This is a genomic window from Alterotamlana spongicola (genome assembly GCF_035818475.1).
GTDB lineage: Bacteria > Bacteroidota > Bacteroidia > Flavobacteriales > Flavobacteriaceae > Cognatitamlana.
Window position 1 is genome coordinate 306,839 of the sequence record NZ_JAYMGV010000001.1, and the last position, 115,343, is coordinate 422,181.

The 115,343-nt window shown below is 34.9% G+C and carries 81 protein-coding genes (2 of these 81 running past the window's edge); 37 read left to right on the forward strand and 44 right to left on the reverse strand.

The genetic code is table 11. The features are described 5' to 3' along the window. The 17 genes from VOI54_RS01380 to VOI54_RS01460 form a co-directional block, all read left to right on the forward strand. Positions 1-280 carry the end of a GMC oxidoreductase gene (locus VOI54_RS01380; RefSeq protein WP_326280934.1) on the forward strand. 1,445 nt of this gene lie to the left of the window's left edge, so only the last 280 of its 1,725 coding nucleotides appear in the window; the start codon falls outside the window, past its left edge; it ends in the stop codon at positions 278-280. A gap of 4 nt (positions 281-284) precedes the next feature. Continuing rightward, a complete protein-coding gene (locus VOI54_RS01385; RefSeq protein WP_326280935.1) occupies positions 285-917 on the forward strand; it encodes a gluconate 2-dehydrogenase subunit 3 family protein in 633 nt (210 codons plus the stop codon). Positions 918-932: 15 nt separating this feature from the next. Next, a complete protein-coding gene (locus tag VOI54_RS01390; protein WP_326280936.1) occupies positions 933-2,630 on the forward strand; it encodes a GMC oxidoreductase in 1,698 nt (565 codons plus the stop codon). Next, positions 2,627-3,214, forward strand: a complete 588-nt coding sequence (locus tag VOI54_RS01395) for a gluconate 2-dehydrogenase subunit 3 family protein (RefSeq protein WP_326280937.1) — start codon at positions 2,627-2,629, stop codon at positions 3,212-3,214. Before VOI54_RS01390 ends, VOI54_RS01395 begins: the two co-directional genes overlap by 4 nt. Positions 3,215-3,256: 42 nt before the next feature. Then, a complete protein-coding gene (locus tag VOI54_RS01400) occupies positions 3,257-4,048 on the forward strand; it encodes a 3-keto-disaccharide hydrolase (protein WP_326280938.1) in 792 nt (263 codons plus the stop codon). A gap of 12 nt (positions 4,049-4,060) precedes the next feature. Continuing rightward, positions 4,061-5,017, forward strand: coding sequence for a formylglycine-generating enzyme family protein (locus VOI54_RS01405; protein ID WP_326280939.1), 957 nt, complete (start codon positions 4,061-4,063; stop codon positions 5,015-5,017). 11 nt (positions 5,018-5,028) lie between these two features. Then, a complete protein-coding gene (locus VOI54_RS01410; protein WP_326280940.1) occupies positions 5,029-6,360 on the forward strand; it encodes a Gfo/Idh/MocA family protein in 1,332 nt (443 codons plus the stop codon). Between the two features lie 4 nt (positions 6,361-6,364). Then, positions 6,365-7,285 carry a hydroxypyruvate isomerase family protein gene (locus tag VOI54_RS01415; protein ID WP_326280941.1) on the forward strand — a complete coding sequence of 307 codons (921 nt, stop codon included), beginning with the start codon at positions 6,365-6,367 and terminating at the stop codon, positions 7,283-7,285. 10 nt (positions 7,286-7,295) lie between these two features. Then, positions 7,296-8,732, forward strand: coding sequence for a Gfo/Idh/MocA family protein (locus VOI54_RS01420; RefSeq protein ID WP_326280942.1), 1,437 nt, complete (start codon positions 7,296-7,298; stop codon positions 8,730-8,732). A gap of 158 nt (positions 8,733-8,890) precedes the next feature. After that, positions 8,891-9,268 carry a transmembrane 220 family protein gene (locus tag VOI54_RS01425; RefSeq protein ID WP_326280943.1) on the forward strand — a complete coding sequence of 126 codons (378 nt, stop codon included), beginning with the start codon at positions 8,891-8,893 and terminating at the stop codon, positions 9,266-9,268. A gap of 51 nt (positions 9,269-9,319) precedes the next feature. Further along, positions 9,320-10,126, forward strand: a complete 807-nt coding sequence (locus VOI54_RS01430) for an EboA domain-containing protein (RefSeq protein ID WP_326280944.1) — start codon at positions 9,320-9,322, stop codon at positions 10,124-10,126. A gap of 12 nt (positions 10,127-10,138) precedes the next feature. After that, positions 10,139-11,047, forward strand: coding sequence for a TatD family hydrolase (locus tag VOI54_RS01435; protein WP_326280945.1), 909 nt, complete (start codon positions 10,139-10,141; stop codon positions 11,045-11,047). Position 11,048: 1 nt separating this feature from the next. Then, positions 11,049-11,942 (forward strand): UbiA-like protein EboC, encoded by an 894-nt coding sequence (eboC, locus tag VOI54_RS01440; RefSeq protein WP_326280946.1) that lies wholly within the window; start codon positions 11,049-11,051, stop codon positions 11,940-11,942. Positions 11,943-11,948: 6 nt separating this feature from the next. Continuing rightward, positions 11,949-13,109: a 3-dehydroquinate synthase gene (locus VOI54_RS01445; RefSeq protein WP_326280947.1), complete on the forward strand. Its 1,161-nt coding sequence runs from the start codon at positions 11,949-11,951 to the stop codon at positions 13,107-13,109. Next, entirely contained in the window at positions 13,109-14,320 is a 1,212-nt protein-coding gene (eboE, locus tag VOI54_RS01450) for a metabolite traffic protein EboE (protein ID WP_326280948.1), read from the forward strand. The genes VOI54_RS01445 and eboE overlap by 1 nt, the downstream gene beginning before the upstream one ends. A gap of 9 nt (positions 14,321-14,329) precedes the next feature. After that, the gene (locus VOI54_RS01455) at positions 14,330-15,700 is read left to right on the forward strand and encodes an alkaline phosphatase family protein (protein WP_326280949.1); all 1,371 of its coding nucleotides are present in this window, start codon (positions 14,330-14,332) and stop codon (positions 15,698-15,700) included. 118 nt (positions 15,701-15,818) lie between these two features. Then, positions 15,819-18,818 carry a ThuA domain-containing protein gene (locus VOI54_RS01460; protein WP_326280950.1) on the forward strand — a complete coding sequence of 1,000 codons (3,000 nt, stop codon included), beginning with the start codon at positions 15,819-15,821 and terminating at the stop codon, positions 18,816-18,818. A gap of 30 nt (positions 18,819-18,848) precedes the next feature. Here the strand turns inward: VOI54_RS01460 and VOI54_RS01465 are convergent, their stop codons facing one another. The 9 genes from VOI54_RS01465 to ilvD form a co-directional block, all read right to left on the reverse strand. Beyond that, a complete protein-coding gene (locus VOI54_RS01465) occupies positions 18,849-20,789 on the reverse strand; it encodes a c-type cytochrome (RefSeq protein WP_326280951.1) in 1,941 nt (646 codons plus the stop codon). A gap of 64 nt (positions 20,790-20,853) precedes the next feature. Then, positions 20,854-22,740 carry a 3-keto-alpha-glucoside-1,2-lyase-like domain-containing protein gene (locus VOI54_RS01470; protein ID WP_326280952.1) on the reverse strand — a complete coding sequence of 629 codons (1,887 nt, stop codon included), beginning with the start codon at positions 22,738-22,740 and terminating at the stop codon, positions 20,854-20,856. A 262-nt stretch (positions 22,741-23,002) separates the two neighbouring features. Continuing rightward, the gene (gene azu, locus VOI54_RS01475; protein ID WP_326280953.1) at positions 23,003-23,512 is read right to left on the reverse strand and encodes an azurin; all 510 of its coding nucleotides are present in this window, start codon (positions 23,510-23,512) and stop codon (positions 23,003-23,005) included. A gap of 158 nt (positions 23,513-23,670) precedes the next feature. After that, a complete protein-coding gene (locus tag VOI54_RS01480; RefSeq protein WP_326280954.1) occupies positions 23,671-25,263 on the reverse strand; it encodes an NADP-dependent glyceraldehyde-3-phosphate dehydrogenase in 1,593 nt (530 codons plus the stop codon). A 182-nt stretch (positions 25,264-25,445) separates the two neighbouring features. Further along, positions 25,446-26,711 (reverse strand): threonine ammonia-lyase IlvA, encoded by a 1,266-nt coding sequence (ilvA, locus tag VOI54_RS01485; RefSeq protein ID WP_326280955.1) that lies wholly within the window; start codon positions 26,709-26,711, stop codon positions 25,446-25,448. Positions 26,712-26,722: 11 nt separating this feature from the next. Next, positions 26,723-28,198, reverse strand: coding sequence for a ketol-acid reductoisomerase (gene ilvC / locus VOI54_RS01490; protein WP_326280956.1), 1,476 nt, complete (start codon positions 28,196-28,198; stop codon positions 26,723-26,725). Positions 28,199-28,214: 16 nt separating this feature from the next. Next, the gene (gene ilvN / locus VOI54_RS01495; RefSeq protein ID WP_326280957.1) at positions 28,215-28,748 is read right to left on the reverse strand and encodes an acetolactate synthase small subunit; all 534 of its coding nucleotides are present in this window, start codon (positions 28,746-28,748) and stop codon (positions 28,215-28,217) included. 13 nt (positions 28,749-28,761) lie between these two features. Then, positions 28,762-30,492 carry a biosynthetic-type acetolactate synthase large subunit gene (gene ilvB, locus VOI54_RS01500; RefSeq protein ID WP_326280958.1) on the reverse strand — a complete coding sequence of 577 codons (1,731 nt, stop codon included), beginning with the start codon at positions 30,490-30,492 and terminating at the stop codon, positions 28,762-28,764. Positions 30,493-30,542: 50 nt separating this feature from the next. After that, positions 30,543-32,228, reverse strand: coding sequence for a dihydroxy-acid dehydratase (gene ilvD, locus VOI54_RS01505; protein ID WP_326280959.1), 1,686 nt, complete (start codon positions 32,226-32,228; stop codon positions 30,543-30,545). A 599-nt stretch (positions 32,229-32,827) separates the two neighbouring features. Between ilvD and metK the strand changes: the two genes are divergently transcribed. From metK to VOI54_RS01520, 3 genes are all read left to right on the forward strand, one after another. Continuing rightward, positions 32,828-34,081, forward strand: coding sequence for a methionine adenosyltransferase (metK, locus tag VOI54_RS01510; protein WP_326280960.1), 1,254 nt, complete (start codon positions 32,828-32,830; stop codon positions 34,079-34,081). Between the two features lie 426 nt (positions 34,082-34,507). Beyond that, a complete protein-coding gene (locus VOI54_RS01515) occupies positions 34,508-35,767 on the forward strand; it encodes an AAA family ATPase (protein ID WP_326280961.1) in 1,260 nt (419 codons plus the stop codon). Continuing rightward, positions 35,768-36,322, forward strand: coding sequence for an RloB family protein (locus tag VOI54_RS01520; protein WP_326280962.1), 555 nt, complete (start codon positions 35,768-35,770; stop codon positions 36,320-36,322). Between the two features lie 152 nt (positions 36,323-36,474). Here VOI54_RS01520 and VOI54_RS01525 read toward each other — a convergent pair whose 3' ends face one another. Together VOI54_RS01525 and VOI54_RS01530 are read right to left on the reverse strand one after the other, a co-directional pair. Further along, positions 36,475-38,976: a DUF5686 and carboxypeptidase-like regulatory domain-containing protein gene (locus VOI54_RS01525; RefSeq protein WP_326280963.1), complete on the reverse strand. Its 2,502-nt coding sequence runs from the start codon at positions 38,974-38,976 to the stop codon at positions 36,475-36,477. A 62-nt stretch (positions 38,977-39,038) separates the two neighbouring features. Further along, the gene (locus VOI54_RS01530; protein WP_326280964.1) at positions 39,039-40,016 is read right to left on the reverse strand and encodes a pyruvate dehydrogenase complex E1 component subunit beta; all 978 of its coding nucleotides are present in this window, start codon (positions 40,014-40,016) and stop codon (positions 39,039-39,041) included. A 272-nt stretch (positions 40,017-40,288) separates the two neighbouring features. On the opposite strand from VOI54_RS01530, the gene VOI54_RS01535 reads away from it, so the two are divergent. The 5 genes from VOI54_RS01535 to VOI54_RS01555 all read left to right on the forward strand — a co-directional run bounded on the left by VOI54_RS01535 (position 40,289) and on the right by VOI54_RS01555 (position 45,382). Continuing rightward, on the forward strand, positions 40,289-41,035 hold the full coding sequence (locus VOI54_RS01535; protein ID WP_326280965.1) for an electron transfer flavoprotein subunit beta/FixA family protein: 747 nt from the start codon (positions 40,289-40,291) through the stop codon (positions 41,033-41,035). 102 nt (positions 41,036-41,137) lie between these two features. Next, on the forward strand, positions 41,138-42,097 hold the full coding sequence (locus VOI54_RS01540; protein ID WP_326280966.1) for an electron transfer flavoprotein subunit alpha/FixB family protein: 960 nt from the start codon (positions 41,138-41,140) through the stop codon (positions 42,095-42,097). A 119-nt stretch (positions 42,098-42,216) separates the two neighbouring features. After that, the gene (locus VOI54_RS01545; RefSeq protein WP_326280967.1) at positions 42,217-42,834 is read left to right on the forward strand and encodes a bifunctional nuclease family protein; all 618 of its coding nucleotides are present in this window, start codon (positions 42,217-42,219) and stop codon (positions 42,832-42,834) included. A 16-nt stretch (positions 42,835-42,850) separates the two neighbouring features. Continuing rightward, entirely contained in the window at positions 42,851-44,377 is a 1,527-nt protein-coding gene (locus tag VOI54_RS01550; RefSeq protein WP_326280968.1) for a NupC/NupG family nucleoside CNT transporter, read from the forward strand. A gap of 180 nt (positions 44,378-44,557) precedes the next feature. Continuing rightward, entirely contained in the window at positions 44,558-45,382 is an 825-nt protein-coding gene (locus VOI54_RS01555) for a thymidylate synthase (RefSeq protein WP_326280969.1), read from the forward strand. A gap of 52 nt (positions 45,383-45,434) precedes the next feature. Here VOI54_RS01555 and VOI54_RS01560 read toward each other — a convergent pair whose 3' ends face one another. Then, positions 45,435-45,731, reverse strand: coding sequence for an isoamylase early set domain-containing protein (locus VOI54_RS01560; protein WP_326280970.1), 297 nt, complete (start codon positions 45,729-45,731; stop codon positions 45,435-45,437). A gap of 310 nt (positions 45,732-46,041) precedes the next feature. Between VOI54_RS01560 and VOI54_RS01565 the strand changes: the two genes are divergently transcribed. The 7 genes from VOI54_RS01565 (at position 46,042) to lspA (ending at position 53,190) form a co-directional block, all read left to right on the forward strand. Beyond that, the gene (locus VOI54_RS01565; RefSeq protein WP_326280971.1) at positions 46,042-46,953 is read left to right on the forward strand and encodes a dihydrofolate reductase; all 912 of its coding nucleotides are present in this window, start codon (positions 46,042-46,044) and stop codon (positions 46,951-46,953) included. A gap of 136 nt (positions 46,954-47,089) precedes the next feature. Continuing rightward, a complete protein-coding gene (locus tag VOI54_RS01570) occupies positions 47,090-48,682 on the forward strand; it encodes a sulfatase (RefSeq protein ID WP_326280972.1) in 1,593 nt (530 codons plus the stop codon). A 27-nt stretch (positions 48,683-48,709) separates the two neighbouring features. Beyond that, positions 48,710-49,822 carry a glycoside hydrolase family 88/105 protein gene (locus VOI54_RS01575; RefSeq protein ID WP_326280973.1) on the forward strand — a complete coding sequence of 371 codons (1,113 nt, stop codon included), beginning with the start codon at positions 48,710-48,712 and terminating at the stop codon, positions 49,820-49,822. A gap of 80 nt (positions 49,823-49,902) precedes the next feature. Further along, entirely contained in the window at positions 49,903-51,459 is a 1,557-nt protein-coding gene (locus tag VOI54_RS01580) for an NAD(P)/FAD-dependent oxidoreductase (protein WP_326280974.1), read from the forward strand. Positions 51,460-51,586: 127 nt separating this feature from the next. After that, positions 51,587-51,745, forward strand: coding sequence for a DapH/DapD/GlmU-related protein (locus VOI54_RS01585; RefSeq protein WP_326280975.1), 159 nt, complete (start codon positions 51,587-51,589; stop codon positions 51,743-51,745). Between the two features lie 41 nt (positions 51,746-51,786). Then, on the forward strand, positions 51,787-52,680 hold the full coding sequence (gene fabD, locus VOI54_RS01590; RefSeq protein ID WP_326280976.1) for an ACP S-malonyltransferase: 894 nt from the start codon (positions 51,787-51,789) through the stop codon (positions 52,678-52,680). Further along, complete coding sequence (lspA, locus tag VOI54_RS01595) at positions 52,681-53,190, forward strand: signal peptidase II (protein ID WP_326280977.1); 510 nt, start codon at positions 52,681-52,683, stop codon at positions 53,188-53,190. Between the two features lie 162 nt (positions 53,191-53,352). On the opposite strand, the gene galE is transcribed toward lspA, so the two are convergent. Beyond that, entirely contained in the window at positions 53,353-54,378 is a 1,026-nt protein-coding gene (galE, locus tag VOI54_RS01600; protein WP_326280978.1) for a UDP-glucose 4-epimerase GalE, read from the reverse strand. Further along, a complete protein-coding gene (locus tag VOI54_RS01605; protein WP_326280979.1) occupies positions 54,371-55,504 on the reverse strand; it encodes a DegT/DnrJ/EryC1/StrS family aminotransferase in 1,134 nt (377 codons plus the stop codon). The genes galE and VOI54_RS01605 overlap by 8 nt, the downstream gene beginning before the upstream one ends. A gap of 247 nt (positions 55,505-55,751) precedes the next feature. Between VOI54_RS01605 and VOI54_RS01610 the strand changes: the two genes are divergently transcribed. The 5 genes from VOI54_RS01610 (at position 55,752) to VOI54_RS01630 (ending at position 59,518) form a co-directional block, all read left to right on the forward strand. Next, positions 55,752-56,987 carry a 3-deoxy-D-manno-octulosonic acid transferase gene (locus tag VOI54_RS01610; protein ID WP_326280980.1) on the forward strand — a complete coding sequence of 412 codons (1,236 nt, stop codon included), beginning with the start codon at positions 55,752-55,754 and terminating at the stop codon, positions 56,985-56,987. 106 nt (positions 56,988-57,093) lie between these two features. Then, the gene (locus VOI54_RS01615; protein WP_326280981.1) at positions 57,094-57,438 is read left to right on the forward strand and encodes a hypothetical protein; all 345 of its coding nucleotides are present in this window, start codon (positions 57,094-57,096) and stop codon (positions 57,436-57,438) included. Positions 57,439-57,537: 99 nt separating this feature from the next. Next, positions 57,538-57,969, forward strand: a complete 432-nt coding sequence (locus VOI54_RS01620) for a helix-turn-helix domain-containing protein (RefSeq protein ID WP_326280982.1) — start codon at positions 57,538-57,540, stop codon at positions 57,967-57,969. A 23-nt stretch (positions 57,970-57,992) separates the two neighbouring features. After that, positions 57,993-58,817, forward strand: a complete 825-nt coding sequence (locus VOI54_RS01625) for an IS3 family transposase (RefSeq protein WP_326280983.1) — start codon at positions 57,993-57,995, stop codon at positions 58,815-58,817. Positions 58,818-58,915: 98 nt separating this feature from the next. Further along, entirely contained in the window at positions 58,916-59,518 is a 603-nt protein-coding gene (locus tag VOI54_RS01630; protein WP_326280984.1) for a DUF4468 domain-containing protein, read from the forward strand. A gap of 49 nt (positions 59,519-59,567) precedes the next feature. Here VOI54_RS01630 and VOI54_RS01635 read toward each other — a convergent pair whose 3' ends face one another. From VOI54_RS01635 to VOI54_RS01780, 30 genes are all read right to left on the reverse strand, one after another. Continuing rightward, positions 59,568-60,755 carry a carboxypeptidase-like regulatory domain-containing protein gene (locus tag VOI54_RS01635; protein ID WP_326280985.1) on the reverse strand — a complete coding sequence of 396 codons (1,188 nt, stop codon included), beginning with the start codon at positions 60,753-60,755 and terminating at the stop codon, positions 59,568-59,570. A gap of 8 nt (positions 60,756-60,763) precedes the next feature. Further along, positions 60,764-62,200: a sulfatase-like hydrolase/transferase gene (locus VOI54_RS01640; protein WP_326280986.1), complete on the reverse strand. Its 1,437-nt coding sequence runs from the start codon at positions 62,198-62,200 to the stop codon at positions 60,764-60,766. Between the two features lie 26 nt (positions 62,201-62,226). Next, the gene (locus VOI54_RS01645; protein WP_326280987.1) at positions 62,227-64,158 is read right to left on the reverse strand and encodes an alpha-L-fucosidase; all 1,932 of its coding nucleotides are present in this window, start codon (positions 64,156-64,158) and stop codon (positions 62,227-62,229) included. Positions 64,159-64,160: 2 nt separating this feature from the next. Further along, positions 64,161-65,648, reverse strand: coding sequence for a sulfatase family protein (locus tag VOI54_RS01650; RefSeq protein WP_326280988.1), 1,488 nt, complete (start codon positions 65,646-65,648; stop codon positions 64,161-64,163). A 21-nt stretch (positions 65,649-65,669) separates the two neighbouring features. Then, positions 65,670-67,169 carry a sulfatase family protein gene (locus VOI54_RS01655; RefSeq protein ID WP_326280989.1) on the reverse strand — a complete coding sequence of 500 codons (1,500 nt, stop codon included), beginning with the start codon at positions 67,167-67,169 and terminating at the stop codon, positions 65,670-65,672. 307 nt (positions 67,170-67,476) lie between these two features. Next, entirely contained in the window at positions 67,477-69,063 is a 1,587-nt protein-coding gene (locus tag VOI54_RS01660) for a T9SS type A sorting domain-containing protein (protein ID WP_326280990.1), read from the reverse strand. Between the two features lie 94 nt (positions 69,064-69,157). Further along, positions 69,158-71,413: a beta-glucosidase BglX gene (gene bglX, locus VOI54_RS01665; RefSeq protein WP_326280991.1), complete on the reverse strand. Its 2,256-nt coding sequence runs from the start codon at positions 71,411-71,413 to the stop codon at positions 69,158-69,160. A gap of 50 nt (positions 71,414-71,463) precedes the next feature. Then, positions 71,464-73,110: a sulfatase family protein gene (locus VOI54_RS01670; protein ID WP_326280992.1), complete on the reverse strand. Its 1,647-nt coding sequence runs from the start codon at positions 73,108-73,110 to the stop codon at positions 71,464-71,466. Between the two features lie 51 nt (positions 73,111-73,161). After that, complete coding sequence (locus VOI54_RS01675; RefSeq protein ID WP_326280993.1) at positions 73,162-74,490, reverse strand: glucoamylase family protein; 1,329 nt, start codon at positions 74,488-74,490, stop codon at positions 73,162-73,164. 12 nt (positions 74,491-74,502) lie between these two features. After that, positions 74,503-75,333 carry a formylglycine-generating enzyme family protein gene (locus tag VOI54_RS01680; protein ID WP_326280994.1) on the reverse strand — a complete coding sequence of 277 codons (831 nt, stop codon included), beginning with the start codon at positions 75,331-75,333 and terminating at the stop codon, positions 74,503-74,505. A 24-nt stretch (positions 75,334-75,357) separates the two neighbouring features. Continuing rightward, positions 75,358-76,947: a sulfatase family protein gene (locus tag VOI54_RS01685; RefSeq protein ID WP_326280995.1), complete on the reverse strand. Its 1,590-nt coding sequence runs from the start codon at positions 76,945-76,947 to the stop codon at positions 75,358-75,360. A 5-nt stretch (positions 76,948-76,952) separates the two neighbouring features. Then, a complete protein-coding gene (locus VOI54_RS01690; protein ID WP_326280996.1) occupies positions 76,953-78,362 on the reverse strand; it encodes a sulfatase-like hydrolase/transferase in 1,410 nt (469 codons plus the stop codon). An 11-nt stretch (positions 78,363-78,373) separates the two neighbouring features. After that, a complete protein-coding gene (locus VOI54_RS01695; protein ID WP_326280997.1) occupies positions 78,374-79,987 on the reverse strand; it encodes a sulfatase family protein in 1,614 nt (537 codons plus the stop codon). Positions 79,988-80,033: 46 nt separating this feature from the next. Next, the gene (locus tag VOI54_RS01700) at positions 80,034-81,542 is read right to left on the reverse strand and encodes a sulfatase-like hydrolase/transferase (RefSeq protein WP_326280998.1); all 1,509 of its coding nucleotides are present in this window, start codon (positions 81,540-81,542) and stop codon (positions 80,034-80,036) included. Next, the gene (bglX, locus tag VOI54_RS01705) at positions 81,543-83,834 is read right to left on the reverse strand and encodes a beta-glucosidase BglX (RefSeq protein WP_326280999.1); all 2,292 of its coding nucleotides are present in this window, start codon (positions 83,832-83,834) and stop codon (positions 81,543-81,545) included. A 10-nt stretch (positions 83,835-83,844) separates the two neighbouring features. Further along, complete coding sequence (locus tag VOI54_RS01710) at positions 83,845-85,176, reverse strand: glucoamylase family protein (protein ID WP_442809377.1); 1,332 nt, start codon at positions 85,174-85,176, stop codon at positions 83,845-83,847. A gap of 92 nt (positions 85,177-85,268) precedes the next feature. After that, positions 85,269-86,939, reverse strand: a complete 1,671-nt coding sequence (locus VOI54_RS01715; RefSeq protein WP_326281001.1) for a RagB/SusD family nutrient uptake outer membrane protein — start codon at positions 86,937-86,939, stop codon at positions 85,269-85,271. An 11-nt stretch (positions 86,940-86,950) separates the two neighbouring features. Continuing rightward, positions 86,951-89,983: a SusC/RagA family TonB-linked outer membrane protein gene (locus tag VOI54_RS01720; RefSeq protein WP_326281002.1), complete on the reverse strand. Its 3,033-nt coding sequence runs from the start codon at positions 89,981-89,983 to the stop codon at positions 86,951-86,953. A 76-nt stretch (positions 89,984-90,059) separates the two neighbouring features. Beyond that, positions 90,060-92,972 (reverse strand): SusC/RagA family TonB-linked outer membrane protein, encoded by a 2,913-nt coding sequence (locus VOI54_RS01725; protein ID WP_326281003.1) that lies wholly within the window; start codon positions 92,970-92,972, stop codon positions 90,060-90,062. Between the two features lie 217 nt (positions 92,973-93,189). After that, positions 93,190-94,542 carry a sulfatase-like hydrolase/transferase gene (locus VOI54_RS01730; RefSeq protein WP_326281004.1) on the reverse strand — a complete coding sequence of 451 codons (1,353 nt, stop codon included), beginning with the start codon at positions 94,540-94,542 and terminating at the stop codon, positions 93,190-93,192. A gap of 30 nt (positions 94,543-94,572) precedes the next feature. Continuing rightward, entirely contained in the window at positions 94,573-96,264 is a 1,692-nt protein-coding gene (locus VOI54_RS01735) for a sialate O-acetylesterase (protein ID WP_326281005.1), read from the reverse strand. A gap of 61 nt (positions 96,265-96,325) precedes the next feature. Then, positions 96,326-97,969, reverse strand: a complete 1,644-nt coding sequence (locus VOI54_RS01740; RefSeq protein ID WP_326281006.1) for a sulfatase family protein — start codon at positions 97,967-97,969, stop codon at positions 96,326-96,328. Between the two features lie 100 nt (positions 97,970-98,069). Further along, complete coding sequence (locus VOI54_RS01745; protein WP_326281007.1) at positions 98,070-99,614, reverse strand: T9SS type A sorting domain-containing protein; 1,545 nt, start codon at positions 99,612-99,614, stop codon at positions 98,070-98,072. Positions 99,615-99,984: 370 nt separating this feature from the next. Next, entirely contained in the window at positions 99,985-102,795 is a 2,811-nt protein-coding gene (locus VOI54_RS01750; RefSeq protein WP_326281008.1) for a helix-turn-helix and ligand-binding sensor domain-containing protein, read from the reverse strand. 354 nt (positions 102,796-103,149) lie between these two features. Further along, the gene (locus tag VOI54_RS01755) at positions 103,150-111,396 is read right to left on the reverse strand and encodes a PKD domain-containing protein (protein ID WP_326281009.1); all 8,247 of its coding nucleotides are present in this window, start codon (positions 111,394-111,396) and stop codon (positions 103,150-103,152) included. A 418-nt stretch (positions 111,397-111,814) separates the two neighbouring features. Next, positions 111,815-112,624, reverse strand: coding sequence for a hypothetical protein (locus tag VOI54_RS01760; protein ID WP_326281010.1), 810 nt, complete (start codon positions 112,622-112,624; stop codon positions 111,815-111,817). After that, positions 112,624-113,115, reverse strand: coding sequence for a glycine-rich domain-containing protein (locus VOI54_RS01765; protein ID WP_326281011.1), 492 nt, complete (start codon positions 113,113-113,115; stop codon positions 112,624-112,626). Before VOI54_RS01765 ends, VOI54_RS01760 begins: the two co-directional genes overlap by 1 nt. A 144-nt stretch (positions 113,116-113,259) precedes the next feature. After that, positions 113,260-114,183, reverse strand: a complete 924-nt coding sequence (locus VOI54_RS01770; RefSeq protein ID WP_326281012.1) for an SH3 domain-containing protein — start codon at positions 114,181-114,183, stop codon at positions 113,260-113,262. Between the two features lie 87 nt (positions 114,184-114,270). Continuing rightward, complete coding sequence (locus tag VOI54_RS01775) at positions 114,271-115,194, reverse strand: toxin-antitoxin system YwqK family antitoxin (protein WP_326281013.1); 924 nt, start codon at positions 115,192-115,194, stop codon at positions 114,271-114,273. A 74-nt stretch (positions 115,195-115,268) separates the two neighbouring features. Next, a protein-coding gene (locus VOI54_RS01780; RefSeq protein WP_326281014.1) for an integrase core domain-containing protein crosses the window boundary here: on the reverse strand, positions 115,269-115,343 show its end. Its footprint extends 549 nt past the window's final position; the window shows 75 of its 624 coding nt (coding positions 550-624); the start codon falls outside the window, past its right edge; the stop codon is at positions 115,269-115,271.

Here is a 115,343-nt window from a genome sequence, read left to right on the forward strand (position 1 = left end):
GCTTGAATCTGCAGGTTATAAAAATGTTAGAGGGCATCTTGGGAAAGCTATTCCCGGAGCATGCATTCATGAAATGGGAACAGCACGTATGGGACATGATCCAAAAACATCTGTGCTTAACAAATACAATCAAATCCATACCGTTCCTAATGTATATGTTACAGATGGTTCTTTTATGACCTCCTCGGCTTGTCAAAACCCATCTCTAACATACATGGCGTTTACAGCCAGAGCTGTAAATCATGCAGTCAAAGCATTTAAAAAAAATAAAAACAGTTAGAATTATGGATAGAAGAACAGCTTTAAAAAACTTAACCAAAAGTATCGGTTATACTGTTGCTGCACCTACCATAATGAATATTTTAGCTTCGTGTAGTAGCGACAAAACAGCATTATGGACTCCGCTTTTTTTAACTTCGGATGAAAAGCACATGGTAACCCATTTGGTAGATCTTATTTTGCCAAAAACTGAAATTCCAGGAGGGTTAGACGTTAATATTCCACAGTTTTTAGATGCCATGTATCACAATATAGAATTACAACCAAATCAGGAGTTATTTAAAAAAGGCGCAGAATATTTTTCAAAAATATTTACACAAACTCTTAACAAACCTGTTTCCTCTGGAACAAAAGAAGATTTTAACGTACTTTTAGACAAATATCTTAATCTTTCCAAAGAAGATTCTAAGTATATCCTGAAACAGCAAAAACTTAATGTAAATGCCATCTCTGAAAAAGAGACAGAGACATATAGTATTTATAAGTTCCTCCTATCCGTTAGGTATTATAGTATTTTTGGATACTGCACATCTGAAAAGGTTGGTAAAGAAATTTTAGCTTACGACCCTGTTCCTGGAGTATACAATGGCTGCATTTCATTAGAGGAAACTACAAACGGAAGAGCTTGGTCTCTGTAAAAAGAAATTAAAAAAATGGAAGAAATTAAAGATAAATATGATGCCATTGTAATTGGCACAGGTATCACTGGCGGATGGGCTGCAAAAGAGTTATGTGAAAAAGGCCTAAAAACTTTGGTTTTGGAACGTGGTCGCATGATCAAACACATAGAAGATTACCCCACCATGAACCTTGACCCATGGGATATGGAGCTAAGAGGAAGTGTAACACCGGAAGAAAAAGCTAGACAATTTAAACAATCGCGTTCTAACTATACTAAAAGAAAAGAAATACGACACTGGTTTGTTGATGATATTGATCATCCATATAACGAAACCAAACGTTTTGATTGGTTGCGTGGGTATCATGTTGGAGGCCGTTCCATTACCTGGGGCAAACAATCTTACAGGTTAAGCGACTTAGATTTTGAGGCCAACAAAAAAGATGGCCATGGGGTAGATTGGCCCATTAGGTATAAAGATATTGCTCCATGGTATAGTTATGTTGAGCGGTATATTGGTGTTAGTGGAGAAGCGCTTGGCTTACCACAACTCCCTGATAGTGTTTTTGAGCCTCCAATGGAACTAAATTGTGTTGAAAAACATCTAAAAGAAGAAATGGCTAAAAACCATGGCAGAATTCTAACCATAGGCAGAGTAGCACATATTACCAGTAACACCCCACATGAAGGAAGAGGCAAATGCCAGTTTAGAAACAGGTGCAATCGGGGCTGTCCGTATGGTGGTTATTTTAGCAGTAACGCGAGTACTCTACCTGCTGCAGAACGCACTGGCAATATGACTTTGAGACCCCATTCTATAGCTTATGAAATTGTTTATAATGCAGATAAGAAAAAAGCAACCGGTGTAAAAATTATAGATTCAGAAACCAAAGAAAAGATAGAGTTTAAGGCTGACATTATATTTTGCTGTGCATCAGCTATAGCTTCTGCATCAATTTTAATGCAATCTAAATCAGATAGATTTCCCAATGGATTAGGTAACGACTCAGGGGAACTCGGTCATAATATCATGGATCATCACCTAGGTGCCGGAGCATCTGGCATAATTGAAGGGTTTGATGACTTCTATTATAAAGGAAGAAGACCAAACGGTATTTATATACCTCGTTTCAGAAATTTAGGTGATAAAGACAGCAAACAAAAAGATTTTTTAAGAGGCTACGGATATCAGGGCGGTGGTGGCCGTGGTGGTATTTCAGATCATGTAGCTGAGCTTGGCTATGGTGCAGAATTTAAAGAAAAAATTCTCGAACCCGGCCTGTGGCGAATGGGTCTTGGAGGTTTTGGAGAGTGTTTACCATATCACGACAACAAAATGACACTGGATTACAACAAATTGGATCAATGGGGATTACCTACCATTACCTTTGATGCCGAATGGAGAGAAAACGAATACGCCATGCGGAAAGACATGATTGGTCAAGCAGTTGACATGCTTGAAAAAGCAGGTTTTAAAGATATTAATACACATGACAATGTTAGAGCTCCCGGAATAGGGATTCATGAAATGGGTACGGCAAGAATGGGTAGAAGCCCGAAAACTTCTATTTTAAATGCGAATAATCAAATTCATTCCGTGCCTAATGTTTATGTTACTGATGGCGCATGTATGACCTCTGCGGGTTGTCAAAATCCATCGTTAACTTACATGGCTTTAACTGCCAGAGCAGCCGATCATGCTGTAAAACAATTTAACGCTTTAAAAAAATGAAAAGAAGAGAGGCCTTAAAAAATATCGGTTTAGGTTTAGGGTATACAGCCACACTTCCCAGTGCATTTAGTATTTTACAAAGCTGTAAAACAGAAACTAAAAAATGGCAACCCATATTTTTTACTACAAATGAGGGTATTGTCATTCAAAACATTGTTGACTTAATACTTCCAACTACTAAAAGTAGCCCCGGAGCTTTAGATGTTAATGTACCTGAATTTATTGATCTCTATGCTCATAAAGTGTATAATGAGGAAGACGCCAAAAAATACAGAAAAGGCATACAAAATATTGTTCAGGAATTATTGCTTTCTAAAACTGATGCTAGAGATATAAAAAGGGAAGATTATGAATTGTTTTTAAACAAATACTTAAGAGCCGACAAGGAAACCCAAAAGCAATACAAGCACAATAAAGACCAAACTTATAAAGCTCTAATCAACTTGCGCGAGCAATCTATCTGGGCCTACAAAACAAGCGAAGAGATTGGCGAAAATGTATTAGCTTATGACCCTATACCAAGCACTCAAAAGGGATGCATTTCACTGGATGAAGCCACCGGAGGTAAGGCATGGTCATTATAATAATTATTTTAAATTATAAAAACAACACAATTAAACCTATTTATGATAAATAAGCTTACAACTTCATTAGCATTGATTTGTCTTTGTTTTGTTTTTTCTTGCAAACAGAAAAACGAATCATCAAACAAAGATAATTGGGTACAACTTTTTAATGGCAAAGACCTTAATGACTGGATTTTTAAAATTAAAGGGCACCCTGCAGGAGACAATTACAATAACACTTTTGTTGTTGAAAACGGTGTTATGAAAGTAAATTATGAAAAATACAATGACACTTTCAACAATGCCTTTGGACATATTTTCTACAAAAAACCATTTTCAAATTACAGATTTAGAATGGACTATCGGTTTACAGGCAAACAACTGGCCGATGGTGCAGGTTGGGCAAATCGCAATAGCGGTATTATGATTCATTGTGAAGACCCTATGAAAATTGGTATAGACCAAAATTTTCCGGTATCAATTGAAGTACAACTCCTTGGAGGCAATGGTGTTAATGAACGTTCTACTGCTAATTTATGTACCCCCGGAACCCATGTTGAAATTAATAGCGTGCTGGAAAAAAACCATTGTATAAATTCAAACTCAAAGACTTACCATAGAGAGCAATGGGTTAATATTGAAATAGAAGTACGTAATGATTCCGTCATTAAACACTTTATTAATGGAGAAGAGGTCATGAGCTATAATAAGCCACAATATGGAGGCGAAGTAGATTACAACGATGTGTTTTGGAAAACAAAAGCAGGCAAACCTTTAAAAGGAGGCTATATTTCATTACAAAGTGAAAGTCATCCGGTAGAGTTTAAAAATATTGAAATATTGGAATTATAAAAATTAACCCTTGTGATAAAAAAGCACTTAATTATTCTTTCTATTCTTATTCTGGGACAACCTATTAAGGCACAGGAATTTGAAAATTACACACAAACCGTAAAAGACCTAAGCCTTTCTTTTAAAATGATGGCGGTAAATGGCGGAAGCTTTTCTATGGGAGCTCCAGAAAGCTCTGAACGACACGCAAATGAGAAACCCAGTCATGAGGTTGAAGTTGATGATTTCTGGATAGGTAAACATGAGATTACCTGGGAGCAATACGATGCTTTTGTTTTTGGCGAATTTGGCCCTGATAAGTTTATTGCCAAAGATAGACTCCTGAACCTGGGAATTGATGCTGTATCCGGAGCCACGCCTCCCTATGTAGACATGAGCTTTAATATGGGAAAAGGCAGCTTCCCCGCCGTAAACATGACGCAATACGCAGCAATAATGTACTGTCAATGGTTAACTTCAAAAACCGGTATTTTTTATAGACTACCTACTGAAGCAGAATGGGAATACGCATGCAAAAAAGGAAAAACAGATTCAAATAAAGACCTTGGTAACATTGGTTGGTATAAGGCAAATGCCAACAATAAATATCAGAAAACGGGCTCAAAATCGTCTAACAGTTTAGACATTCATGATATGCTGGGAAATGTATCTGAGTGGGTATATGATCAATACAGCACAACATTCTACAAAAACTCTCCCAAAAAAAATCCAATCAATATACCTACTCAACTTTATCCTCGCGTTATAAGAGGCGGCTCCTGGAAGGACACCGCAGATAAATTATGCTGCACTTCAAGACAAGCCTCAAATCAAGACTGGAAACAGCGGGATCCGCAAATACCAAAAAGTAATTGGTGGCTAACCGATGCCCCATTTGTTGGTTTTCGTTTAGTAAGACCAAAAGTTCAACCTTCAAAAGAAGACATAAAAAAATACTGGCTGGATGCCATAGAAGATTTCGGAATATAATTTTAGAGACCATGAAAAAAAAGACCATATCACGCAGAAACTTTGTAAAAGAATCATCGTTAATTACCGGTGGTGTATTGATTGCTCCATCCATGATGATGGCCTCGCCCATTTCAAAAAAAGAAAACGTATTAAAACTAGCCGTTATTGGCTGTGGTGGCAGAGGCACCGGGGCTACAGCTCAAGCATTAAAAGCCGACCACAATGTTAAGTTGGTTGCTATGTCTGATGCCTTTAAAGACAGATTGGACAAAGCCTATACAAGCCTTTCTAAAATATTCGATTCAAGCAAAATAGATGTACCAGCCTCAAGGCAATTTGTGGGCTTTGGTTCTTATAAAAAAGCCATTGACGAGGCTGATGTAGTCATACTCACCACACCTCCCGGTTTTAGACCACAGCATTTTGAGTATGCTATTGCTCAGGGTAAACATGTATTTATGGAAAAGCCTGTTGCAACAGATGTAGTTGGCATAAAAAAAGTATTAAAGGCTGCCAAAGCAGCAAAAGAGAAAAAGCTTAATGTAGTAGTGGGCTTGCAAAGGCGTTATCAAAAAAGCTATTTAGCTGCCTATGAAAAAATTAAAAACGGAGACATTGGCAAAATTGTTTCAGGACAAGTATATTGGAACTCCGCAGGTGTTTGGGTAAGACCACGACAAGAGGATTGGTCTGAAATGCAATATCAGATGCGAAACTGGTATTATTTTAACTGGTTATGCGGAGATCATATTTTAGAACAGCATATTCACAATATAGATGTAGCCAACTGGTTTATTGGAGAAATACCAATAAGCGCACAAGGCATGGGAGGAAGACAGGTAAGAACCGGTAAGGATCATGGTGAAATTTTTGACCATCACTTTGTTGAATTTGAATATCCTGGTGGTGCCGTAGTATCCAGCCAATGCAGACATCAACACGGTTGTTTTACTAAAGTTGCAGAACATTTTCAGGGTACACATGGCATTTCCAGTACTAAAGGAAAAGTTCACGCCACACTAAATTCTTTGGATGGCAACACCATTTATGACCATAATGGAGAAAACGACCCCAGTCCTTATCAAATTGAGCACGACCACCTCTTTCAAGCCATAAGAAACCAAAGAGATTACATTAATAACGCCGAATATGGTGCCAATAGTACTATGTCAGCCATTTTAGGCAGAATGGCTACCTATTCGGGCAAACAAATTACATGGGAGCAAGCTATGAACTCCAATTATCAAATTGTACCAGACGAAGATTCCTTAAGTTGGGACAGTCTCCCCCCCACCATTTGTGATGATTCCGGAAATTACCCTATACCCACACCCGGAAAAACCAATTTTATAATATCATAAGGCTATGGAAAGAAGAGCTTTTATAAAGAAAAGTGCGGCCGCAGCCTCTGTGACAGGCATAAGTATGTCCGGTATAAACGCCATGGCACAACCTTATAAGGCAGCAAATTCTCAGGCGGATTTCAAAATGAAATTTGCACCGCATTTAGGCATGTTTAAAAATCATGCCGGCAATGATCCTATTGACCAGATCAATTTTATGGCAGACCAAGGGTTTACAGCATTTGAGGATAACGGGATGATGAAAAAGGACATTGCTTTGCAAACCAAAATTGGAGAAACATTAGCTAAACGCAATATGACTATGGGGGTGTTTGTCATTCAAAAAGGAGGCAACCTAAATAACTCCCTGGCTGCCGGTAAGCAGGAGTATATTGATATTTTTCTGAACGGCTGCAAAAAAGCGGTCGACGTTGCTAAACGTGTTAATGCCAAATGGCTGACCGTAGTTCCGGGTGGATATCAAAGAAAATTACCTATTGGCGTTCAGGATGCTAATGTTATTGAAGCCCTACGCAGAGGAGCTGAAATCCTTGAACCTCATGGGTTAACTATGGTTTTAGAACCTTTGTCTGATTCACCTGATCTGTATTTACAACGGTCAGACCAAACCTATATGATATGTAAAGCTGTTAATAGCCCGTCATGCAAAATCCTGTTTGACATCTATCACCTTCAAAAAACAGAAGGCCACCTTATTAGAAACATTGATCTTACCTGGGACGAAATTGCCTATTTTCAAATTGGAGATAACCCCGGAAGAAAAGAGCCAACCACCGGAGAGATTAATTACAAAAACATCTTTAAACACATTCAAAATAAAGGTTTTAAAGGCGTTTTAGGCATGGAGCACGGTAATTCTATCAAGGGAAAAGCAGGTGAATTAGCTGTAATAAGCGCTTATAAAGAAACTTCTAACTTTTAAAAAAATTATTATGTCCTCTTCTCAAAAAAACAATAGACGTTCATTCATTAAAAAATCGGCTACTGCTGCTATTGGAATAAGTATTATTCCCAGACATGTTATGGGACAAGGATTTATACCGCCAAGTGACAAGCTAAATATTGCTGTAATCGGAGGCGGAGGTAAAGGATATTCAGATGCCGTAAATGCCTGGAACAAAGGCGCATCAAATATTACTGCTATATGTGATGTAGATTGGAATAGCGCTTCAAAGGCGTTTAAAAAATTTCCGAAAGCAAAGAAATATAAGGATTTCAGAAAATTGTTTGACCAGGTAAAGGATTTTGATGCTGTTACCGTTTCTACTCCGGACCATACACATGCCGTCATTACCATGGCAGCGATTAAAATGGGGAAACATGTGTATGTTCAAAAACCTTTGACTCATAATATTTATGAAGCAAGAATGCTCACAAAAGCCGCTAATGAATATAAAATTGTCTCTCAAATGGGAAATCAGGGGGCTTCAGGATTAGGTGTAAAGCAAATGATAGAATGGTTTGATGAAGGAAAGATTGGCGCAGTAAATAAAGTAGATATTTGGACCAATCGTCCAATTTGGCCACAAGGCATCCCAACCAAGACTGACAAACCTGAAATTTTAGACGGATTAGATTGGGACACCTGGATAGGTCCGGCCGAAATGGTAGATTATCACCCGCAATATCATCCGTTTAAGTGGAGAGGCTGGTGGAACTTTGGAACAGGTGCATTGGGCGATATGGGATGTCATTTGATAGATCCTCCATATAGAGTTTTAGGTTTGGGCTATCCAACTGAAGTTGAAAGTAGTGTAGGAGCCGTTTTTATTAAAGACTGGTCTCCGGAACACTTACCGGATTCTTGCCCGCCTTCATCAAGAACACAGCTCACATTTAAAGCCTCAGATAAAAATCCGGTTGATACAAAAATAACCTGGACAGATGGCGGACTTCGTCCTTTTCATCCTGATTTAATTCCTGCAGATCACCCGTTAGGTTCCCATAATTCAGCTAATGGTGTTATCATGTATGGTGAAAAAGGCATCATGACCTGTGGCACTTACGGCGTGGACCCTAAAATATACTTAAATAGCGGTGAAGTACTCAAATCAAAAATAAAAGAAAAAACAGCTCCTGATAACGGACATCAGGCAAAATGGGTTGAAGCCTGTAAAGCAGGATTCAATAGTAATAAGCATAAGAACCTGACCTCTTCATTTGATTTTGCAGGTCCGCTCACAGAAAGTATTTTAATGGGTAATTTGGCCATTAGAAGTTATAATTTAAGAGAAAAACGCGACAATAATCGGTTTGATTATCCAGGTAGAAAAAAATTATTATGGGATGGGGCAAATATGAGAATAACTAATTTTGACCAAGCTAATCAATTTGTTCAGCGAGAATATAGAAAAGGGTGGAGTCTATAATTGTTTTAAATACTTTGAAAAGGTGAAATTGTTTTCTTTGACCTTTTTTAGTTAATATTATTGAACAGCAATAAGCAAAAACTTTGTTAATTTAGCTAAAGATATCTTTTTGCCTAAAAAGCGCGTAATAATTTATAATCTTAGAAACTTTATTAGAAATGAAAATACCAAGAAAAGTGATTAATATAATCCTATTTATCATCTTTATATTATTTGCTTTAGTACAATTAAATGACCCTGATGGCATTGTTTGGTTTTTAATATATAGTATTGTTGCTGCTATTTGTTTATATTCTAATTACAAAATTATCCCTCGAATATTTTTAATTTCTACTATTATTTTATTGTTAGGGTATGCTGCATTTCACTTTTCATTATTTCTGGATTATTTAAAAACACCTAATAAAAAAGAAATTTTCGGAGAAATGGTTTATGAAAAACCTTATTTAGAAGGGTCCAGGGAATTTTTAGGTTTGCTAATAGCAGCTTTAGGAGTCTTTTATCAATTAAAAATACAGAGTAGTAAAATAAAGTAATAAATATATTAAGAAGCCTACACCTTAGTATTTTTCAATTTGAATCAAATCATGATTTCCGTTAAACAACAAGATCAATTTGTAACGCTTACAAATTCCAAGTTTACACCTAAAGAATTAGAGTGGATTGAAGCTAAATCTGCCATAATATCAACTAAAGAAACAAGTCATAAATTCAATGTTTTTTTTAGCTTGGCTGCCCGTTTCATTTCATCTGAAATACCCTCATGGAATGATAATGATCTCAAAACAATGGAAAATATATACCCGGGGTTTGGAAAAGGTTTATGGACCAAACAAGATTTAGCGCGAGTTAGATTCATGATAGCTTTAGATGTATCAGTTAACAAATCTGTGCTTTCCTCTTTTTTTGAAATTGCCGAAATGAAAGAGGAAATAGCACTTTACAAAGGCCTCTTTCTTTTGAAAAATGCCGCTTCATTCAGACTCCAATATGCTGAAGGTATCAGAACCAATATGTCCAATGTTTTTGATGCCATTGCTTCAGGAAATCCATTTGCTCAGGTTTATTTAAGTGAAGATGAATGGAATCAACTTATTTTGAAATCCTTTTTCATGGATAGAAAACTTTACCCCATACAACACCTTGAACAAGGTAAAAATGAAAAACTAGCTCATATGCTTCAAGACTACGTTAAAGAACGTTGGGCTGCCGGAAGGCAAGTATCTCTCGAAATATGGCGCATGATAGATGGCTATTTACGTGAAGATATTAAAAAGCTAATGCTTCAAAAAACTTTTAAAAACTCAGAAAAACAAATAATTAATAAGCTTTTACAAAAAGAAGGAAGTCAAATTACAATTGATGAATGGGATGCCATAGGAAAATTAAATTAAACATTAAGAAACATGAATTATATAGACCCACACATACATATGGTTTCAAGAACCACAGATGATTATGAAAACATGAGAGCAGCAGGTATTGTTGCCGTTATTGAACCTGCTTTTTGGCTTGGACAAGCACGTACCAGCGTAGGTTCTTTTAAAGATTATTTTAGCATGCTTGTAGGCTGGGAAAGGTTTAGAGCCTCTCAATTTGGAATAAAGCATTACTGTACTATTGGCTTGAACTCTAAAGAAGCTAACAATGAAGCTCTGGCGGAACAAGTCATTGAAATACTACCTGAGTTTTTAGCTAAAGAAGGCGTTGTTGCAGTAGGTGAAATTGGGTATGATGACCAAACAGATGCTGAAGACAAATACTTTAGAAAACAACTAGAACTGGCTAAAGATTTTGATTTACCTGTAATGATTCACACCCCCCACCGCGACAAGAAGAATGGTACTCTAAGAACTATGGACGTTATTGAAGAACATGGTATTTCTCCAAGTAAAGTTGTTATTGACCATAACAACGAAGAAACAGTAAAATGGGTTAGAGACAGAGGTTATTGGGCTGCATTTACCATCTATCCAAAAACAAAAATGAGTAAGATGAGAATGGTGGATATTGTAAAACAATACGGTTCAGAAAAAATTATTGTAGATAGTTCTGCTGATTGGGGTGTCAGTGACCCTTTATCAGTTCCAAAAACCGCTATGCTAATGCATGAAAATGGCATCTCAGAAAAAGACATTCACCTTACTTGCTATCAAAATGCTTTAACAATTTATGGTCAAAGCGGGCAATTCAATGAATCAGACTGGATTAATGAAACAACCATTAATCAGGCAGATCTTCATGAGGGCAACACAGTATTAAGGGGGCAAAAAGCTAAAAAAATAAGCTTTAAAGGAGCCGCTAAAAAGGGGTAGTATGAAAAAGTGGTATGCAGTATTGCAACTCATTCGGCCAGCAAATATAGTAACAGCTATTGCAGATATCATTGCCGGTATTGCAATTTCTGGATTTCTGGTACCCGAAATTATTGACCAAAACATAATATTTCATATTATACTTCTAAGTATTGCCACATCAGGATTATATGGCGGTGGGATTGTATTTAATGATATTTTTGATTTAAAACAAGACCAGTTAAATCGCCCTGAACGAGTAATTCCCAGTGGTAGGCTTAGTTTAAATCAAGCCAAAATTCTAGGCATTATCCTATTCACTATTGGTATCAGTTCAGCATTCTTAGTTTCTATACACAGCGGCTATATAGCAATAAGTATTATGGTATTTGCCCTCCTCTATGATAAATATGCAAAACACCACACATTGTTTGGCCCTCTTAATATGGGATTATGCAGAGGCCTTAATCTTATTTTGGGCATGAGTATTAATCCTTATCTGGAACCTCAATATTATTTGATTGGACTTTTACCTGTCTTATTCATTTCTGCAATTACTTTAACAGCTCAAAAAGAAACCAAAGGGAAAAACAAGGTCGCTATTGCAGTTGCTATGATTCTAGACGCAACAATTGTTGTTGGTTTTTTTATCATTGGACAGCATTTTAACTTTTCTTTTACAAAAGCATTTTGGTTTTTACTTTTTTGGTACGGATTAAATACCATTGCTAAGACAAATGCTATCTTAAATAACAACCCAAAGCTAATAATGAAAGCTGTAAAAATTGGAGTACTCTCCCTTATTCCGCTAAATGCCAGCTATGTAGCAGGGTTTAGTAATATATATATGGCCTTATTAGTATTATGCTTATTGCCTTTTTCATTATTTTTATCAAAGAAATTCCCAGTTACTTAAGTTAAAATGAGCTACTCAAAAATCATAAAACAATCTTTTCAAGTTAGCTTTAACTTTAATCTTATATTCACAAGTAAGATTTTTAAGGTTGATAATCATATTCTTCTTGATTTAATTTCAAACCATTCCACTATAAAATCCAAAGCCATTGTAGTGGTTGACAACGGAGTATCTAAAGCACATCCGCAGTTAAAAGAATCCATTATCAATTATTTCAAGCAATACAATAATGCAATCCAATTAAATGGGCCTATTTTAGAAATACCGGGAGGCGAACAGTCAAAAAACAACGAACATTATATTAAATTAATTTTAGAAAAAGTTAACAATTTTAATATTGATCGTCACTCTTACATTATTGCTATAGGAGGAGGTGCCGTACTTGATATGGTTGGTTTTGCAGCTGCTATTGCTCATAGAGGCGTGAGATTGATAAGGATTCCAACAACTGTTTTATCTCAAAATGATTCTGGAATTGGCGTTAAAAATGGCATCAACTATTTTGGCAAGAAAAATTTTGTTGGGAGTTTTGCAGTACCATATGCAGTAATCAATGACGACTCATTTTTATCTACACTAGATGAGCGAGATTGGCGTTCGGGAATTTCCGAAGCATTAAAAGTGTCCCTAATAAAAGATTACAACTTTTTCCAATGGATAGAAAATCATATAAAGGCATTAAATAGCAGAGATAAAAATGTCATGAATGAGCTCATATATAGATGTGCTGATTTGCATATGAAACATATTCAAAACTCCGGTGATGCTTTTGAGCAAGGGTCATCCAGGCCTCTGGATTTTGGGCATTGGGCTGCACATAAATTAGAACAATTGTCCAATTATGAAATACGACATGGTGAAGCTGTAGCTATTGGTATTGCTCTAGACAGTACCTACTCGCACCTAAAAGGTTATTTAAGTAAACCTGAACTTATACGGATTTTGGATTGCATTATAAATTTAGGCTTTAATATTTCTTATAATCAAATGACTGATGAAATTATTAAAGGTTTAGAAGAATTCAGGGAACACCTGGGAGGAAAACTAACTATCATGCTCCTTAAATCTTTAGGCACCGGTTTTGAAGTTCATCAAATGGATGAAAATTTAGTATTAGCATCTATAGGTTATATGAATGAATTTAGTAGCGAAAAAATCACCTTGTAATGATTATTGAAGACCAAACACACCTTACATATTGTACAAATATTCATTCTGGTGAAACCTGGGAAGAAATCTTTGATAATTTAAAAAACTATACGGTAAAAGTTAAAGAAAGGCTAAACTCAGACAAGCCCTTTGGAATTGGCTTACGTTTATCTCAAAAAAGTGCGTCTGTACTTCTTCAAGGAAACAACCTTACAAATTTTAAAACTTGGTTAGACACCAATAACTTGTATGTTTTCACTATGAATGGTTTTCCCTATGGCGAATTTCACAATACCACTATTAAAGATCAGGTTCACACTCCCGATTGGACCACTGAAAACCGTGTAAGTTATACGCAGAACCTAATGAATATATTAGCATATCTGCTTCCCAAAGGCATGGAAGGTAGTGTATCAACCTCTCCTCTATCATACAAACATTGGTTTAATAATCAGACTGATTTAGATAAAACAACCAAAAAGTCATGTCAATCTTTAATTCAAATTGTTTTACAGCTAATAGATATAAGAAAAGCAACAGGCAAATTATTGCATCTAGATCTAGAACCTGAACCCGACGGCTTTTTAGAAAACACACAAGAAGTCATTGACTTCTATAAAGATCACCTCTTTAAAGAAGGTGTTTTAATTATTCAGAAGCGGCTAGGCTGTAAATCAGAAGAAGCAAAAGCTTATATTTTAGAACACATTCAGGTTTGTTATGATATATGCCATTTTGCATTGGCATATGAGAGTCCAAAATTTGTTATTTCCAATTTACAAAACGAAGGTATAAAAATTGGAAAGATTCAAATTAGTGCTGCAATAAAATGCCAAAAATCTGATACGATTCCTATTAGTTCCCAACAATCCTATTTACGTCAATTTGATGAACCCACATACCTGCATCAATCCGTAGTTAAATTAGACAAAGGCAACTTAGTTCACTTTTCAGATTTATCTGAAGGTATAGATTTTATGACAAATGCTGGTTTTAAGGAAATCAGAACACATTTCCATATCCCTATTTTTATTTCTAATTTTCAAGTTCTTAAGTCGACACAAAATGAAATTATTGATGCACTTAATCTCTGGAAAGAAATAAAATATAGTAATCATCTTGAAATTGAGACCTACACATGGTCTATTCTGCCAGAACATTTACAAACTGATATTACCAGTTCTATAGTTAGAGAATTTGAATGGGTAGTCAAACAATTATCAAACTAAATCTTTATAATGAATCAAACCGTTGTAATTAATATTGTAGGCTTATCAAGTGCCTTACTTAAACATAAAGACCTCTTTTTAACACAATGGATTGAAAAAAGACAACTTTCTAAAATTAAGCCTGTGCTACCAGCAGTAACATGCTCTGCACAATCTACTTACTTAACAGGAAAATGGCCAAAAGATCATGGTATTGTAGCAAATGGTTGGTATTTTAAAGACGAATGTGAAGTGAAACTGTGGAGGCAGTCTAACCATTTAGTTGAAGCTCCTAAAATTTGGGATAAAGCAAAAGCCATTAACCCGGAATTTACATGCTCCAATATGTTTTGGTGGTATAATATGTATTCCAATTCAGATTTTAATGTGACACCTCGTCCGCAATATAGGGCAAACGGTCAAAAAATACCAGATTGTTATTCAAAACCAAATAACCTTCGGGATAAACTCCAATCTAAATTAGGCACATTCCCTTTATTCAATTTTTGGGGCCCTAACACAACCATAAAATCCACGCAATGGATTGCAAACGCTTCTAAGTTAGTCCATGATTGGCATGAGCCTACCCTACAACTTATTTATCTCCCTCATTTAGATTATGTTTTACAAAAGCATAATGACGAGAGTGTTATTTTAAAAGATTTAAAACAACTCGATACAGTTTGCCAGGACCTCATCTCTTTTTATGAATCAAAAGGAGTTAAAATCATTCTACTTTCTGAATATGGCATCAACCCTGTAAAAGCACCTTTTCACATAAATAGATTATTAAGAAAACACGGCTACATAAAAATTCGTGAGGAAAATAATTTAGAATTACTTGACTATGGTATTAGTGACGCTTTTGCCATGGCTGATCACCAAATAGCTCATGTCTATATAAATAATAAAAGTAAACTAACAGAAATTAAAAAACGCTTAGAAAATTGCCCAGAGATTGATTTGGTCTTAGACAAAGAAGAGCAAAAGAAATATAATCTTAATCATCATCGGTCCGGTGATTTGATTGCAGTTTCAAAACCCGATTTTTGGTTTACCTATTATTATTGGCTTAATGATAAAAAAGCTCCTGATTTTGCAAGGAACGTTGACATCCATAAAAAACCAGGGTATGACCCGGTTGAGCTATTCACAGACCCAAAGAAGAAATTTATGATAGGGAGAATTGCTTTTAAACTGCTAAAGAAGAAATTGGGCTTTAGAACCATGCTGGATATTATTCCTTTAGATGCAACGCTTATAAAAGGATCCCACGGAGCAGTTAATATTGATGAAAAATATTACCCCTTACTAATTCAAGAAAAGACAAAATCAGCTTCTTCCAAATTCATTTCTCCCACGGATGTTTGTGAGTTAATAATGAATAATATATTTCATTAACTTGTATGTTATTTTTCAATGAAATAATTTAAACCTTATTGTAATAAAAAGTCTTTATTTTTAGGTTTAAAGACCAACAGGTTTAATAAACACATTTATTAAACCAACATATTCAACTATGAAAATTTATAGCGCAAAAAAAAGATTAATCTTCTTACTAGCTTCTTTTCTTATACTATCATGTAGTAACAAAGAGGAAAAAATATTAGTATTTAGTAAAACAGATGGCTTTAGACATAATTCAATTGAATCAGGAATAACAGCCATAAAGAAACTAGGCAAAGAGAATAACTTTAAAGTCACAGCAACCGAGGATGCTAATCACTTTGTAGATGATTCCTTAAAACAATACTCTGCAGTTGTTTTTTTAAACACAACACAAAATGTCTTAAATAGTGTACAGCAAGCTAATTTTGAACGTTACATACAAGCCGGAGGTGGTTTTGTAGGTATACATGCCGCTACAGATACTGAATATGAATGGCCCTGGTATAATAAATTGGTAGGTGCCTATTTTAAAGGACATCCTAAAGTGCAAGAAGCCAAACTTAATGTTATTGATAAAAATCATCCCGCTACTGAAGTACTGGATAGTATCTGGATCAAAACTGACGAATGGTATAACTTCAAGAATATAAACCCAGATATTAATGTTTTAATTGAACTGGATGAAACCAGCTATAAAGGTGGTAAAAATGGTAAAAACCACCCAATTGCCTGGTATCATGATTATGATGGTGGTCGCGCTTTTTATACTGGGCTTGGACATACTAAAGAAACTTTTGAAAACCCTGAATTTTTAGTTCATTTATTGGGAGGTATTAGATACGCTATAGGTGAAAATTCTCTTAACTATAAAAAAGCAAAAACAGATCGTATCCCTCCTGAGAACAGATTTGTAAAACAAGTTTTAGATTTTAATCTGAATGAACCCATGGAATTGGATGAATTGCCTGAAAAAGGGATTCTGTTTGTCGAACGGCGTGGCGCATTAAAATTATTTGATTTTAATACGGCACAAACCAAAACTATTGCACAACTCGATTTATTTTATGGTAATGAAGATGGACTACTTGGTTTAGCAGTAGACCCCAATTACAAAAGAAACAATTGGATTTATTTATTTTATTCTGCTCCTGGAGATGCCCCTTTACAATATGTATCTCGATTTGACCTAATTGATGACACCTTAGATTTTGATTCAGAAAAAATATTACTTAAAATTCCTACTATAAGAAAATGTTGTCATAGTGGAGGCGCACTGGAGTTTGGCCCTGACGGCAACTTATTTATCACTTTAGGAGATAACACCAACCCTTTTAAGTCATCCGGATATGCCCCCATTGATGAACGTGAAGGAAGAGCGCTTTGGGATGCACAAAAATCTGCAGCAAACACCAATGATTTGAGGGGTAAAATTTTAAGGATTAAGCCAGAAGATGATGGCACTTACTCTATTCCTAAAGGCAATCTATTTCCAGAAGGCACACCAAACACAAGACCAGAAATTTATATAATGGGATGCAGAAACCCATTCAGACCATCAATAGACAGTAAAACAGGCTATGTTTATTGGGGAGATGTTGGCCCAGACGCAGGAAAAGGAAATCCCAACAGGGGCCCCAAAGGTATGGGAGAGTTTAACCAAGCTAAACAAGCAGGTTTCTGGGGTTGGCCATATACCAGAGGAAACAATCAATCTTACAATGATTATAACTTCGCCACTCAAGAATCAGGAGCCAAATTTGACCCAAATAACCTCATAAACAATTCACCTAACAATACAGGTTTAAAAAAATTGCCTGCTGCCCAAGAATCTCTAATCTGGTATTCATATGATAAATCAGAAGAATTTCAATGGTTAGGAACCGGTGGTGTCAACCCCATGGCAGGTCCTATTTTTCATGCTTCAGATTCCCCTAATGCAGTCAATATATTTCCAAAGTATTTTGAAGATAAGCTTATTGTTTATGAGTGGATGAGAGATTGGATTTATGTAGTTACACTAGATGAAAATTACAACTATGTGAAAGCTGATCCTTTTATGCCTTCTACTGAATTTTCACACCCTATGGATATGATTTTTGGTTCAGATGGCAATCTTTATGTTTTAGAGTATGGGCAAAAATGGAACAGTCAAAATTTAGATGCACGCTTAAATAGGATATCATATATCAAAGGCAACAGAAAACCTATAGCAAAAATAACATCAGACAAAAACGTAGGTTCAACCCCATTAACCGTTAATTTTTCAGGCTCTGAATCTTTAGATTATGATAATGATCATCTAAGTTATGAATGGTCTTTTACCAATGACAAAGTTCAATCAACTCAAATAAACCCGTCATTTACTTTTAATGAACCCGGAACATATTCAGTACAATTAAAAGTCATTGATAAAACAGGCGAATCTGACACTGTTAACACAAAACTTATTGTAGGTAATGACCCTCCTGAATTGTCCATCCAGATAGACCCCAATGACACCACATATTGGGATTACAAAAAAGTAAACTATACCATAAACGTTAAAGATAATCAAGATGGCAGTACCCAAAATGGTTCCATAGATCCCGGTAAGGTTAAAGTAACCTTAGACTATATTCCTGAAGGCAATGATCTAATTAAAGCTACTGTAGGTCACCAACAAAATGTTGAACCCGAAGGTAAAAAGCTTATTGAGGCCAGTGATTGTAAAGCTTGTCATGCCACCAATATTAAAGTAAATGGCCCCAGTTATATAGATATTGCCAATAAATACACCTCAGAAGATACGGCGTATTTAATGAGTAGAATTATTAAAGGTGGAAATGGGGTTTGGGGAGAAACCATGATGGCCGCTCACCCTCAATTAACACCTGACGAAGTTCATGAAATTGTAACCTATATTTTATCTTTAAAACCCGATAATAGTGAGCCCAAAAAACTATTACCCATAAAAGGTACTATTCAATTTAAGGAGCATATTAACAGAGAGGAAAAGGGCATATATGTTTTAATGGCTTCCTATCTGGACGGTGGAAATGAAGGGCAACCTGACTCTATGCTATCAGTAAGGGAACAAGTTGTTTTTAAAGCCCTTAAAACTGAGGCGAAAAGTACTGCTAATAAAAAATAAACCAAAGGAACCCTTATTGGAAAACTCATTTTATTTTAAAGAATTAATCCAAGCTGCAATTTTTAAGGCTTCATCTTTGGGAACCTGTGGCATTGGTGCCATAGGAGTTGCATATTCCGGCCAGTTTTTAGGCTGTGGATTATAAATAAGTTCTACTATTTTTTCATTAGTATAATTACGTTTTGCAATAGCTTGAAAAGATGGTCCGACTACTCTTTTATCTTTATTATGACAAGCTACACAGGTATTATTTGTTAAAAGAGGCTGTACTTGTTCGTCATTTAAAACTAAGTCCTTTTTAATAACTTTCTTCTTACTTGATTGAGTTTTTTTAACCACCTTCTTTTTAAGGCTAGACGACCGCTTTGTTGAAAGCTCAGACAATAGCAATGTTTCTCCGTCAGGAATATTATTTAAGGTATAATAAAATGTTGGATGTAAGAGTATTTGGGTTCCTCCTTTAACTTTCACGCCATGCAATGTAATTTCATGCACATAGTATGGTCTTAAATTATCTGTTACCACACGAACTTTCATCCCGTCATCACTTACTTTAACACCCTTTATTTTAATTTCTTCCTGATTGGTTTGCGGGCTTCCGTAAACAGGGTGATACTTATAGATATAACTTTTTCCTTTATAAGAGTCTAAATCTTCTGCGGCAGTTCTATCTATTGGCTTAGTAAATTCAATTTCAAATCCGTCTGGCATTGCTTTAACTGTTTTCATCTCAAAAGGAACTCGACCAGTCCAAGTTAAATATTGTAATCCGGAATGTGTAGTTCCGGCAGACCCCCATCCTCTATTTGTTTCTCCAACAAAAAGATTTCCATTGTTATCAAAATCAAACCGCATAACACCTGATTGAAAGCCTGATCTAAAATCAAAAGCAACACCCTGATACGCTCCTTTTACTTTCTCAAGTACGACTCTCATAATCTTGCTTTGCCCCATATCTCCAACCAAAACCTGTCCACTAAAAGGGCCGAACTTACCATTGGTATCATCTACCTTCACTTCAGAATTTGAAATACCTAAAATACCATGAGGTAATATAACCGCGGGCAATTGCAATTGCGGAAAATGTTTTTTTATTTCATATTTAAAATCAGGATCTGCTTCATCTATAATATTCTCAGGCTTTACATATCGTCCATTCTTTTTAACTTGTCTGATATCAATTTTACTATAAAACTCTTTTTCCGTAAAATTTATAGGAGAATCCTCATGTTCCGCCCACTTTAAACCAGCAGGGTGGCCGGTAAACGCTCCTTTTGGAACATGCCAAAGTGCTCCGGACCCTTGCCAGTCGCCTTGATTATCAGTATAAAACAATTCACCATCAACCAATCCATAACCTGCAGGAGAACGCATTCCTGTAGCCCATGGTTCCATCTGTCCGTCTTCAGTAATCTTCATTGTCCAACCTCTCCATGGTACACGACTTTCTCCTCTCCACCATTCTTCACTTCCAAAAGCTACGTTAGCTGTTACAAAAAAAGTATTATCAGGTGTTAAGACAGGCCCAAAAGAATATTCATGATAATGTGTAGATAAGGGCCATGTATAAACCGTTTCATAAACATCAGCTATTCTATCTCCATCTGTATCCATAAGTTTAGTAAGCTCACCTCTTTGTGCTGTAAATAATGCCCCATCTTTATAGGCCAACCCTAAAGGCTCATGTAAACCTTCAGCAAATTTCTTAAATACTGCCTTACTTCCATTTTCCATCGTTGGGTTTTCAATAATCCAAACATCACCTCTTCTTGTACAAACAGCCACACTTCCATCCGGCAGTGCTACAACACCTCCTCCTTCTACTTTAACACCTTCGGGAGTTGGCACCGTTGTAATTCTATAATAGTCTTCTTCTTTTGGTGCATTTTGCGCAAAAGACATAGGCATAATCACTCCAAACACAAAAGAAAACAATACTCTAGTAACTTTATTAATTATATAATTTTTCATCTGCTAATTCTTATTATTTTTATGGATCAGATCTAACTCGCTATTAAACATCTAAATTTATTACTTACCAAATTATTTCATATTTAACAAGACTCCCGTCAACAGCCAAAACCAATTCCATTTCTCCATTGACCTCTCTAATAATTGGAGTTTGCCCTGAAAGAATATTTATATAATACTCCCGATCTCCAATGGTATAGGAACCATCAATATTCTTTTCTATTTTTCCTGATGCAATTTTCATATACCAATCAATTAACCCTGCTTTAGAAAAATTAACCTCTCTTACTAAATATGTATCACTCTTATTTGAAGTTAACTTATTTTCAATTGAAACGCCCTTATAATTGTGCTTAAAAATGGGTAAGCTACTTTCTTTGTCTATTACATAGCCTTTTGAAACAAACTCTGGCGCTAGCCCGGTCTCAGGAAATGCACTATTTGCAGTTTCTAACTTTGCTATAGACTGATTTAAAAATGTCCATTGAACAGCTCCTCGGGGATTAAATGAACCATCGCCTCTATTATGCCACATTGGTGTAGCATCAACAAAATCACCTCTCCAAACACCAACTACATTTGCCGAATTTAAATCATATACATAGTTTAATCCTGTTGGCATTGCTACTCCAATAGTATGAGAAAGTCTTTTTCCATTTCCTTTAAAAGCAACAAAGGCTCTTAATAGTCTAGGGGTTGCTTCTGTATTTACAAAAATTGGAGTTATAGAATTCACTCTTGGAGGGTATGAGTCATAAGTATGAAAATCTTTTGAATTGGTAGACTTACTTTTAATTGACATCCCTAATTTTGGAGCTCTCCATGCTGCGGATTTAATATTAATTAAAGTAAATTCATGATTTCCTTTTGATAATTTCACCTCTTTCTTTAATAGGCCTTGATCACTAGAAGAATTATTTTCTATAAGTTTTTTGTTATCAATAATCAATTTAACTCCTCCGGTATAGCCAACACTTATGGTATAATTATCTTCTTCTTTAACATCTAAAGCCCCTATATATACAATACCATATTCATCTTCTTCTCCAGTGCTTAAAATATCTATCCTATCGGCCTTTTTTGTAACAGCTTTAGACCAATCGTTTAATTCATCTACCCCATTAAAAGGGCCTTTATAAGTTATATACTCCAGTGAGGATAACTCAATTGAAGATTCTTTTAATAATTGATATTTAAAATTTCGAATAGCCACCGGGCCATGATTTCCTTGAATCAATAAAGGTCCTTTTTTCACTTCATTTTTTTCAATAGGGCCTCCTGTATAAGTTGGCAATTCAACATTGCTATGAATACGAACACCATTTAATTCGACAGATATAAATTTGGCGTTTGAAATTTTTTCTCCTAAATCATTAAACTTTGGCGCTTGAAAATGCACTTTATATTTTTGCCATAATCCTGGTGCTTTTGAAGCATTACTTGTTGGTGGAATACCTCTAAATATTTTATCAGGGTCTTTCTCCCAGTTATTGTGAAAACCTCCCATATCTGAACCCAATGGGTTTTTAATTCCCCAACTATCCTTTAGTTGCAACTCATACCTTCCTTGAAAATAAATACCAGAATTAGATCCTTTTGGCAGAAGTACTTCCAGCTCAAGTAACAAATCACCGTGCTCCCAATTAGTAACTAAGGCATCGTTTTTTTCTTTATCATTAATATTTAAAAGAATCCCAACACCTGGTTTAAAGGAAATAGGGGTTGGTATCTCTATCTTTTTCTTTCTCCTTTTTCTTTTTCTGAGCTTGTCACCACGATCATGCTCTTCAATATCATGCACATCTATATTTCGGTTAACCTTAACCTCTCCAACAATTTGCCAATTCCCAGCTTGGTCTTTAAAATCATTGAGACTATTAAGTTCTATTTGCTCTTGCGCAAATAGATTAAATCCAAAAAACACAACAATTAATAAAAGTTTGATTTTCATAAATAATAGCTTCTAAAGTTTTTACTTGAAATAAAAAATTAACTTCATTCTTTTAATACCATCTACAACAAAACCAAATATAATTATATAACATGACATCCTTGTACAGTTTTATTCACTGAAAAAAATCATACTTGATACTTTTATTAAAAATAAACAGTGTTTTATCAACTAATTATATTGTTTTAAATAAAAAAGCCTGAAGCTTAAAACTTCAGGCTTTTTATTACCTATATTTCTATAACAGTATTTATTTCTTAAGTTATTCCACAATAAATTTTCCTTTCATCAAGGCATAATGTCCTGGAAAACTACATAAAAAATCATATGTTCCTGCTTCAGGAGCTTCAAACTCAACAACGGCTGTTTCTCCTCGGCCAATCAGCTTTGTATAAGCAATAACATCAGCACCTCCTTCAGGAATATATTCTGTTTCCTTTGCTGTGGCTGCTTTGGTTCCAAACGCTATTAAATCTACCCCTGCCTTTAAAAGAACAAAATTATGCCCCATAACATTCTTGTCCATCTTACCAACGTGCCTTAGTGTAATTTTTACCTTTTCACCAGCTTTAACTTTAATTTCTTTCTTGTTAAACTGCATGGCATCATTTCCGGTAATAACAATATCATTGGCATTGCTTTTAACTTCCTTAACTTCTTCAGACTTTTTCTCATAAGAGAATCCGTCTTGTTTCTTTTTTTCTTTACCGCCACAACTAGAAAGCATTGCACAAGAAACAATTGAAAGTAATATAAGTTTTAGTGTTTTCATTTTAGTACTTTATTAAATATTAGACTTTATATATGGAATCAAATATATTAATATAAACCAACACAAGCGTACAGTTTTTTTCAATGAAAAGAATTGTACTTAATTATTTATAGTTACATCAGTAATACCTAAAGGCAATAAATGCTTATGTTTTTAAACTATAAAATATAATCTGTACTTATAAAATTGGATGTCTTCTTTTCTAGTAATTCAGTTAAAATAGTATTATTATATTCATTGTCTTTTGAAGCCACAAAGGTTCGTATTGAAAATGAACGCAAGGCATCATGGACACTTAATGTTCCAAAGGCAGAATCTTTTCTGCCTGTAAAAGGATATACATCCGGACCACGTTGACATGAACTATTTAAATTAACCCGGCATACTAAATTAACTAAAGTATCAATTAAGGGGGATAGTGTATGAACATTTTTACCAAACAAACTGACTTGCTGGCCGTAATTAGACTCAGCCATATCATCTAAAGGTTCTTCTATATCTGAAAAAGAAACCACAGGGATTACCGGCCCAAATTGTTCTTCTTTAAATACACGCATAGCTTTAGCTACCGGGTATAAAACAGCCGGAAATATAAAATTCTCACTGGTCTCTCCGCCTTTTTTATTCAATACGTTTGCCCCTTTTTCTGTAGCATCATCAATTAATTCCTGAATATAAGCTGGTTTATCCTGCTCTGGTAACGGTGTTAATTTAACGCCTTCTTCCCAAGGGTTTCCAAATTTAAGCTGATCTACTTTAAACGCCAATCGTCTGTTAAACTCCTCTACTACAGACTCATGAACATATAACACTTTAAGTGCCGTACACCGCTGTCCATTAAAAGACAGGGTTCCTGCTATACATTCTTCAACAGCTAAATCTAAATCGGCATCAGGCAATACAATAGCCGGGTTTTTAGCCTCCAGACCTAACACCATACGCAGCCTGTTCCCCTTTGGGTGCTGAGCTTGCAACGCATTGGCCGACTTACTATTTCCTATTAACGCTAAAACATCAATTTTACCTGACTGCATTATAGGTGTTGCCAAAACTCTACCACGACCATAAACAATATTTACAACACCTTCCGGGAAACTGCTTTGAAATGCCTCTAATAATGGAGAAATAAGTAACACACCCAGTTTTGCCGGTTTGAATATTACAGGGTTTCCCATAATCAATGCAGGAATCAATAAAGTAAATGTTTCGTTAAGCGGATAATTATAAGGGCCTAAACATAATACAACTCCCAATGGTCCACGGCGGATATGCGCATAAACTCCAGAGCTTTTTTCAAACTTTGCAGAGTCTCTATCTATTTGCTTATAGGCCTCAATAGTATCATAAATATAGTCTACTGTTCTATCAAATTCTTTTTCTGAATCTGGTAAGTTCTTGCCTATTTCCCACATGAGTAACTTCACAACTTCCTCACGTTTGGTTTTCATTTGTTCAACAAAAGTTTCCATGCAGGCAATTCTATCAGCAACTTTCATGGTTGGCCATAACCCCTTACCATTATCATAGGCAGATGTAGCAGAGTTAAGAGCCTCTAACGCTTCTTTTTCTCCTAACTGCGGAATAGTGCCTAAAAGCGTATGTTTATATTCTGAAGTTGATGATATAGTAGAATACACTTCTGTTGATTCTCCTTCCCAGTCTCTTAATTCTCCATTGACCAAATACGTTTTTTGATGCAGCAAAGCATCTATTTTATAGGCTTCCGGAACTTCTTTAAATGTTTGTTTCATAGCGTTTATTTTTAGATAAGTCATTAATAATTATATCTCTATAAATTATTAAGGCTAAAATCATTCAATTCAAAGTAAAGAAATTAAACCTAAAAATAATGCAGATTACTCTCAAATCTAAAGAGATTGAAACGAAAACGATTTCGGGTTTTTAGGTATAATTTGACAAATTCAATACCTACTTAAACCAAAAATTGAAACAAATCTGGCTTGTCATTTAAGTAGTCTCCATAAAAGTTATGAGCTTTCATTTTACAGATTAAAGGATCTAAATCTGAGGGGGATTTTAATTGAACTCCAACTACAGCAGAACCATTTTCCCGATTTGTTTTTTTAGCATATTGAAAGTAAGTAATGTCATCGTTCTCTCCTAAAATATCAACAACAAACTCTTTTAGAGCACCTGCCCGCTGTGGGAAGTTAATAATAAAATAATGCTTTAAATTAGCATATAAGAGCGCACGTTCTTTAATTTCTGGTGTTCGGGTAATATCATTATTACTCCCGCTTACAACACAAACTACATTTTTACCTTTAATTTTTTCGGCATAAAAATCCAGAGCAGAAATACTCAAAGCTCCTGCAGGTTCAACGACTATAGCATCTTTATTATAAAGTTCTAAAATAGTTTCACAAACTTTACCTTCCGGAACCAATTGCATATCATCAAGATGCGTTTTACATATGTCAAAATTTAAATCGCCAACACGTTTTACTGCGGCACCGTCAATAAATTTCTCTATGACCTCTAAAGTAGTATTTTTGTTGTTTTTGATTGCTGTAGCCATAGAAGGTGCGCCTTCCGGCTCAACACCTATTATTTTTGTCTTTGGGGACAATTCTTTAAAAACAGTTGACAAACCCGCAGCTAAACCACCTCCGCCAACGGGGATAAAAACATAATCAATGGGATGATTGGATTGCTTTATAATTTCTAAACCAATTGTAGCTTGTCCTTCAATTACTTTTTCATCATCAAAAGGATGAATAAAAGTTTTACCAAGCTCATCACATTCCAGCATGGCTGCATGATAGGCATCATCAAACGTATCTCCAATTAACTTAATTTCAATACATGTCTCTCCAAACATTTTAACCTGCTCTACTTTTTGATTTGGGGTTGGAGCAGGCATATATATGGTTCCCTTAATTTTCAGTAATTTACAGGATAGGGCAACACCCTGGGCATGGTTTCCGGCACTGGCACACACTACACCATGAGATGATTGTTGTTGAGACAGTGAGCTAATCTTATTATAAGCTCCTCTAATTTTATAAGAACGAACTTGTTGAAGATCTTCGCGCTTAAAAAAGATATTTGCATCAAATTGTTTTGAATGCCTCAAGCTAGGGCTTAAAGGCGTAACTGCCGATACATTTTTAATAGTATCGGCAGCTACTTTTATATCATTTATTTTAGGAAAATATATTTTGTTTTCCCTATCCATAAATTATGGTTTTAAACTATGGGCTTCATAGCCGTCATAGATGATCTTAAAAATGCTCCTACTTTTTCAACAGGATGTGCTCTTAAAACTCGATTAATTTCAATCAGTTTAGCATTATCAACACCTTCTCCGTTGTCTTTTGCAAAAGGCTTACCTATAACATCTGTACTAACCGTTTTCATAAAATCTGCTAACAACGGTTTACAGGCATGGTCAAATAAATAACACCCGTATTCTGCAGTATCTGAAATAACACGGTTCATTTCATATAATTTCTTTCTTGCAATGGTATTAGCAATAAGCGGTGTTTCATGTAAAGACTCATAATAAGCTGAAGCATCAATAATACCAGAATCTGTCATAGCCTCAAATGCTAATTCAACGCCTGCACGAACTAACGCTACCATTAACACACCATTATCATAGTATTCTTGCTCAGTGATTTCAACATCTCCGGCCGGAGTTTTTTCAAAAGCCGTTTCTGCTGTTGCCGCTCTCCATCCTAATAAATCTTTATCGTCATTTGCCCAGTCTGCCATCATACCTGCAGAAAAACGCCCTTCAATAATATCGTCCATATGTTTTTGGAATAACGGACGCATAATATCTTTTAATTCTTCTGACAGTTCAAATGCTTTAATCTTTGCTGTGTTAGATAAACGGTCCATCATATTAGTAACACCACCGTATTTAAGCCCTTCAGTTACTGTTTCCCAGCCATACTGAATTAATTTTGAGGCATATCCCGGATCAATACCTTCCTCTACCATTTTATCAAAACAAAGAATAGAACCTGTTTGTAATAATCCACAAAGAATAGTTTGTTCTCCCATTAAATCAGACTTAACCTCTGCTATAAAAGAAGACGCTAACACCCCTGCTCTATCTCCTCCGGTTGCTACAGCATAGGCTTTAGCTTGTGCCCAACCTTTTCCTTCCGGATCATTTTCTTCATGTACAGCAATTAGTGTTGGCACACCAAAACCACGCTTATATTCCTCACGAACCTCAGAACCTGGAGACTTAGGTGCCACCATGATTACTGTTAAATCTTCACGAATTTGCATCCCTTCTTCAACAATGTTAAAACCGTGAGAATAAGATAATGTTGCTCCCTTTTTCATTAAAGGCATAACTGCATTTACTGCATTTGTATGTTGTTTATCAGGTGTTAAATTTAACACCAAATCTGCTATTGGAATTAACTCCTGGTAAGTACCAACAGTAAATCCGTTTTCAGTAGCATTAACAAAAGACGCTCGTTTTTCTGCAATGGCAGCATCACGTAATGCATAAGAAATATCTAAACCAGAATCTCTCATGTTCAAACCTTGGTTTAATCCTTGCGCACCGCATCCTACGATAACTACTTTTTTACCTTTTAAAGCATTTACTCCGTCCGCAAACTCAGAAGCGTCCATAAATCTACACTTCGATAATTGATTTAATTTATCTCTTAACGATAATGTGTTAAAATAATTTCCCATTTTAATTTAATTATTATTATTGGTTATTGAATGCCGTAAGCAATTCAGTTATTTTCATTTCTTCTTTAGTCACTGCAATTCTACCAGAACGCACAAATTGCATAATACCAAACACATTTAAATCACGCCTTAAAGATTCAATTTCATGTCTTCTTCCTGATTTTTCAAGCACAAAAAACTCTTTATTTACAGTAACTATCCTAGTATTACTTTCTTTAATTATATTTTGAATTTGAGGCTCATTAAATAATAAATCTGATTTTATTTTGAACATACAAGATTCTGTAAAAATAGTCTCTTCATTTGTATGATAGTAAGCCTTTATAGTTTCAACCTGTTTCTCTATTTGCTTTACTATTTTTCCTGCGTTTGTTTGAGTCATATTCACAACTATAACAAAACGATTTACACCGTCAATTTCAGATTGTGATGTTGTTAAGCTTTCAATATTAATATGTCTGCGTTGAAAAATAGCTGATATACGATTGAGTAAACCGATGTTATTTTCGGTATAAACAGAAATTGTAAATGTTTTTATATCTTCATTCATATGTTCTCTAAATTTAGCTTAAACGTACATCTGAAACTGATGCTCCAGAAGGAATCATTGGAAATACATTATCTTCTTTCTCAACACAAACCTCTAAAAAATAAGAGTTTTTAGAAGCAATCATTTCTTTAACAGCCTCTGCCAGTTCTTCACGTTTTGTTACTCTTTTTGCATCAATATGATAGCCCTTTGCTATGGTCACAAAATCCGGGTTTGTCATTTCTGTTGAGGCATAACGCTTATCAAAGAACAATTGTTGCCATTGACGTACCATTCCTAAGAATTCATTATTCAACACTACAATTTTAACCGGCACTTTTTGTTGGAAGATGGTTCCCAATTCCTGAATATTCATTTGATATCCACCATCGCCTATAATAGCAACCACTTCTCTTTCTGGGGCTGCCATTTTAGCTCCAATAGCAGCAGGAAGCGCAAATCCCATGGTTCCTAAACCTCCGGATGTAATATTACTTTTTGTTACATTGAAGTCTGCATAACGACAGGCAATCATTTGATGTTGGCCAACATCTGAAACAATGGCTGCATTACCTTTACTTTCAATATTTATCTGCTTTAACACCTCTCCCATTGTTAACCCTTCTTTAGTAGGATCAATATCATTCTTAATAACCGATTCAAACTCTATGGCATATAAATCTTTAAATTCTTGTAACCATGCTTCATGAGAATTTTCATTTAAAGCTTGTTCTAACATGGCCAAACTCTCCTTAGAATTTCCTAATACAGCAACATCCGTTTTTACATTTTTGTCAATCTCAGCGGGATCAATATCAAAATGAATAATTTTTGCCTGTTTTGCATAAGTGTTTAAATCACCCGTAACACGGTCATCAAAACGCATTCCTATTGCAATAAGCACATCACACTCATTAGTTTTAAGGTTGGGCGCATAGTTACCATGCATTCCTACCATACCTACATTTAAAGGATGTGAGGTAGGTAACGCAGAAGCTCCTAAAATGGTCCATGCAGAAGGAATTCCTGCCTTTTCTATAACGGCTTTTAATTCAGCTTCAGCTTCTCCTAAGATGACACCCTGCCCCCAAACAATAAACGGTTTTTTAGCATTGTTAATTAATTCGGCAGCAGCATCAATAGCTCTTTGCTCTGTTTTTGGCACCGGGTTGTAACTTCTAACACCCTGGCATTTCTCATATTTAAAATCCAATTCGCCAAATTGAGCATCTTTAGTAATATCTACCAATACAGGTCCCGGCCTACCACTTTTAGCTATATAAAAAGCTTTAGCCAATGCTTCAGGAATATCTTCAGATTTTGTTACCTGGCAATTCCATTTGGTTACTGGTGTAGAAATACCAACAATATCAGTTTCTTGAAAAGCATCACTCCCCAATAAATGAGAAGGTACTTGCCCTGTAATACAAACCAATGGTGTAGAGTCTATTTGTGCATCTGCAATTCCTGTAATCAAGTTTGTTGCTCCAGGCCCTGAGGTAGCCATAGCAACTCCTACTTTTCCTGAAATTCTTGCATACCCTTGAGCAGCGTGAGCTGCTCCTTGTTCGTGGCGTGTTAGTACATGATGTATCTGATCCTGAAACTTGAATAACTCATCATAGACAGGCATAATAGCACCTCCTGGATATCCATAAAGTATGTCTACGTCTTCAGCAATTAAGCATTTTATAATAGCTTCACTACCCGTTATACGCTGTGTTTCTTCTGCCACTTGTGTTTTATTTATCGTTTGTGTTTTCATAGTTCTCAATATTTTGAGATTTCCATTTACACAGAAATGAAAAAAATCTATTAAAATGCGTCAGTTACACACCCTTTTGATGCGGATGCTACTGATTTTGCATATTTATATAATATTCCTTTTTTATGTTTTAATTCCGGCGCTATCCATTGTGCTTTTCTTTCGGCTAATTCTTCATCAGAAAGTAACACGTTAATAGAATTATCTTCTGCGTTAATTCTAATTTTATCTCCAGTTTTCAATAATCCTATAGTGCCTCCTGATTGTGCTTCTGGTGTAATATGCCCCACAACAAATCCATGTGTTCCTCCGGAAAAACGGCCATCTGTAATTAAAGCTACAGATTTTCCTAAACCTGCTCCCATTATCAAAGAAGTTGGTTTCAACATTTCCGGCATTCCCGGCCCTCCTTTTGGTCCTACATAACGGATAACTACAACATCACCTTTTTCTACCTCTCCATTAGAAATACCTGTATTTGCAGCTTGCTCTCCATCATAAACAACAGCCTTACCTTCAAATAACAATCCTTCATTTCCTGATATTTTTGCCACAGCACCTTCAGCCGCTAAGTTTCCATAAAGGATTTGCAGGTTCCCTGAAGATTTTAAAGCTTTATCTTTTGGATAAATAACATCTTGATCATTTTCAAACTTAAGAGGCTCAACACCTTTTAAATTTTCAGCCAAAGTTTTTCCTGTTACTGTTAAGCAATCACCATGTAAATACCCATTATCCAATAGATATTTCATAACTGCCGGAGTTCCTCCAACACCATGCACATCTTCCATTAAATATTTTCCGCTAGGTTTTAAATCTCCTATTAAAGGTGTTCTGTCACTAACACGTTGAAAGTCTTCTAATGTAAACTCTATGTCTGCTGCATGTGCAATAGCTAAAAAATGTAATACCGCATTTGTGGATCCTCCTAATGCATTTACAAGTGCAATAGCATTTTCAATAGATTTTTTAGAAATAATATCTAATGGTTTTAAATCTAACTCTAAAAGATTTTTAATCGCCCTTGCCGTTCTTTCACTTTCAGATAATTTATTTGGATTCTCAGCAGGAATAGAAGAATTATAAGGCAATGAAAAACCCATACATTCTATAGCTGAAGCCATAGTATTAGCTGTATACATTCCCCCACAAGCTCCTGCTCCTGGAATGGCCTTTTTTATAATCTCTCTATATTCATCTTCGTCAATTTCACCTGCTACTTTTTGACCTAAAGCTTCAAAAGCTGAAACAATATTTAATTTTCTCCCTTTATAGTTTCCTGATGCGATAGTACCTCCATACATCATAATAGACGGGCGGTTTAAACGCAACATAGCAATTACAGCTCCCGGCATATTTTTATCACAACCTACAACAGAAATAAGGGCGTCATAACTCTGGGCATTCATAACTGTTTCAATAGAATCTGCTATAATATCACGAGAAGCTAAAGAATAGTTCATTCCAGAAGTCCCCATTGAAATACCATCACTAACACCAATAGTATTAAAGCCTAAACCAACTAGACCAGCTATATTGCATTCTACCTTTACCTCACCTGCTATACCATTTAAATGCATATTACATGGGTTTCCATCATAACCCGTGCTGGCAATCCCCACTTGAGCTTTGTTCATATCCTCATCTGAAAAACCTACAGCGTACAACATGGCTTGAGATGCTGGCTGAGATTCATCTTGAGTTAGCCTTCTACTATATTTATTAAGTTGTTTCATATTTATTGCAAATAATTTTATAATTTGTACTATTATGATCTATTCTTTTAACAGATTTAAGGGTTTTAACACAAATTCCTTAAAATAAGTTTCGAAAATAATTTATTACCCTCTTTTAGTCATTAACCTTTATGATTTATAGTTAAATTCACGATAACAAAAAATAACATAAAGAACTATATTTCAGCAATTTAAACACATATTTTTATGATGTTCAAAAATGAAAAAATAATGCATTAAAAAAGCCTTCCGTTACGGGAAGGCTTTTTTTAATTTATTTAAATTATATTATACCATTCCCTATCCTTGTGAAATAATCACAATGACAATAATAGAGATGATATTTAATACTTGTTTCTTCATATATACCGCAAATATTTAAAATTTATAATTAACCACAAAATTTTTCTTAAAAAGAAAAAAAACAAATGCCCATATTCTTTTTATTCTTTATTTTTGCATCCACAATTAATAGAGGAAAGATTTGACTGATTGCAACCTCTTTATGTTAAGTTTGATTTAACATAAAACAAAAATGCTAAAGGCAGTGTAAACTTCCTTTGACGCTATCGTCAAATCTTATCAACAAAAAACAAAAGATGGCTTATTTATTCACTTCAGAAAGTGTTTCTGAAGGACATCCGGACAAAGTGGCTGATCAAATTAGTGATGCTTTAATCGATAATTTTTTAGCTTTTGACAAAGAGTCAAAAGTAGCTTGTGAAACTTTGGTTACTACCGGTCAGGTTGTTCTTGCCGGTGAGGTAAAATCTACAACCTATTTAGATGTACAAAAAATAGCACGAGATACCATAAATAAAATTGGGTATACCAAAGGAGAATACATGTTTGATGGAAATTCCTGCGGCGTACTTTCAGCAATTCACGAACAATCTGATGATATTAACCAGGGGGTAGACCGGGGTAGTAAAGAAGAACAGGGAGCTGGAGACCAAGGTATGATGTTTGGTTATGCTACCAATGAAACTGAAAACTTTATGCCACTGGCCTTAGACCTGTCTCATCTTATGCTAAAAGAACTTGCTGAATTACGACGAGAAGATAAAGACATTACTTATTTGAGGCCGGACTCTAAAAGTCAGGTTACTATTGAGTACAGTGACGACAATATACCACAGCGTATTGAAGCTATTGTTGTATCTACTCAGCATGATGATTTTGCTGATGATGACACCATGTTAAATCAAATCAGAAAAGATATTGTAGAGATATTGATTCCCCGTGTGATCTCTAAATTACCTGAAAACATTCAAAAACTGTTTAATGACGATATTAAATACCATATTAATCCAACCGGGAAATTTGTTATTGGTGGCCCACATGGAGATACTGGGTTAACTGGTCGCAAAATTATTGTAGACACCTATGGTGGAAAAGGTGCTCATGGTGGAGGGGCTTTCTCCGGAAAAGACCCGAGTAAAGTTGACAGAAGTGCAGCCTACGCTACCAGACATATTGCTAAAAATCTGGTTGCGGCTGGTGTTGCTGATGAAGTTTTAGTGCAGGTAAGCTACGCCATTGGAGTTGTTGAACCTATGGGGATTTTTATTGATACCTATGGCACTTGTCCTTTTAATATGACTGATGGCGAAATTGCAGAAAAGGTATCTAAAATCTTTGATATGCGTCCGTTTGCTATTGAGGAACGACTAAAATTGCGATCACCTATGTATAGTGAAACTGCTGCTTACGGACATATGGGGCGTAAAAACCAAACCGTAAGTAAAACATTTTCTCAGCCAAACGGCCAAACTAAAACCCTAGACGTGGAATTATTCACCTGGGAAAAATTAGATTATGTCGACAAAGTAAAAGAAGCTTTTGAGCTTTAGGTCATATATAAGTTGAATTATTTATGATTTCAGGGATAAGGTAAAAACTGAACAGAAGGAGATGTCCGTTTACTGGGTGTAGACAATGGCGCCCGCGACAACATTCAAGGGTTCCAACAAACCAATAAGGTCACAGCACACAATGGGCGTTGTTTAGCCATTATACAATCCACATTTAATACAAATGCCTTATGAAACAGCTCATAAGGCATTTTTTTTGCTTGCAATCAATTTACAGCTTCTTGACTTTGTAAAAAAAATTCAACTAAATTCGTTTAACAATCGAAATCGATAAAGTGCATTGAAACGACACTTTATCTTTGTATTGTACGTCATGCTGAAACACACCTAAATTTTAGTTAAATCGCAATTTAATTCAACTTTAATACCTATATTTGTAAAAATTTTGCGAATAAATCACTTAAAATGATATTGGAAATAAAGTTAAGCAATTTTTTCTCAATTCGAGACGAGGTTATTTTAGACTTAAGAGCTGGCAATATTAATACTGAAAAATCACGTGACTTAAAAGACAACCTTTTTCAATACGAAGATATTGAAGTACTAAAAACTGTTGCACTTTATGGTGCAAATGCCTCTGGAAAATCAAACATCATTAAAGCCATCAGATTTTGTATTGCAATGGTTTATGATTCTCATAAGCATAACGAAAATTCAATTTTCAATTTCAAGCCATTTAAATTTAATGGTTATAATAACAAACCAAGTCATTTCTTCATTCGATTTGTACATGAAGGGATTGAATATAAATACTCATTTTCATTAGCTCGGAATGAAATATTAACAGAAAGCCTTTATTATTATCCTAAAGGTAGAAAAGCTAAAATCTTTGTTCGAGATGAAAAAGCAGGAAAAAGTAAAAGAGATAAGTACTCTTTTGGAACATCAGTAATCAAAAGACCTTTTGATGTTGCTGAAAGCACATCAAACAAAACTCTATTTGTGTCAAGAGCAAGCCAAATGGATAGAGAAATTCCAAAGAAAATCTTCCATTTTTTTCACAGTATGTTCATAAGGAGACATTCTAGCTATAGCATAAGTAACGTGAATGTACTAATCAAGATGCACAAGGAACATTTACTAAAAGGGTTACAAATGGCTGATAGTGATATTGTGGATTTCAAACATAGAGTAATAAAAGAAAAAAGCAAAAAAATAAGAGCAAACATAGACACTCAAGAAGCATACCTTGAAGATGATGAACTTGAAAGCATTGAACTAAAAACATATCATCGTTACTCACCAAATACAGCATTTGATTTTATAACAGAAGAGTCTGATGGCACAAAAAAATTATTCTTCATGTTACTCACAATTCTTGACATATTGAGAAATAATAAAACTCTGCTTGTTGATGAAATTGAAGATAGTCTGCACCCAAAAATAGTAGACTATATAATTAAACTATTTAATGCGAGTGACAAAGCACAATTAATATTTTCAACCCATAATACGAATCTACTAGACTTAAATAAGTTTAGAAAAGACCAAATTTGGTTTGTGAATAAAACAATCGATGGCTGTTCTGACCTGTATTCTTTATACGATTATAGTGATTTTAGAGATACAATGGATTTAGAAAAAGCTTATTTACAAGGAAGATTTGACTCTATTCCAATCATTGATGATTCAATAAAAAACCTCAAATCTATCATAAGTGAATAAATGGCTAGGAATAGAAGAAAATCAAAAGGTAAAAAGATTAATCCAACACTATTTGTGTTTTGTGAAGGAGATACTGAAGAAGCATATATAAATATGTTAAAATCTTTTTTTAGATTATCTTCAATTCAAATTCATCCTAAAATTGGTGGAAACAATATAACTTCAAAATACATTGAAAATTATAAAAAAGATAAACCAACTCACGAAAAGGATATCAATTATTTAATGTATGATTTGGACGTACCTGAAATCGTAGATAGATTAAAAAAAATTAATGATGGCATTTTGCTTTTATCCAATCCTTGTATTGAATTATGGTTCCTTCTTCATTACAAAAATCATAAAGCAAATAATGACAGTGCATACTTTTATAAAGAATTAAAAAATAGAAATAAGACATACAAAAAAGGTGTAATTGATAAGAAACTAAAAGATAAACTGACCACCAAAATTGATGATGCTATAAAAAGAGCTAAAGATTTAATCGAATCCAAAAATCCTAGTTCGACTGTTTATAAACTTTTAGAAAAATTAAAAGAATTAGGAAATAAATAAAAGCACGAACGTACAACAACGTATATAAAAAATAGCTGTTTAAGTGCTTAATCCAAAGTGATTTTGATAAATTTATTGTTAGTACCAAACCGAAAAGTTAGTCTATAAAATCCGCTACTTTTCATATACAAACCCGTTAAACGAACACTTTCTTAAAAATAAAATCCAAAAGATCCCGTAACTCCAAATTTTCTGGCATCAGGGTTTTCTAACTTGTTCAGATAGTTCCCTCTAAAGTTAAAATCTATTCTAAACACCTTAAAAATATTCCCAACACCAAAACTATACTCATAGTATGGTTTGCTGACAGGGGCTTTATAAATTAAACCAGAGGCATTGATGTCCCTGTTATCCTGAGACACACCCCCTAAAACACCTCGTACTCCAACAATACCTCTTAAATTAAACTTTTTAAGTAAAGGGATTCTGGAAAATAAGCGTCCGTTAAAATTGTGCTCTATATGTAATGACGCATAAGTATCTGTTACAAATTCATAAAAATCAAGCTGGGAAAATGTATTATAAATAGAAAAGTAACTCTGGTTCCCTGGTATCACACTTAATAAACCTAAAGGTACCGTTCCAAAGGTTTTACCGGTTTCAAGAGTGGTATACAACCTTCCAAATCCTCCTATTTGCCAGGGCTGTAAATATCTAAACTGCAATTTGGTATAATCAAAGTCATTACTCTGTTCTCCTTCATGCCCTTTACTTACCTGGGCAAAAAGTTGTGCAAAATCATCATTAGCCGTTAAACGTTCTACACCATATCCTGTCATTTTTCGTTTAGGAAAAAAGGATAATGATAATGCCGTTTCATATTGTTTAATCCTTGAAGAAATACCGGTTGGAGAACTGGGGTCAAAATAATCCAGGCTAAAGGTTGATGACGCAGATTCTAAGGTTCTATAACTCCCACCTAATCTAAAAATCAAGTTCTTTACGGGTTCTATTTCAAAAGCTAAAGTGGTTAAATTAATATTGGTGAGCTTATCATTTGCAGCTGTAGTAAAAACTCCCGAAGACGCAAAACTTCTACCCAAAACATCCGTAGAATTGGTTAAACTCGCTCCTATTTGTTCTACATCTCTACGGTTTCCTCCAGAAATGATAATTCGGTTTTTCTTATCTATCAACCATTTTCCTGAGATACCGTATTTAAATTTATTGTCTCTAAATCCATAAGCTAAAAACCCCTCAATACGCCATAGGTCATTCCTTCCAAAATAAGTACGGCCTCCCGTTCTTAATCGCCAGCCTTCTACCTCATTAAAACCAATTGTTGAAAAAATAGGACCATAGTCTAATGGCAAAGTATTGAATTCAATGTATCCTGAAGACAAAATGCTACCCAGGTTATATAAGCGCTTAAACTTCTTTACGGTCTTTAAGGTATCTAACATTTTATAGACCCCTTGTTCATCTTTATTTAGTTCTTCCAAGCGATTCTCTTCCCAAAACGCTTCATCCCTGTCATAGATATCCTGGTCATAATTACTGACTTCTTTATCATAGAATTTTTTTTCTTTTTCTATGTCAAACTCATAATTATTGTATAAAGTAGTCCGCTTGCCATAAATACCGCGGGACTTCTCCTTTTTATTAAAAGCAAAATCAGACATCATATAATCACGCTTCACCAAAAACAAAGAATCGTTTAACACCTCAAACTCCTGCTCAATATAAACCTCTTTAACCCAGTTTATATTAGCACTTTTTGACGCTTGCAGATTAATATCCTTAATAGCGTAAGTAGTATCAGCCACCCAAAAATCACCTTTAAAGGTCAATTCATTTTTACGTCTTGGATAATAAATAATATTATAGCACCATTTATTGTCTATAAATGCACTATCAGATAACACATAATTATAAGTACTGATTCCGGTTCTTGAAAGCGGGCTTACAAAACTTTTATCAAAAAACTTAAGGTAATTATCATACACATTAAAATCAGAATACAGGTCATTTACAAAATCAATAATCACCTGATTATCACTAAATCCTGAATTTTTATTCCCTTTTAAAACCTCTTTGATTTTATTAGTTGTATTATCTCCATAAACCTTTGAAGCCGCTTCATTTATAAACATTGGCAAATAGGTTTTACCAGTAACTCTTGAGGTGTCTATTTCATCAAAAACAAACTCCATACCTTTAAACAACCTACTTTTAATAAGAGCGCTGTCAATGGTATTAATATCAAACTCTACCTTTTCGTATTTATCATATTGATATTGCTTAAATTGCTTTAAACCATTACTACGCTTATGAGCCCAAATTTTTCTAAGTAAATCAATAGCCGGATTATTTTTTTTAGGTTGTTTACCGGAAATGATAACTACTTCATTTAATTGAGCTGCCGCTTCTTTAAGCGTAAACTTTAAATTATAGTTTACTTTTTTATTTAATGGGATATTTAAAGTTTCGTAACCAATAAAAGACACTGTTAAAGCCTCCCAGCTTTCATCAGATTCTAAATAAAACCTTCCATCTTCATTTGTAATAGTTCCTTCTGTAGACCCGCTAAATACTACATTGGCGAATGATACGGGGTCATTATATTCATCAAAAACATAACCGCTAACTTTGGTTTGTGCTAATGAAGAAAAAACTCCAAAAAGGAAAAGGATACTAAGTGATTTTATATTCATAATACAAAAAACTTCACCAGCAAAACTGCTGATGAAGTTTATATAACGTAAAAAGTTATGATTTATTTATACATTACCTTTTTTACTGCTTTAATAACATCATCGCTATTGGGCAACCATTCTTCTAATAAAACAGGTGAATATGGCGCAGGAGTATCAGCTGTATTTATTTTCACAATCGGTGCATCTAAATAATCAAAAGCTTCAGATTGTACTAAATAAGTAATTTCGGTTGATACATTTCCAAAAGGCCAGGCTTCTTCTAATATAACTAGTCTATTTGTTTTCTTAACAGATTCAACAATAGCTTTTCTATCCATTGGACGAACGGTTCGCAAATCTATTATTTCACACGAAATCCCTTCTTTTTCTAATTCATCTGCCGCTTTATATGCTTCTTTAATTATTTTTCCAAAAGATACTATGGTAACATCTGTTCCTTCACGCTTAATATCTGCAACACCTATAGGCAAAATATATTCGCCTTCAGGCACTTCACCTTTATCGCCGTACATCTGCTCGCTTTCCATAAAAATAACCGGATCATCATCACGAATTGCCGCTTTTAGCAAGCCCTTGGCATCATAAGGGTTTGAAGGCACTACAACTTTTAATCCGGGTGTATTAGCAAACCAATTTTCAAACGCCTGTGAGTGCGTAGCCCCTAACTGGCCTGCAGACGCTGTAGGTCCACGAAATACAATAGGGCATTTAAACTGACCACCGGACATCTGTCTGATTTTGGCCGCGTTATTTATAATCTGATCAATCCCAACCAAAGAGAAGTTAAAAGTCATGTATTCAACTATTGGCCTATTACCCGTCATAGTAGAACCTATAGCAATACCAGCAAAACCTAATTCGGCAATTGGCGTATCTATAACACGTTTAGCCCCAAATTCATCTAACATCCCTTTTGATGCTTTATAAGCACCATTATATTCCGCTACTTCTTCACCCATTAAGTAAACGCTTTCATCTCTGCGCATTTCTTCACTCATGGCTTCACAAATAGCTTCTCTAAATTGAATTGTCTTCATTAAATCTATTTTAATTCGAATAGCAAAAATAGGAATTATTGATAATACTATACCATAAAATCTAATAGTAAAGTTATCTTGAAAATAATTTTTATTAAGTTCATAGAAATTGCTCACTATAAATGAAGATATAATAACACTTCTCTATATTGAAGTTATCAGATACAAATTAATGCTTTTTTAATATTTACTATGCATGCATAGTAAATATTCGGAATAAAATAATTAACTTCGTAACCTAGAAAAAACAAGATATTTTAATATATAAACAGATGAAAATATTAGTGTGTATAAGTCATGTACCGGACACCACCTCTAAGATTAACTTCACAGAAGACCATTCCAAATTTGACACTAACGGCGTACAATTTGTTATAAATCCAAATGATGAATTTGGCTTAACTCGTGCCATGTGGCTTAAGGAAAAGCAAGGCGCCAGTATTACTGTGGTAAATGTGGGCGGGACGGAAACTGAGCCTACGCTTCGTAAAGCCTTAGCTATTGGTGCAGACGCAGCCATTAGAGTTAACACCATCGCTACTGATGGATTTTCTGTGGCCAAACAACTGGCAAACATAATTAATGAAGGGGGCTATGATTTGGTTATTGCCGGCAGAGAATCTATTGATTACAATGGCGGTATGGTTCCCGGTATGATTGCCGGTTTAACCGGAGCTAACTTTGTAAACAATTGTATTGGCCTTGAAATTGACGGGACTTCCGTAACAGCAATAAGAGAAATTGACGGTGGTAAAGAAACCGTTTCCTCATCCTTGCCATTAGTTATTGGAGGGCAAAAAGGACTTGTTGAAGAAAGTGATTTACGAATTCCTAATATGAGAGGAATAATGATGGCCCGTAAAAAACCTTTAACGATTGCAGAACCTGTAAGTACTGATGCAGAAACTACATCAGTTTCATTTGAAAAACCAGCTCCAAAAGGTGCAGTGACACTGGTTTCTCCTGACAATTTAGACGAATTAGTAAACTTACTTCATAATGAAGCTAAAGTGATTTAGTTTGCTAAAATACTCTGAAATAAATTCAGAGTATTTATAACTATTCAGAAATCATTAATACGTTCCTGAAACAAAATCGGGAAAAGATCTAAAAAAAATTTTATGTCCATTTTAGTATATACAGAATCAGAACAAGGCACATTTAAAAAAGCAGCTTTTGAAGCAGCTTCTTATGCCAAAGCAGTTGCTGACCAATTAGGTACAACCGTTACCGCCATTACCATAAATGCAAATGATACAACGCCTTTAGGAAATTATGGTGTAGACAAAGTATTAAACGTCAAAAATACAGCACTTGATAATTTTAATGCTAACGCCTATGCTCAAACCATTAAACAGGCAGCAGAAAGTGAAAATGCCCAAGTAGTGGTTTTAAGTTCAAGCGCAAACAGCAAATATTTAGCACCACTTTTAGCCGTTGGTTTAAATGCCGGATACGTTTCAAATGTAATAGCAGCACCAATCAATATCAGTCCGTTTACAGTAAAACGTAATGCATTCACCAACAAAGCATTTGAGTTAACACAAATAAACACAGAAGTGAAAATTCTGGGAGTTTCCAGCAACGCTTTTGGGTTGATTGAGAATACTGGTAGCGCTACCACAGAAGATTTTTCGCCTTCAATTCCTGAACTGGGTGTAACGGTTGAATCTGTAGATAAAGCCACTGATAAAGTAACTATTGCCGATGCAGAAATAGTAGTCTCCGGCGGAAGAGGTTTAAAAGGACCTGAAAACTGGGGCATGATTGAAGAATTGGCTGATGTTCTGGGAGCAGCAACAGCGTGCTCTAAGCCAGTATCTGATTTAGGCTGGAGGCCTCATGGAGAACATGTAGGACAAACCGGTAAGCCCGTAGCTTCAAATTTATATATTGCCATAGGTATTTCAGGAGCCATTCAGCATTTAGCCGGTGTTAGTGCCTCAAAAGTGAAAGTAGTCATCAACACAGACGCTGAAGCCCCCTTCTTTAAAGCTGCCGATTATGGCGTGGTTGGAGATGCTTTTCAGGTAGTTCCTGAACTTATTGAAAAATTAAAGGCCTTTAAAGCACAACAATAATTTATTTTTTATAAATTGTGTAGTCCTATAGAACTGCTTAATTTAGCATTTTATACCTATTTCTGCTCTTGCAGTTGGTAAAGTTCTAAATTAAGCAGTTCTTTACGTTTTTAATGAATATGAGTTTAGTAAGATTAAATATAAAGGGAATTTCCTATAGCCAAACCCAAAATGGCGCCTATGCATTGATTTTAAATGAAGTAGACGGAGACAGAAAACTTCCTATAGTTATTGGTGCTTTTGAAGCCCAGTCTATCGCCATTGCTTTAGAAAAGGAAATTAGCCCGCCAAGGCCGTTAACGCATGATTTATTCAAAAACTTTGCAGACCGTTTTGATATTGTGGTTAAACAAGTGATTATTCATAAACTGGTTGACGGGGTATTTTATTCAAGTTTAATTTGCGAGCGCGATAAAATAGAAGAGATCATTGATGCCAGAACCAGTGATGCTATTGCATTGGCACTTCGCTTTCAAGCTCCCATATTCACTTATAAAAATATTCTTGACAAAGCTGGAATTTACCTTAAGGTAAACCCCAAGAAAGAAGACGAAGATACTGAAGATAGTATTTTAATGGATGAGTTGGTTACCAATGAACTTGAACCCAATGAGCCACGTGAAAATTTTCAGGGAAAGACTCTGGAGGAACTTCAAAAACTATTGGAAGAAGCAGTTGCTAATGAGGATTATGAAAAAGCAGCTCATATTAGAGATGAAATTTCCAAAAGAAAATAACCCCCTGCATTAAAATATGAAAAAGCTGTTTTTGTTTTTTGCTGTTTTATTTTTGTTAACGACTCCTAACAGTATTACAGCACAAAATGTCGAGCATGTTGCCACTGTTGACACTATTCAGAAAACCGTGACAGCACATACTATAGACTCAATTAGTGAGGAGAATAGTCTAAACACAACTTTAAGTACTTCCCAAGCGTCAGCTTTAAAAAACACAGCAAACACCATTATTCCTAGCCAGGGATTTTCGATAAATAGTATATGGAGAGGTTTGCTAGGCATAATTGTCTTAATATGTATTGCTTTTCTTTTTAGCAGTAACAGAAAAGCTATTAATTGGAAAATAGTAGGTATTGGTCTCAGTTTTCAATTACTTATAGCTATTGGCGTTTTAAAAGTAAAATTCATCAAAGGCATTTTTGAATTTATTGGTGGATTATTTGTGAGTGTTTTAGAATTTACCAGGGCCGGGAGTAAATTTTTATTCGAAGGATTGGTAGTAGATATGGATACTTTTGGGTTCATTTTTGCTTTTCAAGTATTACCAACCATTATATTCTTTTCAGCCTTAACTTCTGTATTATTCTATTTAGGCATCATTCAAAAAGTAGTAAAGGCCATGGCCTGGTTACTTTCTAAAGCCTTAAAAATATCAGGAGCAGAAAGCTTAAGTGTTGCAGGAAATATTTTTTTAGGCCAAACCGAAGCCCCGCTTTTAATTAAAGCCTACCTGGAAAAAATGAACAAATCTGAAATGCTTTTGGTCATGATTGGAGGTATGGCTACGGTAGCTGGAGCTGTTTTAGCAGCATATATAGGTTTTCTTGGAGGCAATGACGAAGTGCTAAGATTATTTTATGCCAAACATTTATTAGCAGCATCAGTAATGGCCGCTCCGGGCGCCATTGTTATTTCAAAAATACTATATCCTCAAACCGAAGATGTAAATACTGATGTATCTGTTTCGCAAGAAAAAATAGGTGCCAATTTTTTAGATGCTATTGCAAATGGTACTACAGAAGGCTTAAAATTGGCAGTAAATGTTGGAGCTATGTTATTAGTTTTTGTAGCATTTATTGCTATGTTCAATGGTATATTAGGTTGGTTTGGTGATATCACGTCTGTGAACAACTGGATTGCTGCCAACACCTCTTATAATAGTTTATCTATCGAACTCATATTAGGTTATGCCTTTGCCCCGCTCATGTGGCTTATCGGGGTTGCAAAAGAAGATATGACACTAATGGGACAGCTGTTAGGAATCAAATTAGCAGCCAGTGAGTTTATAGGCTATATTCAGCTAAGAGATTTAAAGAACATTAGTAACGCGATTCACCTTAATTATGAAAAGTCTGTTATTATGGCAACTTATATGCTATGTGGCTTTGCTAATTTTGCGTCTATAGGTATACAAATAGGCGGTATTGGTTCTTTAGCTCCGGGACAACGTAAAACACTGTCAAAATTTGGGATGAAAGCCTTAGCCGGTGGTACAATTGCATCTTTAATTTCGGCTACAATTGCAGGAATGATTATTGGTTAATAACTTTATAATAATATATTGACGCATCAGAATCTGACTTTAATGCTTTTTTATATTTTTAATCGCTGATAAATTTATGTCAGATTCAGTGTAATCGGAGTGTCTGTTTCCAAAGATTCGATTTCAACTATAAATTATGTTTAACCCTAAAGAGATTCATACCTTTAGCAGGAATATATTATGAAACAATATCACGATTTAGTAAAACACGTTTTAGAAAACGGAAATGAAAAAGAAGACCGTACAGGTACAGGTACAAAAAGTGTTTTTGGTTATCAAATGCGCTTTGACCTAAGTGAGGGGTTTCCTATGGTAACCACAAAAAAACTACACTTAAAGTCTATTATATATGAATTGTTATGGTTTTTAAAAGGCGATACAAATATTAAATACCTTACTGAAAACGGTGTACGTATCTGGAATGAATGGGCTGATGAAAATGGAGACCTCGGGCCGGTTTATGGCCACCAATGGCGCAATTGGAATAATGATGAAATTGACCAGATCAAAGACGTTATTCATGCGTTAAAACATAATCCAAATAGTCGTAGAATGTTGGTTTCTGCCTGGAACCCTTCCGTACTTCCTGATACTTCAAAATCCTTTAGTGAGAATGTAGCAAACGGAAAAGCAGCATTACCGCCTTGTCATACATTCTTCCAGTTTTATGTAGCAGACGGTAAACTATCCTGTCAACTTTATCAAAGAAGTGCCGATATATTTCTTGGTGTACCTTTTAATATTGCATCATATGCTTTATTTACTATGATGATAGCTCAGGTGTGTGGTTATAAAGCTGGTGAATTCATACATACCTTTGGAGACGCTCATATTTATAGTAATCATTATGAGCAATTGGAATTACAACTTTCAAGAGACATAAGACCGCTTCCAAAAATGATTATAAACCCCGAAGTAAAAAATATTTTCGATTTTACTTTTGAGGATTTTACACTTGTTGATTATGACCCCCACCCACATATAAAAGGCCTTGTAGCTGTATAAAAAAAGCACCTTCAATTATGAAGGTGCTTTTTTATTTTTTTATTCTAATATTCTATAAGTTAATCACACTATTTTCAGCACCAGCGTAATCATTCCAAGCATAAGCATCGGCAGCATCATCATTAACATAAACACCGTCAACAATGTATTTAAACTCATAAGAGCTTCCGGTTTCTAAATCAACAGTACCTTTAAAAGTACCGTTCTTTAATTTTTTAAGAACTGCTTTTTTCTCGTTCCACTCGTTAAAAGATCCAACAACTGAAACTTTTTTAGCATCTTCTGCAGGTAAAGCAAATGTCACTTTACATATTGGTTTACTTTTTAAATATTGTTTTTTAATAGCCATAATTTCAAAGATTTAATGTGTTGTATTATGGGGCAAATTTAAAACAAATACCAACACCTAACTACTTAATTCTCTTTACTATTAAAGAATTATCAATTTGTTAATATGTCTCATAAAAAAATTAGATCCAGTAAAAAAAGCAGCATTAATTTTAACATATTATCAATAAAAAAAGCAATCGTTTTTATCTGATTTTCAGAGGTTTTTATCCGAAAACGTTTTCGGAAAAGCCTTACTTTTTTGTATATCTCATAATTCTTTATAATGTCAATAAAAAAACTTTAACTTTACAGTAATTTATTATTGAAATATGTTTGGCAGAAAGAAACCGACTCCGCAGATAGATAAAGACCAATTAGAGCTTATTGAAAATGCACAAAAACGCATTAAGCAAAAAAAAAGATTGTATATCCATTTTGTGTTTTTTTTGATTGGAAGCATCTTTCTTATCCTTGCCAACCTGTTTTTAGGCATTGGTAAAGATTTGACATTCTTTGGCAAAGAATGGTTTTTGTTTGCCATAATCATCTGGTTTTTCTTTTTATTATATCATGCGTTTAACGTTTTTGTTACAAATAAATTTATGGGTAAAGCCTGGGAAAAAAGACAACTGGAAAAACTGGTATCTAAACAACAAAGGCGAATTGAAAACATAAAAACGGGTTTGAAAAAAGAAGAAACCCTGATTGCACAAAGCGAAGCATATTCTGAAACTACACCAAAACATACCGGACCTGAACTCACAATCATTGTGGCAGCCGCAACAAATGATGCCATAGGAAAAGGCAATGCACTTATTTGGCATTTAAGTGACGACCTAAAGCGCTTTAAAACCTTAACAAACGGACACCATATTATAATGGGGCGTAAAACATTTGAAAGCTTTCCAAAACCACTACCCAACAGAACTCATGTGGTCATTACAAGACAAGGAGATTACAAAGCTCCTGATGACGTTATTATTGTTAACAGCTTAGAAGATGCCATTGATGCCAGTAAAAATGACTCTCAACCCTTTATTATTGGAGGTGGTGAAATTTATAAGCAGGCTTTAGCTATTGCCGATAAAATTGAGTTAACAAGAGTACATCATGATTTTGAAGCAGATACCTTTTTTCCAAAAATAGATACTACAGTTTGGAAAGAAACCGCTAATGTTTTTCACAAAAAAGATGAAAATCACAATTATGAGTTTTCATTTATTACATATACCAGAATATAATTCAATCAACATAGGTTTGCTTGATAATAATATCATGACAAACAAAATCAAAGCATCAAACTGCAAGCTTGAAAATAACTTATAATGGTATTTCAGAAACAACGATTAAACTAATTTGCAAATAAAACATAAACACATGAAGTTTATCCAACTATTGGCTCTTAGTATTTTACTTTACACTTGTCAAGAAAAAAAGCAAAGTAACTCCTCCTCTTCACCACAAAAACCTAATGTTGTCTTTATTTTGGTTGACGACCTTGGATTACATGACTTAAGTTATACCGGTAGTAATTATTATGAAACACCAAATATTGATAAGCTTGCTTCAACATCGATAGAGTTTACTCAGGGCTATGCAGCATCCAGAGTATGTAGCCCGTCAAGAGCAAGTATATTTACCGGTCAATTTACGGCAAGACACGGTATTACGGATTGGATTGGAGCCAAAACCGGAACAAACTGGAGAACACATAACAGACATGATAAATTACTGCCTTCAGAATACATTCATAATCTGCCCGATAAAAACATCACTTTAGCAGAGGCCATGAAATCTGCCGGTTACAAAACTTTTTTTGCTGGCAAATGGCATTTGGGAACTACCGGATCTCATCCTGAGGATCACGGCTTTGATATCAATGTAGGAGGCTGGGATAAAGGTGGCCCTATGGGAGGTTATTTTTCGCCCTGGAAAAATCCAAAGCTTGAAAATAAACAAAATGGAGAAAATCTTTCAATACGTCTGGCAACAGAAACTGCAAATTTTATTACAAACCATAAAGATGCCCCATTTTTTGCTTTTTTATCCTTTTATGCTGTTCATGGCCCCATTCAAACCACTCAAAGTAAATGGAAGAAATACCGCCAAAAAGCACAAGATCAAGGCATAAAAGAAATAGGTTATATAATGGAGCGTGTTTTACCAATTCGCCAAACTCAGGACAACCCCGTTTATGCCGGTTTAGTTGAGCACATGGATGATGCCGTGGGTATTGTTACCAAAGCACTTCAAGAAGCCGGGGTAGATAAAAATACCATAATTGTATTTACTTCTGATAATGGAGGCGTTGCTTCCGGTGATTCATTTTCTACCTCTAACTTACCATTAAGAGGAGGTAAAGGATATCAATGGGAAGGTGGGATTCGTGAACCCTATTTTATTAAGGTGCCATGGGTAGCTGCTAAGAATAAGCAACGAAGCTATCCGGTTACCGGAGCTGATTTTTACCCGACTATTCTGGATTTGGCAAATATTGATTTACTCCCCGAACAACATAAAGACGGGATCAGCCTAAAACCCATTATAGAAAATACACAAAGTACCTTACCGGAAAGACCACTTTACTGGCATTACCCGCATTATGGTAATCAGGGAGGTGAACCTTCATCTATTATCAGAGAGCAAAACTGGAAATTGATCCATTATTGGGAAGATGGGCGTAATGAGTTATATGATCTTAATTCAGACCCATCTGAACAAAACAACATTTCTGAAAAATCACCTGACAAGGTCAAAGAGATGGTTTCAAAATTAAATCAATGGCTACAGGAAGTTAACGCAAAATTTCCATCAAAAGATCCTGAATATAATGAAGCCAAAGCCAAAGAGCGTCATCACAACCTGGTAAACAAAAGGCTACCGGGACTGGAAAAACAACGCAAAGCCTTTTTATCAGAAGACTTTAAACCTAACGCTACCTGGTGGGGAAGTATGACAACCAAAGACTAAAACTACTAAACTTAAATTTAACAGTACATGGCTAAGCTCAAAATTATTATTCTACTAACTCTACTAATTGCTAATCATTCTAAAGCTCAGGACATAAAGCCTTCAGAAGTCAAAAACGTTATGAAAAAAGTTGCCGATTGGCAAATAGCGCATTTTAAGGATTTATATAGCAATCGCAAAAAACCACATCATCCTTTAGACTGGACTAACGGAGCGCTTTATGTTGGTATGGTAAAATGGGCAGCTATGGCTAATGATGATAAATATTATAACTGGCTTAAAGGTATTGGAGAAGCTCATCAATGGAAATTATATCACCGGAAATATCATGCTGACGATCATACTGTTGGGCAATTGTACATTGAATTATATAGAAAGTACAAAGATGAGAATATGATCAGGCCAACAAAAAAGCAGTTTGATTTTATCATGTATCACCCATCTGTTTCTGCATTAAACTGGAAAACACCATATCATCAGGATCGTTGGAACTGGTGTGACGCATTGTTTATGTCTCCTCCGGTATGGGCTAAACTATATAACGTTACCGGGCAAAAAAAATATCTTGATTTTATGCTAAAAGAATATAAGGCTACTACAGATTTTTTATTTGATAAAAAGGAAAACCTGTATTATCGGGATGAAAGTTATATGGGTAAATTAGATCATGGCACCAAAATATTTTGGTCCAGAGGCAATGGCTGGGTCTTTGCCGGACTTACCAATATTATGAATGAGTTAAACCCGGAAACCAAAGAATACAAGTACTTTTTAAAGATTTATAAAAAAATGGCTAAAAAGCTTCTTGAAATTCAAACACCTGAAGGCCATTGGGCTATGAGCCTGCTGGGTCAGCAATTTTATCCCACCCCGGAAACCAGCGGTTCTTCTTTTTACACTTATGGCTTAGCCTGGGGCATTAATAAAGATATTTTAGATAAAGAGGCTTATATTCCTGCTGTTAAAAAAGGATGGAATGCCATGGTAAGTTATGTAACAGATGAGGGCATGCTAGGCTATGTACAACCTATTGGAGCTGCTCCCGGAAAAGCCTGGGCAGATCAATCTGAGGTTTATGGAACCGGAGCATTTTTAAGTGCAGGTTCTGAAGTTTATAAATTGTTTGGAGGAGAGTTGTAAATTTGATTTGCGATAATTTCATTAAGCAAAACTCAGAATTCGTTCACCGTCCATATCCTTATTTTCAGTAATTTCGCCACATGGTAAAAGAGATTCAACTCCGTGTTACACTTAAGGAAGAAGAACGTAGTGATATTCTGGTTTTAAAGTCAGCTTTAAAACTGGACATTGACAAGTCTGATATTACAGGAGTAAAAGTATTACGAAAATCTATAGATGCCAGAAAGCCTAAGATTATATTCAACTATAAAGTAGCGGTTTATATTAAAGAAGCGCTTCCAGAAACATCTGAATACCAGTTTGACTATAAAGATGTGTCAAAAGCCAAGCCTATACATATTATTGGTTTTGGTCCGGCAGGTATGTACGCTGCTTTAAGATGTATAGAGTTAGGGTTCAAACCCATAGTTCTGGAACGTGGTAAAAACGTTCAGGATCGCCGACGCGATTTGAGAGCCATAAATCAGGACCATCTTGTTAATGAGGATTCCAACTATTGCTTTGGTGAAGGTGGCGCAGGCACCTATAGTGACGGTAAGCTCTACACGCGAAGTTTAAAACGTGGTGATGTAAGGCGTATTTTTGAAAACCTGGTTTATCACGGCGCTACAGATCAAATTTTAATTGATGCCCATCCACATATTGGAACCAACAAACTCCCCAAGGTGGTTCAAAACATCAGAGAAACTATTCTTAAATATGGCGGCGACATTCATTTTGAAACACGGGTAACGGATTTCAAAATAAAAAACAATGAAATAAAAGCTATTCAACTTCAAAACGGAGCAGAGTTGGCTGTTGATAAGGTGATTTTAGCCACAGGACACTCTGCCAGGGATATCTTTTATCTGCTTCATGAAAAAGAGATGGCCTTAGAAGCAAAATCATTTGCCATGGGGGTTAGGGTAGAACATCCGCAGCATATTATAGATTCCATTCAATATCATTGTTCCGGATCACGACATGACTTGCTTCCTGCTGCTGCATACAGCTTGGTACAACAGGTTAATAACAGAGGCGTGTATTCATTTTGTATGTGTCCCGGTGGTTTTATTGTTCCGGCAGCTACAGCTAATGGTGAAGTGGTGGTTAATGGTATGTCCCCTTCCAAGCGAAATAATTTATATGCTAATTCCGGAATTGTAGTTGAAATAAATGTAGATACCGATTTATCTAAATATGAACATTTTGGTGTTTTAAAGGGCTTGGAATATCAAAAAAACCTAGAGCGTTTGGCATTTACCTCGGGAGGACGTAGCCAGGTAGCTCCTGCTCAAAGACTAACCGATTTTGTTGAGGGAAGGCTTTCTACTGACCTAAATCCTTGTTCGTATCAGCCCGGGTTAAAATCGGCACCATTACATTCTTTACTACCTAAATTTATTGGAAGCAGATTACGAAAAGGCTTTGATGCTTTTGGTAAAAAGATGAAAGGTTATTATACTAATGAAGCCAATATAGTTGGTGTGGAATCCAGAACCTCATCCCCTATTTCCATTCCTAGAACAACTACCTTAGAACACCCTCAAATTTCCAACTTATATCCCTGTGGTGAAGGCGGCGGCTATGCCGGAGGAATTATTTCTGCAGCTATGGATGGGGAACGCTGTGCCGAAGCCGCTTCGCAAAATTTATAATTTTTTATATCTTGGTTGCTAATCCATTACTCAATCTTTTTTATGACCGAAAAAGAAAAAATGATTACAGGTCAATTGTACCGGCCTGATGACGAAGAACTGGCAAAACCCATTGTAATTGATCATAATGTCTGGATTGGGGGGCAATAGTACTATTTGTCCCGGGGTTACCCTTGGAAACAATGTAGTGGTTGGAGCGGGCTCTGTAGCTACCAAAAGCTTCCCTGATAATGTCGTTATTGCCGGTAATCCTGCTAAAATTATTAAAGCCATAGATAACGGCTAAATTTTTAATTCTTATTTTTGCAGCTCTAAAAATTAAATACAATGAACGCATATATTTTTCCGGGTCAGGGGGCTCAATTTTCAGGAATGGGTTTAGACCTTTATGAAAACTCTCCATTAGCTCAAGACCTGTTTGAACAAGCTAATTCTATTTTAGGATTTAATATCACTGATACTATGTTTGAAGGTTCTGCCGAAGACCTTAAAGAAACTAAAGTAACACAACCGGCTATATTTTTGCACTCGGTTATTCTGGCAAAGACTTTAGGCGAAAGTTTTAAGCCTGATATGGTTGCCGGTCATTCATTAGGAGAATTTTCTGCATTAGTAGCTAACGGTGCTTTAACTTTTGAAGATGGTTTAAAATTGGTATCTCAACGTGCATTAGCTATGCAAAAAGCCTGTGAATTACAACCAAGTACTATGGCTGCTGTTTTAGGATTGGATGATGATATTGTTGAGAAAGTATGTGCTACAACTGAAGGTGTTGTTGTAGCTGCTAATTATAATTGCCCCGGACAATTAGTCATATCAGGAGAAATTGAAGCTATTAACAGCGCTTGTGAAACTTTAAAAGCAGAAGGCGCCCGAAGGGCTCTAGTTTTACCCGTTGGCGGTGCATTTCATTCACCTTTAATGGAACCCGCTCGTGAAGAATTAGCTGCTGCTATAGAAAACACAGCGTTCAACAAAGCTAACTGTCCTATTTACCAAAATGTTACAGCACATGCTGTTATTGATGAAGCGGCTATAAAGACAAACCTTATTTCTCAATTAACAGCTCCGGTACGTTGGACACAATCTGTTCAGCAAATGATAGCAGATGGAGCTACACTATTTACTGAAGTTGGCCCTGGTAAAGTTTTACAAGGTTTGGTTAAAAAAATTAACAGATCTTCAGAAACAGTTTCTGCAACTTTTGAAACCAACAGTTAAATGAAACTTACCAAACGTAATATATACATCTTTCTTGTTATTATTTTAACCATTGCCGCAGATCAGATATCAAAGGTTATTGTTAGGGCTAATATTGGAGGGAGAACCAATTTGACTCCAGGGGAACAAATTCCAATTATTGGTGACTATTTCATTTTAATGAATGTTGAAAACACCGGAGCATTTCTAGGTATGGGTAGTGACCTTAATCCAACACTCAGAATCATTTTGTTATTGATTCTACCCATTCTTGTTTTAGGATTTGTGCTTCGCCATATTCTTAAAGACAAATCTTTAGACAATTGGTCTTTATTTGCTTTTGCAAGTATTATTGGCGGAGGCATTGCCAATGTTTATGACAGAATAGTTTATGGCTCTGTAACTGATTTTCTATTTATAGATCTAGGTGGTGTTTTTAAAACAGGCATTTTCAATCTGGCAGATTTATCGGTTACCACAGGTATGATCATTTTGGTCTTTATGAGTTTCAGGAAGAAAAAAACAACATAAAAAAGAGGCTGTCTAGAAAGTGTCATTCTGAATGATAATGAAGAATCCCCTACAACTATAATACACTAATTTTCAAAATAATAAGATTCTTCGCTTCGCTCTGAATGACAAAACAAATCACTTTTCAGACAGCCTCTTTTTATTTATATCTATCGAAACTAATTAATCATTAGCTCTAACTTTTTGTTCCCATTTCCATGCAGAACGCATAGCTTCATCTAATGATAATTCTGTTTTCCATCCCAGCTCATCATTAGCCTTATTGGTATCTGCATACGCTGATATAATATCACCTTCTCTTCTACCTACAATCTTATAATTCAATTTTTTACCTGAAACACGTTCAAAAGCTTCAACAACCTCTAATACTGAACTTCCTTTTCCTGTTCCTAAGTTAAAGGTTTCGTAGTTTTCTTTGTTCTTATTTTGTAATAAACGCCCTAGAGCCACCACGTGAGCTTTTGCTAAATCCACTACATGAATATAATCTCTTATACAGGTGCCATCAGGTGTTGGGTAGTCATCTCCAAAAACCGATAACTCCTGACGTAATCCAATTCCCGTTTGTGTAATAAATGGTACTAAATTTTGAGGGACACCTATTGGTAATTCTCCAATTTCAACAGATTCGTGTGCTCCAACAGGGTTAAAATAACGTAAAGCAATAGCTTTTAACGTTGGCACTACTTTACAAGTATCTTTTATAATCTCTTCTCCAATCTGTTTGGTATTTCCATACGGTGATTCCGCTTGTTTTACCGGTGCATTTTCAGTAATAGGTAGCTCGTCCGCCTGTCCATAAACTGTACATGAAGAACTGAATATAAATGCTGCTGACGGTAATTTTTTTAATTCCTTTAGGATATAAACTAAGGTCCCAATATTGTTTTCATAGTACAATAAAGGTTCTTGTACACTCTCACCAACCGCCTTACTTGCTGCAAAATGAATAACACCTTTAACATCATTATGTTTTGAAAAAAAGGCTTCAACTCCGGATTTATCTTTTAAATCTAACTTTTCAAAAATTGGAGTTTTCCCTGTTATTGCAGTTATGCCATCTAAAACTTTTTCTGAAGAATTTGATAAATCGTCTATTATCACAACCTCATAACCTTTGTTTTGTAATTCTACAACCGTATGAGATCCTATAAACCCTAAACCTCCGGTAACTAATATTTTATCCATTTATAAAATTTATAATTGTTGATGTAATATATTCTATTTGTTCATCATCTAATTCAGTATGCATAGGTAATGAAATAACTTGTTTTACTAAGGTATTTGTTACTTCAAAGTCGGCTTCATCATATCGGGTATCTGCATATGCTTTTTGCTTGTGAAGTGGAATGGGATAATACACGCCACAAGGGATGCCTTTATCATTTAAATGTTTTGCCAAGGCATCTCTGTCAATACCTTTTATTTTTAACGTATACTGATGAAATACATGATTATCTTCTGATCCGTACCTGTAAGGTGTTTCAATAGCATCTATATCCTTAAAAGCATTATCATATTTATTAGCAGCTTCAATTCTATTTTTATTATAAGTATCTAAAAGGGGTAATTTAGCATCTAAAACGGCTGCCTGAATGCTGTCTAATCTGGAATTGACTCCAACTACATCATGGTGGTAGCGCTCATACATCCCATGATTAACAATACCTCTGATAGTATGCGCTAAATCATCATCATTTGTAAAAATGGCACCACCATCTCCGTAACACCCTAAATTTTTTGATGGAAAAAATGATGTTGCTCCAACATCACCAATAGTTCCCACTTTTACCTTAGAACCATCTTTATACGTATAGTTAGCACCTATGGCCTGCGCATTGTCTTCAATAACAAATAAATTATGAGCTTTGGCAATCTCCATTATAGCTTCCATATTAGCACACTGGCCAAATAAATGTACCGGTACTATAGCCTTTGTTTTAGGTGTAATTGCTTTTTTGATCGCCTCAATATTAATATTGAAATCATCTTCATTTACATCAACCAAAACCGGAGTTAATTGCAATAGAGCTATGACCTCTACTGTTGCTGCAAAGGTAAAATCGGCCGTAATAACCTCATCCCCTGGCTTTAGCCCCAATCCCATCATAGCTATTTGCAAGGCATCAGTTCCGTTTGCACAGGGAATTACATGCTTTACACCTAAATAACTCTCTAAATTTTTCTGAAATTCATGGACTTTGGGTCCGTTTATAAATGCAGTGTTTTCAATAACCTCTTGAATAGAAGGATTAACGATAGCTTTTATATCGTTATACTGACCTTTAAGGTCAACCATTTGTATTTTCTTCATCTAAAAATTGTTATAGCCTCCTAAATTCCAACAATCTATCTAGACTAATTTTTATGAATACCCATTTTGGATTTACAGTCGACAAATTTACAAAAATCATTAATGCTAACCAATCAAACCTATATGATTTAATCGTTACTTTAATTTCAAAATATGTTTAATGTGATTTTATCTCAGAATAGTTAAACTATTAAATTAAAGCATGTTTTTATTTTAAAAGAAGTGTATTTTAGCACAAAGAAAAGTTTTGAGTTTTATTTATAACATTGGTATTCATCTCACAGCATTTATTCTTTACTGCGGTGCCTGGTTTAATGAAAAACTTGCCAAAGGCGTTAAAGGAAGACAAAACACTTTTACAGCCTTAGAACGGCATTTAAATAAAACAGATAAAACATTATGGTTCCACTGTGCGTCATTGGGAGAATATGAACAGGGACTTCCTGTTTTTAAAGCCTTAAGAACTCACTATACAAATCATAAAATAGTACTGAGCTTTTTTTCACCATCCGGTTATGAAATCAGGAAAAACAGTCCCGTTGCAGATATTGTTATTTACCTGCCATTGGATACCAATACCAATGCCAAAAAATTTATTGATCTTGTAAATCCTGAATTGACCATTTTTGTGAAGTATGACATTTGGCCAAACTTTTTAAAGCAATTAAAGCAAAAACAACTCAAAGCCATTTTAATTTCTGCTGCTTTTAGAAAAGGGCAATCTTTTTTTAAATTTTATGGTTCACAGCTCAGGAAAGCTCTGTTTACTTTTGATCATATCTTTACTCAAAATGAGATCTCAAAAACATTACTACAATCCATAAACTATGAGCAGGTAACTGTTTCTGGTGATACCCGGTTTGATCGTGTTTCCAGTCAACTTAACGTAGATAACCGTTTAGATTTTATTGAACAGTTTAAAGACAATAAGCTCTGTATTGTTGCCGGAAGTACATGGCCAGAAGATGAAGCTTTACTTATCAATTTTATTAATAAAATATCATCAAATACCGTTAAGTTTATTATTGCTCCTCATAATATTAAACCAAATCAAATAAAGTACCTTCAGGAAAAGATTCAATTAAAAACCATTTTATTTTCCGAAAAAGAAAACAAATCATTGCCAGAAGCACAGGTTTTTATAGTGGACACCATTGGCATACTTTCAAAAATTTATAATTATGCTGATATTGCCTATGTTGGTGGCGCTTTAGGTAATACCGGTTTGCATAACACTCTGGAACCAGCTGTATTTGGGATTCCTATTATAATTGGCAACACTTATGATAAGTTCCCTGAAGCTCAAGCCATGATTAACAAAGGTGGTATGTTTTCAATCTCTAACCAGAAATCATTTAATACCGTGCTAAATGAATTGATTGAAAACAAAGATAAACGCCTGGAATCTGGTAGTAAGAATGAAGCCTATATTAAAGAAAATAAAGGAGCCGTCATCCAGATACTCGATTATCTACGTATATAGTAATGCTTGATCCAAGATTTATTTTTTGAAAATATTAAGTTTTTAAAAATAAAGTAGTTAGATTAGCAATAACTATAAAAAACAATTAACACTAAAACAAAAACCAATGAAAAAATTAGTATTAAGTATTGCCTTATTATTAGCATTAAGCTTAAGTTTCACATCTTGTAGAGATACAAAAAAAGCAGATTCTGTTGAAGAAGCTGTAGAGCAAGCAGCAGATAACGCAAGTGATGCTGCTAAAGATGTTGCAGAAGCCACAGAAGAAGCTGTTGACGCGGCAGGAGAAGCTGTAGATAAAGCTGTAGATGCTGCAGGAGAGACTGTAGGTAAAGCAGCTGACGCTGCAGAAGAAGCCGTTGATAATGCTGCAAAAGCTGCCGGTGATGCTGTTGATGACGCTACAGATGCTGTAAAGAAAGAAGCTGATAAGCTTAAAACAGGACACTAAATAGTTACTTATTAAATAAAAAAACCACCTATAAAGGGTGGTTTTTTTATTTAATTTAATGTCCCGTCCTGAAATAGCGTTACAGTAAAAAGTTATTTTATGGAATCTACAAATTCAAATTATGTAAAGCGAACACAAAAAGATTACAGTTTATCCTTTAAGCTACAAGTTGTTCAAGAGATTGAGCAAGGCTTATTAACAAGAGCTCAAGCTTTGGATAAATATGGCATCCAAGCCAGATCTACGATTCGCACTTGGTTAAAAAAATATGGTAAATTTGATTATGACTTTAATATAAATCGACCCATGTCCAAAACACCTGAACAACGTATTTTAGAATTAGAGCAACAAGTCAAGCTTTTAGAAAAGCAAAAAGCTAGAGCTGAATTTTTAGCCGAACAAGCTGATAAAAAAGCAATCATTTTTGATATGATGATTGATATTGCCGAAGAAGAATTTAATATTCCTATTAGAAAAAAGCACGTACCCGAGTTATCGAAAAATATAGCCAAGAAAAACAAGAAAGCATAACTGCTACCTGTGATTTACTCGGGGTGAATAGACAGGTATATTATAGGGCTATTCAATCCTATAAAGATAAACAAAAGCTTAGTAAAAAGGTAATTGATTTAGTAAATACTATTCGTATATCAATGCCAAGAATAGGAACAAGAAAATTATTTCATCTTTTAAAACATCAATTAAAAATAATAGGAGTTGGTCGTGATAAGCTATTTAAAATATTAAAAGCTAATAATTTATTGATTACGCCTAAAAAGAAATATCATACAACTACAGATTCTCATCATAGATTTAGAAAGCATAAAAATCGAATTAAAGAAGTTGAGTTTGTCAGGCCAGAACAAGTATGGGTGAGTGATATTACTTATATAGGCAATAGAGAAAACCCTTGTTATTTAGCCTTAATTACTGATGCTTACTCTAAAAAAATAATGGGATATAATGTCTCTGATAGTTTAAATGTAGAAGGAGCTTTAAGTGCTTTAGATATGGCTATCTCTAACAGAAGTTATAGTAAAGAGCCTATAATTCATCATTCTGATAGAGGATTGCAATATTGCGCTAACGAATATCAAAAAATATTAAATATCAATAATATTAGATCTAGTATGACTGAAAAATATGACCCTTATGAAAATGCCATAGCAGAAAGAATCAATGGCATTCTTAAACAGGAATTTGCTATTGACAAGTATCATACTTCAATGGAAATTAAAACGCAATTAATTAAAAATGCTATTGGTATTTATAATCAAATAAGACCGCATTTATCAAATTCAATGTTGACTCCTAATCAAATGCATCAACAAAATAAATTAAAAAGAAAAAGCTACAAAAAACAAAAGGTAGCAAATTAAAATTGCTACCTTGTATTTATTAATTCTTGTATCGATTATTCAGGACGTCACATAAGTTTTTTATTTTGTAAGACATAAAGTTTTAATCATAATATATCATGAAACTAATCTCCCTACTTACAACTTTATTAATCTCTACTTTTGTGTTTTCACAAGTGGAAAACGATACACTTTCTGTTACTGGAAACAATTTGTTTTCTAAAAATAACAGTGAAAAAATAGATACATTCACTTTTGATATAAATGGCCTAACCCCTAAAGTATTAATCATTGACATAGAAGGATTAAGCAAAAATGACCTATTAACAAAAGCCATAGCATGGGCTAAAGAAAAATATGGTAATTTTGAGGAAGCTGTACAAATAAAAGATAAAAATAAAAAAATAGCTATACGTGGTTTTGCTGATAATGCCTTGTGCTTTGGAGTAAAGCCTGATTATAAATGCGAAGGATTATCATACAATTTGGTCTTAACCATTCAAAACGGCAAGTACCGTTTTAAACCAACAAGATTATCTTATAATACTTCAGCAAATAAAAGGACATGGGTTAATTTAAATAAAAGTGCTTTTCATGAAAGTAGTACTACTTTAAAAAAAGGGCATGACAATGTGCCTTCACAGATTGAAGCCTTATTTAATAACCTAAACAAAAGTTTACAAAATTACTTGAATGATAAGATGCAAGAAGACGAATGGTAATTAAACAGCACTCCCTTCTCTTCCTATATAAGTATCTCTATTTTTATGACTATTTATTCACTGCCTGATATTGCTCTTCCAATGGTACACCATAATTATCCTGTAATTCTCTTTTAATTTTCTTAAAAAGCTTGGTATCCAGCGGCATTGGTAAAGTTTCCCAAAATGCCTTGTTATACGGCATTTTAATATCAGTCATATCAGCATTGGCATGACCATAATCCTTAACTTTAAAACGCTTTCTTTCCATATTTATTCCTAATATAAATGCTTCATGCAAATAAGACACCTTCATTCTCTTACCTTTAAACCCTTGTTTTTGCATTTGTTTTAGTTTCTCCGGTGGTAGCTTCTGCATAGCATTAAAGACCCTGGTGTGATAGCTTAAATATAGTTTTCCCTTACTATTCTCTCTAAAAATATAGGTACCCTTTAAATTACGCGCTGAAGTTTCAACCTTATATACTTTATAAGTATCTGTACCTATATATAGAATAATACTCTTATCCCCTTCTTTTGTTCCTTTAATAATTCTCACATCTTCATTATTAAACACTGAGGCTCCTATTTGCTTATACTCAAAAGATAGCACTCGTTTTGGGTATCGCAACGGGTTTAGCTTGGTCATTACACTTAAAGCATGCCCGTTTTGCTTTACAAATAAGCTTCTATAATCTTCAGATTGCCTGGATTCAACTATTTCTAATGATGTAACGGGCTTAGTCAATCCATTATCATATAAATTAGCATATTGTTCAATCAAAAACTTGGCTTTACCTCCTTCTGATGATGCTCTTCTATACAATACTTTTAACTGATGTAATTTATTCACTGTATTTTGTTCAAGGCTTTGCAATGCCTTTTTAACGACCAAATCGGCCTTTATTGATTCTAAAGCTACCGCATCTAATTCTGAGACAGCTTCTTCCATTACGATCTTATTAGTTGCAACCGATGCTAATTTAGCAACTGAAAACTCCTGTGTTTTATAACCTATACTTGATATAGTGACTGTTTCAGATTTTAAACCCTGTGCTACCGAAAAATAAAAATAACCTTCATCATTACTTGATGTTCCTATATTCTCTGATAAAATAACAACTGACACATATGGTAGTGGTTCTCCTGATTCATCAATAATAATTCCTTCTATCTCTAATTTTTGTCCTTGTGCATTTAAATTTGAACATAAACTTAAAACACAAAAACAAAACATGCACTTTAATATTTTTCTCATAATCATTATCATTTATTTAAACTTTCCCAGGTTTTCCCTTTATTAAAGGCTTTTAAATCTCTTTTACATGGCCAATCCGTTTTAACAAAAACACCTATGTCTCTTTTTAAAGGGAATCCAATAGCTGTTTTATTCCTCCATGCATCACTTTTCTGTATCATACGACTAATAACTTTGGTGTAGTCTTGGTCTTGGAAAAGATCGTTTTTTTCTAATGGATCTGCCTCTAAATCATATAACTCAACACCTTTATTTTGTCTTATTAATTTTAAGTTGTCACTACGCATAACCAATCGTTCAGAATGCATCCAAAACACATCTCTTTTTTTAATGCTCTTTCCCTTACTTAAGGTTTTCCATAAGTCCACACCATCTGGTTTATTAGTCCTATCTGATTTAACTCCAGCTAATTTTAAAACTGTTGGAAAAATATCCATTGACAGCATAACCTGAGTATTTACCTGTCCCGGAGATAATTTTCCTTTCCAATAAAAAACACCTGGTACTTTTATACCACCCTCATACATAGTGCCTTTATGCCCTCTTGTGTTTCCGTTTACCTTACCATGCTTTACGCCCAAGAACTCTCCCCCATTATCTGAAATAAAAATCACCAAGGTATTGTCTTCAATATTATACTTCCTTAGCGTATTCATAATTTGTCCAACACCCTTATCCATTTCTGCAACCATCTCTGAATATCGTCTCATATATTCTTCTTTTGAAAAATGATGGTCTACTTTATAGGCATAAAATTCATCTGTTCTCATCGCTTTATCATTTGGCCCCTGCATTGGCACATGTACTGCTGCCTGTGGCATGTATAAAAAGAACGGTTTTTGATGATTATCTTCAATAAACTTTACTGCTGCAGTATTTAATAATGTTGTAGCATAACCTTCCTGGTTATTCAACTTATGGTCTACCCACCAATCTGCAAAACTTTCGGTATTATGATGCGAGATGAAATCTATATTACCATCTAAAAAGCCAACAAACTCATCAAAACCTTGATTTTTTGGTTGATATTTTTCTCCTGCACCCAAATGCCATTTCCCAAAAACTCCCGTATGGTAGCCCACTTTTTTTAGCTCTTTTGCTAAGACTTTATTTTCATCAGGGTCTAAACCATCATCTTTTAAACAATGAAAATAAATATGATCTAAACCTACACGTTGTTGATACCTTCCGGTCATTAACGCTACACGGGTTGGCGAACACACAGTACTGTTACTATAAAAATTTGTGCATTTTACTCCTTCTTGAGCCAATTTATCTAATTGTGGTGTGTATATGCCTTCTCCTCCAAAACTACTTAGTCCGGCATAACCTAAATCATCTGCCATGATTAAAATAATATTTGGCCTCGAAAATTTATCGTTCTGCCCCACTACATTATTAAGGGTGCACAACATAAAAATTAAAATTAAACGTATAGGTTTCATAATCTGGTATTTATTATAATTCATCATTAATCTATTAACTCTCCCCTTCTGTGAATGGCTTTATCTCTTTTTACTGTAGCTACTAGTTTGACTGTACCTTTTATTGATTCCGGATTGTCAACCTCTAAAATATAGTCTCCTTTTTCGGGAATATCATCGACCAATGCTATGGAATACAACTTGCTGTTTTCAATTTTATCTAAACTTGCTTCTATTTCTTTTATAACTTGCCCCTTTAAATCTTTTATTCGTCCTTTTACAACTTCATTACCGGGAGTTTCTCCAAACTCTAATGCCAAATGAGCTCCTCTTTTTCCATGTTTCATTACAAAAGGAATCTGCATCTTGCTATTTTGAAGTTCAAAACGTTTAGCTAATGTGGTACTGGCATTGGGAAGTAAAAAATGCCCTGATTCCTGCCACGCTATTTTAAAACCTTTCAGCTTAAATCCATAACTAAAGTTTAGTTTTGGGTTATTCTTATCTACTTCAGCCAAATCTATTTCTATAGTACTCTTTTCCGTAACCTTAAATGGGACCTCACCATAGCCTAATAAACTAACAGTAGCGCCTTCTGTAGCACTCAATACTTTTACAGCATTTAAATTCAATATATTATACTTAGGCCAATCCAAAACAAAAGCGTATAATTTTGTTGAGTCTTTGCTTTGTGTGTATCTGATCTCTTTTGAAGTATAATCTTCTTCATCTTTCTTATGAGAGTTAGCTGCAGCATTATGGCCTTTTGAAGAGGATTTAATACCTTCTCCATAATTATACCATGTTCTTGTATTGTAAATCCCTTCTCCGTTTACGCCTAACCAAGCCCCAATTTCAAGCAACATTTTTTCTAAAGGTTTTGGTATTACGCCTTCATGGTCTGGTCCTATATTTAAAAGAAAACAACCATTTTTAGAAACAATATCCACCAATCTATCTACCATCTTATTAGTAGGTTCAAATTTTGCTCCTCTATAATGGAACCAAGATCCAGGTGAGTTATCAGTAAGCCAGGTATGATCTGTCATAAAACCTATTCTACCTCGTTCCAAATCTAACGTTGAATAGTTCAATTCCGGGATATCCTCTCTTTCTTTTTGAGCCACCGTTGGTTCTTGTCCATTAGCCAAGGCTTGATTATAATACGTGCTATACATTTTAAGCTTAATATCTTCATCATGCCAGCCCAAACCAAAATCATAATAAATTAAATCGGGTTTATATTTTCCTGTAAACTCTAAAACTTTATCCAGAAATAACTCTTGAAAGTTTCTGTCTATAGTTTTAAATGCTTTTGTTCCTCTTTTTGTATTAAAATAAAATTCCGGTCTTTTTGGGCCATATAAAAGGGGGGCTTTTTCCATATCAAACTGTGCTGCCGGTTCATAAAACCGATATGTAAAACCATGGTGAAAAGATCCCATAAACTTCATTCCTCTTTTAATAATAGCGTCTCTTAATTCTCCTGACACATCTCTTTTTGGGCCCTTTTGAACACTATTCCAAGGTGATATTTTTGAATCCCACATTAAAAAATTATCATGGTGTACCGCTACTGGTCCAGCGAATTTTGCCCCAGCCTTATAAAATAATTCAGCCCATGTCTCCGCATTAAATTTAGGAGCTGTAAACCGTTCCAGTAAATCTTTATATCCTACTTTATCCTGGCTTCCAAAATGTTTTTTATGATATTCAAATGCCGGTGAATGTTCTAAATACATCATTCTTCCATACCAGCCATAAGCAAATTTATCATTGTACTGATTTCCATAAGTAGAACCTCCCCAATGGGTATATATACCAAATTTAGCGTCTTTTAACCATTCAGGGGTTTTATAATTTTTAATCAATGATTCATGGGTGGGCTCAATCTTTTTTTTCTCAACTTTATTCTTTTCTAAATTACCACAACTACTTACTAATGCCAAGACCAATAAGCCACTTATTAGATTTTTCATACTTATACTTTTTTTACTGGTATGGTTGTACCTCTAACCTTTGAATACGATTTTTTTAGATGTTGATATGCTTTTTCTTCTTTGGTAGTTAATTGATTAACATTTAACTTATGCTCTTCGTTTGGGTCTTCTTTTACATTATAAAAGCTTCCGTCACTATACAATTTATAATGTGCATTATGAATAGCATCTTTAGCCTTTTTAGGGTCACGGCCAAAAAACCAATAATGGCAGAATACAAAATCCCTACTATTAACGGCTTCTCCTTTTAATCGTGGAAGGAATGAAATACCATCAATTTCAGAATCTGTTTTAACTCCTGCTGCATCTATAACTGTAGCAAAAAAGTCTGAAAAGTCTATTAAATCTTCATAGCTATGTCCTTTTTGGTTATAGATTGAACGATATTTTGCCCAATCCACAATCATAGGTACATTAGTCCCATCGCGCCTCATATCATCCTTTCTTCCAGGGATATCTCCATAAGTTGCTTTGGTAATTGGCCCTTCTACATAAACGTCTTTCTTTTTTCTCTTTAATAGCACAGATTGCTCTCCGGGTAATCTAACAACTTCATCATGTCTGCTACCTGTAACAGAAATTACACGTTTTATTGTTGTGCTTGGCGCTGTAACCGGAACCGCATAACCCGTTCCATTATCTCCTGTAAACATGATAATGGTATTGTCTCTTTGCCCTGTTTTTTCCAGTGTCTTAATAATATTTCCAACTAAATGGTCTATGTATTCAATATTATCTTTAAAGTATCTTACTTCGCTCACTTTTTCTCCGCTTTTGTCACCGTCATTGGAGAAGGGAGTTGGTGCCCACGGATTATGAGGAAGCATCATAGGGTAGTATAAAAAAAATGGCTTTTTTCTTTTTTTTGATATAAAATTACGTGCATATTCATTCATCATATCCGGCCCATAACGCTCACTTGTTTTATAATATTCTCCGTTGGCAACTACATTTTTATTTTCCCAATAACGTTCTTTTCCCTTTCTATACGGCTTATCTTTAGGATTCTGAGGTTTTACACCATTATTCAAACAGTATTCATCCCAACCAAAGTTTAAAATATCCTGATGTTTTCCACCCAATTGCCACTTTCCTACAATACATGTATTGTAACCGGCTTCTTGTAGAACATTCCCAAAAGTAACTTCTGTCTTAGGTAGTAATCCAAACTTTTCATAGTTTCTGAAATTATACTTACCTGTCATTATTTTTACACGGGAAGGGGTACATAATGGTTGTGCAAAACAGTTTTCAAATTTCATTCCTTCTGACGCTAATCTATCTAAGTTAGGCGTTTTGTAATCTAATCCGCCATGAGCTCCAACAGTTTCCTTACCCATATCATCAGTCATTATTATGATTATATTGGGTCTGTCTTCACTATTTTTCTGGCTATTAGCAAATAGTGCTAATACACATAATAGTGCAGTGAAAATTATTTTTTTCTGTTCCTCAATTTTATATTGCATAATCATATTAAATAGTCTTCTTTATTGCTTATTTGTAAATTTTTTAGTTCTGGTATAGGGCTGCTTAAATAATGGTTTTCCGTTCAAAGGCATAGCCGCTCCCCAAGTATTATATTTTTCTTGCAATCTTTTTGCTATTTCAGGATACTTATCTTTTAAATTATGCTTTTCATACGGATCTTCGGCTAGGTTAAAAAGGCGTGTTTCAACAGATTTTGGTGCTCCGGGTACTTTTTCTCCATGCTCTTTTATGGTTAACATATTTTCATTTAATTCCTGATCGTTCCATGTTAATTTCCAGTCCCCATCCCTAATTGCATAATCGTCTTGATATGTCCAATAGAGCACCTCATGGGGGCGTTCTTTTTTAGTGCCCTGTATGTATGGTAATAAATTAACACCGCTTAAATGGTCTTCTTTTGTTGAAACTCCAATATTTTCAGCAATAGTTGGTAAGATATCTATTGAAATTACTGGTTTATCATATACCTGCCCCGGAGTGGTTTTCCCTGGCCATTTCATGATAAAAGGTACACGTATACCGCCTTCATAAGTATCCCCCTTAAACCCTTTAAGACCTCCTGTTGAAGACATTGCTGTTTCTCCGTAGTTATGCTTGTAATGACCAGCGATACCTTTGGGTGACCCATTATCAGATAAAAAGATAATCACGGTATTGTCATCAATATTTTTCTCTTTTAACTTATTCATCATTGCCCCAACACCATCATCAATAGCTAAAGTCATTCCTGCTAATATTCTACGGTACTTCAGTTTAATATCTCTTTCCTTGTCTACTCTTTCCAGATAATTATCAGGAACAGACCAAGGGTAGTGAACCGCATTATAAGCTACGTATAACAGGAAAGGTTTATCACTATTTTTATCAATAAAATCAACAGCTTCTTCATTAAACTTGTCTGTTAAATAATCTCCTTTATTATAGTCAACAATATCACTATTTCGTTGAATTGGCCATTCATTTGCTTTTTTATGATCGTATGATTTTGCAGCATTAAAATAATCGTGCCCTCCTATGTAAAACCCATAAAAATAATCCCAGTTTCTGTTTTCTGGTTTAAATTCATCTTTGGCATAACCCATATGCCATTTACCAATAGCTCCTGTTGTATATCCTGCTTGTTTAACATAATCTGAAATCATTTTTTCATCTGCAGGAAAGCCGTCTTTGGCATTCTTGCCAAAATTCCCCCATATACCTATCTCATCACTATAGCGCCCTGACAAAAGAGATGTTCTTGATGGCCCACATACCGAGCAAGTCACATAACCTTGTGAAAATTGTGTTCCTTCTGAGGCTAATTTATCAATATTAGGTGTTAGCATGTCATCTGCTCCCTGATACCCAACATCTCCCCATCCCATATCATCTACCAAAACTATAATGAAGTTTGGCTTTTTTTCGGTATTCAAAACTTTACTATTAGTTGCTGTTTTACAACCAATAACTATACTACTTAAAATAACAATTAATAAAACGGTATTAAATCTTAACATCATAAAAAATTATATTAGTTGCATAAATTATACGCGCTGCTGAATTTTAACTCATTAAACAAAGCCTTTATTTTGAAGAGGGATAGGGCTTAAATGTATTTATTCTTGGAGTATTTATAGCTACTTCAAAAATACTACACAGCATTTGTTAAAAAACTGAAAAACAATTATTTAAAATCACAGTCTTTTTATAATATTCATGACAAACAACCTATAACCACTTATTTTAAGCTACTTTACCATGTCATGTTTTCTATAAATAAATGACAAGTTTTTAGATTAACATCATGCTCTTTAGGCTTAATACCAGCTATTTTCTGATGAATTTTAGCCTGATCCTATCATCAATATTCAATATGTACACCCCTGATGAAAAATGACTCACATCAATGGAGCCATCACCCCTTAAATTAAACTCTTGTTCAATTCCTAATACATTATATATAGAAACTGATTCTAAATCTTTTATCCCTTTTACAAATAAGTCATCACCCTTAACCGGGTTAGGATATAACTTAACCTGCTGTTTTAGATCAAAACGTTTTGATGACAATGTAGAAAAGTTAAAATCATTATAAGTACTAAAAAAATCAGACCCGCAATACTCAGGCAAAGTGGCTATTCCAAAAACCAATGGAGCAAAATCAACACCTTGTATCTTTGGAGCTAACCAGGTAGGCTCTTTAATGCTATACCGCCAAACTACTTTTTTAGAAGTGTCCCATGGAAGGCTGTACACTCCTTTATTATTAGTATATAGAGACAAGAAATCATCTTTTGAACCGGGATTTACCGGCATATAAGCTGCTAAAGTATGTGGTGACACAATCACAAAAGGGTTCTTATCTATTTTATCAACCGAATAATGTGCTTTATTTAAATCTATTGGATCGGTTCCGGGGTCTATTCCACTACCTGCACTCATGGCCCATTCATAAGGTTCTATAGTAATGGTATTATCTGCTATATCTGCATTTTGAAACCAAACTTTATCTGCATTCTTAATATTTTCCATATAATGCAAATACCCTTTTCCGTCTATATCTCCCCCGCTATTAGTGGTATAATAATTACACAAATAGTATGGCATTTGATAGGTGTGTTCTGCTTGAAAGTTTAAATTCTTTACTGTTAAAATATCATAGTTACCATAATTCACTTTGTATAAATTTGCTGTTTGAGCGTACCACATATCCCATAATCTTTGAGCGGGACCCGTCGGGCTTGATTCTTGCTCTTGCTTATACGCCAGCCATGCTACTAAAACATATTCATTATATGGTCGGGTAATATTATTCCCAGGGCCTGTCCCATCTTCATTTATTGCCAGGTATAATCCACCTCCATTGGCATCAGTATTAGGATCAACTACTGCTACTGACCAATCTATACTATTTAAAAGCGTATCTGCTAATGCTGTTATCTGACTGGCTTTAGGGTGACTGCTAAAATAATTTTTACAGAATCGTACTCCCGACATGAAAACAGCGTTGTCTACCGTACTGAATTCTGAAGTTCCAACTCCAGTTAATTTATTGAAAAAATGACGATAATAGCCTGTTGGATTCCGATCTGGTGTAAACCCATTTCCTCCGGCAGAAAGCGTGGTTAAGGTTTCTATTACCAGATCTTCAGCATCAGTGATCCATCCCATTTTATCAGCAATACAAACGGTTACCAAAGCCATTCCATCTACTGCAATTGATGAATTGGCTAGATCGTTATTATTATTTAGGTTTATTTTTGCCTGATAAATCCCCGTTAAAGGATCTCTCATTCGTTCATAAACACTATATGAATTCCTAAACAATTCTGTTAACGTAGTATTCTCCTGCCCGTAAGCTGTTATAAACAACAAGCAAATCAATATACTGTGTAATACTTTATTAAGTTTCATTTGTTTAAGACTTATCTATTCATTCCATAACATATTATCACCGACTGCATCAAAAACATGGTCTCATTTTACAAATGCATTTCTATCATCGTTATTATTTTAACCAGTTTATTTTAACTTCTTTTACCTGAGCTGAACTGGTTCCTATATAAATATTGAAATCACCACTTTCCCAATCATACTTTAAATCACTATTGAAAAATTTCAGCTCATTAGGTGTTATTTTAAATGTAACTGTTTTTGACTCCTGAGGTTTTAAATGCACTTTATTAAAACCTTTAAGTTCTTTTACTGCCCTTGAAACTGAAGCTATAGGGTCATTAATATATAATTGAACGATTTCTTCACCGGCATAATCTCCTGTATTAGTTATTGTTACAGATGCCTGAAGCATGTCATCTCCTTTTAATTGGCTTTTATTCAAGGTAATCTCAGAATAGTCAAAATTGGTATAACTTAATCCATAACCAAAAGGGTATAAAGGTGTATTAGGGATATCCAGATACTTTGTTGTGAATTTAAAATCACTCTTTGGTCTTCCTGTTTTTTTATGATTATAGTACACCGGAATTTGTCCTACATGACGTGGAAATGTTGCCGTGAGTTTTCCTGATGGGTTATAATCGCCAAACAAAACTTCTGCTATAGCATGACCAGCTTCTATTCCTAAATGCCAGGTTTCTAATATAGCATCAACATTACTATTTTCCCAGGTTAGCGTCATAGGCCTTCCATTTCCTAAAACCAAAACAACCGGCTTACCTGTTTTTATCATAGCCTTTAATAAATTGATTTGATTTTCTGGTATACTAATATCTGCTCTACTTGCGGCTTCTCCAGACCAGGCTCTGGGTTCTCCCAGGTGAGCCAGGATAACATCTGATTTTTCAGCTGCCTCTATAGCTTCTTTTAACAGTAATTCTGTTTTGTTATGATCCACTATAACCGAATCTCTTACTACAACATTTTTGTTATTAGTACGGTTTACATTTAATAAATAAGGATCTGTTGTAAAATCAGCCCCTTTAGCATATAGGACCTCAGCTTTTCCTTTTAAAAGGTCTTTTACCCCTCTTAATAATGATACCACATGTGTAGTATCTTTGGTATTAGCCCATGTTCCTAACATGTCTATTCTGGAATTGGCCAACGGACCAATTACAGCTATGGTGCCTTCTTTTTTTAATGGTAAGATATTTTTATTATTTCTTAACAAGACTATAGAACGCTTGGCTATTTCTCTAGCTGCTGTTTTATTGTTTGGGGTCAAAATATCTTTTTTTGCCCGCTTTGCATCAAAATATTTAAAAGGATCATCAAACAACCCTAATTTATATTTTGCTTCTAACACCACTCTGCAGACCTGATCTATCTCTTCTTGTGTAACCTTTCCTTCTGCTAAAGATGTCCCTAAAGTTCCTATAAATGATTGCCCAACCATATCAATATTCACTCCTGCTTTTAATGCCAAAACAGCGACTTCCTGAAGATCTCCAACACCATGATGCATCATTTCATTGATAGCCGTAAAATCTGTAACAACCAGTCCGTTAAAGCCCCATTGTTCTCTTAAAAGGTCATTTAATAACCATTTATTTCCGGTTGCCGGTATTCCATCAACCAAATTAAAAGAAGTCATTGCACTTCCTGCTCCTGCTTCTATAGCGGCTTTGTAAGGTGGAAAATAATCTTGAAACATAGTTAACCTACTCATATCAACAGTGTTGTAATCTCTACCGGCTTCTGAAGCTCCATATAGTGCAAAATGCTTTACACATGCCATAATGGTATTGTTAGCAGATAAATCATCTCCCTGATAGCCTTTAACCAGAGCTTCTCCTATTTTAGATCCTAAAAACGGATCTTCTCCTGCGCCTTCTGCTATACGCCCCCAACGTGGGTCTCTTGCAATATCTACCATAGGAGAATAGGTCCAGTTTATACCAACGGCACTTGCTTCTATTGCTGCAATTCTGGCACTTTTCTCAATTAAATCCATATCCCAGGTACAAGCCATGGCAAGAGGAATAGGAAAAATGGTTGCTGACCCATGAATAATATCTCTTCCATATAATAAAGGGATTCCCAATCGGGATTCATTAACCGCTATTTCCTGACTTTTTCTACCTCCTGAAACTCCTATTAGCCCTTTTCTAATGATATCTTCTTTCCCCTCTCCATCTGATATAACAGGCAAGTTTCCTGCTCCTGAAGCTAAATTAAGCTGCCCTAACTTTTCCTCTAAAGTCATTTTACCCATTAGATCATCAATGAACTTATCCATTTCCGGGTTCTGAGCTGCAACACTAACTCCTATAAGCAGAAGTATTATAATCAGTTGTTTTTTCATTTTAATTAGTTATCCGTCTTAGGGTGAACATCTATTCTAACTCAATTAATCTATTTTCTGCTTTCTTGAAAGCGCTCTTTATACATATCAATATACTTCTTATCCAACTCTTTTGAATCTTTATATTTCACCCTTAAGGCTGCCAATTTTTGGGTTAAATCTTTTACAATATCAGCATACTCCGGGTCGTTATAGACATTCTTCATTTCAAGGGTGTCCTTTTCACGATCATAAAGCTCCCATTCATCAATATCATCATAAAAATGAACCAGCTTATACTTTGTGGTCACTATAGCATAATGGCGTTTAACCATATGTGGTCCCGGATATTCATAATAATGATAGTATACAGCATCCCGGTTCCAGCTTTCCTCTTCACCCTTAAGTAAAGGCATTAAGCTTTCTCCCTGCATATCTGATGGCGCCAATACACCTGCTGCTTCTAATATGGTTTGTGCAAAATCTAAATTTTGTACCATTTGGTTAGAGGTTGTCCCTTCTTTTATAACATGAGGCCAACGTACCAATAATGGTGTTTTAAAGGATTCATCATAAACGAATCTTTTGTCAAACCAGCCATGTTCTCCTAAATAAAAGCCCTGGTCTGAAGTGTATACTACAATGGTATTATCACTCAAATTATTTTCATCTAAATAATCCAAAACCCGTCCTACATTTTCATCAACCGCTGCAATACATCCTAAATAATCTTGCATATATCTTTGATATCTCCATTTCATCAAATCATTAGCTGTCATATTTGGATATGCTTTTTTAAAGTCCTCATTAACCTCCATATAAGTGGCATCCCACTCATCTTTCTGTGCTTTTGTAAAACGGCTATACTTTTTATCAAACAATCTGCCTCCCCATTTACTGGTTCCTTCCATGTTTAACTCCTTTATCACTTCCGGATATATTTTTGAATCTGCTGCATAGGTCATATGAGTTAACAAATTCATCTCTGCTTCTTTAGCGGCAGAACCTCTTCCTTGATAATCATCAAATAGTGTTTCTGGCTCCGGAAATGTTTTTTTGGTATATTCTTTAAAATGTCTTGGTGCCGGAAACCATTCTCTATGTGGTGCCTTGTGCAAATACATTAATAAAAATGGCTTCTCAGGATCTCTACGCTCCTCCATCCAATCTAATGTTAGATCTGTAATAATATCTGTAACATAACCTTCTATTTTTATATTCCCTGTATTTGTTATGAATTCAGGATTGTAATAATCACCTTGTCCTGGTAAGATTTTAAACTCATCAAATCCTTTAGGGTTATTTCCAAAATGAAGTTTTCCAAACATAGCTGTTTGATAGCCTGCTTTTTGTAAGAGTTGTGGAAAAGTAACATTGGTTGAATCAAATGGAAAATGATTATCAATTTTTCCGGTTAAATGTGTATGCTTACCTGTTAAAATTGTGGCTCTTGATGGCGCACAGATAGAATTTGTAACACAAGCATTTTTAAATAACATCCCTTCTTTTGCTATTCTATCAATACTTGGTGTCTCAATAAGTTTATTGCTGTAAGCACTAATAGCCTGATATGCATGATCATCACTCATCATGAAAATGATATTTGGCCTTTTTTTAGCTACTGGTTTACTTTTTTCTTTACAAGATGTAAATCCTGAAATAAAAAATAGTAATATCAATGTTTTAATGAGATAAATTCTTGACAATTTATTTTTCATAATTTGAAATTTTTGGTTTGCAAATTGAGTTTTAGTTCTATTCTTTAGTAGTTACAAATTCTTAAACTTAGCCTTTTTCATACCTGTTTGCACATATGGAATGTCCATGAAACGTTTCCAGATAGACCCACTTCTATAATTTTCAATTGATAAAACCTCATTCCCTTTATCAATACCTAAATAGGTGTCATCATACCAATTTTGATAGGGGTTAAAAGAATCTACAAATCCGTATTCCTTGAATATTTTGTCGCCGTAGTTTTGGTACATATACTTAATAGCTCTTAATGACTCTTCGGGAATAAATGATAAGGAAGCCAATACTGCTGATGGCGCTAATGTGCCATTATAAGGGTGTGAAAACCCTAAATAACCATCACGCCCTGCAATTGCCGTCCACCCCCAAAGTTCTTCCGGGTAACCATGCGCATAGCCCCAACTGTTAGTATATTCTTTATTAGCTTTTAACGCATTTATACTCATTTTATAATAATCTACATAATCATCAGATTTATTTCTGAAGTCATACCAACAAGCAGGAAATTGATAGATATAGGCTAGGGGTTGTAATACGCCGTGAGGGGTTAGAAATTCTCCTATATCATTATACGGTTTTATGGGAATAAACCCTTTACCACTGGCCCAGGCACTCCAACTGGCATCAGGTAATGTATATGTAGGTGACCCCAGACCTAATAAATAAACTAAATTATACTCGTTGTAGCCTTTGTAAACGGCTACCGGTTTCATTTCCGGCCTCCAACCGCCTACAACCGCTTTCTCTTCATTTATATATTTATCCCATTGGGCATTTTTGTATATTTTATCCGCCAAAATTGCGACTTCGGTACCTTTAAAATATTCCATAACATCTAAGACACCTGCCATTAAAATAGCAGTATCTATAGTTGAAACTTCAGATTTCCCATTACGTTTTCCTGTATCTATATTAAAAAAATGGTAGAAAAAACCGTACTTACCTTCTACACAAAAATCATCAGGATTATTTGGGTCTTTATAATAACTATTTAATGTTAGTAATATTCTTTTATAGGCTTCATCTTTTGTTATCCAGCCTCTTTCAACGCCAACAATAAAAGCTGACAAACCAAAGCCTGAAGTTGCTACACTGGTACGTCTATTTTTACTATGCCCATCATAAATAAGCCCTGTGTTTTCATCAAAACCTTCCCAAAAAAAGTCAAACGCTTTATGTTGCACCAGGTCTAAAAACCCCTGGTCTTCTTTTGATAAATCTTTCCAAGCATATGATTTTTTTGGTGCTTTTTTATCCGGTTCATTTTTACAAGAATAACTTATAAAAATGAGCAGTCCTAAAAATAAAACAATTTGATTTTTTTTCAATTTAATTATATTCATCTTTAATACGTTTTAATGTATTGGCCTTAAAGCAAGTCTTAAGCCTATAGAGCTATACCCATTTTTAGGTGGATCTTGGAATCTGGTTGTAGCTTTTGTATTTAATGCCGGTCCAAACCAACTCCCCCCTCTTACTATTTTCTTTTCGCCTTTTGGTGGCCCAACCGGATCTTTTACGCCTTCTTTTGAATACTCCTCAAACCAATCATAACACCATTCGGATAAGTTTCCTCTTAAATCATATATACCCAACCTATTTGGATGTTTCCTTCCAATTGGATGCACCTTTTTATCACTATTGTTTCTATACCAGGCTATAGCGTCTAAAGGCTTATTTTTAGCAAATGTTTTACATGTATATTCCCATTGTGCTTCTGTAGGTAAACTATATTTATAGCCTTCTGGTAAATTACCCTTCTCTATTTCATTAAGCTTATTACAAAAACCGATGCTCTCTTCCCAAGAAATAAAATACATAGGGATACTATCTCCTACGCCTCTTATTGTCCATTTTTTATACTGTTTCTTTTGCTGCTCTTCCACGGTAGTTTTCATGAACCACAGCCATTGTTTTTGGGTGATTTCATATTTACTCAACCAAAAGCCCTTAGATATTTTAACAGTGTGTACCGGTGTATCTTTATGCTTTACAGCATCACCTTCATGGCTACCCATTTCAAAGTTCCCTTTAGGCACCCAAACCATTTCAACAATATTATTGTCTCCAAGGTTTACACTAAACGACTCTCCTTCGGATTTTTTAACAGATGTGCTCTTACTTGATGAAGCACATGACAATAGCATAAAAAAACTAACTAAGCCTAAGGATAATCTCCGTATCATTTTATGCCATTTCTTTATTTGCTATTACCCCTGTAATTCTCTTTTCTTTTTCGCTTTTCTTTTTGCAGCTCTTTCTAAAGCTTTTTTATCATTGGATTTTTTAGACTTACGCTTAGCCTTTTCTGCAGCTTTAGCTTTAGCTTTTTCTATCTGAGCCTGAGGCATTAACCCTCTTTTTGTTGGAAAATCCGAATCTATATATTCCTGCATTTTCTCAGGTTTATCCACATTCTCTAGCATCCCTAAAACAGGATCTTTCTTATCTACCATCCATTGTTTAAGTGCACTTCTATATTCTTCTATTTGCTTTGCATAAGCCGGGTCATTAATTAAGTTTGTTGTAGCATCCGGATCTTTTTGAACATCATAGAACTCTTCTAAAACTCTATGTCTGAAAAACTCAACGTACCTCATATGTTCCGGGTGGTTTGCCTCAATATCTTTATTTATCTGACCTTCATTTGAATTTCTATAAGCATATCCTGTTGGTGTCCACGGGTTAAATATGTACCTGAATTTTTTGTCTCCGTAAGAACGAATTGGTGTTGCCTTACCTCCAATTTTATAATCTATTTCTCCTATAACATAATCTCTATCTTTTTGTTTCTTTCCTTTCAATAAAGGAAGGATAGATTTTCCATCAAACTTTTGATCAACCTTAATTCCGGTAGCATCTAAAAATGTTGGAAAAATATCTACCTCAGAAATCATATGTTCGGTATCAATCAATCCTTTTTTCATATGCCCGGGATAATGTACATAGAATGGTGTTTTGGTACTTGCCACATAAGCATTTGCTTTGGCAAATGGAAAGGCAGAACCGTTATCTGATAGTACAATGATTATCGTATTTTCATACACGCCAGCTTCTTTTATAACCTTTATTACGGCTCCAAAAGTATCATCAAATCGTCTTACAGAATTATAATAATGACTTAATTCTTTTTTCACCTGATCTGTTTGGGGCATATATCCCGGAACTTCTACCTCATCGATAGAAAATATTCTTGAGGGCTCTTCAGCGCCTTTATGTTTTTTACCATTTGGATCGTGAAAACCTCTATGTGGATCATGCGAATTAATCATAAAATAGAAAGGTTTATCTTCCTTTTTGCATCTTTCAATAAATAGTCTAGTATTTTCTGAATACTTCTTAGGGCTTCTTCCTGCTCCTAAATCACCATAGTCTACCATAAAATCCCAAACAAAATCCATAGGCGGTGTTGAGTGGTTTACTTTTCCTAATATCCCGGTTAGATAACCGTTATCCTGAAACACTTCCATAGCTGTGGCTACATCTTTCTTTTTATGAATAAAGCCCATCATTCCGCTAGAAACTCCATATAACCCCGTGGCCATTATAGCTCTACTTGGTTGACAAATAGGTGTTGCTGTATGTGCTTCTGCAAATTGAACGCCTTCTTTAGCAAAAGCATCCATTTGTGGTGTTATATCCGGTATGTCTCTACCAAAAGAATTTACGGCTTCATATCCTAAATCATCTGCCGTAATTAAAACAACATTTAATGGTTTTTCCTTATTTTGACAGGACACTAACCCCGTGATAAACAATACAAAAACGATTAATACTTGCTGTAGGTTATTTTTATTCATAATTATTATCTTTTTAATTCAGTTCTTCTTGTTCTAACTACTTTATATGGGAATTTCTCTTCACTTCCATATCCATATTGTGCCGGAATATTCTTTGAATCCCATTTTTTATAAACTTCCATTAAAGCTTTTACCTGTTCAGGGTGTGTCTTTGATAAGTCTGTTGTTTCATAAGGATCCTGTAATAAATTGAAAAGCTCAAGCTTAGTTCCCATTTTTACAATTTTCCATTTATTATTTCTAACAGCATATTTATTGTTTGATTTCCAAAACAGCTCTCTTTGAGGACGCAATAAGGTTTTATTATCAATAAAAGTAGACATGTCTATACCATCTAAATGCCATGACGGATCAACTTGTACGCCTACGGCATTCATTATTGTTGGCATAATATCTAAAGACGATACCGGTTCATTATATATCATATTCTCCGGAAAATGATTCTTCCATTTTACAACAAACGGCACATGGATACCTCCTTCATAAAACTGGCCTTTTTCTCCTCTTAACGGTACATTATAGGAGAAGTTTCCTTTAGGTTTCCCTCCATTATCACTTAAAAAGAAAACCATGGTATTTTCTTCTAACCCGTGTTTCTTTAAGTTTGACATAATATCCCCAATACTTTTATCCATAGCAAAATTCATTGCTGCCAATAACTTTCTTTTTGGATGTTTAATATGATCAAACTCTTTTAGATATTTTTCCGGAGCTTGTAGAGGTGCATGTACTGCATTATAAGGTACATAGAGAAAAAACGGGTTATCTTTATTTCGATCAATAAAAGAAACAGACTCTCTGGTAATAGCATCTGTATAATATTCTTCCTCCATAGTTACTTCATCATTCCCTCTCATATATTTCTTTTCAGAATTTTCAGGGTCTATATACAGGGCAGCACCTTCCAGAAATCCAAAAAACTCGTCAAATCCCCTATTTAGAGGATATAGGTCTTTGTCACCACTTTCACCGCCTAAATGCCATTTTCCAAAGCATGCTGTTTTGTAACCTATTCTTTTTAATCTTGTTGAAATAAACGTTTCTGATAAGGGTACACCAACTTTACCGTCTTTTGTTAGTTTTCTTGGTCCCGGATTAAATTCAGAGCCAAAACGCTGTTGATAACGTCCTGTTAATAATCCGGCTCTTGTTGGGCCACAAACAGATCCTGTTACATAGCCATTTGAAAACGTAACACCTTCTAAAGACAAAGCATCAATGTTTGGTGTTGGTATATCCTTACACCCATTATATCCCACATCTGCAAATCCCAAATCATCTGCCAGAATAACAATAACATTTGGTTTATTCTTACTGGAGAAAACCTCATTTTTTGCTATATCAGAGCCTGGTTTTGATTTACAACCAACAGTCAATATGGCTATTATTATCAAACAAAGTATGTTTTTATTCATCATTTAAAAATTTAGTCTTTAAATACTTTCTTCCGCTTAAGAGCCTTCTTATTTTTCTTTTTTCCATGCCCCTTTTTCCCTCCTGACACGTAAGGTGCTTCAAAGTGCTCATCAGGAACTTCATACTTTTCTCGCTTTAATGCTAATTCCACCTTTAAAGCATCTATGGTCTCCTTATACTTCTTGTTTCCGTATAAATTTTTCACCTCCTCAGGATCCTTTTCTAAATCATAAAACTCATAAGCGTTATCTGTATAATAGTTAATAAGCTTGTATTGGTTTGTTCTAACCCCATCATGTCTAGGAACATTATGCTTTCCATGATCATAATAATGGTAGTAAATAGACTTTTCCCCTTTAACATCATTACCAGTAATAATATCTTCTTTTATAGAAACACCTTGCATATCTTCTGGTATTGGTAATCCGGCTGCATCTAAAATTGTTGGTCCTAAATCAATATTTTGAACCATAGAGGTTAATTTTGTTCCTGCTTTTACTTTTGAAGGCCATCTTAATAATATTGGCATTTTCACACCATCTTCATACATAAATCTTTTTTCCGCAAATCCGTGTTGCCCTGTAAAATAACTTTGGTCTGAGGCATAAATGATAATAGTATTCTCCTTAAGCTTAGGGTTTTTATCTAAATACTCCAGAATTCTCCCTACATTATCATCAATACCATCTACACACCTGATATAATCTTTAATAAATTTTTGATATCCATAGCTTCTTTTTTGTTTTTTGGTATCCAGTTTACCTGCTGCTGTTAATCGTCTTTCCTCTAAGGTTTCCTTATCTTTAAACGCATGCCATTTTTTACGTTGCTCAACAGTCATCCTGTCAAAGTAAATGTTTTTAGAAAAGTCATGTTCATCATACAGTTTCCCGGGTTTAAACGGCACACCCATCCAGGCTTTCGCTCCATAAGGTTCTCTTGTACTAAAATCATCATGTAATGTTTCCGGTTCCGGAAAAGTAACATCGGTATATTTGTCTAAATATCTGAATTCCGGCATCCTGGGTACATGAGTTGCTTTATAGTGTACAAACAAACAAAATGGCGTATCTGAATTTTTATTAAGCCATTCTAATGAGTAATTAGTAATGATGTCTGTAGAATATCCTTCTTCAGTAGATATTTCTCCATTATGGTTTAAAAAATCCGGATTATAGTAATACCCTTGTCCTCCTGCTCCTTTTAAAATTTTCCATGATGTAAACGAGTCTCCTGGATTTGAATTTAAATGCCATTTGCCAATTAGAACCGTTTGATATCCATTCTTTTTTAATTCTCTGGGAAATGTGGTTTGCGTATTATCATACTTAAAACCATTTCCCATAACACCATGCAAGTGGCTGTGTTTACCTGTTAAAATACTGGCTCTACTTGGTCCACATATAGAATTTGCATTAAAACTATTTAACATTAAAGCGCCTTCATTAGCTATTCTATCTATATTAGGTGTATTATTTAAACCCGAACCATAAGCACTAATTGTTCTGTTTGCATGATCATCTGCCATGATAACTATGATGTTTGGTTTTTCTTTTTCTTGTGAATAACCAAAAACACTTAACAGTGCCACAAATATTCCTATAGTATTGTTTTTCAGATTCATTTTTATTGGTTCTTTTTTATTACAGAGACAATATATGTGCCACTTATTATTTATAATTATATTTTCTGTTAACCGGGGGGTTCCATAATTTACTATCTGGATTTTTGGTATCCCATAAATCAAATAGATGTTGTAATTCTTTAACCTTTTCAGGGTGGGATTTTGAAAGATCAAAACGCTCTTCTTGGTCTGCTTTTAAATCGAACAGTTCTAATTTGCCTTGTTTGGCTTTTGAGAGTTTCCCAACACTATGATTATTCCATGTTAATTTCCAATCCCCTTTTCTTATGGCGTAATCATTATCGCGTCTCCAATACATGATTTCATGAGGTCTCTCATTACCTTTTTCTCCTTTTATATAGGGTAATATATTGACACCATCATACTTAAATCCTTTTTGTTTATTTGGATCAGCATTTATATATGATGCTATTGTAGGCAGTAAATCCAGTGTACTAACCGGTAGATCATATGAGGTATCGGGCATTATTTCTCCTGGCCATTTCATAATAAAAGGTACTCTGATACCCCCTTCAAAAGTATCTCCCTTAAACCCTCTGAATGACCCCGGACTGGACATTTTATGATCTGCATATTTTACCTGCGAATCCTTTTTTGTTGGTTTTAAACCCTGTCCTCTGGGGCTACCGTTATCACTTACAAAAATAACAACAGTATTATCTTCTATGTCATGTGTTTTTAAGGCTTGCATCATGTCTCCTACACCATCATCCATGGCCAATAACATAGCTGCAAAAACCTGCTTGTCCTTTGAATTGCTCAAATGCTTAACCCTGTCAATATATTTTTGAGGTACCTGCCAGGGATGGTGTACTGCATTATAAGCTACATATAAGAAAAATGGATTTTTGTCTTTTGCTACTTTATTTATATAGTTTACTGCTTCTTTACTAAATGTTTCTGTAAAATATGTTTCGTCATAATCTTTAACAACTTCTGTATTTTTAAACAAAGGCCATTTCCCTTTACTTTTAACAAAATCATTACTGGCTTCATAATAATCATGTGCTCCGTTTAAAAATCCGTAATAATAGTCAAAGCCTCTGGAATTTGGTTGTAATGTAGGATGTATACCCACATGCCATTTGCCAATTGCTGCTGTATTATAATTTTCATCTTTTAAAACTTCAGAAAACAGGGACTGGCTTGCCGGAATTCCTGCCTTTGCATATCGCATTTTTGATAAATCCGGGTACCCGGTAGCACTCATATTTTCTCCTGCTCCAAAACGTTGTTGGTACACTCCTGTTAGCATTCCTGAACGTGAAGGCCCACATACAGATGCCGAAACATATCCTTGAGTAAAGGTCACACCTTGATTTGCTATCTCATCAATGTTTGGTGTATAAATATCTTTACGTCCATTATAGCTGGCATCTCCCCATCCCATATCATCTGCAAAAATTAAAATGACATTGGGGGTTTTATGATCTTTATTAATTGAGATATTTTCTGATACAACCTCACTGCGGGTTTTGCAACCCACAGCTACAATTGCAGCTATTAATGCTATATGCTTCGTTTTAATTCTCATCTAGTTATATGAAAAACCACTTGTTAGTTTTGCTTCTGAATCACCTCCAACAAAAACTTTGAAATCTCCTTTTTCGGCTACAAAATTCATATCTATATCATAAAACTTTAAATCTTCAATGCTTAAATTAAAGGCTATAGTTTTTGTTTCTCCTTTTCTAATTAAAACTTTTTGAAAGCCTTTTAATTCTTTAACAGGCCTAGTAACAGAACCTACAATGTCCTTTATATATAGCTGTACAACTTCTTCCCCATCATAATTACCTGTATTAGTAACATCAACTGAAACCTTAATACCTTTTTCATTTGTTATTTGATCATTACTTAACTTTAAATCTTTATACTCAAATGTTGTATAGCTCAATCCATAACCAAACGGGTATAGCGGTGTATTAGGATTATCTAAATACATCGACTTATAGGTATTTATTTTAACATTAGGTTTAATTGGCCTACCTGTATTTTTCATATTATAATAAAGTGGCACCTGACCTAAACTTCTGGGAAATGTAAGCGGTAACTTACCTGAAGGAACGGCATCTCCAAAAACAATATCTGCAATGGCATGCCCTCCCATAGTACCCGGGAACCAGGCTTCTAAAATGGCATCCATATTATTATCTTCCCATTCAAGAGTTAATGGTCTTCCGCTTAAAAGCACTAATACAATAGGTTTATTTAGTTTTTTAAGTTCTTTTAATAATTCTTTTTGATTTCCCGGTAAGTCCAAATCTGTTCTACAAGATGCTTCACCAGACATATTTTGAAGTTCCCCCATTGCTGCAACAATTACATCTGCTTTTTTAGCGGCAGCTATAGCTTCTGAAAAACCACTGGTTATAGGCGCATCAGTTCGCTTCATATAACGTGACAGTTTTGTGCCTTCTGCATGAATAACATTCTCAGCTCCTATCATTTCCACAAAACCTTCTAACACCGTTACGGGGTCATCTTTGTGCTTTCCTGCTCCTGACCATGATCCAATCATATCTCTCTCTGTATTTGAAAGCGGACCAATCAATGCTATTTTTTTATTTTTTGATAATGGTAATGTTTGGTTTTCATTTTTCAACAGTACCATAGATTTTCTGGCCATATCTCTTGCTGCTTCCAAATGTCCTTCAGACATTACATACTTTTTTTGTCTATCTTCATCAGAATAGCGATATGGATCTTCAAATAAGCCCAAAGCATACTTTAGTTCTAAAATACGTCTTACTGCTGTATCTAATTTCTCAACGGGTACAGTTCCATTTTCTATAAGGCCTTTTAAATGCTTTGAATAGACTTCGCCTTGCAAATCCATATCTACACCGGCATCTATGGCTAATTTCACAGCTTCTTCTTCATCCTTTACAATGCCATGAGGTACCATTTCATTGATTGATTGATAATCTGTAACAACAAAACCTTTAAACCCCCATTCATCTCTCAAAATATCTTTTAAAAGGTATTTATTTCCTGTTGCCGGTACACCATTCAGTTCGTTAAAGGATGTCATGAATGAAGCTACACCGGCATCAACTGTGGCCTTAAAGGGTGGTAAATACGTGGTTCTTAATTCCCGGTCTGAAACGTCTACGGTGTGGTAATCACGACCTGCCTGAGCTGCACCATAAGCAGCATAGTGCTTTGCACATGCTAAAATAGTATTTGTGGCTTTTAAATCTTCGCCTTGAAAGCCTTTTACTCTTGCTTTTGCGACTTCACAACTATAATACACATCTTCGCCTGACCCTTCTGAAACACGCCCCCATCTAGGGTCTCTGGCAACATCTACCATTGGTGCAAAGGTCCAGTGTAAACCTTCGGCAGAAGCCTCTACAGCAGCTATTCTTGCTGCATTTTCAATAGCTTGCAAATCAAAACTTGCTGATTCTCCTAAAGAAATTGGAAAAATGGTCTTATGTCCATGAATCACATCATAACCAAATAACAATGGTATTCCAAGGCGTGTATTCTCAACCGCCATTTTCTGAAGGTTTCTTGTAAAACTGGCTTCGTAAGCATTAAAAATATTACCTACTTTACCTTCTTTTATTAGTTTTTCATAATTTTCATTTACTGATGGCCCTGTAACATCTCTTGTACTTGTTAGAAGTACAGTTTGACCAATTTTTTCATCTAAGGTCATCACAGAAAGCAATGAATCTACTTTTGCGTTCATGGCTTTGTCATCTGCATTCCAGCTTTCAAAAGCGGTTTCTTTTTTGTCGTTAAAATTGAATGCTAACAAAGAGATAAATACTATTCCAAGTATAAATGCTAAAAAAATTGCGTTTTTCGTTTTCATCTTTCTATAATTAAAGTTTTGCAAAGCCTAATTTTTCTAAGCCTTTGTTTATTTCCGGGCAACTCATAAATAGATCCCAAATTAATCCTGTTCTGTGGTTTTCAATCATTACAATTATTGGAGCCTGATCAATAGCTAAATATTGATAATCATACCAATTTTCTTGTAAATTAAAAGCATCTGTAAAACCATAGTCTCCCCAAATTTTGTCTCCCAGTTCTTCATAAAAAAAACGCAATGCTTTCATTGATTCTTTTGGAGTATAAGGAAATGATGATAATGCTGCTGTTGGGGTTATAACACCTCTATCATTAGTTGGACTATGCGCAGAATAGCCATTATTTCCATCACTGGCTGTTAATCCCCAGCAATTTTCTCCATAGCCTTTATAACCTTTTGGATTTTCTACACAATACGTATAATTGATTTTGGAGTGATTAACATTTTGCGTCCAATAATTAGCATATTTATCTTCTAGCAATTTTGGGTTTAAGCCCAAATACGAATAATGGGTAAAAAAGAGTGGGCCTCCAAACTTTGGCCCTAAAGGCAGATCATAGCCATAGTGATTTCTATCCTTTACAATACTTCCTTTTTGTGCCCATCCATTATGATAAACAGATGCCGGAATACTATGTGTATTAGAGGATGCTGCTAAGATATATGCTATTTGTCCCTCATGATGTCCTTTAATTTTATGATTCTTTTGAAATCCATAATTAGGAGACCAATGCCATGTTAAAATATCATCACCAGGTTGTACATACCAATCCCATTCAACAGCATCCCATATCTTATTAATTCGATTTCTTAAATTTTGTTCTCTTTTTGTATCCTTGTTAAAATATTGTCTGTTAATCAATAATCCTTCTATTAAAAAAGCGGTTTCAATAATGTCTCCTCCGTCATCATGCTTACTAAATCTTACTGCTCTTTTAGAAGTACCACTATACCAATGCGCATATGCCCCATGAAACGTATCTGTGTTTTCTAAAAAACTAAGCATCTTCTCTAAACGGGTTAACACCTGTGCTCTGGTTTTCCATCCTCTTTCTACGGCTATCGGGAATGCTGCTAATCCTAAACCGGTTCCTCCGGAGGTTACTCTTTGCTTTCTTCCTTTCTTTGAGGTAGACCGCTCATGAGCCATACCGGTGTTAGATTCGGCAAAATCCCAGAAGTATTTGAAGGTTTGTTTTTGCACCTTTTCAAGTAATTCCTCATCCGAGAGTTTAACCTTTTTGTCTTTAGCACCAGATTCTCCTGCCACAATTTTATGTGCACACCCTAAACAAATCACAGCGATAAAAAAAGTGATTACATTATATTTATATGCCTTAATAAACTTCATTTAATGTTTTTTCTACCTTAATAATATTCTTTAACATTAACAGGTTATTTTTAACTTCTCTTTTTTAATATTTCAATTTTATATTAATAGCCTGGGTTTTGTTCCAACAGCTCACTACTAAGTAAAATTTGAATAATTGGAATTGGAAAAACATCATTCTTGGGAGATTGATATGCCCTATCCATTCCTCTTGATTCTAAATAATCATTCGTTACTTGCTCCCTTCTTCCCTGACGGGCCAGATCAAACCAACGATCATGTTCAAATGCCAATTCTAATCTACGTTCTCTCCAGATGGCACTTTTTAACTGATCGCCACCTGTTCCTGGAAGGATATTATTAATATCATCAGTAGTAGGGTAATCATGAGAATTATCTCCAAAAGCTCTTAATCTTATTTTATTTAAAGTAGCTTCTGCATCAGCAGTCTGTCCTAATTCATTTGCAGCTTCTGCCCGAATTAATAAAATATCGGCATAACGTAAGGTTCTTATATTCTTATTATTTCTTTGACCATTAAACGCATTTGGATTTATGTTTTTGTTACTTGTTACATATGATTTAGGACAAAAGAAATCATATGGCTCTCTATTTGGAGCTAATCTATTATCAAAATATCTTAATCGTGTTCCTGCAGTTCCCTGACCTGTTAAATCAAAATACGCTCTATTATTTTTACCAACTATAGTAGCATTTAAACGCCTATCTGAAAACTCATATAGTTTTACAATCTCATCACTAGGTACGCCCAAATTGATTCTTTCTGAACTCGCCCAGTTATAATAGTTAATAACCGGCGCAGCATTGTTTGCAAATCCTTGATTTCCTTGTATCTCAAATACAGATTCTACATTATTCTCTGCATAAACTAACCATGCCACAGATGCTAACATATTTGGCCCACCACCATTAACACCATATTTATCATAAGTAAAATCTAAATCATAACCTAAAGCTTCCACATCTAAAGTGGCTTGATGACATAAACTCCAATTCTCTAAACTTCCCTTTCCATTTACCTCTCCTAGTCCATTGTATTGCTGGTCACTGGAAACATACATATATACTTTTGCTAAATAGCCCAAAGCTGCTCCACTTGTAGCTCTACCTAATTGAGCTTCATCCCATTCTTCTCTTGTTGGTAATTTGGCAGCTACCTCAGTAAGCTCATCAATAATAAATTCATATAGTTCTTCTTTAGAAACCCTTACGTTAGCCACAATTTTATCATCCGCATCACCTGGTGTTAATATGTGGTCTACTAATGGCACCCCCCCAAATACTCTTAATAGCCTAAAATAGGTCATGGCTCTTATAAAACGGGCTTCTGCTATATACAGTTCTTTAAGGTTATCCTCAACATTATCTAGTTCCGGAACAAACTTTAAAACATAATTTGCTCTAGTAATTGCAGAATAGTGTGATGTCCATACTGGGTTAAGGCTTCCTAAAGAACCGTTAATTTCTTCAATTCCGTCAATAACATTTCCGTTTTTATTATTACCACTAACTCCGGCTATAGCGTTGTCACTAGGTACCGTTGTGGCGTATATCCAATGGATACCGGTGTAGGCCCCTAAAAGCATAGCATTATAGGTGGCATATACCATCTCTTCAGCTACGGACGCATTTTGTAAAGCTTCATCTACCGTCAATCTAACGGGGTCTGCATCAATAAACTCATTATCACTACAATTGAATACAATTCCAATGATCAATATGATTGCTATATATTTAGAAATATGTGTCTTCATAATATGTTGTATTAAAAATTAATTTGTGTTCCAAAAATAAACTGCTTCGTTGCCGGATAAGCATTAAACTCAAAACCTGTATTTCCTAAAGGATCTCCTTTAATTACAGTTGGATCTGAAGTCCCTTCTCCTCCGGATAATGACGGATTATATCCAGAATATTTTGTGAAAATAAATGGGTTTTTAGCTGTGGCATATAACCTTAAGCGGTTTAAGCCTATAAAGTTTTTAAAAACATAACTTAAAGTAATATTGTTGATTCTAAAAAAGTCACTGGACTCTAAATAATAGGTCGATGGTCTGTTATCATTGCCCACTGCTCTAGGCTCATATGAAATTTGTCCGGGTGTAGTCCAACGGTTATCAAACACACTTTGCTCAATATTCTCATAAGTATAACGCAATTGCTTTTTACCATTATATATTTTACCACCACCAATACCATAGCCACGAGCCACCAAACTAAATTGTTTATAGTTTAAATTAATATTAATACCATAATTGTATTTTGGTAATGGCGATCCATGGAATTCACGATCTGCAAAATCGCCAATAGCTGTACCATCTTCGTTCAAATCTTTATAAACACGATCTCCTGTTTGTGGGTCAGCACCTAAATACGTTGCTAAAAACCATGACCCAATAGGTTGCCCAACATCTAAAAGTTTGGTTTGTATAGAACCCTGCCCTATTATACCTCCCGGAATTTGAATATTAGCCTCAGTAAGTATTTCCTCTAATTCGTTTCTATTATATGAAAAATTCCCTGAAATGGAATAGGTAAAATCCTTCCCAATTTTATCTCTCCACCCCAATGAAATTTCTTTACCTTCATTTCTGATTTTTGCCAAATTAGTGAACGGCCTGTTTGAAGCTCCAAATGTTCCTTCTAAAGTTGTTTGTAAAATAGCATTGGTGTTTAGCTTATTATAATAATCAAAACCTCCTGTTAACCTATTGTCAAACATTTTAAACTCTGCTCCAACACTAAATTCTCTGGTAACCTCCCAAGACAGGTCTTCGTCTAAAATCTGGGTAATTGAAGAGCCTTGATTTACTCGTTGGAAAGACCCATTATTAGGCCCGGTTGCATAATTTAAATCTGATGCAAAAGTTAACACCTGTAAACTAACATTTTGATTACCTAACTCACCCCAGCTTCCTTTAATTTTAAAGAAATCTACAAAGTTTACGTTACTCATAAAGTTCTCATCTGAAACTACCCATGCTGCACCTACAGAGTAAAAGTTACCCCACTTATGACCTGGTTTAAATTGACTGGACCCATCACGTCTTCCCGTTAACGTTAATAAATATTTATGATCATAATCATAATTTACTCTTGTAATATATGACCGTAAAGAACGTACAGGAGATACACCTGACCTAATAGTTGTAATGTTCCCATCAGAAATATTAAAATCAAAATCTCCAAAAGGTACACCTGTATAACGCCCTCCAAGAGTGGTGTTATTATGAATACGTTCTGTTGTTGTTCCTAATAACACTTTCACATTATGAATACCTCCTAATGTTTTGTTATAAGTTCCATAAAAATCATGTACCCATCTTGTATTTTGCATTTTTCTGGTATTTAATACAATTATTGGATCAGCATCAGGGTCAAAATCCGGAGAATTCTCCAAATCATCATTATTTACATTAAACGTATTTACGGTTTGAAATCTTCTTGTAAAACCAAAATGGGTTTTGAATGATAAATTTCTATTTAACTTATAGTCTAAAGTAAACCCACCTGTAAGTTGCTTCATACTGGACCTATCATTAGTCCTTTCTATTAGTGAAATAGGATGCCCTGCATTTGAATAATTCTCATTGTTTAATGTAGAAAAAGAACCATCTTCTAAATAAATTGGTGCAATAGGAGCTTGTCTATAAGCTCTAGAAAACACGTTATTTGGAATTTGATTGGATTCTCGTATGGAAAATAATAATGTATTTTTAAAAGTTAACTTATCTGTAATATTAAAAGTTAAATTGTTTCTAAAGGTATATCTTCTAAAATCATTTCTTTTAATAATATCTTCTTCATTATAAAAACCAGCATTAAAATATTCTGTTACTTTTTTAGTACCTCCTGAGATAGACACATTATAGTTCTGTATTTTTCCCAGCCTTGTAATTTCATCAAACCAATCAGTCCTACTTGGTGATGGCACTGACGGGTCAAAAATGCCATATTCCGGACCAAAATCAGCAATCCCAGCGTTTATTGTTGCTAAATCCTGCCCTTCACCTAAAATTTGTTCCATGATATACTGTTGATAATCTTCAGGGCCGGCTAAATCAACACTGGTCAGCATGTCTTTCACTCCAGTAAATGCGGACACATTAAATTTAAATGCTCCAACCTTTCCTTGTTTCGTGGTGATTATAATCACACCATTAGCTCCTCTGGAACCATAAATAGCTAAAGATGAAGCATCTTTTAAAACATCTAATGATTCTATATCTTCTGGGTTAATATCATCAATATTATCTAGAATGATACCATCAACCACATATAAGGGATCCCTACCAGCAGAAGCTGTACCAAGCCCCCTAATTCTGATTACCGGGCTTCCTCCCGGTGCTCCATCTGCTGTTACATCAATCCCTGGCGCCAACCCTTGAATAGATTCCACAGCATTAACTGCAGGCTGTACGGTTAGGTCATCGGCCTTAATAGAAGATATAGACCCTGTTAAATCTCGTTTTTTAGATTGTCCGTATCCTACCACAACAACTTCATCTAAGCTCTCTGTTGAGGTTTCCAGTATCACATGTATTACAGTATTGTCCCCTACTGTAATATCCTGGGTTTTGGTTCCTAAGTAACTGAACTGAAGTATTTCTCCTTTATTTGCATTTATGGTATAATTTCCATCAAAATCAGTAACAGCTCCTGATTTTGTATTTAGATTTACTACTGACACTCCTGGTAATATACCACCATCTGAAGCTTTAACTGTTCCTGTTATTTGCATTTGCGCTAAGCTCAGTACAGGTATTAGTAGTAGAAAGTATATTAATTTAGTTTTCATATTTGGTTTGTTTTATTATTTATAAGACATATAACCTGCCTTCTGTAATTCTTTACTTTTGAATCGCGTCTTTATATTAAAAATCTACCACAAAGCCTCCTACAACCGTACGTGTTGTTGGGTATGTGTTATAGTCAATTCCTGAATTACCTATGTAATTATTACCTCCGTAAGTTCGTCCGGGCAACTCTGGTGAATACCCAGAATAGTCCGTAAACAAAAATGGGTTTTTAGCGGTTACATATAATCTCACATTTTCTAACCCAAACACTTTGTTCTTAAAATTATATCCAAGTGTGATATTATTAATTCTAAAAAAATCACCATCTTCTAAAAAATATGAAGACACCACCGATTTATTAGCTGTAAAGCTTACCTCATTAGCTCTGTTGTTATAGAAATCCTGTTCTATATTACCGCCTTCAATTAAACTTTTTTGCTTTTTAGCATTGTAAATTTCTGCTCCCTCAGAACCATAAGCCTGAACTGATAAATCGAAATTTTTAAACACTATTCCAAAATTCAAACCATAAAAGGTATCAGCCTCAGAGTTCCCAACAAATTGTTTTTGAGATTCGTTAGCATCTGTTGTAGGTGTTCCATCTGTTCTGTTTTCATATAATATTTCTCCCAAATCATTAACTCCAATGGCATCATACATATACCAGGCACCTACAGATTGCCCTACAGCTAAACGTTTGGTATAATTACCATTTACAAAACCACCGTCTAGTTGTACCGTACCATCATTACTAATGGCGTTTACCCTATTTTTATTTTTTGAAAAATTAACACCTAAGCTATATCTGAAATTATCATTCACCGTATTTTGCCACTGTAAAGCCACTTCATATCCGGAATTTCTAATCTTAGCAGCATTTTGAAAGTAGCTTGCGGGATCTATTGCGAAAGGATGTACTGGGATTTCTGAATCAAAATTCTCTTTATCAAGTCGTACTAATGCCGCATTATTATTAAATCTATTGTAGTAATTGAATTCTCCTGATAAGCGACTGTTAAACATAGTGAATTCAACACCTATATCAGACATGTCAGAGATTTCATAACCGTTAGCTGAATCCAGGTCTACTGGTGTTTCTGCTCCAATATAATTATCTATAATCCTATTAGACAGCAACCTGTAAACGGGAATTCTTTGGTTTGCTACTTCTCCAACTCCTGCTCTGATCTTTAAAAAATTAATTATGCTTTGGTTTTGTAAAAAACGCTCTTCAGAAACTATCCATCCACCACTAATCGCATATGTTGTAGCGTGTGTTCCGGCTAAAAATCGTGTTGAGCTATCTGATCTACCGGAAAGGTTAAATAAGTACTTCCCTTTGTAGTTATAACTAAGTTTTGCCAGCTGCGATTGAAAGCGTAATGTTGGGTGTGTAATGCCTCCAATAGCCGGTTCTCCTCCCAATGTTCTAACAAAATTAAACCCAATAGGAAAGTTCCAAAGATGCTCTGCTTCAGGAACCTGATTTACGGTACCATAATCTATGGTACTTCTATTATAATCTCCTGAAATACCATATACTAAGCTTAGATTATGGTTTTCTTTAAAAGTTTTATAAAATGTAGCGTAAGCATTATAATTATATTGGATGGCTTCTAATCTATTTTCTGAATAATAGGTTTCTCCGGCATTATGGTTAGGATCTGCTAGTTCTGTTTCTCCGGCAAAAGACCTCCCTAGGTTTGCTTGATATTTTATACCAAACCCTGATGATATCGTTAAAAAGTCCAACACCTTATAATCTGCATTAATTCCTGTACGCACAATACTAGTTTCATTATCATGGTTATACAATGCCACATCTCCAATAGGATTGTCTCCATATATTAAACCACCAGGTCCGTAATTACCATTATATAATCCGTCTACATTTCTTATCCCAAAAGTTGGCACCTGTTGGTATGCATTTTGAAAAGCCCCTACCGGTTTATTTTCAGAATTAACTAAAGCAAGCGCTCCATTAAACGTAAAATTCAATTTTGAAGACAAAGCAAAATCAAGATTTCCTGAAAAATTAACTCTATTATATTTTTCATTATCCAAAAGTCCTTGTTCATTATACAAGCCAGCACTCACATAAGTTTTTAGGTTTTGAGAACCAGCACTTAATGACACATTTCCTCTAAACACCTTACCTACTGAAGTTAACTCGTCAAACCAGTCTACTTCTTCCGGAATAGTATTACTTATTCCTGTATAATCTTGTAGAGAAGCTGCATCAGCCATATCTACTTTTGACGACACATCTTTTACTCCATAATGCGCTGTAGCCTTAACCTTAAGGTCTCCTATATGGCCTCTTTTAGTATTAATAAGAACAACGCCATTGGCGCCTCTACTTCCATATGTTGATAAAAGTGCGACATCTTTTAAAATATTTATAGACTCGATATCCTCATTATTAATATCATTTATTTCATCTACAAAAATACCGTCTACAATATATAGAGGGTTTCCTCTGGTCATTAATGTACCAATTCCTCTAACACTCACATTGGCCTGAGCCCCCGGCTGGTTATCCATTAAAACTTTTACGCCTGTAGCATTTCCTTGAACACCATCAAAAATAGCTGCTCCAGGACTTGAAAAAATAAGAGGCGATTCAATAAAAGATTCTGCTCCCGTTAATGATCTTTTTTCCGAATCTCCCAAACCAAGGGTTACTCTTCTATTTAGATCTTCATTTTTCATTGGGTTTAGAACAACTTCCACAAAGTCTTCAGATGCCTCTAATTCTTTAGTTTTATAAGTAAAAAAACTAAAAACCAGAACATCCTGTTCATTTGCACTAACGGTAAAAGCTCCATCTATATCTGTTACGGCAGATTGTTTTTTGTTTTTAACAGAGACTTTCACAAAGGGAATGGCTTCTCCTAAAGCATCTTTAACTACACCACTAACCGTTCTTTCCTGTGCAAAAAGAAAAGCGGGAATGCATAAAAGAAGGTAAATAATTTTTGTTTTCATATTATCAGTTTAGTTTAAAGTTTAGTTTAATTGTCTAAATTTAGATTTTATATGTTTGACTGACTAAAATCAACACACACTATAAATACGTCATTCGCAAATATGCTGTTGAAGTAGTATACAACCTTATATTACACCCTAATTATATAGCCTTTTGAGAGGTTTTATATTTTTAATGACGTATAATTGAAGTAGTATTTCAGTCCGTTTAATTAATTTATTTTGCTTTTTTTACATTTATTGGACCTCCAAAACTCCCCTGATAACTCCATTGGGGTTCAATCATTGTGTCTGACCATAAATCAAACTCATTTTTTAGTTTTTTTGCTACTTCAGGAAACTCTTCAATGACATTTTTACTTTCAGAAATATCTTCCGAAATATGATATAGTTCAGCTTTATCTTTTCCTTTCAACTTAAGGAGTTTCCACTCGTTATTTCGTATAGCCCATTGATATAAAAATCTCCAATAAATGTTCCTGTCAGCCGGTGCTGCTTTCTCTTCTCCTTTTAAGTAAGGCATTAAATTAATACCATCTAATGCATTTGTTAATTCAACCTTACTATTAATGGCATTATAAATGGTTGAATAAATATCTATAGCTGCAACTGGAAAATCCAACTGTTGTTTTGCTTTTATTTTGCCTTTCCATTGAAACACGAACGGCACACGTATTCCACCTTCCAGAACAGTTCCCTTTTGTCCTTTTAAAGGATGATTATAGGAGTGGTTCCCATTTGGTTTACCTCCATTGTCACTATAAAAGATAACAAGTGTATTTTCTTCAAGATTGTGTTCTTTTAGCTTATCAATTATTTTACCAATATTCCTATCCATGGCACTATGCATAGCTGCTAAAGTTTGGCGTTTTTTATTCTTGATATGCTTAAACTTTTTTAAATCTTTAGGTGTTGCCTGTAATGGCCCATGTATAGCATTAAAGGGTACATATAAGAAAAAGGGCTTCTTTTTGTTTCTTTCTATAAAATTTACCGCTTCTCTTCCAAAGGCATCGGTTAGGTATTCAGGTTCGCTTCTTACCGGTTTATTACCCTTTAATAACATTTGTTTGTTATTTCCTTTTACAAAGTATGAGCTGGCACCATTATTAAACCCAAAAAAGAAATCAAACCCTCTGTTATAAGGCATAAATTGTTCGTACTTACCTTGATGATCTTTTCCAATCCATGCTGTTTTATAACCTTCGCTTTTCATGAACTCACCAAGCGTTAGTTCATTTAAAGGAATACCTGGCTTTGTATCTACCGTTTGTCTGAAAGGGCCTCCCGGATTATCTTCAAAGCCAAATCTGTTTTGATAACGTCCGGTTAATAAACCTGCACGAGACGGAGCACAAACCGGAGCCATAGCATATCCGGCTGAAAAATTTGTTCCATGCTCAGCAAGCTCATCAATATTAGGAGTGGGTATTTCTTTACCTCCATGATACCCCACATCTCCATAGCCTAAATCATCTGCTAAGATCAAAACAACATTAGGTTTTGTTTGCGCTATGCTATTGGCAATTAGCATAAGGCCTATTAGTATTGTCAAGTTTAGTTTTTTCATTTGTTTTCTTATCTGTTTATTACTATTATTCTATTGCATTTTTGGCCTGTCCCAATCTTTGGCTTTATAGCCTTTTGGTTTTTTGGGCTTAAAAACGGTAACCTCATCGGAACCTTTTTCAAACAACTTCCAGGTATCTGTTCTAAAAGGAGATGCCGGTAAACCTTCTTTATTATACAGTAAATTTCTTTCTGAGGGATTCATTGCCCAGGCATATCTTACGGCTTTGGGATCTGTTACTTTGTCAGAATAAACCACTACTTTACCGTGGATAATCTCCACGTCTGCCCAATGCCATTTTTTATCTTCTCCAGCGATAGCAAATGTGTTTAGTTTTCCTTTTTTACCGGTAATTAAACCACTTCCAACACTATTAAATGTTAGTATTATTTTATTTCCTTCTATATTTTGTGAATCAAAATAAGGCCCATGAGCTACAATAGGTTTTTTATACACATCATGTAATACGTTAAATGCATGCCTATAACCAATAGGTTTTTTATTTTTAGGATGTAGTTGAAAAGCATCTCCGGTATCAATAGACACTGCCAAGCCTGTATTTGGTGTTTCTGATATAATTTCTAACATGGCATGCCTTGACACTGCCCAAGGCGCTTCAAGCCCTTCTACCGGTTGAGTTTGAACCGGGTTCCAACTGGGTAATTGTGTCATGGAAAAATAAAAGTCTTTGTTTACATTTCCATTAGACATTTCATGCCATTTTTTTCTATAAAACCCAATCAGCAATTGTAACTGTTCTTTAAAATCTCTGGCTTGCTGTACCGTTTTTGAATTACGTTCTCCCTGATACCAAATAATGCCTTTAATACCGTAACCCAGTAAAGGATGTACCATGGCATTGTATATATTAGACGGGTATTGATTTCCCAATCTGGCAGGTTTTGTAATCACAGGAAGCATCCGCTTTTTTACTTTATTTTTCATGGTATCATTAGCAGCCATTTGCTTTTGATACAAATCCAACTGTTTCTGATAGGTTTTAAATGCTTTTTCTTCAGTAAATCCAAGCTTTTCTTCCTGTCTCTTACTGGTTTCGTCCAGTTCACTTTTAAGCGAAATACTTCTGTTACTACCACTTTGAACATCCCATGGCATCCATCCTTCTATTGGAGTACCTGCATAAGCCTGAACAATAATTCCAACCGGAACTCCCAGTTCTTTTTGTAGTCTTTCTGCAAAATAATAGGATACGGCAGATGTATTACCGGCAGATTGTGGCCCGGATATACTCCATTTTCCTGAGGGGCAATCGGTTTTAGGTTCATGCCAATTCTGACGATCTGATTTATATATTCTTAGATTGGAGTTTTTTGCTTTGGCCATGGTAGCTTCACCTTCAAACGTATTGCGTAATGCCCATCCCATATTAGACTGTCCTAAGCACAGCCAAACTTCACCTAAAAGCAGATTCTTAAACACAATCTCTTCACTACCGTTAACAGTCAATGCATAAGGCCCACCTGCTGCAATTGTTTTGAGAAACACTTTCCAGTTACCTTCTTTGTCAGTTTTCACAGAGGCTTTTTCTCCCCAACTCCCTCTGATCTCAATGTTTTGGTCAGGAGTATCCTTTCCCCAAATTGCAACCTTACTCTTTTGTTGCAAAACCATATGATCTCCAAAAAAAGTTGGTAAGCTTGTTTGGGAAAACAAACAGGAGGAAACAAAGCCTAAAACTATAATACAGGTAAATCTTTTCATATCTAGTTTTATGATATAAATTGTTGGCTCAGCGCATGGCACTTCCGAATTCAGAAAAAGATCAATGCTTTTTCTCCGGAATCATATTTGGGACTTTTCTTGTTCTGCCAAGTTTTACATCTTTCCATTCTTCAATTGGTGGTTCTTTGTAAAACTCCATCAACCTTTTAAGCTCTTCTTTCATTTCAGCTATCTGCGCAGCATAGGCTTCATTGTTAATAAGATTATTGGTCTCATTATGATCCTTATCTAAATCGTAAAATTCCCATTCATCAATATTGTTATAAAAATGAATCAATTTATAACGTTCATTTCTTACTCCGTAATGTCTTTTTACCGAATGAAAACCAGGGAACTCATAATAATGGTAATACAATGATTTTCTCCAATCGTCCTCTTCTTTTTCACCGGCGGTAATTCCTTTTAAGGAAACGCCTTGGATATCTTCAGGAACCGGCAGTCCGGCATATTCTAAAAAGGTTGGAGCTAAATCAATATTTTGAACCATTTCTGTAGCGACACTATTGTTTTTTATTTTACCAGGAAACTGCATTAATAACGGCGTTCTAAAAGACTCTTCATACATAAATCGTTTATCAAACCATCCGTGTTCTCCTACAAAGAAACCTTGATCTGAGGTATACACTATCAAAGTATTATCAGTTAATCCTTCTTTTTCCAGATAATCTAAAACACGACCAACACCTTCATCTACAGAAGCTATTGTTGCACAATAATCCTGAACATAACGCTGATATTTCCATTCTGCCATTTCTTTTTCCGTGAAATTTGCAGCATTCATATCATCATTGCGCTTTCTATAGGCATTATTCCATGCTGTGCGCTGTGCTTCAGTCATACGTTGAAAATGATTCGGCCACCTGTCATATCTTAAACTATCAGACCCTACAGCAACAGTCATTTTTAAATCATGTCCTTCATACATATCTCTGTAGATATTCATCTTTTGTTCTGCCGCGGCTGTTCTGTTTTTATAATCATCAAAATAGGTTTCCGGCATAGGGAATTTAGTGTTTTCATACATTTGTGTATGACGCAATGCCGGCATTTGATTTCTATGTGGCGCCTTATGATGAATCATCAAAGCAAATGGTTTACTTTTATCGCGTTGCTTATCTAACCAATTAATAGAATAGTCTGTTGTCAAATCAGTGGCATAGCCTTCAACAACTTCAGTGGTGTCTTTGGTTATAATTTCCGGATTATAGTATTCACCCTGATCATTTAATATTTTCCAAAAATCAAAATCAATACCCTCAGGGGTATGTCCTATATGCCATTTACCAACAACAGCGGTTTGATAACCGGCCTGTTTTAACATTTTAGGCCATGTAGGTTGGTTCCCGTCAAAGGTTTGCCCGTTATAAGAAAAGCCGTTTATATGCCCAAACTTACCTGTTAGCATGGCAGCCCTACTGGGACCACATAAAGAATTTGTTACAAATGAATTATCAAAGCGTATTCCTGCATTAGCTATCCTGTCTATATTTGGTGTTGGTGCCAATTTAGAAACAGGGTGGCCATAAGCACTTAATGCCTGATAAGCATGATCATCTGCCATGATAAATACAATGTTAGGGCGTTGCTGTTCCTTTATGTCCTCTTTCTTTTTATCCTGACAACCGGCCATTAAGAAAGTCAAACCAAAGGCTATTAGCAGATTTTTACACACTTGTTTTTTCATTATAACGTATTTCTTTTGATAATTAAAGCCAAGCAAATAGCATCCGCTTGGCTTTAATATGTATTATAGGGCTATTAATCTATTATTCTATTCTGTCTGTCTATTGTTTTACAAATTTGAATGTTCCCTCTACATCGTCTACTGTTGCCGTAATGATATAGATGCCTCTGTTTAAGCCGGATACATTGATACCATCTGTTTTAGCATTGATTTGTTTGCTTAAAACCTCCTGACCTAACAAGTTATACATTCTAATACTTTGAATTGTTTTAGCTGACTTAAGGTTTAACACCTCTCTTGCAGGGCTTGGAAAGTAACTGAAGTCAATGCCTGAGTTTTCAAAGTCTTTAATACCAGCGGTACTTGCCAGTTGTAAATCGTCAAAATAAACTATTACACCATTTTGGTTTGTTCCTTTATGAAGATAAACTCCAACTCTATCAAAGCTGCTAGGTAAAACCCCTGCAGTACTTATCCAATTTGCACCAGAAATATCTGTGTCTATTTGATAAACATTCCAATCTGTTTCAGTTGCCGCTAAATCAACCCTATATTCAACTCTATTAGCAAAACCGTCTGCATTGTTCCACAACCAAACATCAAAAAATGTAGCTGTAGTTCCTTCAACAGCAGCAGCAAACTCTACAACTTCATTTATTGCAAAGGGGCTATCAATTATAAAAATTGTACCAGCATGGTTATTAGCATCAAGAATTGTCTCAATTTTCAAACTATTGGTACCTGTAGGTGTTGAAGCTCCTTTGGAAGGCGTTGGAACAACAGAAAATTCAAATTGCGTTTTAGTCTCTATCCCTTTATGAAAGTTATCGGTATCCTCAAAACCAAACGGCAAGCTAATAACATTTCCAGAGTTATCCGATCCAAAATCAAACCCATTACAGTCAAAATCTATACCATCATAATAACTCTCTGTTGCCCCAGGGTTTATAGCTGCATCTGTATCATCACAATCTACACCTAAATAACCAGGCTCAGAACTAGCATTAGATAAGGTATAGTAATTATCTCCATCTTCATCAACACCAATAAGCACACCACTGGTATGTACAATATCATCAAAACGAATAATAGATCCAGTTGCTTTACTTTCTGCGCTTGTAGTTGAGATATAAATTCTATCAAAAGCCAAGTTTTTTGCTTTATCTTTATCAGATACAGTCCCAGTAAAGACACCTGCGTTTTCGATATCAAAAGTAGCATTATACCAGGTATTACTTGCAGCATTAGGAATAACCACATCTCCTTGAGCCTTATCCGCAGTACCTCCTATACCAACTCTAATACGTAAAGTTTGATTTGCCCCTCCAGAATTTGTAAACAAAACTTTAAAGCTAATTGTTTCGTTAGCGGCACCCCCGGCAAAATTAAACTCTGTTGCTGGCTGAATTAGCACGGAATGTAGATTTTGTGCGCTACCGTCAACTTCTCTTTCCAATACTTTGTCTGGTGTACCTGTATTAGTTCCATTATCATTAACTTTAACCACGTCAGCTACTGAAATAGAAGAATTTGTTGTGGAGATTCCCGTTAACGGATTTAATTCAAAATCATAGGGAAAATCTCCTTGAGCAAACCCAATTGCCGTCATCAAAATTGAACTTAATAATAAAGTAATTTTTTTCATGTCTTAAATATTTTTTAGTTTTAGTAATTTACATATCGTTTTTCCGTGCACTTTTATAGTCTTAAAAAAACGGAGAGTAGTGAGAAGTAAAACTACTATTAGAAAAACGGTTTTCAAAAAAGGAGCGTTATTTATAAATACATCAACAGAAAAGAAGACCTGATACACCACTAATAAAGGCGGTTACAGAGGTTTACAGGCCTTAAAATAAATAACAAAAAATGATTTTTGACGTAGTACTGACGTAGTGATTTTTTAGTTTTGAAGTATCTTTTATCTCAAAAAAGAAGCTAAAAACCCTTAAAAATCACAAAAATACAAGCTCTATTTTGTGAAATTATCAGATTTTAGCTATATAATCAATCAACTTCTAACTCTTACTAAACTGCATTAAAAACTTATTAATATTTATGCCTTCATGCTGCTCGTCTAACAGAAATTTCTTTTTCAATCTGTACCTATGGGTTTCAACACCTCTGACAGAAATATTTAATAATGGTGCTATTTCTTTAGTTGACAGGTTCATTTTTATATAAGCACATAGCTTTAGATCTTTATGCGTAAGTGCCGGGTATTTGCTACGCAAATCTTCAAAAAACTCTTTATGCACCTGATTAAAATTATACTCAAACAACTGCCACTCATCTTCATGCTCAATGCTTTTATCTATAAGCTTAATTAAACGGTTAAAAGCATACCGATTATTAAACTTATCCTTATTTATTATGAGCTCTTTCTTTAAAAGCACTAGTATTTCATTTTTCTTAACCAGAGCCATAGCCGTATTAGCCAGTTGCTTGCTCTTTAGCTTTATTTCATTGGCCAATGCTGCATTTTTAACTTCACTGATAGCCTTAAGGTTTTCCAATTCTTTTTCCTTCAATAAAATGCTTTGTTCCTTCTCCAGGTTTATTTTCATAATACGCTGTTTCCGCTTCAATTTCTGGTGATTATAGCTATACATAGCCAATACCAATATCATAGCCAAACACACATATAAAACACCTCCAGCTACACCTCTGTACCATGGCGGAGCAACATAATAGCTCAATATGATCTCTTCAGATTTTTTCCCATTAGCATCTGCTGTTCTTAAGGCCAGTTTATATTTACCTTCCAACAGGTTAGAAAGCTCAATCTTTCCGTCATCATTAGCTTTCCATAACGGATCTGAAGATGGTATCAGTCTGTACTCAAAAAAATGGTCTGCTGAATTAGGCGAGGAGATCTCTATAGAAATATTATTGTCCTTAAAACTTGTTTTAATATCTGCTGTATCTGTATCTATAAACTCATCTTTTAACTTTATATAATCAACAATAGGTTTCTCTAATTTATACTTAACACCAAAATTAGATTCGTTATAAAGCATAAATCCATCCATCAGGCACAATGCATAAATACTGTCATTAACCTTTGATATGCGTTCAAACCCGGAAACCAGTCGTTGTTTATAAAAGGTATTAGGGATATAGTATTTTTTGTCTGAAGAGAAGGAGGGTTTAATAAAAATAAGATCGCCTTCCTTAACTGCTAAAAGCTCATCCGGCTCTTCTGATATTATAAATGAATTTTCTCCTATTTTTTCCGAGAGCATATCAAACGGCACTATTTTATCTTCCAGTGGTTCATATTTTTGCCAGCCTTTACCGGTTTGAAAAACAATATTATTCTTTACCTTGAATATTTTTAAGTTATAGGTAGACCAAACGCCCTTGTTCTCATAGTTTTTAGAAGAAATAACCCGTTCAAGGTTTTCGTCAAATTCTACTTTGAACAGTCCTTTATACGGATGTGCCCCCCAGGCAGTAGTTCTGTCTTCAAAAACCAGATACCTTAATGGCAAATTAAAATTAGCGACTCTACTTACATCCCATCCATTGCTACTCTTTTTATATCGAACAAACCCAGAATATGTAGCTTGCAGCATAAAATCGTCTTCTCCTATAATAGGCTTTAGCATCCAGCCGCCTTCAAAATCAGAAATTTCTTCTAACTGCTTATCTTTAACTAAAAAGGTGCCATTATTATGGCCACAAAATAAGTTATCTTTCACTACTTTAAGATCCCAAACCTGACCTTGTGATCCATTTACAAACTGAATTTCCCTGTTTTCATCTATATAGTACAACCCCGTATTACTACCTATAAACAGGGTATTTTTATAGTTTACAATATCATAAACCGCACCTAAATCTCCTCCCACATCATTGAAGATCTCAACTTTAGATTTTAAATCAATTGATGCCAGGCCATTGTCCAGGCCTAACCACAATTCATTATTCTTGCTAACATTTTGAAAAAGAACTGTATTATTTATCAGCCCGTCATCCTTATTTAAATGAAATAATATTTTTCCGGATTTATCCGTTAAATACGCCCCATCTTTAATAGTTCCAAAAACAAGGTCTCCATTAGCCAATCGCAGCAAATTGTTCAGTTCATATTTTTGAATTACGGAGTTAATTTCAGAGTTCCATGGTTTGGTGTCTTTCCCATCAAAAACAAAACAGCCGTTAAGTCTTGATGATATGAAAAGCCCTGATCCCTTTAATGGAAGGATATGGTTTACTTTTACTTCGTTTGGAATCTTAATATCACTAACCGGAATAAACTCATTATTGACCAATTTTAAAATTCCTGAACGGGAAGAAAAAATAAGCAACTCATTATTTACAACATTACAAGACGTAATGGTTCCTATTGTTGGTATGAGTTCTATTTTATTATCCCTGAAAACATATATTTTAGTGAATGATCTAAAATACAAGGCATCATTATATGAAATTATCTGCCAATACTCCTGATCAAATTTTAACTTATTCTCCTTTTGAGTTAAAGATGTATATTTTAATATGCCTTTAGCATCTCTTTCCCAATACCCAAACTCTTCAAAAGACCCTGTGTATATTCTATCTCCATCAACAAAAACCGATCTGACAATGGTTTTATTGGGCATTGGCCAAAGCTTCCATCGTACGCCATTATACTCAAGTAATCCTTCGTTATTAGCAACATAAACTCTACCTATACTATCAAAAGCAACACCCCAATTTTTATTCCCTCCTTCATAATCTGAAATTGAATAATTTTTAAAGTTTGGGGAAAACTGACCTAACACTTTGGTTTGAAAAGAAACAAATATGGCTATGAAAAAAAAACAAACTTTAAAATAATTCATACTCAGTTCACTTATATGTAAGACGCAAGGCGTGTAAGATAGGTTAAAGGGTTTTCAAATATAAAAAAACTAATTTACATGGCTCTTTCAGGTCTTAGTCCAATTAAAATCTAATAACTAACTTCTATCACGTATTAAAATGCTTCTAGATTACTATGGTTTCGTGTAGTATCAATAATTAAAACCTTAATTAAACCATTAGGTTTTTATAGCATACTTCCTTAAAGATTCTTTTAACAACCATAGCCAATAGCTTTATTTGATATTAAAAATCATTCTATAATATCATAAAAAAGAGCATCCTGATAAATCAGGATGCCTTTTTTAGTCTCATTAAAGTCACTCTTTAAATTACTATTCAATAATAAGTCGTTTAGTTACCAAGTGGTCTTTGGTCATAATATTAATGATATACATCCCTCTTTCGTAACCACTTAAATCGTATTCTGAAATAGTGTCCACATCTTTCTTAGTCAATATTTTTTGACCTATTAAGTTATAAATATCAACATCAATTTTTTCAGCCTCATTTGTTTTTACACTAATAGTAAACTTTCCACTACTTGGGTTCGGATAAATTAGTGTTACTGCTTCAATACCTACACTATCTACCTTATCAAGCAGTGCTTTAGCTGAAGACTGACCATCGCTAAGCTCTATCATATCAATAGCGATATCACTTTTACTACCTGAACCTATAGTGCCTTTGAATCTAAATTTAACAAACGATTCGTTTAGATATGATACTAAATCTATACTTTCCGGGAACCATGCTTTTCCCTGATCTCCGGATATACTCCAAAGACTCGTCCAAGTAACATCATCAGTGCTTATCTCTAAGTTTAATGACCCCATATGTCTTCCTCGCATATAATACTGAAAATCAAAGAAAGCAGTACTTAAACCAGTCAAATCAAAACATTCTGACGTGATTATAGCTTCTTCATTAAAATGACCATCTGCTTCCATGAATATGTAATAGCTTCCATCAACGGCTGGTGAATCCCCTGTTCTAACTGATGGTGTTTCACCAGTAATAGTATCCCAATCAAAATCATCGGATGTACTTTGTACCCATGTACCAATATTATTTGACTCAAAACTTTCTGTATATGGAAAAGTACTATTACAGTTAGATGATATTGTTATAACTACCGTATCTGTATCTGTTGCACCGTCATCATCCGTTACGGTTAATGTTATGGTATGTGTTCCAACACCTAGTGATACTGTAGGATCAACTCCCGTTACTGCTGCTTGTCCGGGGATTGCCCAACTGTACGTTATAGTACCATCAGAATCTGAACTTCCCGATCCATCTAATACAACACTCTCTGTTCCGTCATTATTAGTATCTATTAAAAATGGCTTATCGTCTCCTGCATCAGCTATTGGTGCTGCATTTGCTGACGGGTCCACATTGTTTAAAATAATATCATCAATATACACCACTTCTGCACTGGTACCTCCATCTCTATCCGGCCTGATGCTTATAGTTGTAATGGTTTTTGTTCCCGTACCTAAGTCCCAAACAATCTCTTCCCAGGTTCCTGCTGTTTGATAAGCCGTTACCGGAGTATGGTTTGCCGTAGATCCATTTATATTTATTCGTGCATCTATACTTGATACCGAATTTTTATAAATCTTGGCACGTAAATAGCGCTTATCTGTAACCACCGCAGGCATTGTAGAAAGTTGGTAGGAAACTCCTGCATTAATACTTCTGTTTGCTGCAGGTAAATCCAACTGTATCACTTCACTTGAGGTATTAATACCTCCTGAAACCGGGTTAGATACTCTTGTTGAAATTCCGCCATTAAACACATCTCTATGGTATTTAGAGAACCCCTCTACCTGATCAATACTATTTGTGGCCAATACTTCCAGATCCATTGTATCTGTATGAGTTGCACCATCATCATCAGTGACGGTTAAAGTAACCGTGTAATTCCCTACCGGTACACTAACCGTTGGATTAGCACCTGTATAAGTTCCTACACCCGGTACATCCCAGCTGTACGATGCAATGGTTCCATCTGAATCTGTACTCCCGGTTCCATCAAAAACAACATCGGCTGAACCATCATCATCAGAGCCATCACGCACTGCTGTATTATTTATTTGATCTACGTTTGCATTAGCCACCGGCGCTGTATTTGCAACCGATCCGGCATCTACTGTAATTGTTACGGTATCTGTACTTGTAGCGCCATCATTATCTGTAACCGTTAAAGTTATTGTATGTGATCCCACAGCTAATGATACGGTTGGACTAACTCCTGTAGCTGCTGATTGCCCTGAAATTGCCCAGCTATACGTTATAGAACCGTCAGGATCTGAACTAGATGCTCCATTTAATGTCACATCTTCTACACCATTACCATTGGCATCTTCAACAGTTTTATCAGCTCCTGCATTGGCTTCCGGCGCTCTATTTGGCAACCCGGATGTACCGATAGTCACCTCTACCGTATCTGTATGAATTGCTCCACCGTTATCTGTAACCGTTAACGTTACAGTAGTAGCCCCTACCGGTAGTACGGCACTGGCTGAAATGCCATTAAATGTTCCAACTCCGGGAACATCCCATTTATATGCCACCACAGTTCCGTCCGGATCTGAGCTGCCACTACCATCAAAAGTAACCATTTGCGAACTTGAAGCTACAATAACCTGATCTAAACCGGCATCTGCTACCGGAACGGTATTAGTTGGATCCGGATTTACAGTTATTGTAAAATTAGCAGTTCCTGACTCTCCACCAATATCGGTAGCTGTTAATGTAGCGTTATACGTCCCAACTGGAATATCTAAATTCATTGTTGTGTTTCCTGTTCCAAACTCTCCTACCGTAGGAATTGACCATGTATAGCTTGAAATAGGGCTATCTGAATCTGTACTGGATGAGCTATCTAAACCTACTAGTTGTACCCCATTTCCATCTGTATCTGTAACGGTATAATTAGAACTAACGGCTACGGGAGCATTATTTGATGTTTTATCAAACGGTGCCGGATCATTAGATAAATAAATATCATCCAGATAAATGGTTTGTGCCGGCCAACTCCCTGATGGTTCATTAACAAAATTTAATTGCATATTTATTGTTGAAGCATCCCATGTGGTAGATCCCAAATCAAAAACCATTGCCTTCCATTGATTTGATGAGCCTCCGGTTTGTATATCATTAACTATTGCTGCTCCTCCTGTTAACCTTACCCGGTTTATATCTGACCCTTCGGCAGTTCTTATTTTAGCATGTAAATAACGTAAACCAGGCACATATGTTTTTCCTCCCGGTAAAACAAATTTGATCCCCTGGGCCTTTACTTTTCTTGTAGGCAAATCCTTATCGTATGGTCCTTCAGGAATATCTACCTGTAAAACTTTAGAGCTAGGGTTTACCGATGTATTTGAAGGGTTTGATATCACACCGGCTGCAATTGAGGTCTCTCCCAGCGGTTCAATATTTGTTGTTAATCCGTCTTCAAAATCATAGAAAAATATTATAGGTAATTCCGTATTATCATCCGCAACCGTAATATCTACTGTATCCGTATTGGTTGCTCCATCATTATCAGTAACCGTTAAAGTGATGGTATTAACACCAACCGGAAGGTTAAAGGTTGTTTCTACGCCTTCTTTTGTTGCATTTCCAAATATATCCCATTCATATGTTACAATGGTTCCATCTGAATCAGAACTTGCACTTGCATTAAGCACAACAGTTGCAAAACCATTTTTATTTAAATCTGAAACTGTGGCATCTATTCCTGCATTAGCCGTTGGTGCTATATTAGCCGTATTTTGCTTATACACTTCAAACTCCTTTATTCCAAAAGCACCATTTGCTCCGGCCGAGCTTGTTACTGTTAGTTTTATAAAACGGGCTATAGCCCCTAAAACACTTACTGTATTACTTAGTGTATCATTTCCTGCCTGTGTGCTGGCATTGTTCCAGTTGACACCATCTTTAGAAACCTGTATAAAATAGTCGATACCATACTTAGCAGTTTCCCATTCTATAACGGCATGATCTAAGGTGTAAACCTGACCTAAATCTATATCTACAGATTCCGGTAAACCACCATCATTATTATATACGGTATTATTTGATGCGTCGTTTATATTTGAAGGCGACGATCCTGAAACTGTACTTGTTGCATTAACATCTTTATATAAAGCTATATTTTCTGATCCTGTAACTACAGATACATTAACAACATCTGTAGCGGTAGCACCATCTAAATCAGTAACCGTTAGTGTAAACTCATGATTTCCTACCGGTAATGTAATTTCCGGTTGAACCCCGGCATAAATCAACCCTCCGGTATGTTGCCAGCTATAAGTTATATCAACATAATCAGGGTCTGCACTTAAACTTCCATCCAAAGAAAAAGTAGCCGAACCATCTTCTACCCCCAATTCATTTTCATCATAAACCTTTAAATCTACACCTGCATTAGCCGTTGGCGGCACATTAGGAACCAGAGTTCCGTAAGCATAAATTTCGGCAACACGCACCCACCCATCGCTTCCGGGATTCTGAGCTTCATATCTTATATATCTCGCTCTTTTTGGAGTAGCGTAATTAAAGGTCTGATGCTGCCCTACAGGAGTTCCGGAGGCTGATGACACTGTTGTCCAGTTAATCCCATCATCAGATATATCTACATTAAAATCATTTGGACGTGCTTGCTTTCTGGTGCTTAAATTCAGAACAATCTGATCAATATCATATTGTTTTTCTAAATCAATAGCAACACTTTGAGGAAATGTAATACCATCTTCTGTTTTTTTAGAATTCCAATAAGAGGTTGCTGTTGGATCTGAATTATCATTTCCATCCGTCACATTAGAAGCGCCTCTTAGGTTTGAAGATATAGAAGTAGCTGTTACTATTTTTCCTAAACAAATATTCGGCAACCCTCCCACTTCTATAGAAATGGCACTTTGATCTGTTTTTCCTGAGTCATCTGTAACCGTTAGAGTTGCCATATAGGTTCCTTGAGGAACCGTAATTGTTGGGGACACTCCACTAAACGGGCTTCCTGATACTCCTTGAATATCCCAGCTATAAGTTAAAGACGTTCCTACCACATCATAGCTTAAAGATCCATCTAAGGTAATCACTTCACTTCCGTTTCCATCCGGATCATCAACAGCTATATTGTTTCCGGCGTTTGCTACCGGTACGGAATCTTCTAACACTGCTGAATCAATAGTTATGGTTATTGTTCCGGTTTGTCCATTTACATTATAAGTAAAACTATCTGTTCCGTTATGCCCTGAATTATCCTGAACATATTGTAAAGTCGTCCCTGTAAAAGTTACAGTACCATATGACGCCCCTGAAGTACTTTGAATTGGCCTTGTAATATCTATAACTCCACTTTCGCCTTCAATTACAGAGATAGTATAATCCGGTGCCTCCGGTACCGTAGTAATATTTACTGTAGCTACATTAGAGACTTTATCTACATAATCTGTTATGGTGTATGTAAAACTATCTGTTCCGCTAAACCCTGAATTTGGTGTATAACTCACGGAGTTATTATCTTGTGTATTCACTATAACACTACCATTAGTTGGAGCAGATATAATGGTAACAGTATATCCGTTTTCAGCATTTATACTGGTATCATTATCAATGATTGAAAATGTTTCTGTTGTTTCATAGTCAACCTCTATTGTATCATCTTGAGCGACCGGAGGTGCCACAGCATTAACAACTTTTACATTGAACACCGTTTTACCATTCCCTGTAGTTGTTATGGTAATATCGCTTTCTCCTAGAGCCAGACCTTTTATAGTCAATTGATCTGATGCTCCATTTAATACCGCTGATACTTTAGTATCATCTACATTATTCTTAACTATTAGTGTTGGGTTATTAGTATCCTGTAACCTGGCAAATAACTCTGTTGCTAAAATTACCTTTTCCTGGTTTAACTCTATTGTTAAATCCCTTATCTCTCCTATGGCAACATCGGATATGCCATTTGCTGTAGTATTTGTTAATACGATGTTCCTATAAGTAACATCCGGCAAATTAGGATCTATAACATTATCAGGGTCATAAATATTCTGACAAAATGCAAACTGGGACATACCGGCTTCTATACGCTGCCTGTTGGTCATATCTTTTACAGATAATGGATCTGCATTAGGAATACTATCCGGATGCTGTTCTTTTTTCAAGTATGCTTTATAGAATTCGCCATTATGGTGAACATAAAAATTAGAAAGCTGACCTATTGAACCTGAACCATCTTCGTTTGATGCGCCTTGCTCTAAGACATCTCCTGAACCATCATCTATAAGCCCAATATAATCAACTTGCACACCATCAAATCCCGGATTGCTTAGCTTTACATTATTAAGTGCTGATTCTGAAAGATTTCCAAAAACATTGTCTTTAAAGTACACGTTTTCTGCTCTATCATGTCTGAATCCTAAAAACAAGCTATATACATTGTTAAAATAACCGCCGTATACCAAAGCTATTTCACTTCTATGCTCAAACTTAATACCGTTAACCCATCCTTCAACATGTGGGTTATAAAACTTCCAGCCACTTCCATTACTGTGTACTTTTGTGGCTGCATTTCCCTGAGGGTACTCTAAATCACCTATCATCACTAAATTATGGAACTCTGATGCCGACGAATATTTTCTAATAATTCCTGTAGTGGTATTAAAAATAACCTGATCTACATAACGCATGGCCCCTCCTGACAAATTCCCTGATGCTTTTATGGTAAAGTTTGGTGAAAACCCAATACTACCTCCATAAGAAGTATTACGTTCCAGCAAAATACCATTTCCTGTTTTGTATGCTACATTTGTAAGCCCGCCTGGTGTCTTTTTTTCTGTATCCGGGTGTACTTCATCTATAGTTTGATTCCAAAAGTTATAACCACTTCCGGTAAATCCTGAAGCCACATTATCTGCTATATACAAATGATGCGAATGAAACCAAAAACCATCTCCTGCCGAACCAAACTCGGTTATATTTTTAAACGCTTTGTCTTCAGGTACAAATGAAGCATCTCCTGTAAAATTTTCTCTTCCGTTTCCTAAGGTTCTTATAGAAACATTATTTACAAAGGTTCCTATTTCATTTCCTACCTCTGCTATAAAAGACGCCCCGCTAACATCATAGGCTACATTGTTTTCTATATATGCCGCGCCTCTATGGTTTACAAACCCCCAGCCTGGAGATCCATCTACCGCTGAGCCTCTTACTATTCCAAAAGAAGTTCCGTTTGCTCCGGTTCTATGAAAGTGACAAGGATATCTTGCAATGGGGTTATGGGCTACCGTAGTTATATTTCCTGAAGCATCTCTAACCATGTTAGTCATCGTTCCTTGTTTATTGGTACGCCCTAATTCATAAAATCCTGCATAATTAATATCTACATTATTGGTATGCATAAACATGACATGACCTCTGGATTTTGGCTCTGTACCATCCATTTCATAACGATACACCCCATCTTGAGTTGTTATAATAGCATTACGTGTTAAATTAATAACATGTAATTTTAAATCTAATCCCGCCTTGGTATGTGTCGGGGTTTTATGGTCATATATTAACGGTTTATCAAAAGACACCGTATTGCCTCCTAAACCTGTTATTAGTCTTGCTTCATCTTCCGTTCCACTTCTACCCGTACCGGCTACTACTATTTTATCTCCTGCTTTCCAGTCTGCAGGTAATTGATCTACTTTTATTGAGTTTACTCCAATTAAAGCTTGTTTAAAAGTAGCATACCCTGTACGCTTCATTCCGTATATTTTTGTACTACCATGCAAAATAGCACCTAAGCCCAAATGTGAAGGGTCATAATCCGGGTCATCTGTGCCCGTATTTACAAAATCACCTTGATTTTCTATAATTAGTTTAGCAGTAATACCTTCCGGGATGGGATTGATCTCTGTTCCCATTTCAAATGTACTTCCCATAACTCCTACCATAGTATCTACTTTTAATGAAGAGTTTTGAGTGGTTGAGAACTTTATCCCGCCATCAATTCTCACGGTTCTGGGAGCTAACGAAATTTCAGAATCAATGGTCACTACATGCCCGGACTCAATTAAAACTCTTGAACCTGCCGGAGGTACAACACCTCCTACCCATGTAGATCCCGAGCTCCAATTTCCGCTTTGTGCAGAACTAACCGTAACATCTCCATAGCGTACCAGGTCAAACATATCTGCCATTTCTATAACTTTAGCCTGATATTCCTGATGGTGTGCCATCTCACGTCTTAAATTTGGAGCGCCAGTTGTATTTAACATATCTGACCCCATTTCCATATTCATGTAGCGAAATTGCTCAACTTCAGCTATTGGAAACTGGTGGTTACTTAATGTACCATCACTATTAATAGCTACATTATAATCTGACCCGCTTATAGTTACGGTTACCATATCTGCAACGCCACTTTCACTGGTAAAACTTAATACGCCATCCGTTCCTAAGTCCGGAGGAGTTTGCGCGAATACATTATTAGTATTCATCATTAACAATAGGATAAATAAACAGGTTATTTCCCTAGATAGCTTAAAAAGCTTCCTTCGTAATGTTTGTTTCATAATTTTAGAATTAGTTTGAGTTTGAGTTTGAATTTTTAAATTTAACTTAAAACGAAGGTTACTTTATTATCACTTCATTACATCTTAAGTACTACATCAAACTAAATTGCGTATTGATTTGAGTAAAAGAACCCACTATAGATCAAGGGTTTGACCGGAAGCAAAGGCTTGTAGTCTTAAAACTACACCCGCGGCTTATTTCGTCTAAAAGTAGTATTTGACGTAAAAATGACGTAGTGAAATTTAAAGGGGAATTGAAATAAAAATCAAATTATCGGCATTTTTTAAACGCTAAATACAAACTAATAGTCTGTTACGGCTAAATTAAAGAAGGAAATGATTTAAGTAAATAAATAAAATATTAGCTTTGAAGAACTTGGCTAGTGCTTTTCATAGGAGCTGTTGTTACCACCAGTTTTTAATCACATCCTCCGCAGCTACTACATCCACTATCACAAGAAGAACATCCAGATGTATCAAATTCAGAATCAAATGAATCTAAAGTGTCATCAAAACTATCAAAATAAGAATCAAACATATAATCGTCTTCGAAAAAATCAATGTATAGCCACCAATCACTATCAGAATCATAAGCATCTTTATATAAAACCTTCTGCTGGTTTCGTAATTCTTTATCGATGGTTTTTAGAAGTTGAAAATCTAGGTTTTTTAATAAAAAAATGTTCCCTCCAATACTGAGTAATAACTCTAATCCTTTCTTCTTGTCATTATGAAGTAGATGGTCTATGTTTTTGTCAATTTCGTTTAAATAGTTTGATATTTCTTTTTTTAGTTTATTTCCGTTGTCTGTTAATTTATTTAGCCTAAGAATATTTAATAAAAATGATTGCTTAAAATATGGATTGATTTCTCGATTACTTCTAGTCGATTTTTTATAATTCCAGCTTCCATTGGAAATATCGTAAGCCATTTTTATGAAATTCTTAAATAGTATTTGAATTGATGGACTTTTTATAAAAGGGCTTAAATAAATTAATTCGTGATTTTTGGGATTATATTTATTAAAGTTTTTACCTGAAACAACATATGTATATGTTCTAATATAGTTATCTCTAGGATGAGACTTTTTATTTATTTCTTTAATTTCAATTACTTTTTTAAGAAGCAAATCCATAAAAGTGAATTTCATTAAATCTTTCAACCGTACAGAAGTACAATCCTTAACAAGCATTGTTTCCGCAGGTGTTATTTGAGATAGTATTTTCATTAATTCTTAAATCGTAGTTTAGGTATTATCCAATTCCTCTTTCTGTTAACTCTTGTAAAATGAATTTCATCAAATCTAGTTTCTACATCAATCCAAATGTCTTTTGGTGGTTTTTCATTAAATAAATATTCATAAAATTCAAGTGTTTTTATATACTGTTCTTTAAATAAAGTTCTTTCCTCTGAACCTTTTGTTGGTCCGTGATGAATATTTTTATTTATTGTGTTTTTGCAAAGTTCAATCCAATAAGACTCTGTATAAAGTAAATGAAGGTGCCAAACTTGGTCAATTTGGTCTGAAGGTGTTTGTGGAAAATCAGAAATAGTAATTAAAAAAATAAATTTTTTGTATTCAAGTATTGCTCTCAAAGAATATTCTATTGACCAATCATTTTCTCTTGCTAATCTATCTGTAAAACTGAAAGAAGAACCTATGTCGTCAATTTCAAAATTTTGAATTTTATTCCATATTTCATTTTGTTGCTCAGTCATTTTTGGGAATTTGGTGGTAACGCGTTTGCATAAGATTAGTTGCGTGATTTAAGCACCTAATTTAGCAAATACCAACCAAATAGAAAACCCTCACAGATTTTCGTAAGTAGGCTAGAATTAGCAAATAAATTATATACGCATTGCTTACAGTTTTTTTATTTTCGATGTTTTTCCATTCCAGTGTAATCCTAATATATCCTCATCCATCGCAAACTCATCGTTTAGATAAAATTCAAGAACTTTCGTTTTGTGAATGACTTTGTTTTTATTATCAGTAAAAATTAGAAAAAAATATTCTGGATATGCTAAATGGTACACTCCATCATAACCATCATATTGACCAATAATTTCAACTTTCTGATTTAGATTTATTAATTCTCTTGATAAAGAAAAATCGTGAATATCTAAATCTGTATAGTAATATTTTCCGTTGATATTAATCCTATTCCAGACACAATTGGTTAAGTCTTTATATTTGAGTTTGTAAAAAGTAGAATCAATTCTAACTTGAGTTAAACTCTTTAATATACCAACTGGCTTTAAATTATTTAGTTTATGGTTTTTGAAAAGTACGATTTCTCTATTCTGTGGATTAAAAAAGTAAGGAAATTTTTTCGGATTTAAAGTATCTATATTTGGTTGAATAGCTGGTAAGTTTTTATTTAAATACTTTTCAGAAATACTACTAGACTCAAATGTTCCTTCTTGTTGATTATAGTAGCTGTAAGTTTTATAATATGCTTTCTTTCCAGAATACCATATCTCAGGTTTTTCTGTTGTTAAAAATCCTCCAAAAACATAACCTATATTGCCTCCATTATCAAAGCCATGTATTTTTAACCATTCTCCTTTAATTTCTTTTCCTTCGTCTGTAACAACTAAACTGATTCCAGTTTTTTTTAAAATCAACGTCATTGTATTATTCGGAAGATGGAAAATTTTGTTTGATTCTAATGATGGTTTATCTCTAACAATTAATCCACTTTTGGCAGTTACATACATTCTATCTTGTCCAAAAATAGACATTGTAAATAAAAGAAACATTATTGTCAGAATGTTGTTTTTCATAATTGTAGCTAACGGGTTTGTATATGAAAAATGGAAGGTTTTTAAGCACTAAAATCGCTATTTTTTAATTACTGTGTTAGTAACCGTTTATTTTTGAATGACACCATCTATATAGTTTTTAGTCTTCTTTAAATTTCCATTTTCATCATAATAGTTTACAGTACCATTCCCATTTATCAAAGAGCCTTTTTCAAGAGCATTTCCTTTATTGTCATAACATGAATTTATATTCATAAGTTTTCCATTTATCCAAAGTCTTATTTGGTAAATAGAGTTATTTGAATGATAGATTTTCCATTCTCCTGTTGGTTTATGATTGTCATATTTTCCAATCTCTTTTAAATTTCCATTAGAGTGATATATTTTCCATTCTTCCGTTAATTTGTTTTTGAAAAATTTTCCAGTACTTTTTAATTGCCCATTAGCATAATATGCTTTCCATTTCCCTGTTTTTAAATCTAGTTCATATTCTGCAACAGTGCTTAATTGTCCATTATCATGATACGATTTCCATTCTCCAACTTGTTTTCCAGAGTCAAATTCTCCAATAATGCTTAATTGTCCGTTTTCATGATATGATTTCCATTCCCCAGTTTCTTTCCCAGAATCAAATTCTCCAATAATGCTCAATTTTCCGTTTTCATGATATGATTTCCATTCTCCAGTTTTTTTCCAAGAGACATATTCTCCAATAACGCTTAATTGTCCATTATCATGGTATGTTTTCCATTCTCCAACTCGTTTACCAGAAACATATTCTCCAATAGCTCTTAATTCCCCATTTTCATAATATGATTTCCATTCTCCTATCCTAGCTCCTAACTCAAATTCTCCAATATCACTTAATTTTCCGTTTTCATGATAGAACATCCATTTTCCTGTTTTCTTTCCAGAGTCATATTCTCCAACGTCCCTAATATTTCCATTAGAATAATATTTTTTATGCTCTTGGGCAGTAGAAAAACTAATTGTTAAAAATAATATTAATAAGAATAAAATTGTTTTTTTCATTTAAGTAGACCTATTTTTAGGGTGGTTAGAATGTTCGTTAAGTGACATTGTTTACACAAGTTAAAGATTAGACTTTACACTAAATTAGTTTCTAACCTTATGTTTGTTTTTTTATTTCTTAATTCATTTTCATTAAAGAAACCTAAAAA

Bases quoted from the DNA above. Each gene is read 5' to 3' on its own strand.
- VOI54_RS01385 (WP_326280935.1), top strand. From the start codon at position 285: ATGGATAGAAGAACAGCTTTAAAAAACTTAACCAAAAGTATCGGTTAT.
- VOI54_RS01390 (WP_326280936.1), top strand. From the start codon at position 933: ATGGAAGAAATTAAAGATAAATATGATGCCATTGTAATTGGCACAGGT.
- VOI54_RS01395 (WP_326280937.1), top strand. From the start codon at position 2,627: ATGAAAAGAAGAGAGGCCTTAAAAAATATCGGTTTAGGTTTAGGGTAT.
- VOI54_RS01400 (WP_326280938.1), top strand. From the start codon at position 3,257: ATGATAAATAAGCTTACAACTTCATTAGCATTGATTTGTCTTTGTTTT.
- VOI54_RS01410 (WP_326280940.1), top strand. From the start codon at position 5,029: ATGAAAAAAAAGACCATATCACGCAGAAACTTTGTAAAAGAATCATCG.
- VOI54_RS01415 (WP_326280941.1), top strand. From the start codon at position 6,365: ATGGAAAGAAGAGCTTTTATAAAGAAAAGTGCGGCCGCAGCCTCTGTG.
- VOI54_RS01420 (WP_326280942.1), top strand. From the start codon at position 7,296: ATGTCCTCTTCTCAAAAAAACAATAGACGTTCATTCATTAAAAAATCG.
- VOI54_RS01425 (WP_326280943.1), top strand. From the start codon at position 8,891: ATGAAAATACCAAGAAAAGTGATTAATATAATCCTATTTATCATCTTT.
- VOI54_RS01430 (WP_326280944.1), top strand. From the start codon at position 9,320: ATGATTTCCGTTAAACAACAAGATCAATTTGTAACGCTTACAAATTCC.
- VOI54_RS01435 (WP_326280945.1), top strand. From the start codon at position 10,139: ATGAATTATATAGACCCACACATACATATGGTTTCAAGAACCACAGAT.
- eboC (WP_326280946.1), top strand. From the start codon at position 11,049: ATGAAAAAGTGGTATGCAGTATTGCAACTCATTCGGCCAGCAAATATA.
- VOI54_RS01445 (WP_326280947.1), top strand. From the start codon at position 11,949: ATGAGCTACTCAAAAATCATAAAACAATCTTTTCAAGTTAGCTTTAAC.
- eboE (WP_326280948.1), top strand. From the start codon at position 13,109: ATGATTATTGAAGACCAAACACACCTTACATATTGTACAAATATTCAT.
- VOI54_RS01455 (WP_326280949.1), top strand. From the start codon at position 14,330: ATGAATCAAACCGTTGTAATTAATATTGTAGGCTTATCAAGTGCCTTA.
- VOI54_RS01460 (WP_326280950.1), top strand. From the start codon at position 15,819: ATGAAAATTTATAGCGCAAAAAAAAGATTAATCTTCTTACTAGCTTCT.
- VOI54_RS01465 (WP_326280951.1), bottom strand. From the start codon at position 20,789: ATGAAAAATTATATAATTAATAAAGTTACTAGAGTATTGTTTTCTTTT.
- VOI54_RS01470 (WP_326280952.1), bottom strand. From the start codon at position 22,740: ATGAAAATCAAACTTTTATTAATTGTTGTGTTTTTTGGATTTAATCTA.
- azu (WP_326280953.1), bottom strand. From the start codon at position 23,512: ATGAAAACACTAAAACTTATATTACTTTCAATTGTTTCTTGTGCAATG.
- VOI54_RS01480 (WP_326280954.1), bottom strand. From the start codon at position 25,263: ATGAAACAAACATTTAAAGAAGTTCCGGAAGCCTATAAAATAGATGCT.
- ilvA (WP_326280955.1), bottom strand. From the start codon at position 26,711: ATGGATAGGGAAAACAAAATATATTTTCCTAAAATAAATGATATAAAA.
- ilvC (WP_326280956.1), bottom strand. From the start codon at position 28,198: ATGGGAAATTATTTTAACACATTATCGTTAAGAGATAAATTAAATCAA.
- ilvN (WP_326280957.1), bottom strand. From the start codon at position 28,748: ATGAATGAAGATATAAAAACATTTACAATTTCTGTTTATACCGAAAAT.
- ilvB (WP_326280958.1), bottom strand. From the start codon at position 30,492: ATGAAAACACAAACGATAAATAAAACACAAGTGGCAGAAGAAACACAG.
- ilvD (WP_326280959.1), bottom strand. From the start codon at position 32,228: ATGAAACAACTTAATAAATATAGTAGAAGGCTAACTCAAGATGAATCT.
- metK (WP_326280960.1), top strand. From the start codon at position 32,828: ATGGCTTATTTATTCACTTCAGAAAGTGTTTCTGAAGGACATCCGGAC.
- VOI54_RS01515 (WP_326280961.1), top strand. From the start codon at position 34,508: ATGATATTGGAAATAAAGTTAAGCAATTTTTTCTCAATTCGAGACGAG.
- VOI54_RS01520 (WP_326280962.1), top strand. From the start codon at position 35,768: ATGGCTAGGAATAGAAGAAAATCAAAAGGTAAAAAGATTAATCCAACA.
- VOI54_RS01525 (WP_326280963.1), bottom strand. From the start codon at position 38,976: ATGAATATAAAATCACTTAGTATCCTTTTCCTTTTTGGAGTTTTTTCT.
- VOI54_RS01530 (WP_326280964.1), bottom strand. From the start codon at position 40,016: ATGAAGACAATTCAATTTAGAGAAGCTATTTGTGAAGCCATGAGTGAA.
- VOI54_RS01535 (WP_326280965.1), top strand. From the start codon at position 40,289: ATGAAAATATTAGTGTGTATAAGTCATGTACCGGACACCACCTCTAAG.
- VOI54_RS01540 (WP_326280966.1), top strand. From the start codon at position 41,138: ATGTCCATTTTAGTATATACAGAATCAGAACAAGGCACATTTAAAAAA.
- VOI54_RS01545 (WP_326280967.1), top strand. From the start codon at position 42,217: ATGAGTTTAGTAAGATTAAATATAAAGGGAATTTCCTATAGCCAAACC.
- VOI54_RS01550 (WP_326280968.1), top strand. From the start codon at position 42,851: ATGAAAAAGCTGTTTTTGTTTTTTGCTGTTTTATTTTTGTTAACGACT.
- VOI54_RS01555 (WP_326280969.1), top strand. From the start codon at position 44,558: ATGAAACAATATCACGATTTAGTAAAACACGTTTTAGAAAACGGAAAT.
- VOI54_RS01560 (WP_326280970.1), bottom strand. From the start codon at position 45,731: ATGGCTATTAAAAAACAATATTTAAAAAGTAAACCAATATGTAAAGTG.
- VOI54_RS01565 (WP_326280971.1), top strand. From the start codon at position 46,042: ATGTTTGGCAGAAAGAAACCGACTCCGCAGATAGATAAAGACCAATTA.
- VOI54_RS01570 (WP_326280972.1), top strand. From the start codon at position 47,090: ATGAAGTTTATCCAACTATTGGCTCTTAGTATTTTACTTTACACTTGT.
- VOI54_RS01575 (WP_326280973.1), top strand. From the start codon at position 48,710: ATGGCTAAGCTCAAAATTATTATTCTACTAACTCTACTAATTGCTAAT.
- VOI54_RS01580 (WP_326280974.1), top strand. From the start codon at position 49,903: ATGGTAAAAGAGATTCAACTCCGTGTTACACTTAAGGAAGAAGAACGT.
- VOI54_RS01585 (WP_326280975.1), top strand. From the start codon at position 51,587: ATGTCTGGATTGGGGGGCAATAGTACTATTTGTCCCGGGGTTACCCTT.
- fabD (WP_326280976.1), top strand. From the start codon at position 51,787: ATGAACGCATATATTTTTCCGGGTCAGGGGGCTCAATTTTCAGGAATG.
- lspA (WP_326280977.1), top strand. From the start codon at position 52,681: ATGAAACTTACCAAACGTAATATATACATCTTTCTTGTTATTATTTTA.
- galE (WP_326280978.1), bottom strand. From the start codon at position 54,378: ATGGATAAAATATTAGTTACCGGAGGTTTAGGGTTTATAGGATCTCAT.
- VOI54_RS01605 (WP_326280979.1), bottom strand. From the start codon at position 55,504: ATGAAGAAAATACAAATGGTTGACCTTAAAGGTCAGTATAACGATATA.
- VOI54_RS01615 (WP_326280981.1), top strand. From the start codon at position 57,094: ATGAAAAAATTAGTATTAAGTATTGCCTTATTATTAGCATTAAGCTTA.
- VOI54_RS01620 (WP_326280982.1), top strand. From the start codon at position 57,538: ATGGAATCTACAAATTCAAATTATGTAAAGCGAACACAAAAAGATTAC.
- VOI54_RS01630 (WP_326280984.1), top strand. From the start codon at position 58,916: ATGAAACTAATCTCCCTACTTACAACTTTATTAATCTCTACTTTTGTG.
- VOI54_RS01635 (WP_326280985.1), bottom strand. From the start codon at position 60,755: ATGAGAAAAATATTAAAGTGCATGTTTTGTTTTTGTGTTTTAAGTTTA.
- VOI54_RS01640 (WP_326280986.1), bottom strand. From the start codon at position 62,200: ATGAAACCTATACGTTTAATTTTAATTTTTATGTTGTGCACCCTTAAT.
- VOI54_RS01645 (WP_326280987.1), bottom strand. From the start codon at position 64,158: ATGAAAAATCTAATAAGTGGCTTATTGGTCTTGGCATTAGTAAGTAGT.
- VOI54_RS01650 (WP_326280988.1), bottom strand. From the start codon at position 65,648: ATGCAATATAAAATTGAGGAACAGAAAAAAATAATTTTCACTGCACTA.
- VOI54_RS01655 (WP_326280989.1), bottom strand. From the start codon at position 67,169: ATGATGTTAAGATTTAATACCGTTTTATTAATTGTTATTTTAAGTAGT.
- VOI54_RS01660 (WP_326280990.1), bottom strand. From the start codon at position 69,063: ATGAAACTTAATAAAGTATTACACAGTATATTGATTTGCTTGTTGTTT.
- bglX (WP_326280991.1), bottom strand. From the start codon at position 71,413: ATGAAAAAACAACTGATTATAATACTTCTGCTTATAGGAGTTAGTGTT.
- VOI54_RS01670 (WP_326280992.1), bottom strand. From the start codon at position 73,110: ATGAAAAATAAATTGTCAAGAATTTATCTCATTAAAACATTGATATTA.
- VOI54_RS01675 (WP_326280993.1), bottom strand. From the start codon at position 74,490: ATGAATATAATTAAATTGAAAAAAAATCAAATTGTTTTATTTTTAGGA.
- VOI54_RS01680 (WP_326280994.1), bottom strand. From the start codon at position 75,333: ATGATACGGAGATTATCCTTAGGCTTAGTTAGTTTTTTTATGCTATTG.
- VOI54_RS01685 (WP_326280995.1), bottom strand. From the start codon at position 76,947: ATGAATAAAAATAACCTACAGCAAGTATTAATCGTTTTTGTATTGTTT.
- VOI54_RS01690 (WP_326280996.1), bottom strand. From the start codon at position 78,362: ATGAATAAAAACATACTTTGTTTGATAATAATAGCCATATTGACTGTT.
- VOI54_RS01695 (WP_326280997.1), bottom strand. From the start codon at position 79,987: ATGAATCTGAAAAACAATACTATAGGAATATTTGTGGCACTGTTAAGT.
- VOI54_RS01700 (WP_326280998.1), bottom strand. From the start codon at position 81,542: ATGAGAATTAAAACGAAGCATATAGCATTAATAGCTGCAATTGTAGCT.
- bglX (WP_326280999.1), bottom strand. From the start codon at position 83,834: ATGAAAACGAAAAACGCAATTTTTTTAGCATTTATACTTGGAATAGTA.
- VOI54_RS01715 (WP_326281001.1), bottom strand. From the start codon at position 86,939: ATGAAGACACATATTTCTAAATATATAGCAATCATATTGATCATTGGA.
- VOI54_RS01720 (WP_326281002.1), bottom strand. From the start codon at position 89,983: ATGAAAACTAAATTAATATACTTTCTACTACTAATACCTGTACTGAGC.
- VOI54_RS01725 (WP_326281003.1), bottom strand. From the start codon at position 92,972: ATGAAAACAAAAATTATTTACCTTCTTTTATGCATTCCCGCTTTTCTT.
- VOI54_RS01730 (WP_326281004.1), bottom strand. From the start codon at position 94,542: ATGAAAAAACTAAACTTGACAATACTAATAGGCCTTATGCTAATTGCC.
- VOI54_RS01735 (WP_326281005.1), bottom strand. From the start codon at position 96,264: ATGAAAAGATTTACCTGTATTATAGTTTTAGGCTTTGTTTCCTCCTGT.
- VOI54_RS01740 (WP_326281006.1), bottom strand. From the start codon at position 97,969: ATGAAAAAACAAGTGTGTAAAAATCTGCTAATAGCCTTTGGTTTGACT.
- VOI54_RS01745 (WP_326281007.1), bottom strand. From the start codon at position 99,614: ATGAAAAAAATTACTTTATTATTAAGTTCAATTTTGATGACGGCAATT.
- VOI54_RS01750 (WP_326281008.1), bottom strand. From the start codon at position 102,795: ATGAATTATTTTAAAGTTTGTTTTTTTTTCATAGCCATATTTGTTTCT.
- VOI54_RS01755 (WP_326281009.1), bottom strand. From the start codon at position 111,396: ATGAAACAAACATTACGAAGGAAGCTTTTTAAGCTATCTAGGGAAATA.
- VOI54_RS01760 (WP_326281010.1), bottom strand. From the start codon at position 112,624: ATGAAAATACTATCTCAAATAACACCTGCGGAAACAATGCTTGTTAAG.
- VOI54_RS01765 (WP_326281011.1), bottom strand. From the start codon at position 113,115: ATGACTGAGCAACAAAATGAAATATGGAATAAAATTCAAAATTTTGAA.
- VOI54_RS01770 (WP_326281012.1), bottom strand. From the start codon at position 114,183: ATGAAAAACAACATTCTGACAATAATGTTTCTTTTATTTACAATGTCT.
- VOI54_RS01775 (WP_326281013.1), bottom strand. From the start codon at position 115,194: ATGAAAAAAACAATTTTATTCTTATTAATATTATTTTTAACAATTAGT.